114 protein-coding genes (1 of these 114 only partly in view) are annotated in these 108,928 nt (G+C 46.5%); 110 read left to right on the top strand and 4 right to left on the bottom strand.

The genetic code is table 11. The features are described 5' to 3' along the window. Window positions 1-378 precede the first annotated feature (378 nt). The 63 genes from flgB to B4C70_RS05035 all read left to right on the top strand — a co-directional run bounded on the left by flgB (window position 379) and on the right by B4C70_RS05035 (window position 63,680). A complete protein-coding gene (flgB, locus tag B4C70_RS05345) occupies window positions 379-741 on the top strand; it encodes a flagellar basal body rod protein FlgB (RefSeq protein ID WP_290777377.1) in 363 nt (120 codons plus the stop codon). Window positions 742-743: 2 nt separating this feature from the next. Next, complete coding sequence (gene flgC / locus B4C70_RS05340) at window positions 744-1,142, top strand: flagellar basal body rod protein FlgC (protein ID WP_023468723.1); 399 nt, start codon at window positions 744-746, stop codon at window positions 1,140-1,142. Window positions 1,143-1,165: 23 nt separating this feature from the next. Further along, window positions 1,166-1,453, top strand: coding sequence for a flagellar hook-basal body complex protein FliE (fliE, locus tag B4C70_RS05335; RefSeq protein ID WP_035396905.1), 288 nt, complete (start codon window positions 1,166-1,168; stop codon window positions 1,451-1,453). Window positions 1,454-1,481: 28 nt separating this feature from the next. Further along, entirely contained in the window at window positions 1,482-3,053 is a 1,572-nt protein-coding gene (gene fliF, locus B4C70_RS05330) for a flagellar basal-body MS-ring/collar protein FliF (protein WP_290777375.1), read from the top strand. Between the two features lie 4 nt (window positions 3,054-3,057). Continuing rightward, complete coding sequence (fliG, locus tag B4C70_RS05325; protein WP_023468720.1) at window positions 3,058-4,065, top strand: flagellar motor switch protein FliG; 1,008 nt, start codon at window positions 3,058-3,060, stop codon at window positions 4,063-4,065. Further along, window positions 4,058-4,783, top strand: coding sequence for a FliH/SctL family protein (locus B4C70_RS05320; protein WP_290777372.1), 726 nt, complete (start codon window positions 4,058-4,060; stop codon window positions 4,781-4,783). The genes fliG and B4C70_RS05320 overlap by 8 nt, the downstream gene beginning before the upstream one ends. Beyond that, complete coding sequence (gene fliI, locus B4C70_RS05315; RefSeq protein WP_290777370.1) at window positions 4,776-6,089, top strand: flagellar protein export ATPase FliI; 1,314 nt, start codon at window positions 4,776-4,778, stop codon at window positions 6,087-6,089. Before B4C70_RS05320 ends, fliI begins: the two co-directional genes overlap by 8 nt. A gap of 11 nt (window positions 6,090-6,100) precedes the next feature. Further along, on the top strand, window positions 6,101-6,535 hold the full coding sequence (locus tag B4C70_RS05310) for a flagellar export protein FliJ (RefSeq protein WP_023468717.1): 435 nt from the start codon (window positions 6,101-6,103) through the stop codon (window positions 6,533-6,535). Further along, window positions 6,532-7,083 (top strand): MotE family protein, encoded by a 552-nt coding sequence (locus B4C70_RS05305; protein WP_290777367.1) that lies wholly within the window; start codon window positions 6,532-6,534, stop codon window positions 7,081-7,083. Before B4C70_RS05310 ends, B4C70_RS05305 begins: the two co-directional genes overlap by 4 nt. Window positions 7,084-7,093: 10 nt before the next feature. Next, the gene (locus B4C70_RS05300; RefSeq protein ID WP_290777366.1) at window positions 7,094-8,236 is read left to right on the top strand and encodes a flagellar hook-length control protein FliK; all 1,143 of its coding nucleotides are present in this window, start codon (window positions 7,094-7,096) and stop codon (window positions 8,234-8,236) included. Next, a complete protein-coding gene (gene flgD / locus B4C70_RS05295; RefSeq protein ID WP_290777364.1) occupies window positions 8,220-8,675 on the top strand; it encodes a flagellar hook assembly protein FlgD in 456 nt (151 codons plus the stop codon). Before B4C70_RS05300 ends, flgD begins: the two co-directional genes overlap by 17 nt. Beyond that, window positions 8,675-9,574 carry a flagellar basal body rod protein FlgG gene (gene flgG / locus B4C70_RS05290; RefSeq protein WP_290777362.1) on the top strand — a complete coding sequence of 300 codons (900 nt, stop codon included), beginning with the start codon at window positions 8,675-8,677 and terminating at the stop codon, window positions 9,572-9,574. The genes flgD and flgG overlap by 1 nt, the downstream gene beginning before the upstream one ends. After that, window positions 9,571-9,810 (top strand): flagellar FlbD family protein, encoded by a 240-nt coding sequence (locus tag B4C70_RS05285; protein WP_290777360.1) that lies wholly within the window; start codon window positions 9,571-9,573, stop codon window positions 9,808-9,810. The genes flgG and B4C70_RS05285 overlap by 4 nt, the downstream gene beginning before the upstream one ends. Continuing rightward, window positions 9,782-10,234 carry a flagellar basal body-associated FliL family protein gene (locus B4C70_RS05280; protein ID WP_290777358.1) on the top strand — a complete coding sequence of 151 codons (453 nt, stop codon included), beginning with the start codon at window positions 9,782-9,784 and terminating at the stop codon, window positions 10,232-10,234. The genes B4C70_RS05285 and B4C70_RS05280 overlap by 29 nt, the downstream gene beginning before the upstream one ends. 9 nt (window positions 10,235-10,243) lie before the next feature. Beyond that, window positions 10,244-11,227, top strand: a complete 984-nt coding sequence (gene fliM, locus B4C70_RS05275; protein ID WP_290777356.1) for a flagellar motor switch protein FliM — start codon at window positions 10,244-10,246, stop codon at window positions 11,225-11,227. Window position 11,228: 1 nt separating this feature from the next. After that, the gene (gene fliY / locus B4C70_RS05270) at window positions 11,229-12,395 is read left to right on the top strand and encodes a flagellar motor switch phosphatase FliY (protein ID WP_290777354.1); all 1,167 of its coding nucleotides are present in this window, start codon (window positions 11,229-11,231) and stop codon (window positions 12,393-12,395) included. Window positions 12,396-12,409: 14 nt separating this feature from the next. Next, complete coding sequence (locus B4C70_RS05265; protein ID WP_023468708.1) at window positions 12,410-12,775, top strand: response regulator; 366 nt, start codon at window positions 12,410-12,412, stop codon at window positions 12,773-12,775. A gap of 131 nt (window positions 12,776-12,906) precedes the next feature. Then, entirely contained in the window at window positions 12,907-13,263 is a 357-nt protein-coding gene (locus B4C70_RS05260; protein ID WP_290777350.1) for a flagellar biosynthetic protein FliO, read from the top strand. Next, window positions 13,260-13,928 carry a flagellar type III secretion system pore protein FliP gene (fliP, locus tag B4C70_RS05255; RefSeq protein ID WP_290777348.1) on the top strand — a complete coding sequence of 223 codons (669 nt, stop codon included), beginning with the start codon at window positions 13,260-13,262 and terminating at the stop codon, window positions 13,926-13,928. The genes B4C70_RS05260 and fliP overlap by 4 nt, the downstream gene beginning before the upstream one ends. A 12-nt stretch (window positions 13,929-13,940) precedes the next feature. Beyond that, window positions 13,941-14,213 (top strand): flagellar biosynthesis protein FliQ, encoded by a 273-nt coding sequence (gene fliQ, locus B4C70_RS05250; RefSeq protein ID WP_290777346.1) that lies wholly within the window; start codon window positions 13,941-13,943, stop codon window positions 14,211-14,213. After that, on the top strand, window positions 14,210-14,977 hold the full coding sequence (gene fliR, locus B4C70_RS05245; protein ID WP_023468704.1) for a flagellar biosynthetic protein FliR: 768 nt from the start codon (window positions 14,210-14,212) through the stop codon (window positions 14,975-14,977). Before fliQ ends, fliR begins: the two co-directional genes overlap by 4 nt. 4 nt (window positions 14,978-14,981) lie before the next feature. Further along, window positions 14,982-16,073, top strand: coding sequence for a flagellar biosynthesis protein FlhB (gene flhB / locus B4C70_RS05240; RefSeq protein ID WP_290777344.1), 1,092 nt, complete (start codon window positions 14,982-14,984; stop codon window positions 16,071-16,073). Between the two features lie 14 nt (window positions 16,074-16,087). Continuing rightward, window positions 16,088-18,112 carry a flagellar biosynthesis protein FlhA gene (flhA, locus tag B4C70_RS05235; RefSeq protein ID WP_290777343.1) on the top strand — a complete coding sequence of 675 codons (2,025 nt, stop codon included), beginning with the start codon at window positions 16,088-16,090 and terminating at the stop codon, window positions 18,110-18,112. 3 nt (window positions 18,113-18,115) lie between these two features. After that, window positions 18,116-19,168 (top strand): GTP-binding protein, encoded by a 1,053-nt coding sequence (locus B4C70_RS05230; RefSeq protein WP_035396778.1) that lies wholly within the window; start codon window positions 18,116-18,118, stop codon window positions 19,166-19,168. Continuing rightward, window positions 19,165-20,019 carry a MinD/ParA family protein gene (locus B4C70_RS05225; RefSeq protein WP_035396779.1) on the top strand — a complete coding sequence of 285 codons (855 nt, stop codon included), beginning with the start codon at window positions 19,165-19,167 and terminating at the stop codon, window positions 20,017-20,019. The genes B4C70_RS05230 and B4C70_RS05225 overlap by 4 nt, the downstream gene beginning before the upstream one ends. Window positions 20,020-20,045: 26 nt before the next feature. Next, on the top strand, window positions 20,046-22,043 hold the full coding sequence (locus B4C70_RS05220; RefSeq protein WP_290777341.1) for a chemotaxis protein CheA: 1,998 nt from the start codon (window positions 20,046-20,048) through the stop codon (window positions 22,041-22,043). An 11-nt stretch (window positions 22,044-22,054) separates the two neighbouring features. After that, window positions 22,055-22,483: a chemotaxis protein CheW gene (locus B4C70_RS05215; RefSeq protein WP_023468698.1), complete on the top strand. Its 429-nt coding sequence runs from the start codon at window positions 22,055-22,057 to the stop codon at window positions 22,481-22,483. Further along, complete coding sequence (locus B4C70_RS05210; RefSeq protein ID WP_023468697.1) at window positions 22,476-23,084, top strand: chemotaxis protein CheC; 609 nt, start codon at window positions 22,476-22,478, stop codon at window positions 23,082-23,084. Before B4C70_RS05215 ends, B4C70_RS05210 begins: the two co-directional genes overlap by 8 nt. After that, window positions 23,077-23,559, top strand: a complete 483-nt coding sequence (locus tag B4C70_RS05205; protein WP_023468696.1) for a chemotaxis protein CheD — start codon at window positions 23,077-23,079, stop codon at window positions 23,557-23,559. Before B4C70_RS05210 ends, B4C70_RS05205 begins: the two co-directional genes overlap by 8 nt. A 13-nt stretch (window positions 23,560-23,572) precedes the next feature. Further along, window positions 23,573-24,346: a FliA/WhiG family RNA polymerase sigma factor gene (locus tag B4C70_RS05200; protein ID WP_290777339.1), complete on the top strand. Its 774-nt coding sequence runs from the start codon at window positions 23,573-23,575 to the stop codon at window positions 24,344-24,346. Between the two features lie 13 nt (window positions 24,347-24,359). Further along, window positions 24,360-24,821: a hypothetical protein gene (locus B4C70_RS05195; protein ID WP_055968633.1), complete on the top strand. Its 462-nt coding sequence runs from the start codon at window positions 24,360-24,362 to the stop codon at window positions 24,819-24,821. 129 nt (window positions 24,822-24,950) lie between these two features. Next, complete coding sequence (gene rpsB / locus B4C70_RS05190) at window positions 24,951-25,685, top strand: 30S ribosomal protein S2 (RefSeq protein WP_012370721.1); 735 nt, start codon at window positions 24,951-24,953, stop codon at window positions 25,683-25,685. Between the two features lie 83 nt (window positions 25,686-25,768). Beyond that, the gene (gene tsf / locus B4C70_RS05185; protein ID WP_023468693.1) at window positions 25,769-26,650 is read left to right on the top strand and encodes a translation elongation factor Ts; all 882 of its coding nucleotides are present in this window, start codon (window positions 25,769-25,771) and stop codon (window positions 26,648-26,650) included. Window positions 26,651-26,761: 111 nt separating this feature from the next. Continuing rightward, a complete protein-coding gene (pyrH, locus tag B4C70_RS05180) occupies window positions 26,762-27,481 on the top strand; it encodes a UMP kinase (RefSeq protein WP_029342047.1) in 720 nt (239 codons plus the stop codon). Window position 27,482: 1 nt separating this feature from the next. Then, entirely contained in the window at window positions 27,483-28,040 is a 558-nt protein-coding gene (gene frr, locus B4C70_RS05175) for a ribosome recycling factor (RefSeq protein WP_023468691.1), read from the top strand. 79 nt (window positions 28,041-28,119) lie between these two features. Beyond that, window positions 28,120-28,860, top strand: a complete 741-nt coding sequence (locus B4C70_RS05170) for an isoprenyl transferase (protein WP_029342046.1) — start codon at window positions 28,120-28,122, stop codon at window positions 28,858-28,860. A gap of 19 nt (window positions 28,861-28,879) precedes the next feature. Then, the gene (locus B4C70_RS05165; protein WP_290777335.1) at window positions 28,880-29,680 is read left to right on the top strand and encodes a phosphatidate cytidylyltransferase; all 801 of its coding nucleotides are present in this window, start codon (window positions 28,880-28,882) and stop codon (window positions 29,678-29,680) included. Between the two features lie 14 nt (window positions 29,681-29,694). Beyond that, a complete protein-coding gene (locus B4C70_RS05160) occupies window positions 29,695-30,849 on the top strand; it encodes a 1-deoxy-D-xylulose-5-phosphate reductoisomerase (protein ID WP_290777332.1) in 1,155 nt (384 codons plus the stop codon). Window positions 30,850-30,863: 14 nt separating this feature from the next. Continuing rightward, window positions 30,864-32,105 carry an RIP metalloprotease RseP gene (gene rseP, locus B4C70_RS05155; RefSeq protein WP_023468687.1) on the top strand — a complete coding sequence of 414 codons (1,242 nt, stop codon included), beginning with the start codon at window positions 30,864-30,866 and terminating at the stop codon, window positions 32,103-32,105. Window positions 32,106-32,139: 34 nt separating this feature from the next. Continuing rightward, complete coding sequence (locus B4C70_RS05150) at window positions 32,140-33,840, top strand: proline--tRNA ligase (protein ID WP_050677461.1); 1,701 nt, start codon at window positions 32,140-32,142, stop codon at window positions 33,838-33,840. 147 nt (window positions 33,841-33,987) lie between these two features. Then, the gene (locus B4C70_RS05145) at window positions 33,988-38,259 is read left to right on the top strand and encodes a PolC-type DNA polymerase III (protein ID WP_290777382.1); all 4,272 of its coding nucleotides are present in this window, start codon (window positions 33,988-33,990) and stop codon (window positions 38,257-38,259) included. A gap of 129 nt (window positions 38,260-38,388) precedes the next feature. After that, complete coding sequence (gene rimP / locus B4C70_RS05140; protein ID WP_023468684.1) at window positions 38,389-38,856, top strand: ribosome maturation factor RimP; 468 nt, start codon at window positions 38,389-38,391, stop codon at window positions 38,854-38,856. 17 nt (window positions 38,857-38,873) lie between these two features. Beyond that, window positions 38,874-39,983 carry a transcription termination factor NusA gene (gene nusA, locus B4C70_RS05135; RefSeq protein ID WP_023468683.1) on the top strand — a complete coding sequence of 370 codons (1,110 nt, stop codon included), beginning with the start codon at window positions 38,874-38,876 and terminating at the stop codon, window positions 39,981-39,983. Window positions 39,984-39,986: 3 nt separating this feature from the next. Beyond that, on the top strand, window positions 39,987-40,256 hold the full coding sequence (rnpM, locus tag B4C70_RS05130; RefSeq protein ID WP_023468682.1) for an RNase P modulator RnpM: 270 nt from the start codon (window positions 39,987-39,989) through the stop codon (window positions 40,254-40,256). Beyond that, window positions 40,249-40,551 carry a YlxQ family RNA-binding protein gene (locus B4C70_RS05125; RefSeq protein WP_023468681.1) on the top strand — a complete coding sequence of 101 codons (303 nt, stop codon included), beginning with the start codon at window positions 40,249-40,251 and terminating at the stop codon, window positions 40,549-40,551. Before rnpM ends, B4C70_RS05125 begins: the two co-directional genes overlap by 8 nt. Before the next feature lie 15 nt (window positions 40,552-40,566). Beyond that, window positions 40,567-42,738, top strand: a complete 2,172-nt coding sequence (gene infB / locus B4C70_RS05120; RefSeq protein WP_290777330.1) for a translation initiation factor IF-2 — start codon at window positions 40,567-40,569, stop codon at window positions 42,736-42,738. A 39-nt stretch (window positions 42,739-42,777) separates the two neighbouring features. Then, window positions 42,778-43,119 (top strand): 30S ribosome-binding factor RbfA, encoded by a 342-nt coding sequence (gene rbfA / locus B4C70_RS05115; RefSeq protein ID WP_023468679.1) that lies wholly within the window; start codon window positions 42,778-42,780, stop codon window positions 43,117-43,119. 50 nt (window positions 43,120-43,169) lie between these two features. Continuing rightward, on the top strand, window positions 43,170-44,078 hold the full coding sequence (gene truB / locus B4C70_RS05110; RefSeq protein ID WP_290777328.1) for a tRNA pseudouridine(55) synthase TruB: 909 nt from the start codon (window positions 43,170-43,172) through the stop codon (window positions 44,076-44,078). Window positions 44,079-44,094: 16 nt separating this feature from the next. Next, window positions 44,095-45,024: a bifunctional riboflavin kinase/FAD synthetase gene (locus B4C70_RS05105; protein WP_050677457.1), complete on the top strand. Its 930-nt coding sequence runs from the start codon at window positions 44,095-44,097 to the stop codon at window positions 45,022-45,024. Window positions 45,025-45,147: 123 nt separating this feature from the next. Next, window positions 45,148-45,417 (top strand): 30S ribosomal protein S15, encoded by a 270-nt coding sequence (gene rpsO, locus B4C70_RS05100; RefSeq protein ID WP_023468676.1) that lies wholly within the window; start codon window positions 45,148-45,150, stop codon window positions 45,415-45,417. Between the two features lie 138 nt (window positions 45,418-45,555). After that, the gene (gene pnp / locus B4C70_RS05095; protein WP_064299662.1) at window positions 45,556-47,775 is read left to right on the top strand and encodes a polyribonucleotide nucleotidyltransferase; all 2,220 of its coding nucleotides are present in this window, start codon (window positions 45,556-45,558) and stop codon (window positions 47,773-47,775) included. A 74-nt stretch (window positions 47,776-47,849) separates the two neighbouring features. Beyond that, the gene (locus B4C70_RS05090) at window positions 47,850-49,082 is read left to right on the top strand and encodes a M16 family metallopeptidase (protein WP_290777326.1); all 1,233 of its coding nucleotides are present in this window, start codon (window positions 47,850-47,852) and stop codon (window positions 49,080-49,082) included. A 59-nt stretch (window positions 49,083-49,141) separates the two neighbouring features. Further along, a complete protein-coding gene (locus tag B4C70_RS05085) occupies window positions 49,142-50,605 on the top strand; it encodes a UDP-N-acetylmuramoyl-L-alanyl-D-glutamate--2,6-diaminopimelate ligase (protein ID WP_064299664.1) in 1,464 nt (487 codons plus the stop codon). Then, window positions 50,602-51,861: a lipid II:glycine glycyltransferase FemX gene (locus B4C70_RS05080; protein ID WP_029342035.1), complete on the top strand. Its 1,260-nt coding sequence runs from the start codon at window positions 50,602-50,604 to the stop codon at window positions 51,859-51,861. Before B4C70_RS05085 ends, B4C70_RS05080 begins: the two co-directional genes overlap by 4 nt. After that, window positions 51,861-52,523: a M15 family metallopeptidase gene (locus tag B4C70_RS05075; protein WP_251133294.1), complete on the top strand. Its 663-nt coding sequence runs from the start codon at window positions 51,861-51,863 to the stop codon at window positions 52,521-52,523. Before B4C70_RS05080 ends, B4C70_RS05075 begins: the two co-directional genes overlap by 1 nt. A gap of 153 nt (window positions 52,524-52,676) precedes the next feature. Continuing rightward, window positions 52,677-54,341, top strand: a complete 1,665-nt coding sequence (locus B4C70_RS05070) for a ribonuclease J (protein WP_023468670.1) — start codon at window positions 52,677-52,679, stop codon at window positions 54,339-54,341. Window positions 54,342-54,409: 68 nt separating this feature from the next. Next, on the top strand, window positions 54,410-56,557 hold the full coding sequence (locus B4C70_RS05065) for a DNA translocase FtsK (protein ID WP_034786026.1): 2,148 nt from the start codon (window positions 54,410-54,412) through the stop codon (window positions 56,555-56,557). A 342-nt stretch (window positions 56,558-56,899) separates the two neighbouring features. Then, window positions 56,900-57,913 (top strand): BMP family lipoprotein, encoded by a 1,014-nt coding sequence (locus B4C70_RS05060; RefSeq protein ID WP_290777323.1) that lies wholly within the window; start codon window positions 56,900-56,902, stop codon window positions 57,911-57,913. 222 nt (window positions 57,914-58,135) lie between these two features. Next, window positions 58,136-58,855, top strand: coding sequence for a GntR family transcriptional regulator (locus B4C70_RS05055; RefSeq protein ID WP_023468666.1), 720 nt, complete (start codon window positions 58,136-58,138; stop codon window positions 58,853-58,855). 130 nt (window positions 58,856-58,985) lie between these two features. Then, the gene (locus B4C70_RS05050) at window positions 58,986-60,059 is read left to right on the top strand and encodes a BMP family lipoprotein (RefSeq protein WP_214854462.1); all 1,074 of its coding nucleotides are present in this window, start codon (window positions 58,986-58,988) and stop codon (window positions 60,057-60,059) included. Window positions 60,060-60,124: 65 nt separating this feature from the next. Continuing rightward, on the top strand, window positions 60,125-61,654 hold the full coding sequence (locus tag B4C70_RS05045) for an ABC transporter ATP-binding protein (protein ID WP_035407107.1): 1,530 nt from the start codon (window positions 60,125-60,127) through the stop codon (window positions 61,652-61,654). Next, complete coding sequence (locus B4C70_RS05040) at window positions 61,651-62,721, top strand: ABC transporter permease (protein ID WP_290774961.1); 1,071 nt, start codon at window positions 61,651-61,653, stop codon at window positions 62,719-62,721. The genes B4C70_RS05045 and B4C70_RS05040 overlap by 4 nt, the downstream gene beginning before the upstream one ends. After that, window positions 62,721-63,680, top strand: coding sequence for an ABC transporter permease (locus B4C70_RS05035; RefSeq protein ID WP_023468662.1), 960 nt, complete (start codon window positions 62,721-62,723; stop codon window positions 63,678-63,680). The genes B4C70_RS05040 and B4C70_RS05035 overlap by 1 nt, the downstream gene beginning before the upstream one ends. Before the next feature lie 129 nt (window positions 63,681-63,809). Here the strand turns inward: B4C70_RS05035 and B4C70_RS05030 are convergent, their stop codons facing one another. Next, window positions 63,810-64,058, bottom strand: coding sequence for a ferredoxin (locus B4C70_RS05030; RefSeq protein ID WP_029342027.1), 249 nt, complete (start codon window positions 64,056-64,058; stop codon window positions 63,810-63,812). Window positions 64,059-64,286: 228 nt separating this feature from the next. Between B4C70_RS05030 and B4C70_RS05025 the strand changes: the two genes are divergently transcribed. The 8 genes from B4C70_RS05025 (at window position 64,287) to B4C70_RS04990 (ending at window position 72,175) form a co-directional block, all read left to right on the top strand. Next, complete coding sequence (locus B4C70_RS05025; protein ID WP_290777321.1) at window positions 64,287-65,309, top strand: helix-turn-helix domain-containing protein; 1,023 nt, start codon at window positions 64,287-64,289, stop codon at window positions 65,307-65,309. Next, window positions 65,309-66,739, top strand: a complete 1,431-nt coding sequence (locus B4C70_RS05020) for a RecQ family ATP-dependent DNA helicase (protein ID WP_290777319.1) — start codon at window positions 65,309-65,311, stop codon at window positions 66,737-66,739. Before B4C70_RS05025 ends, B4C70_RS05020 begins: the two co-directional genes overlap by 1 nt. Before the next feature lie 43 nt (window positions 66,740-66,782). Further along, a complete protein-coding gene (locus B4C70_RS05015) occupies window positions 66,783-66,977 on the top strand; it encodes a hypothetical protein (RefSeq protein WP_152995552.1) in 195 nt (64 codons plus the stop codon). 71 nt (window positions 66,978-67,048) lie between these two features. Beyond that, a complete protein-coding gene (locus B4C70_RS05010; protein WP_195864802.1) occupies window positions 67,049-67,933 on the top strand; it encodes a MerR family transcriptional regulator in 885 nt (294 codons plus the stop codon). A 56-nt stretch (window positions 67,934-67,989) separates the two neighbouring features. Beyond that, the gene (locus tag B4C70_RS05005; protein ID WP_195864803.1) at window positions 67,990-68,580 is read left to right on the top strand and encodes an adaptor protein MecA; all 591 of its coding nucleotides are present in this window, start codon (window positions 67,990-67,992) and stop codon (window positions 68,578-68,580) included. Window positions 68,581-68,719: 139 nt separating this feature from the next. Beyond that, the gene (locus B4C70_RS05000; protein WP_290777315.1) at window positions 68,720-69,664 is read left to right on the top strand and encodes a D-alanine--D-alanine ligase; all 945 of its coding nucleotides are present in this window, start codon (window positions 68,720-68,722) and stop codon (window positions 69,662-69,664) included. A 134-nt stretch (window positions 69,665-69,798) separates the two neighbouring features. Further along, window positions 69,799-71,064 (top strand): Glu/Leu/Phe/Val family dehydrogenase, encoded by a 1,266-nt coding sequence (locus B4C70_RS04995; protein WP_290777313.1) that lies wholly within the window; start codon window positions 69,799-69,801, stop codon window positions 71,062-71,064. Between the two features lie 121 nt (window positions 71,065-71,185). Next, window positions 71,186-72,175, top strand: coding sequence for a YpdA family putative bacillithiol disulfide reductase (locus B4C70_RS04990; protein ID WP_290777311.1), 990 nt, complete (start codon window positions 71,186-71,188; stop codon window positions 72,173-72,175). A gap of 53 nt (window positions 72,176-72,228) precedes the next feature. Here B4C70_RS04990 and B4C70_RS04985 read toward each other — a convergent pair whose 3' ends face one another. Next, window positions 72,229-73,197, bottom strand: coding sequence for an asparaginase (locus B4C70_RS04985; RefSeq protein WP_195864806.1), 969 nt, complete (start codon window positions 73,195-73,197; stop codon window positions 72,229-72,231). Window positions 73,198-73,365: 168 nt separating this feature from the next. Here B4C70_RS04985 and prsW point away from each other — a divergent pair, with 168 nt between their 5' ends. The 26 genes from prsW to B4C70_RS04855 all read left to right on the top strand — a co-directional run bounded on the left by prsW (window position 73,366) and on the right by B4C70_RS04855 (window position 94,431). Beyond that, complete coding sequence (gene prsW, locus B4C70_RS04980; protein ID WP_023468651.1) at window positions 73,366-74,043, top strand: glutamic-type intramembrane protease PrsW; 678 nt, start codon at window positions 73,366-73,368, stop codon at window positions 74,041-74,043. Between the two features lie 19 nt (window positions 74,044-74,062). Then, on the top strand, window positions 74,063-74,719 hold the full coding sequence (locus B4C70_RS04975; protein ID WP_214723564.1) for a flagellar brake protein: 657 nt from the start codon (window positions 74,063-74,065) through the stop codon (window positions 74,717-74,719). 76 nt (window positions 74,720-74,795) lie between these two features. Beyond that, entirely contained in the window at window positions 74,796-75,470 is a 675-nt protein-coding gene (gene cmk, locus B4C70_RS04970) for a (d)CMP kinase (protein ID WP_050677444.1), read from the top strand. After that, on the top strand, window positions 75,467-76,066 hold the full coding sequence (locus tag B4C70_RS04965; protein WP_290777307.1) for a lysophospholipid acyltransferase family protein: 600 nt from the start codon (window positions 75,467-75,469) through the stop codon (window positions 76,064-76,066). Before cmk ends, B4C70_RS04965 begins: the two co-directional genes overlap by 4 nt. 102 nt (window positions 76,067-76,168) lie before the next feature. Then, a complete protein-coding gene (gene rpsA / locus B4C70_RS04960; RefSeq protein WP_290777305.1) occupies window positions 76,169-77,302 on the top strand; it encodes a 30S ribosomal protein S1 in 1,134 nt (377 codons plus the stop codon). A 123-nt stretch (window positions 77,303-77,425) separates the two neighbouring features. Next, window positions 77,426-78,736 (top strand): ribosome biogenesis GTPase Der, encoded by a 1,311-nt coding sequence (der, locus tag B4C70_RS04955; protein WP_029342014.1) that lies wholly within the window; start codon window positions 77,426-77,428, stop codon window positions 78,734-78,736. 14 nt (window positions 78,737-78,750) lie between these two features. Further along, window positions 78,751-79,776: an NAD(P)H-dependent glycerol-3-phosphate dehydrogenase gene (locus tag B4C70_RS04950; RefSeq protein ID WP_290777303.1), complete on the top strand. Its 1,026-nt coding sequence runs from the start codon at window positions 78,751-78,753 to the stop codon at window positions 79,774-79,776. Window positions 79,777-79,815: 39 nt separating this feature from the next. Beyond that, a complete protein-coding gene (locus B4C70_RS04945; RefSeq protein ID WP_290777301.1) occupies window positions 79,816-79,992 on the top strand; it encodes a DUF2768 domain-containing protein in 177 nt (58 codons plus the stop codon). Continuing rightward, window positions 79,989-80,723, top strand: a complete 735-nt coding sequence (locus B4C70_RS04940; RefSeq protein WP_029342012.1) for a hypothetical protein — start codon at window positions 79,989-79,991, stop codon at window positions 80,721-80,723. Before B4C70_RS04945 ends, B4C70_RS04940 begins: the two co-directional genes overlap by 4 nt. 85 nt (window positions 80,724-80,808) lie before the next feature. Continuing rightward, window positions 80,809-81,081, top strand: coding sequence for an HU family DNA-binding protein (locus B4C70_RS04935; RefSeq protein WP_012370671.1), 273 nt, complete (start codon window positions 80,809-80,811; stop codon window positions 81,079-81,081). A 140-nt stretch (window positions 81,082-81,221) separates the two neighbouring features. Further along, on the top strand, window positions 81,222-81,800 hold the full coding sequence (locus tag B4C70_RS04930) for a heptaprenyl diphosphate synthase component 1 (protein ID WP_290777299.1): 579 nt from the start codon (window positions 81,222-81,224) through the stop codon (window positions 81,798-81,800). 22 nt (window positions 81,801-81,822) lie between these two features. Then, the gene (locus tag B4C70_RS04925; RefSeq protein ID WP_023468641.1) at window positions 81,823-82,530 is read left to right on the top strand and encodes a demethylmenaquinone methyltransferase; all 708 of its coding nucleotides are present in this window, start codon (window positions 81,823-81,825) and stop codon (window positions 82,528-82,530) included. Between the two features lies 1 nt (window position 82,531). Further along, window positions 82,532-83,494 carry a polyprenyl synthetase family protein gene (locus tag B4C70_RS04920; RefSeq protein WP_023468640.1) on the top strand — a complete coding sequence of 321 codons (963 nt, stop codon included), beginning with the start codon at window positions 82,532-82,534 and terminating at the stop codon, window positions 83,492-83,494. Between the two features lie 93 nt (window positions 83,495-83,587). Continuing rightward, the gene (ndk, locus tag B4C70_RS04915; protein WP_023468639.1) at window positions 83,588-84,004 is read left to right on the top strand and encodes a nucleoside-diphosphate kinase; all 417 of its coding nucleotides are present in this window, start codon (window positions 83,588-83,590) and stop codon (window positions 84,002-84,004) included. A 192-nt stretch (window positions 84,005-84,196) separates the two neighbouring features. Continuing rightward, window positions 84,197-84,973: a CheR family methyltransferase gene (locus B4C70_RS04910; protein ID WP_023468638.1), complete on the top strand. Its 777-nt coding sequence runs from the start codon at window positions 84,197-84,199 to the stop codon at window positions 84,971-84,973. Between the two features lie 19 nt (window positions 84,974-84,992). After that, on the top strand, window positions 84,993-86,147 hold the full coding sequence (gene aroC, locus B4C70_RS04905; RefSeq protein ID WP_035396818.1) for a chorismate synthase: 1,155 nt from the start codon (window positions 84,993-84,995) through the stop codon (window positions 86,145-86,147). Next, window positions 86,144-87,205 (top strand): 3-dehydroquinate synthase, encoded by a 1,062-nt coding sequence (gene aroB / locus B4C70_RS04900; RefSeq protein WP_290777296.1) that lies wholly within the window; start codon window positions 86,144-86,146, stop codon window positions 87,203-87,205. The genes aroC and aroB overlap by 4 nt, the downstream gene beginning before the upstream one ends. Next, entirely contained in the window at window positions 87,196-88,452 is a 1,257-nt protein-coding gene (aroA, locus tag B4C70_RS04895) for a 3-phosphoshikimate 1-carboxyvinyltransferase (RefSeq protein ID WP_290777294.1), read from the top strand. Before aroB ends, aroA begins: the two co-directional genes overlap by 10 nt. 35 nt (window positions 88,453-88,487) lie before the next feature. Further along, complete coding sequence (locus B4C70_RS04890; RefSeq protein ID WP_290777292.1) at window positions 88,488-89,750, top strand: tetratricopeptide repeat protein; 1,263 nt, start codon at window positions 88,488-88,490, stop codon at window positions 89,748-89,750. Between the two features lie 28 nt (window positions 89,751-89,778). Next, window positions 89,779-90,309, top strand: a complete 531-nt coding sequence (locus B4C70_RS04885; protein ID WP_029342003.1) for a ReoY family proteolytic degradation factor — start codon at window positions 89,779-89,781, stop codon at window positions 90,307-90,309. A gap of 181 nt (window positions 90,310-90,490) precedes the next feature. Beyond that, window positions 90,491-90,931 (top strand): DUF2487 family protein, encoded by a 441-nt coding sequence (locus B4C70_RS04880; protein WP_214727283.1) that lies wholly within the window; start codon window positions 90,491-90,493, stop codon window positions 90,929-90,931. Between the two features lie 104 nt (window positions 90,932-91,035). Next, entirely contained in the window at window positions 91,036-91,542 is a 507-nt protein-coding gene (locus B4C70_RS04875) for a ubiquinol-cytochrome c reductase iron-sulfur subunit (RefSeq protein ID WP_035396830.1), read from the top strand. Between the two features lie 3 nt (window positions 91,543-91,545). Continuing rightward, on the top strand, window positions 91,546-92,217 hold the full coding sequence (gene qcrB, locus B4C70_RS04870) for a menaquinol-cytochrome c reductase cytochrome b subunit (RefSeq protein WP_214854423.1): 672 nt from the start codon (window positions 91,546-91,548) through the stop codon (window positions 92,215-92,217). 40 nt (window positions 92,218-92,257) lie between these two features. Then, window positions 92,258-93,049 carry a menaquinol-cytochrome c reductase cytochrome b/c subunit gene (locus B4C70_RS04865; protein WP_035407183.1) on the top strand — a complete coding sequence of 264 codons (792 nt, stop codon included), beginning with the start codon at window positions 92,258-92,260 and terminating at the stop codon, window positions 93,047-93,049. A 54-nt stretch (window positions 93,050-93,103) separates the two neighbouring features. Continuing rightward, window positions 93,104-93,706: a DUF1405 domain-containing protein gene (locus B4C70_RS04860; protein WP_290777288.1), complete on the top strand. Its 603-nt coding sequence runs from the start codon at window positions 93,104-93,106 to the stop codon at window positions 93,704-93,706. Window positions 93,707-93,750: 44 nt separating this feature from the next. Continuing rightward, the gene (locus B4C70_RS04855; protein ID WP_290777286.1) at window positions 93,751-94,431 is read left to right on the top strand and encodes a zinc metallopeptidase; all 681 of its coding nucleotides are present in this window, start codon (window positions 93,751-93,753) and stop codon (window positions 94,429-94,431) included. 42 nt (window positions 94,432-94,473) lie between these two features. Here B4C70_RS04855 and B4C70_RS04850 read toward each other — a convergent pair whose 3' ends face one another. Further along, on the bottom strand, window positions 94,474-95,361 hold the full coding sequence (locus B4C70_RS04850; protein ID WP_035396836.1) for a YitT family protein: 888 nt from the start codon (window positions 95,359-95,361) through the stop codon (window positions 94,474-94,476). Window positions 95,362-95,531: 170 nt separating this feature from the next. Between B4C70_RS04850 and bshA the strand changes: the two genes are divergently transcribed. The 13 genes from bshA (at window position 95,532) to nth (ending at window position 108,482) form a co-directional block, all read left to right on the top strand. Next, complete coding sequence (gene bshA, locus B4C70_RS04845) at window positions 95,532-96,674, top strand: N-acetyl-alpha-D-glucosaminyl L-malate synthase BshA (RefSeq protein WP_214854417.1); 1,143 nt, start codon at window positions 95,532-95,534, stop codon at window positions 96,672-96,674. Then, window positions 96,661-97,794 (top strand): CCA tRNA nucleotidyltransferase, encoded by a 1,134-nt coding sequence (locus B4C70_RS04840; RefSeq protein ID WP_251137855.1) that lies wholly within the window; start codon window positions 96,661-96,663, stop codon window positions 97,792-97,794. The genes bshA and B4C70_RS04840 overlap by 14 nt, the downstream gene beginning before the upstream one ends. Beyond that, window positions 97,764-98,735: a biotin--[acetyl-CoA-carboxylase] ligase gene (locus tag B4C70_RS04835; RefSeq protein ID WP_214854414.1), complete on the top strand. Its 972-nt coding sequence runs from the start codon at window positions 97,764-97,766 to the stop codon at window positions 98,733-98,735. The genes B4C70_RS04840 and B4C70_RS04835 overlap by 31 nt, the downstream gene beginning before the upstream one ends. 248 nt (window positions 98,736-98,983) lie before the next feature. Beyond that, a complete protein-coding gene (panB, locus tag B4C70_RS04830; RefSeq protein WP_214854411.1) occupies window positions 98,984-99,823 on the top strand; it encodes a 3-methyl-2-oxobutanoate hydroxymethyltransferase in 840 nt (279 codons plus the stop codon). Then, on the top strand, window positions 99,820-100,650 hold the full coding sequence (gene panC / locus B4C70_RS04825) for a pantoate--beta-alanine ligase (protein ID WP_290777282.1): 831 nt from the start codon (window positions 99,820-99,822) through the stop codon (window positions 100,648-100,650). The genes panB and panC overlap by 4 nt, the downstream gene beginning before the upstream one ends. 2 nt (window positions 100,651-100,652) lie before the next feature. Then, window positions 100,653-101,036, top strand: a complete 384-nt coding sequence (panD, locus tag B4C70_RS04820; protein ID WP_029341994.1) for an aspartate 1-decarboxylase — start codon at window positions 100,653-100,655, stop codon at window positions 101,034-101,036. Window positions 101,037-101,141: 105 nt separating this feature from the next. Continuing rightward, complete coding sequence (gene dinG, locus B4C70_RS04815; protein WP_290777279.1) at window positions 101,142-103,955, top strand: ATP-dependent DNA helicase DinG; 2,814 nt, start codon at window positions 101,142-101,144, stop codon at window positions 103,953-103,955. A gap of 62 nt (window positions 103,956-104,017) precedes the next feature. Beyond that, complete coding sequence (locus B4C70_RS04810) at window positions 104,018-104,188, top strand: YpmA family protein (protein WP_012370646.1); 171 nt, start codon at window positions 104,018-104,020, stop codon at window positions 104,186-104,188. Continuing rightward, window positions 104,185-104,652, top strand: coding sequence for a hypothetical protein (locus B4C70_RS04805; protein ID WP_075642522.1), 468 nt, complete (start codon window positions 104,185-104,187; stop codon window positions 104,650-104,652). Before B4C70_RS04810 ends, B4C70_RS04805 begins: the two co-directional genes overlap by 4 nt. A 14-nt stretch (window positions 104,653-104,666) precedes the next feature. Beyond that, window positions 104,667-105,848, top strand: a complete 1,182-nt coding sequence (locus B4C70_RS04800; protein WP_214854399.1) for a pyridoxal phosphate-dependent aminotransferase — start codon at window positions 104,667-104,669, stop codon at window positions 105,846-105,848. A gap of 29 nt (window positions 105,849-105,877) precedes the next feature. Further along, complete coding sequence (gene asnS, locus B4C70_RS04795) at window positions 105,878-107,167, top strand: asparagine--tRNA ligase (RefSeq protein WP_174316766.1); 1,290 nt, start codon at window positions 105,878-105,880, stop codon at window positions 107,165-107,167. A 75-nt stretch (window positions 107,168-107,242) separates the two neighbouring features. Next, window positions 107,243-107,821 carry a DnaD domain-containing protein gene (locus tag B4C70_RS04790; protein ID WP_023468616.1) on the top strand — a complete coding sequence of 193 codons (579 nt, stop codon included), beginning with the start codon at window positions 107,243-107,245 and terminating at the stop codon, window positions 107,819-107,821. 4 nt (window positions 107,822-107,825) lie between these two features. Continuing rightward, window positions 107,826-108,482, top strand: coding sequence for an endonuclease III (nth, locus tag B4C70_RS04785; protein ID WP_058704905.1), 657 nt, complete (start codon window positions 107,826-107,828; stop codon window positions 108,480-108,482). A 186-nt stretch (window positions 108,483-108,668) separates the two neighbouring features. Here the strand turns inward: nth and B4C70_RS04780 are convergent, their stop codons facing one another. Further along, a protein-coding gene (locus B4C70_RS04780) for a DUF3800 domain-containing protein (protein ID WP_290777277.1) crosses the window boundary here: on the bottom strand, window positions 108,669-108,928 show its 3' portion. It continues 655 nt past the right edge of the window; 260 of the gene's 915 nt are visible here — the last part of the coding sequence; its start codon lies beyond the right edge, outside the window; the stop codon is at window positions 108,669-108,671.

Below are 108,928 nucleotides of genomic sequence, written 5' to 3'. Positions count from 1 at the left end.
CGCTTAATTTGACAAACCGTCTTATTCAAAGAAATTACAATTTGGTGTTTTTTTCATTCTGTATTAGATGTATAATCAATTCTGTTGCTCATGAATGAAATATTTTAAATCTTAGTTTAGACATTTTATGTAAATCATAAATTAGTCCATTTTTATTAATTAAACTTTTTTCTATTCGTAGATGCATAGGTAATATTTATCATTTTTGAACAAAATGGTAATTAAAGGTGAAAAATGAACATCTCATTACCCTTTTTTTAAAATTTATCCTTTTCAAACATTGACCTATTTGTTTCAATTATTTCAGATATGTTACTAATGACTTACTAGTTTTAATATTCTTCAATTCCAAACTATTCATACATGGAGGGCGGATAAATGGATTGGTTAGGCTCCGATTATTCTTTACTCACTAAAGCAGTCAATCGTACTGTAGATTCTCAAAAAGTAATATCTAAAAATATTGCGAATGTTGATACACCTGGATACAAAGCGCAACGTCTAGTGTTTTCGGATGTACTAGACTCTCAAATGAAAATGAGTCTAAAGCGTCATGCTCGAATTGATGCGCAAGGTTCGATCGTTGAGCAATCGACTTCTATGCGTAACGATGGAAATGGTGTCGATATCGATTTTGAGATGTCTGAATTATCACGCAATCAAATCGAGTATGAGGCATTAGTAGAACAGCTGAATCGGAAATTTTCAGGAATCCAATCAGTAATTAGAGGAGGCAGATAAAAGTGAGTATGTTCGGTGGATTTCATACTTCTGCATCAGGGTTAACTGCACAACGTCTCCGGCTTGATACGGTTTCAGCAAATATTGCAAATGCTCAAACGACACGGGGAGAACTTGTAGATGGTCAATGGCAACCCTACGCTCGTAAATTAGCAGTGCTTAAGGAAACGGCTAACGGTGTAACGGTTAGCGAACTTCGAAAAGATGAAGAGCCTTTTAAATTAGAATACAACCCAAGTCATCCAGATGCAGACGAGCTTGGATACGTCAAAATGCCGAATGTCGATATTTTAAAAGAAATGGTCGATATGATGGGCGCGACACGATCTTATGAAGCAAACGTGACAGCTCTTAACGCGACGAAAGCAATGCTTGTTAAAGCGATGGAGATCGGTAAGTAAGAATGAAGGGATGATGAATGACCATGGCAATTCAAGCGATTCAGGGATTACAACCCATTCTTCAAAATCAAATGACTCCTAAAACAACACCAAGTGACTTTAGCGAAGTGTTAAGTCAAGCAATGAATGGATTAAATGCGACACAAAGCGCTTCATCTCAAGCACGAGTAGATTTGGCGACGGGAAAGTCAACAGATCTACATAATATTATGATTAAAACAGAAGAAGCATCTCTCTCTATGCAACTCGCCATTGAGGTCCGTAATAAGGGCATCGAAGCATACCAAGAAATGATGCGTATGCAACTGTGAATGTTAAGGAAAGCGTGGGAGATGTTGAATGAACGAAGGATTAAAAGCAAGATGGAACACCATTAATACAACGTGGAAATCATGGTCACTCGCTAAAAAGGCGATGATTCTTGGAAGTATTATCGTCGTTTTAGCAGCGTTGATCGTCGCTATTATTTGGTTATCTAAACCAACGATGACACCCCTTTATTCAAAATTATCACCACAAGAAGCTGGACAAGTGACGGAAAAACTAAACGAGGACGGTATTCAGTCTGAAGTAGTTAGTGAAGCGAATGGCGTGACAATTCTTGTTCCAGAGGCGAATGTTGAGAATTTGAAAGTCGAATTAGCAACAGCTGGTATTCCAAAGTCTGGTCAAATTGATTATTCCTTCTTTAGTGAAAACGCGGGTTTCGGAACGACGGATAAAGAAATGAACATTTTGGAACGCGACACGATGCAGACGGAACTTGAAAACTTGATTACACAAGTCAATGGAATCGAGTCAGCTAAAGTCATGATTACGCTCCCAGAAAAGAGTGTCTTTTTATCGGATGAGAAAGAATCTTCAACCGTATCGGTCGTATTGACCTCTAGCGCAGGTAGTAACTTGAATAATCAAACGGTTCAAGGTCTATATCATTTGATCGCTAAAAGTATTCCAAATCTTAAAGAAGAAAACATTACGATCATGGATCAGTACTTCACGTACTATGAACCGGGCAATGCGACGCAAACAGCAGGTGGAACAGATCCGATGGCGCTTAAAAAAGCAACAGAGAACGATTTACGCAAACAGATCCAACAAATGCTTTCTGTTGTTCTTGGACCGCAAAAAGCACTCGTATCAGTCACAGCGGACGTAGATGTTACGAAACGTCAGGAAGAACAAAAATTAGTAGAACCAGTAGATCCAGATAAGATCGAAGGAATCGTCACATCTGCTGAAAAAGTAGCTGAAGCATACACTGGTGCAGCGAATCAAGGAACTGCTGGGACTGGCGAAAATGAAACAATCAATTTCCCGACAGGAAATGGCGAAGCTGGAGATACGAGTGAAAAAACACACGATATTATTAACTATGAAGTAAATCGAATCACGAAACAGATTTCTGGGGCACCATATGAAATTCGTGACTTAGGTATTCAAATCATCGTAGAACCACCAAAGGGTCAGACGCAAATTGATCCACAGTTACAAACGGACTTACAGACGATGATGTATTCTATCATTCGTACGTCCATTACAAAACAAGATGCTAAAACGACGTTAACAGATGCGGAACTGACAAATAAAGTAGTTGTCATGTCTCGACCATTTGCTAACACGACAACTAAACAGACCGCTACTTCAGAAACAATTCCGATGTGGGTTTGGTTTGCATTAGGTGCAGCAGCTTTAGTCATCATAGGCATGATTTTCTTCATGGTTCGTAAACGTAAAAAAGAAGAAGAGGAAAGCTTAGAGGAATGGACACCGATTGAAACAGAAATTCCTGAGTTATCGACTGAAGATAATAGCAATGAAGCACAAAAACGAAAACAACTAGAAAAATTAGCAGCGTCAAATCCAGACGAATTTGCAAAACTGCTTAGAACTTGGTTAGCGGAGGATTGATCTTATGAAGAAATTAGAGATGAATAGTCGTGAAAAGGCTGCCGTCCTAATGATTTCATTAGGTCCAGAAGTCGCGGCGAACGTATATAAGCATCTAAGTGAAGAAGAGATGGAATGGTTGACGTTACAAATCTCAAGCATGAAACGAATTGACCCTGAAGATAAAGCAGGTGTTTTGGATGAATTTCATGATTTAGCAATGGCACAGAACTATATCACGCAAGGTGGTATCGGTTTTGCGAAATCCGTATTAGAAAAAGCTGTTGGTGAAGAAAAGGCGATGGAATTGATTCATCGCCTCACATCAACACTTCAAGTACGTCCTTTCGAGTTTGCGCGAAAAGCAGATTCAAAACAATTATTGAATTTTATTCAAAATGAACATCCGCAAACGATTGCTCTAGTACTTGCTCATTTGGATCCAGCGAAGTCAGGACAAATCCTTTCTGAGCTTCCGGCAGAGGCACAGTCGGATGTAGCGAGACGAATTGCTACGATGGATCGAATGAATCCAGAAATCATTAGTGAAGTTGAGTTGATTTTAGAACGTAATCTGTCTCAAGCAGGAATGCAAGACTATGCTCAGTCAGGCGGGATTGAAGCAGTTGTTCAAGTGTTGAATGGTGTTGACCGAACGACAGAACGAACAATTTTGGATACGCTTGAAATTCAAGATCCTGAACTCGCTGAGGAAATTAAAAAGCGGATGTTCGTATTTGAGGATATTGTCACATTGGATGCACGTGCAATTCAACGTATCATTCGTGAAGTTTCAAATGAGGATCTTCTTTTAGCATTGAAAGTATCATCTGATGACGTCAAGGACATGGTGTATCGAAATATGTCTCAGCGGATGGTCGAGTCGTTCAAAGAAGATATGGAGTTCATGGGTCCTGTTCGATTACGCGATGTCGAAGAAGCACAAAGTCGAATCGTCGGTATCATTCGTCGTTTAGAAGATATGGGTGAAATCGTCGTCGCACGCGGTGGAGGAGATGATATCGTTGTCTAACGTCATTAAACGGCAGAGTGTCTTGTCTAAATCGCAGCGTTTGATTCATCAGCCAGTAGCATCGTCTGAAAACGTTGATCATGACAGTAATCTCGTTACGATTTCCTATGAAGAAGAATGGTTAGAACGTCAGAATCAATTGACACTTTTAGAAAAACGTTTGATGGAAGAACACGAATCAAGACTAGCGCAATTGGAAGAAGAAAAGGTAAGAACGCTTGAGGCGGCAACGCTGCAAGGGTATGAAGCAGGGTATGTTGAAGGAGAATCAAGCGGCTTCGCAACATATGATAAGGCAATGTCTGACTTAAATGCGTTAATTGAGAAATTAGAGCAACGTTTTCAAGAGAAACTTATGATGATGGAACATGATCTATGTGTAGCTGCTCTTCAAACGACACATTTATTTCTAGAAAATCTATTAGATTCTGATGAAGAGACATTGTATAAGATGATTCATAAACTACTGATTCAGTTTAGAGATCGTGAGAAATTATTTGTCTATGCATCGCCTCAAGATTTTGAACGCTTAGTCATGATGGAAGATAAGATCCAATCTATTCTCGGTGCGACAGTCAGTGTCCAACTCCGATTAGATCCAGAATTGTCACCACGTGATTTTAGAATCGATTCTGAAAATGGAGCGATTACGGGTGGGTTACATTCCAGCTTTAAACATCTTGAGAAAAAGATTTTTGAGGTGTTGACAGATGTATAAAGTTCAACATTTGCAAGAAGCGATTCAAGACATTAAATTTGATGATCTGCTGCGACATTCAGGTAAAGTGGTCCAAGTTATTGGTTTGATGATCGAATCGAGAGGACCTACTGCTGTATCAATAGGAGAACGCTGTTTTATTCAATTGAACGCACACCATGAAATTGAAGCAGAGGTCGTTGGCTTTAAAGAGGGGCATGTTTTACTTATGCCTTATGGTGAAACGACAGCAATCGCTCCAGGGTCCATCGTTGTTGCTTCAGGTAAACCGTTACACGTTCCTGTAGGCGAAGAGTTGATAGGTAAAGTGTTAGATGGACTAGGCAGACCATTAGACGGTGAAAACCTAGAGCATTTAAAAACAACATCCATTGTTAGAAAGCCACCAAGTCCGCTAAGTCGCCCACGTATTAGCGAAGTACTCTCAACTGGGATACGAGCAATTGATACGTTATTAACAGTAGGTGAAGGACAGCGTGTTGGGTTATTTGCAGGATCAGGCGTCGGAAAATCCACACTTTTAGGAATGATTGCGAAACGGTCAACAGCGGATATCAACGTGATTGCTTTAATTGGAGAGCGTGGACGTGAAGTCAAAGAGTTTATCGAAGCGGAGTTAGGTGAGGAAGGAATGAGTCGGTCGATCATCGTTGTAGCAACGAGTGATCAATCGCCCCTTGTACGACTTAAAGGTGCTTACACTGCAACAGCGATTGCTGAGTACTTTCGGAATCAAGGGAAAAATGTCGTTCTGATGATGGACTCCGTTACACGATTTGCAATGGCACAACGTGAAATCGGGCTAGCAACAGGTGAACCTCCCGCTTCAAAAGGATATACACCAAGTGTCTTTGCGCTACTTCCACAACTTTTGGAGCGAAGCGGTAAGACTGAAAAAGGCTCGATCACAGCATTTTATACCGTCTTGGTTGATGGGGATGATATGAATGAACCGATTGCAGATGCTGTACGCGGAATTTTGGATGGTCACTTTGTACTGGATCGGAATTTAGCGAACAAAGGACAATATCCTGCGATTCATGTATTACGCTCCATCAGTCGTGTCATGAATCAAATCACTTCAGAAGAGCATAAACAAAAGGCCATCGTTTTTCGTCAGCTTCTCTCGACTTATTTAGATGCGGAAGATTTGATTAACATTGGAGCGTATAAAAGCGGAACAAATCCAGAAATCGATCGGGCCATTCAAATCTATCCACAACTCATCGAATTTCTAAAACAGTCTGTCCACGAAGTGAGTGACTTAGATGCTGCAATTGAAAGACTATTTCAGATTATTCCATAAGGGGAGCGGACATGCGAACGATATATGAACGAATCATTCCGCTCGCTGAAGCGGAAAAGGATCGAGTCTCAAAAGAAACAGCTGAAAAAAAGATGCGTTATGAAGAGGAAATGCAGAAGCTGTATCAACTGTTAGTCCGGTACGAAACGTTTTTGAAAGAACAGGATCAAATCGGACGGATTGAGTTGGTTGATTCACAATATCGTGAAAGAGCCAGGGATGTAGTGAAGCAACAAATCGAGAGACAACAGTTGTTCGTCACGCAAGCTAAGAACGTTTATGAAAAAGCGCAATTGGCATTAAAAGAAGCCATGATCGAAGAGAAAAAATTCACCAAACTACAAGAAAATCATTTTATTGAAGTACGGCGAGAACTTGCAATAGTAGAACAAAATCAACTAGATGAGCTATCTCTTCTACATTTTAAAAGAGGTCAAACGATATGAGTGAACAAAAGACGTCAAAGCAGTGGATATTACCATTAGTGATCATCCCGTTTATCATCATCTTGCTGACAGCATACTTCGTGTTGAATTATGCGAACGGAAGACCATTATTATCTTTACCGTTCGATACAGAAAAAACAGCAAAATCTACTGCTACCTCTAATGACCAAGAGTTGGTCGAACGTTTAAAAGTAGCAAACAACGAAATTAAGAAATTACGCAATGAAAAAGAAGAACAAAAGCAAACGTTGCAAGTGAAAGAACAAGAAATCACGAAACTAATCTCAGAACGGGATCAGTTAAAAAAAGCATCAGCTCCTGCTGCTTCAACTACTTCTACGAGTGAGAAGAAAACTAAGAAAACACCAGTATCTGATGTATATGCAGAAATGTCACCTAAAGAAGCGGCGTTAATCTTTAATGAACTCAGCCCAACTGAAGTGGTTTCGATCATTGAAAACATCGATGCAGAACAGCAAGCTGCAATCATTGCCAAAATGGATGCCAAAAAAGCAGCAGCATTAACTCAATTATTAGCTTCGGAATAGAGGTGAGATCATGAATATTTCAGATCTTCAAATGAATCCGGTACAAGGAACAGCGATAGGTACCGATGAGATGGGGAACGCAACAGATGCAACAGGTAAGTTTGCGACACTTTTACAATTTCTAACGAACAATGAGTTGACTGTAAATCAAGGAATACCGGATGTATCACTAAAAGATTCGGAACATGTAGATGTAGATGGAAAATCTGAAAAGGCTGTATTGCTTCAAAATATCCAGTCGCTTATGGATCATCCAGAAATGATTTTAGAAGTGCTGGAGCAACCTGAGGTCAGTAGCCTTCCAATTCATTCGGTGAAGCATCGAGAGCTTGTACAGATTTTAAAGGCGATTCAAGAAGGAAATATCGAATCTGCTGTTCAGCTACTCGATCAATCATCCATCACTCTCGCTCAAATTAATACGTTGATCGGAAATGTTTTGCTGAAACAGAATCAGAATCAGCAATTGAAGCCAGAAGTAAATTCCGTGCAAAGTATTGGATCGTCTCCAGTAGAGGAAAACATGGAGAATTTGATTTTACCCGTCAAAAATGAACTGACGCCGTCAAAAGAAAAGTTCATGGAAACGGGTCAGAATAAAATAGTGAATGTTATTCAGAAACAAAGTCAAGAGTCCTCCTCAGCACTGGAACAAGATATTAAAGCGAATACAGCAGCTCCGGCAGTAAGTGTAAATCGAATGAATCATGCGCTCCTTTTCAATAGCGTGAATCGCACAGTTCCATTTTTACCGGTCAATGAGCAAATCATCAATCGAATCGAAGCGGCGTTAAAGCAAGCACCTTTCATAAACGGTAAAGATGGTTCTTCAAAAATCTCTATTCGTTTATATCCTGAACAGCTAGGTGAATTAGTCGTTCAAGTAGATCGAAAAGGAAATGAACTTACGATTAAGCTTTTCATGGCGAATGAACAAACGAAGCAATTGATCGAACAACAACTCGGAAAACTACATACGACACTACATCAACAGAGTCCGGTTGTGAAAATCGAAACAGGTATCATTGCGACTGCTGCAAGAGAATTTGAACAAGGATTCTCTTCAGAACGACGTGAACAGGAAAAACAGGAATCTTCTTCACATCAGCAAGAAGAAGAGCGAGAGGAGGAAGAAGATGACGGAAGGGATTAAAAATGACGGTTCTTCGTTTCAGTTACCTGAAAAAAAGCAAACCGTATCCAACAATTCGATGGATAAAGATATGTTCATGAAGATTTTAATCGCCCAGTTATCGAACCAAGATCCAACAGCTCCGATGGAAGATAAAGAGTTCATTGCCCAAATGGCTCAGTTTTCTTCGTTAGAACAGATGCAATCGATTGGAAAAGGAATGGAAACGATGATCCTAAATCAGCATGCTGGTGCGTTGATGACGTACAGTAACCTGATTGGGAAAGATGTCAGTTATACACCGCCTGCTAACGCTGAGGGTGAAACGTCTTCAACGGAAGAGACAGCAACTGTACTAAGTGTCAAACGAGATGGTGTGGATGTCATCGCTGAATTATCGAACGGTAAACGGGTCAGTGTGTATGACCTGACGCAAATCAAATCTAAGGAGGAAAAATAATGTTACGTTCAATGTATTCAGGAATCAGTGGATTGAAAAACTTCCAAACGAAATTGGATGTCGTCGGTAACAACATCGCAAACGTCAATACATTCGGTTACAAAAAAGGGCGTGTTACGTTCAAGGATTTAGTTAACCAATCTGTCGGATCTGCTTCTGGTGCGGGTGGCGGCGTCGGGGGAACAAACCCGAAACAAGTCGGTCTTGGGGCATCGATGTCAACAGTCGATAACGTCTACAACCAAGGGGCACTTCAAAATACCGGTCGGACGCTTGACGTCGGGATTTCAGGAGAAGGATTCTATCAAGTCATGACAGCGGAAGGTGTTCGTTATACGAGATCTGGAAACTTTTATACAGATGTCGAAGGGAATATCGTAACTAGTGATGGTAATTATGTAATCGGACTTTCTGATCCAGTAGGAGATGATCCAGGTCTTCCACCTGCTAATTCTGATGAACTTGGTTCAAATACTTATGACGAGAAAACAGGGGCTATTGATAATGCATTTACTGGAGGGTATATGAAAATTAAAATCCCTACAAATGCAAGGAATTTATCGATAGGTAAAGATGGACTAGTTACTTTTGTAGATGGTACGGGTTCATTACAACGAGTAGGATATTTATCAATGGCTAACTTTGCAAACCCCGGTGGTCTTGAGAAGTCTGGTGTTAATCTATTTTCCGCATCTCAGAACTCAGGTGTAGCAGCGGCGGGATCACCAAGTACGAATGGTCTTGGTCAATTAACTTCGGGAACTTTAGAAATGTCGAACGTTGACTTATCGGAAGAATTTACGGAGATGATCATTGCGCAGCGTGGTTTCCAGGCAAACACACGAATCATTACAACGAGTGACCAAGTGTTAGAAGAACTCGTCAATCTGAAACGATGATTCAGTTAACGACGTTACGAAAAACACCATTAGTCATTAATGCCAACTTGATTGAATCCATTCGTTCGACTCCTGATACGACGATTCACCTCATTGGTGGACAAACGTATGTCGTACAAGAATCGATGGAGGAAGTGACGGAGGCAGCAATTCAATTTTATCGTCAAATCGGATTGACCGGTTTGACGAGTGTAAGGAGGATCGATGATGGCGGAAGAAGAGAAAAAGAAAAGTAAGCTTAAATTACCATTGATCATGGTCATCGTTGCTCTCATGATGATTGGAGCTGGGTACATGGTAATGAAATATTTGATTGCTCCAGATGAAACGAAAGCAAAAGTAGAACAGCCGACTGGAGAAGAGCTTGATGCACGTAGTCTTCAGACTGATGATTTGACGACGAACATCTCAGACGAACGTTTCTTGAATGTACAATTTACAATCGTAACCGATGACCAAAAAACACGGGATGATTTAGAATTGCGTAAATTCCAAATTAACAACATCATTCTTGGGGATTTATCTACCATGAAAAAATCGGATTTGGATTCGAAAGCCGACATGGAGAAACTGGAAGAAAAATTACGTGTCCAGTTCAAAAAACTCATCCAAGAGGGTGATGTCCAACGTGTCTACACTACGAAAAAAATCATCCAGTGAGGTGGCAGCATGAGCGAAGTATTATCACAACATGAAATTGACGCCTTGCTATCAGCTATTTCAAGTGGAGATATGGAAGTTGAGGAAATCAGGAGTCAAGAAGAAGAGCGGCGCGTTAAAGTATATGATTTCAAACGTGCCCTTCGTTTCTCTAAAGACCAATTACGAAACTTAACGCGCATTCATGAGCAATTTGCTCGAGTGCTAACGACTCATTTTTCAGCTCAGTTAAGAACATATGTCCAGTTCACAGTGAATACAGTGGAGCAACTGCCTTATGATGAATTCATTCATTCTATTCCAAATATGACATTAATCAATTTGGTCAACCTTCAACCATTAGACGGGAAAGTCATTTTTGAAGTGAACCCAAATATTGCGTATGCAATGTTAGATCGTCTGCTTGGTGGACCGGGCGAAGGAATGAACAAAATTGAGAACTTAACTGAAATTGAAACACGTATTTTGACGCAGCTGTTTAAACGAGCATTTGTGCAATATGGAACGGCTTGGGAATCGATTACAGAATTAGAAGCTGAATATGATGATCTTGAAATCAATCCACAATTTCTCCAGCTCGTCTCTCCAAATGAAACGGTTATTCTTGTGTCCATTTATGTAACGGTCGGTGAAGTGAGTGGCACATTAAATGTATGTTTACCTTTCGTCACATTAGAACCGATTTTACCTAAACTATCCAGTCATTTTTGGATGCAACAAGATAAGCGTAAGTCAATCAATGATCAAGCGTCTGAACATATGCAGACTCAATTAATGAGTTCTGTCGTCGATTTGAAAGCAGTGCTTGGCCAGACGGATCTGTCGTTTGGTGAGTTGTTACACCTCGAAGTTGGCGACTGTCTATCCCTGAAGACACGTACATCTGATCCGGTTGAACTGTTCGTCGATGATCGTAAAATGTTCAAGGCGCGACCAGGTCTAAATGGGAAGCATCTCGCTTTACAAGTCATACAACGAATTGAGGAGGAATAACATGAGCGATATGCTTTCGCAAGATGAGATCGATGCTTTATTAAGAGGAACACCATCTGATTCTGATGATGCAAGCGATACCCAATCGGATGAAGAAGTTTTAGATGAGATGGAAATCGATGCGCTTGGAGAAGTAGGGAATATTTCATTAGGAAATTCAGCTACCGCTTTATCCGCATTGTTGAATCAAAAAGTAGAAATTACGACGCCACATGTTCGAATGATTACGATGGATGAATTAAGAAGTCGCTATCCCATTCCGCATGTTGCCTTACGCGTTGGATATACAGAAGGTTTTAAAGGTGAAAATGTCCTCATCTTAACACAACGGGATGCCTCCATTATTGCGAACTTAATGATGGGCGGAGATGGTGTCATTGATGAAACTGCTGAGATGGAGCCGATTGCGCTTTCAGCTGTACAAGAAGCAATGAACCAAATGATGGGAGCTGCCGCTACATCAATGTCCACGGTATTCTCCATGAGAATTGATATCTCACCTCCAGCTGTTGAAATTTTTGATTTTTCGCAAGAGAAAAGTATCGTAGATAGTTTCTCTCTTTGGGACAGTATGGTCATCATTGAGTTCGATTTGAAAATCGGGACATTGATTGATTCGAAAATCGTACAGTTGGCACCGCTCGAGTTTTCTAAACAACTCATTCAAAAGTTGTTCTTAGCGAGTACTGAAGTATCAAATGAGCCTTCACCGGCTCAACCTGCGGCACAAACTCAACCTGCGGCACAAACTCAACCTGCGGCACAAACTCAACCTAAACCTTCACCAGCCGTTGAAGCTTCTCCACCGCCAGCAAAACCTGCTCCAGTTCAGGAGCAAGTAGTGAAAGAAAGTGTTGCTGTCAGTCCTGTCCAATTCGGTCAATTAAGTGATGCACAAGTAGACGGTACGCCGGCTAATATTGGTATGTTGTATGACGTACCGTTGAACGTCACGGTTGAACTAGGACGTACGCGACGATCGGTTAGAGATATCCTAGAACTGACGCAAGGTTCCATCATTGAACTTGATAAATTAGCAGGTGAACCAGTAGATGTATTTGTAAACAACACGTTGATTGCAACCGGAGAAGTTGTAGTCATTGAAGAAAACTTCGGAGTACGCATTACAGAAATCGTAAATACAAAAGAACGTCTTCGGATGTTCTAAGGAGGAACTATAAAATGAGTGCAAAAGTATTAATCGTAGATGACGCTGCTTTCATGCGAATGATGATCAAGGAAATTTTATCGAAGAATGGCTACGATGTCGTTGGCGAAGCAGAGAATGGATTAGAGGCTGTTTCAAAGTATAAGGAATTAACACCAGATCTCGTCACACTTGATATCACGATGCCAGAAATGGATGGAATCTCTGCTTTAAAGGAAATTAAAGCAATTAATCCGGCTGCTAAAGTCATCATGTGTTCAGCAATGGGACAACAGTCAATGGTTATCGATGCCATTCAAGCAGGTGCCAAAGATTTCATCGTTAAACCGTTCCAAGCAGATCGTGTACTTGAAGCGGTTTCGAAAACTGTCTCGTCATGAAAAAAGTGACTTTGCTGATTTGTCTGCTGTTTTTGCTTTCGGTTCCCGTAAGTGCAGAAACAGTCGAAGAAAAATTAAATCCAACTCAGAACGATGCACCGGCGACTCAGCAAGTCGATGAGAGTCCTTCCATGGCGTTGACTATTTTTAAAGGAGTCGTCGTTCTTATCGTCTTGATCGGCGGATTCATCCTTGTGACACGATTCATTCACGAACGAACGCGAGGTGTCAGACATTCCGGACGATTGACCCATTTAGGTGGAGTACCACTCGGGAAAGATCGATCGGTTCAGTTAGTCAAGATACAAGATAAGATTTACGTCGTCGGTGTCGGTGAAAACGTACAATTATTAGATACATTGGATGATCTGGAAGGATATGAACCAACGGATTTTGAAGAGTCTTCCCCGAAATCCTCACCTTCGCAGTTTCTTGAGACGTTTAAACAACAACTCGAACAACTGCAAAAGAATCGAGGTCGCTCATGAATACGATTGAGAATCTGATATCACTTGATACTCCGTCAGGAACAGCGACATCGATTAAGCTACTTGTGTTACTGACGTTGTTATCACTTGCGCCGTCACTGCTCATTTTGATGACCTGCTTTACGCGTGTTGTCGTTGTGTTGTCTTTTGTCCGTTCTGCTCTTGGAACACAACAGACGCCACCAAACCAGCTCCTCGTTGGACTCGCTTTGTTCATTACATTATTCGTTATGTCGCCTGTCTTATCTGAATTAAACACGACGGCCTTAAAACCATATATGGCAGATAAAATCAGTCAAGATGAAGCGTTTGATAAAGCGGGAGATACGATGAAACGGTTCATGTCGAAACACACGCGAACAAACGATTTAGAGTTGTTTTTAAAGTACGGTAATTATGAAAAACCAGAAAAAATTGAAGATATTCCACTTGTCGCACTTGTTCCATCTTATGCGATCAGTGAATTAAAAACGGCCTTTCAAATCGGGTTCATGATCTTCATACCTTTTCTTGTCATCGATATGGTCGTCTCAAGTGTCCTGATGTCGATGGGAATGATGATGTTGCCGCCGGTCATGATTGCGTTACCGTTTAAATTATTGTTATTTATTTTAGTTGACGGCTGGCACCTGATCGTCGAATCATTGCTCGTCAGTATGCGTTAGGGAGGGATCCGAATGACTCAAGAAATGATCATACAGCTTGCAAGTTCTGCCGTCTGGACATTACTCAAGGTATCGTCTCCCTTGCTACTCGTCTCGCTCGTCGTAGGTCTGCTCGTTAGTATTTTGCAGGCGACGACACAAATTCAGGAACAGACGTTATCGTTCGTTCCAAAGATCGTTGCCGTATTTTTAGCACTCGTCTTTTTTGGTCCTTGGATCATGCAGGAGCTACAGACCTTTACGATTGATCTATTCAAACAAATCGCTGAGGTTTCCCGCAAATGACGTTACTTTCTTTCTTGAGTGTTTTTTTACTCATCTTTGGTCGAATCGTCGGATTTCTCGTTGCAGCTCCGTTGTTTTCTTCAAAGCAACTACCAGCACAACATAAATTAGCATTGGCGGCAGGCCTAGCTTACTTTGCAAGTTATGCCGTCAAAACAGATGTCCGCGTAGAAGATTTCGATTTTTTCTTTCGAATGGGAACGGAAGTTTTAGTCGGTCTAGCACTTGGGTTACTTGCCAGTTTTTTATTGTATGCGCCACAAATTGCCGGTTCCATCATCGATTTGCAAATGGGGCTTGCAATGGCTTCCGCTTATGACCCGATGTTTGGTGGACAGTCTCCCATCGTTGGTCGTTTTTATTACATGCTGACATTACTCGTCTTGCTCGCTTCTGATATGCACCTGATTTTACTTGACGGAATCTACACGAGTTTTCAAATCTTTCCACCAGGTAGCCTGATTGCGGTATCGGGCGACGCAGGAATGAGCCTTGTCATCCGTGTCGTTGGGCTTGCGATGTTGACTGCCTTACAAATGGCGATGCCACTTGTCGTTTCACTCTTTTTAGTGGATCTCGCGCTCGGTTTCCTAGCGAAAACGGCTCCCCAATTCAACATTTTTGCGATTGGTTTTTCCGTCAAACTATTGATGGGATACGCGATTCTGTTTTTATTAGCAGGAGCGACGATCACAGGAATCGGTCGATTCGTTCCATTACTACAAGATGTACTTGCAGATGCCATTCGATTACTAGGAGGTTGAGGACATGCATTCATATCGATTACGCCTTGACCTTCAGTACTTCGCTGGTGAGAAGACGGAGAAGGCGACACCTCGAAAGCGGGATGATTCCCGCAAGAAGGGACAAGTCGCAAAATCAGCGGATCTGACAAGTAGTTTTATGTTATTCGCGATGTTCCTCGTCCTCTATTTTTTTGGTCCATTTCTAGGACGACGATTCGTCTTCGTTCTACAAGATGGTCTAAGTGCAAGTCAAGTGTTGCAGGCTGTTGAGGAGGGACGAATTGAACAGATTTTAGTCGAGATGCTTATTCAAATGGGAATTCTCGTCGCACCGTTCTTTTTAACAGCGGTCGTCATCGGTGTTCTCGGGAATTTTGTTCAAATTGGTGTACTTTTGAGTGGCGAGGCGATCCAACCGAAACTGGATCGGATTAATCCACTACAAGGCGTCAAACGAATTGTTAGTGTCAAAGCGCTCGTCGAATTTCTAAAATCGGTCTTTAAACTGCTTGTCATCGGTGTGACGAGCGGCACGGTCTTATGGAATAACAAGGTCGAAATTTCACGGTTGACTTCGGAACCAATCGGTGATGCATTAGCTATCATTGGTCATTTAACATTTTTACTTGGTTTATCTGTTAGTATCGCTTTGATTGCATTAGCCATTTTGGACTTCGCTTATCAAAAATTTGATTTCGAGAAGTCGATCCGAATGAGTAAACAGGATTTAAAAGATGAGCATAAAAACACAGAGGGTGACCCTCAAATCAAAGGGAAAATCAAACAACAACAACGGGAGATGGCGATGCGGCGGATGATGCAAGAAATACCAAATGCCGACGTCGTCATCACGAACCCAACCCATTATGCGGTAGCGATTCAATACGATGACGGAAAACATATGGCACCGATTGTCGTTGCTAAAGGCGTAGATGCTGTCGCGTTCCGGATTCGGGAGAAGGCGACAGCAGCTGATGTCCCGATTGTTGAAAATCGTCCGCTGGCGCGGGCGTTGTTCGCTCAATCAGAAATTGGTATGGCAGTGGATGAAACGTTCTATCAGGCGCTCGCTGAAACACTCGCCTTTGTCTATCAACTGAAACAAGCAAAATGAAAGGATGAAGCATCATGAGTATATCAACACGAGATTTAACGGTTCTGCTAGGCGTCATCATGATCGTCTTCATGCTCGTCATTCCACTGCCCGCTATCATGCTCGATTTTTTAATCATCATCAATATTTTAATTGCCTTGATGGTACTACTCGTTGCGATGAATGCCAAAGAGGCACTTGAGTTTTCTGTATTTCCGACATTGTTACTGATCGTTACGCTGTTTCGTCTTGCGCTCAATGTCTCAACGACACGGGCGATTTTATCAAACGGAAACGGTGGCGAAGTCATCGAGGCTTTCGGTAGTTTTGTTGTCGGAGGTAACGCGCTTGTCGGCTTCGTCGTCTTCTTGATTCTCGTCTTAATCCAGTTTCTTGTCATCACAAAGGGTTCAGAACGAGTCTCGGAAGTCTCGGCACGTTTTACGCTCGATGCGATGCCAGGGAAACAAATGGCGATCGATGCTGATTTGAACTCCGGCATGATTGACGAATTGCAAGCCCGGACTCGTCGCCAAAAAATTCAGTCGGAAGCTGATTTTTATGGTGCGATGGATGGGGCGTCGAAGTTCGTTAAAGGAGATGCAATCGCAGGCATCATCATCGTCATCATCAACTTGATTTTCGGGATGATCATCGGTGTTGTCCAGCAGGGTTTACCGATGATGGAATCCGTCAATTTGTATACGTTGCTAACAGTTGGTGACGGTCTTGTCAGTCAGATTCCAGCCCTTTTGATATCGGTTGCGACCGGTATTATCGTCACACGTTCAACGTCTGATGGAAATCTTGGAGAGGATGTCATCGGTCAATTGACACGGACACCACTCCTCGTTGGAATTGCAGCAGGAGCTATCTTCTTACTTGGACTGTTCACGGCGATTCCGGATTACGTCACGATGCCGATCGCTGCACTGTTTGGATTCTTTGCTTGGCGAATGAAGCAGGCGACGAAGACGATGCAAGAAGAAGTTGCTGTCGAAGAAGCACCAAGCGAAAATTTACGATCAAGCGAATCAGTTATTTCCTTACTGAATGTTGATACGATTGAATTCGAATTCGGTTATGGTTTGATTCCGCTTGCTGATGAAGCGCAAGGTGGCGATTTACTCGATCGTGTCGTCATGATTCGTAGGCAACTAGCTCTTGAACTCGGATTCGTTCTTCCGACCGTTCGGATTCGGGATCACTTACAGTTATCACCGAATCAGTACCGGATTAAGATTCGCGGAAGTGAGATGGCAACCGGCGAACTGTTACTTGATCATTACTTAGCGATGAGTCCGGGTGTCGACGATCCAGAGATTCGAGGGATCGAGACTGTAGAACCGGCTTTTGGTATGCCGGCACTCTGGATTGATGAACAGACACGGAGCCGAGCAGAGATGTCAGGCTATACGGTCGTTGATCCACCATCTGTCGTTGCTACGCACTTAACAGAACTCTTAAAGAAACATGCTGCTGAATTACTTGGTCGAGAAGAAACGAAACAATTGGTCGATCATTTAAAAGAATCTCATCCGATTTTAGTGGAAGAAGTTACGCCGCAACTACTTTCGATTGGGGATTTGCAAAAAGTGTTCGTTCAATTACTAAAAGAGAAAATATCGATTCGAAATTTACCTTTAATTTTTGAAACGCTTGCTGATTATGCCGCAGTAACCAAGGATAGTGAATTACTAGCAGAGTATGTTCGCCAATCCTTATCACGTCAAATCACTGAACAAGTCATGCAAGGAGAGGTGTTACACGTCGTAACAGTCTCAAGTGAGATGGAACTCGATATCCAGTCGGCGATCCAGAAGACAGAGTTTGGTAATTATTTAGCGCTTGATCCCGAAAAAGCGAGTCGCTTCATCGAAACGCTGCAAGAACGGACGATGGAGTTTGAACGCTATGGCGCACATCCAATCATTCTGACTTCTCCAAGTATTCGAATGTTCGTTCGTCAGATGACGGAACGATACTTCCCGGATATTCCGGTCTTATCGTATAACGAATTGATGCCGACGATCGAAGTGAAGAGTATTGGGGTGATATAAGCAATGATAGTGAAAAAAATCGTAGCAGATACGGTGGCTGAAGCAATGGAGCGAGTTAAACAGGAGTTAGGCGAAGAAGCTATCATCTTGAATACACGGCATATAAAAGTCGGTGGTATTTTCGGGGTTTTTGCAAAACGAAAAGTAGAATTGGTCGGTTCGGTGGATGAACATGTAGAGGATAAAAGGACTGTTAAAGTAGAACAGCCGAATAGAGTGAACCCTCATGTAAACCAAATAGAACAGCGATCAATCGTAGAACGCCCTACAATTATTACGACAGGGGAAAGACCATTACCAAGAGAACTAAGACAGTACGCTAAGTTACTTGCGGAGCCAGCGTTGAATCAGTTGGCAGAACACCTACACGAGAAACTTGTGTCAACTTATTATCAAACGCAGCAAGCTGAATTGAACACGGTATTACTCGAAGAGGTTCAAGCGAAGATTCGGACGAAAACGACGCATTCGAAATTCATTATGTTAACAGGTCCTACAGGTGTCGGAAAGACGACTACGATTGCAAAACTAGCAGCACATTTTACGTTAACAGAAAAAAAACGAGTCGGTCTTATTACGACGGATACATATCGGATATCTGCCATTGAACAATTAAACACATATGCAGATATACTAGGTATCCCGATTCATGTTGCATACGATCTGAATGACTTTGAACAAGCGAAAGAAGCATTACAATCATGCGATATCGTTCTGATTGACACAGCGGGTAGGAATTTTCTTGATGTCGGGTATGTTGAACAATTAAAAAGTCGGCATACTTTTGAAGAGACGGATGTATTTCTCGTACTCAGTCTGACTGCGAAATATCAAGATCTACTTCGTATGTATGATCGCTTTCAATCCGTACCTGTATCTGGAATTATTTTCTCAAAAGCGGACGAGACAAGTGAATTATGGTCAATCGTTGGTCTCGCGGAAGAAAGTGATGTACCCATCTATTGTATAACCACTGGTCAAGAAGTACCTGAAGATATCTTGTTTAGTTCTGTAGAAGAGATATCCCAGATGATCGTCGAGAGAGGAATGGGATGATGCAAGAAGATCAAGCTCGAGTCCTACGCTCTAAGTTATCCGTAAATGAAACTAAAACGATTGCTATTGTTAGTGGTAAAGGTGGCGTTGGGAAAACGAACGTCGCTGTCAACTTAGGTGTTGCTCTATCTCTTCAAAACAAGAAGGTACTTATTATCGATTTAGATATCGGTATGGCCAACATTGGTATTTTACTCGGTAAATCTTCTAAGTTATCACTGATGGAATGTGTGAAGAAAAGAGAATCACTACAACAGTCAATTGTAGAATATTCACCAACCCTTCAGTTCATTCATGGGGGAAGTGGATTTGCTGAATTGACGAATTTCACGAGTGATGACATTACCTTTTTATTACGTGAATTTCGATTCTTCTATGAATATGATTATGTATTACTTGATCTAGGTGCCGGTGCTAATCATCAAACGTTTGATTTCATTGGTAGTGCAGATGAAGCATGGCTAGTTGTTACACCAGAACCTACTTCCATCATGGATGGGTACGCGTTTGTAAAATTAGCCCATCATCATGCGAATGAATTGCCTGTTTCCGTGATTGTTAATCGAGCTACGAATGGTGAAGAAGCTCTTGAAACATTTGATCGGCTCGAATTAGTCAGCTCTCAATTTTTAAGAAAATCACTACGTTTCATTGGTTTTCTACCTGAAGATCAAACAGTAGTGAAAGCGGTCAAAGCCCAAATGCCATTTTATATCATGGATCGAAAAAGTCATGTCAGTTGGCGAATGGATCACATTACTACTTCATTGACGGGTGTTCGCGTAAAAGAACGAAAGTTTTTAGATCGATTATTAAGTCGGCTAAAGCATGGGAAAGATCATGTCCATTAAGTTGGAAATAAAGGAGGAAATCATTCATGGACTTAAATGAATATGTAGGATTGTTCCTTGATGAATCAATGGAGCACCTTCAAGCAATCAATACAAGCTTATTGGATTTCGAACAACGTATGGATGACGAAGCTGTCATTGATCAAATTTTCCGGTCAGCTCACACACTCAAAGGAATGGCAGGAACGATGGGGTATGATGCTATCGCTGACTTAACGCATGAAATGGAGAGTGCTCTCGATTTAGTTCGCTCTAAAAAACAACCAGCTACTTCCGAACTGATTGATGTATTATTCGTCGCGGCAGAACAACTTGAAACGATGGTTGAAGATATTAGTCGAGGTGGAAAAGGAAAGTTAGATGTAACGGAGACGGTTAATCGATTGAAGCGATTCATTCAACCGAGTGATGTACAAGTTGAAACGAATGTTCTACCTACTACGCAACAGAATTTTGAATGTGATGTCTATTCAAAAGCGGTTGTCCAACAATCGATTGCAGCAGGCTATCAAGCATACGTGTTATCAGTCGAACTATCAGCTGATGTCATCTTAAAAGCTGCTCGCGTTTATATGGTGTTTGATCGTCTTCAATCACTGGGGGACGTCATTTTATCAAATCCGACTTCAGATGACTTAGAGCAAGAACATTTTGATACATCATTTGAGATTTTATTCGTAACACAAAGTGAAAAAGAGACGATTCGAGAAGCAGTTGAAGCCGTATCAGAAGTGGCGAATGTTTCCATCGTCCCTTTTGAGACGACGTCAGAAGCAGAAGTTGCCACTTCTACGTTGCAACAAGAACCTGTTACTGAAGAGATTCAAAAAGAGGCGACTTCTACGACGAGTGAACCAATGGATGTCACTGCACCAGTCGCTTCAAAAACGATCCGTGTCAATCTTGAACGGATTGACCGCCTCATGAACTTATTTGAGGAGTTCATCATCGATCGAGGTCGCTTAGAACGAATTGCGGCAGAAGTAGGTTCTCCTGAATTGACGGATACTGTTGAGCGAATTAAGCGTGGGACGAACGAATTACAGTCTCTCGTATTGACTTTACGTATGATGCCAATTGAACAAGTATTTAATCGTTTCCCACGAATGGTACGTTCTGTATCGAAAGATGTCGGAAAACACATAAAACTTCATATCACTGGTGCTGAGACAGAGTTGGATCGAACAGTCATCGATGAGATCGGAGATCCATTAGTTCACTTGATTCGTAATGCAATCGATCATGGAATCGAAAACAAAGCGGACCGAATTCTTGCTGGAAAACCTGTTGAAGGGAATTTATCATTACGCGCCTATCATTCGGGAAATCGAGTCTTCATTGAAATCGAAGATGATGGTGCTGGAATTAACCACGAGCGCGTCACACGAATCGCGATTGAAAAGGGGCTAATTACGGAAGAAGAGGCGGCACTATTAACAATTGAAGAAGCATCGATGTTATTATTCGCTCCAGGTTTTTCGACAGCAGAAACGGTGACAGATTTGTCCGGGCGAGGTGTAGGACTCGATGTTGTGAAATCCAAGATTGAATCTCTTGGTGGGGAAGTATTTGTAGAAACACGTCGTGGTGAAGGTACTATTTTCCGAATTAGTCTACCACTTACGTTATCTATCATTTCAGCAATGTTGGTTGAACTTGGTAAAGAAACGTATGCTATTCCGTTGACGGCAATCATCGAGACAACATCATTAAGAAGCTCTTCGATCTTACAGGCGCATCGCGAGAAAGTATTCGATTTCCGTGGACAATTGGTTCCATTGATTTCGTTAAATGAAGTCTATGGATTGCCGCAACATGAGGCGGAGGCTTACTCCGTTGTTGTTGTTCGTAGTGGTGAAAAGCTGGCAGGTTTAATCGTTTCTGAATTGATTGGACAACAAGAAATTGTCATGAAGCCGCTAGGTAGTTATCTCGAAGGTATTCGGGCTATTTCCGGAGCAACTATACTTGGCGATGGGCAAGTGGCATTAATCATTGACAGTAACGCTCTATTACGAAAGTGAGGGAATTGAAGATGGAACAAAAGTGGGTTGTTTTTCAACTAGAAGAGAATTCATATGGGATTGACGTACAATCTGTTCGTTCAATTGAACGTCTCATTCCCATCACACGAATTCCAAATGCTGCTTCTTACGTTAAAGGTGTAATTAATTTGCGTGGAGTCGTAACACCTGTGATTGATTTACGTTCACGTTTAGGTTTTGACGTAATCGAAGAAACAGAAGAAACACGGATCATCATTGCAACACTTGAGCACGGAGACGCTGGATTCATCGTTGATCGAGCGAATGAAGTCGTAGAATCTTCTGAAGTTAGAATCGAGCCTTTGGGCGAACAAAAACAGGAAGATGCATCTTACCTAACGGCAGTCGCAAAAGGAGAAGACCAACTGTTTTCTTTAATCGAACCAAATCGATTATTTGAGGATATCGTTCATGCTTAATTCAGATCAAAAAGATATTTTCAGAGAAATTGGAAATATCGGAGCAGGTCATGCTGCTACAGCATTGTCTACACTTTTAGGGAAACCAATTGAAATCGAAGTGCCTTCTGCCGAATTAGAATCGTTTACAACGATCATAGATCGTGTGGGCGGTGCAGAAGCTTACACGGCTGGCGCATTGTTACGGTTTTCAGGTGATATTCGAGCGACCTTGCTTTTTTTGATGCCACTCCATGATGCAGAAAAGTTAATTGGACAGCTAATGAAATCTGAATTCCAATTTTTCTCTGATTCTCATGAAATGGGGGTTTCTGCCTGGGAGGAAATCGGGAATATACTAATTGGGGCATATGCACGATCGATTTCAGATTGGTTGGATTTGTCCCTCCAAGTCAGTGTTCCTGCTTCTGCATTTGATATGGTTGGCGCACTTCTCGAGGTGGCATTGCTTGAATCTTCAACACCGGGAAATATGGCTTTGTATATCGACACTCATCTTTCTAGTGCCGGGAATGAATTGACTGGACACTTGCTTCTCCTTCCAGAAGCAAATGCGTTTCAGACAGTTTTTCAGCGATTGGGTGTGGACATTGATGGATGAACTCATACGTATTGGAATTGCAGAATACGCAATCAGCAAACAGCCTGTCATTCTTCGCACTGCTGGTCTTGGTTCTTGCGTTGGGGTCGTCATCTATGATCAAGAGCGAGGGTTATCAAGCATGGCACACGTGATGTTGCCAGATTCGGCCATTAGTCGTAATCGCGAGGCAGAAATCGGTAAGTTTGCAGATACTGCTATTTTAGAAATCGTAAAACGCTTACGAGCAAATGGTGCATTACGCTTACGTGCTAAGATCGCTGGTGGTGCACAGATGTTCCAATTCAAATACGAACATGAATCGATGCGAATTGGAGAACGAAACATTGCGTCCGTCAAAGATATGTTACAAAAGACAGGAATCCCACTCGTTGCAGAAGATGTAGGTGGCACGAATGGGCGGACGATCGAGTTCCACTCAAAGTCAGGACGTCTCGTTATCCGGACAGTAAATGTCGGGACGTTGGAAATATAGAGGAGGAATGGTCATGCGTGAGGAATTACAACAACTTTGGGATCGATGGCTATCGACACGTGATATCACGGTAGCAGATGAATTACTTTTGAATTACGAGCCTCTCGTTCAGTATCATGTTCAACGACTAAGTGCAACATTACCTAAAAGTGTCGATCGAGATGAATTGAAAAGTTTAGGGATGATGGGATTGTACGATGCTCTTCAAAAATTCGATCAAAATCATAATAATAAATTCGACACGTATGCCGCCTTTCGGATTCGAGGAGCAATTTTAGACGGATTGCGAAAAATCGATTGGTTACCACGTTCTTTACGAGAAAAAGCAAAGCGGGTCGAAGCAGCTGTTGAAATACTAGAGCAATCTCTTCAAAGAACTCCGACGATTGAAGAAGTATCTTCGATTGTAGAAATGTCTACAGATGAAGTGAAGAGTGCGTTAGCTGAAAGTTATTTTGCAAATATATTATCGATTGACGAAGCCGTCACTTTACAAGATGAAGGGAAAGCAATTACCGTTTCCTATCTAGACCCTGATACTGCGACTCCGGAAGACATGTTATTAATGCGTGAGTTGATTGCTAAATTAGCAGAGGAAGTTAAAGAGCTGTCAGAAAAAGAACAACTCGTCGTTTCCTTGTTCTACTATGAAGAATTAACATTGACTGAGATTGGCGAAATCCTTGAATTGTCAACATCTCGAATTTCTCAAATCCACTCTAAGGCTCTCCGTAAATTAAAAAATGCATTGGGAAGTGCCTACTTAGCAGATCGTGTCGCAATGTGAAAGGAAATCAATCATGACAGTCGTGTATATACTCTTAGCAGCTCTTATATGCTACGCACTACTTGTGCTGTTTCGTCAGCAAGCGGATTTAAAAGATCGTATATCCCGTTTAGAGCTTGAAAAAAGCGAAACAGAGCAAGTTTTATTAAGCTTTATGGAGCAAGTAAATGAAATGACCGAGCAGAACGTAAAATCTGAGGTATCATCTAATCCTATAAATGAAACATATCAGAATCCATCAATAGAATCAGTTTTACCTGAGGAAAATGTTGTACAAAATGAACGAGCTGAATCATATATTGAAACACCAGTTCCTTCTGAAGTACAGAACGAAGAACAGGTCTTAACAGATGTGGAGCAGGCTTTACGCGAAGGAACAGATCTTGAGACACTCGCTCGTTCTTTGAACCGGGGAACGGGTGAGGTCGCTTTAATTGCTAAACTTTCTCGTCAAACGAAGGTTGCTCCTCGTTAATCTTTATGCTATATTAGTCTACGGTGTTAATTACGCACGCATGTATCGCCAGCTGCGGTGCCTTTAATAGGTTAGCTGGACAGACGATCATCGCGGAGGACATCCAAAACCCAAAAGGAGGAATTCATCATGGCAGTAATCTCGATGAAACAATTGTTAGAAGCTGGTGTACACTTCGGTCACCAAACACGCCGTTGGAACCCAAAAATGGCAAAATACATCTTCACAGAACGGAACGGAATCTACATCATCGACCTTCAAAAAACGGTCAAAAAAGTAGACGAAGCATACAACTTCATCCGTGAAGTAGCGTCTGAAGGCGGAAACGTTCTTTTCGTTGGTACGAAAAAACAAGCTCAAGACACTGTGAAAGAAGAAGCGATCCGTGCAGGTCAATACTTCATCAACGAACGTTGGTTGGGTGGAACTCTCACGAACTTCTCTACAATCAAAAAACGTATCAACCGTTTGAAACAACTCGAAAAAATGGAAGAGAACGGTACATTCGAAGTTCTTCCTAAAAAAGAAGTCATCATTCTTAAAAAAGAAATGACTCGTCTTGAGAAATTCCTCGGCGGTATCAAAGATATGCCAGGCGTTCCGGATGCACTCTTCATCGTTGACCCACGCAAAGAGCGTATCGCGATTGCAGAAGCACACAAACTCAACATCCCAATCGTTGCGATTGTTGATACTAACTGTGATCCAGACGAAATCGACTACGTCATCCCAGCGAACGACGATGCGATCCGTGCAGTCAAATTGCTCACTGGTAAAATGGCTGACGCAATCCTCGAAGTTAAACAAGGCGAAGATAACGTAGCACCTGAAACTACTGAAGAAGTAGTAGCAGACGCTGAGTAATTCGTGATGCCAGGTGATAAAGGGAATCGACCTTTTATCACCTTTTTTTTTGAAACTAAGGATGTTATAAGGAGGAATATCGAATGGCTATTACAGCAGCAATGGTTAAAGAACTTCGTGAAAAAACAGGTGCAGGGATGCTCGACTGCAAAAAAGCACTCGTTGAAACTGACGGTGACATGAACGCAGCAGTAGATTTCTTGCGTGAAAAAGGGATTGCTAAAGCAGCAGCAAAAGGCGATCGTATCGCTGCTGAAGGGTTGACTGCAGTTGCAGTTGACGGTAACAAAGCGGCACTCGTCGAAATCAACTCAGAAACAGACTTCGTTGCGAAAAACGAACGTTTCCAAACACTCGTTCAAAATATCGCAGACGCTGTTCTCCGTAACGGTTCTGAGACTGCTGAAGCAGCTCTTGCTTCTGAATACGAAGCAGGTAAAACAATCGACACATACATCTCAGAAGAAGCTTCAACAATCGGAGAGAAAATCTCACTCCGTCGCGTAGCACTCTTCACAAAAGCAGATGACGCAGTCTTCGGTTCTTACCTCCACATGGGTGGACGCATCGGTTCAGTCGTCGTCATCGAAGGTACGACAGACGAAACAGTTGCAAAAGACGTTGCAATGCACATCGCAGCAGCACGTCCACTTTACGTTGACCGTACTTCTGTCACAGAAGAAGAAAAAGCGCGTGAAGAAAAAGTCCTCACTGAGCAAGCGTTGAACGAAGGAAAACCAGCTAACATCGTTGAAAAAATGATCGTTGGTCGTATGAACAAGTTCTTCGAGGAAATCTGCCTCGTCGATCAAACGTTCGTCAAAGATCCAGACTTCAAAGTTGGTAAATATGTAGAATCTAAAGGCGGTAAAGTCGTGTCATTCGTACGCTTCGAAGTTGGAGAAGGTATGGAAAAACGCGAAGAGAACTTCGCTGAAGAAGTTATGAACCAACTTAAAAAATAAGAATCGGGATCATCCTGATGACAAGAGAAGGAACACGTATGCTTCAATCCACTTTCGTGTGGAAGTGGTTCGTGTTCCTTTTTTACGGAATTTAGCAAGGGGGACATAGTCATGCAACCGAAATATAACCGGATTGTGTTAAAATTGAGCGGAGAAGCGCTCGCAGGAGATCAAGGGTTTGGGATCAATCCTGTCATCGTCAAATCTATCTCGGAACAGATTCGCGAATTAGTTGAATTGAACGTTGAAGTAGCGGTCGTCGTCGGAGCTGGAAACATTTGGCGTGGCAAAACAGGTGCAGAACTTGGGATGGACCGAGCCAACGCCGATTATATGGGGATGTTAGCGACAGTCATGAACTCGCTTGCGCTTCAAGACAGCTTAGAAGATGTAGGTGTTGAAACACGTGTTCAAACATCAATCGAGATGCGCCAAGTAGCAGAACCGTACATTCGCCGTCGTGCGATGCGTCACCTTGAAAAAGGACGCGTCGTCATCTTTGCAGCAGGTACAGGGAATCCGTACTTCTCGACAGATACGACAGCTGCTCTTCGTGCAGCTGAAATTGAAGCAGAGGTCATCTTGATGGCGAAAAACAACGTTGATGGTGTCTACTCAGCTGACCCGAATGTTGATCCAGAAGCGAAGAAGTTCGAAACGCTCTCTTACTTGGATGTCTTAAAGGATGGACTTCAAGTCATGGATTCTACAGCAACATCACTTTGTATGGACAATGACATCCCGCTCATCGTCTTCTCGTTGATGGAAGAAGGTAACATCAAACGTGTCGTCATCGGTGACGAAATCGGGACAATCGTAAGGGGGAAATAATATGTCAAAAGAAATCTTAAAACAAGCCGAAGAACGGATGGAAAAAGCACATCTTTCACTTAAGAAAGAACTTGCGACACTCCGCGCCGGTCGTGCGAACGTTGCGATTTTAGATCCTGTTCAAGTCGAATACTACGGTTCACCGACACCGCTCAATCAAGTAGCGAACGTCAACACACCAGAAGCACGTCTGATCTTGATCACTCCATGGGATAAATCAATGGTCAGCGAGATTGAAAAAGCGATTCAACGTGCTGATCTTGGTCTTGCGCCATCATCTGATGGTACAGTCATCCGTCTTGCGATTCCACCGCTAACGGAAGAGCGCCGGAAGGAACTCGTCAAACTCGTCAAGAAGTATACGGAAGAAGGTAAGGTTGCCCTCCGTAACATTCGTCGTGATACGAACGAGCAGTTAAAGAAACAAGAAAAAGATGGTGCATTGACAGAAGATGATTTGCGTGGCTACACAGAAGATGTTCAGACGTTGACAGACAAGTTCGTTAAACAACTTGATCAGACAGCAACGGAAAAAGAACAAGAAATCATGGAAGTATGACGCGACGGATCGTCATGGGGGGGACTCTTTGTCACACGAAGAGTCCCTTTCTTCATAATTGAGAGAGGAGGAAGTGCGGATGTTTCAATGGTTGAATCAGACGAAAGAAACCGAAACCTATGACCGGGTGCCTGAGCACGTCGCTATCATCATGGATGGAAACGGTAGATGGGCACAAAAGCGCGGACTTCCGCGTATCATGGGACATCGCGAAGGCATGAAATCGATTCGTGAGGTCGTTCGGGTTGCAAATGAACTCGGCGTTAAGAGTCTGACATTATACGCCTTCTCGACGGAGAATTGGACGCGTCCGGAAGAAGAAGTGAGTTTTCTCATGAAACTGCCGGCACAATTTCTAGAGTCGGATTTAAAAGAGTTAGACGCGCAAAATGTCAAAGTCGAGGTAGCAGGAGAAGTGTCACGCCTCCCCCATTTCACACGTGAGGCAGTGGAACAAGCGAAACTGGATACGCAACACAATACAGGACTTCGTCTGATTTTCGCTCTGAATTATGGAGGACGCGATGAGCTCGTGCAAGTCATGCAAAAACTGGGCGCACAGGTTCAGGCAGGAACATTGTCACCGGACGCGATTACACCGGAGACGATCGAGCGCGAGCTAATGACAGGATCCGTAACCGATGTCGATTTCGTGATTCGAACGAGTGGCGAACAACGGTTATCGAACTTCTTACTTTGGCAAGCGGCGTACGCAGAGTTTTATTTTACAGATGTCTTGTGGCCAGAGTTCCGTCGGGATGCTTTCTTGGCAGCAATTGAAGATTACAATCAACGGACACGCCGATTTGGCGGCGTCTGATTAAATGAGGAACTAGCTTATGAAAACTCGGATTATCACAGGGATATGGGCAGGCGCCATCTTTTTGACGCTTTTGTACATCGGTGGACTTCCCTTTTTAGCGTTTATGGCAATACTAACGATTCTCGGTTTTACCGAGCTCGTCCGGATGCGACAATGGAGCGGTTCGCGCATTCCACGGATTTTATTCGGGATCGGCACATTATTACCATTCGTCGGTATCTATGAAGAGGCAGTCGATCGGACACTCCCAATCGGACTTTCACCAATCGCTTGGGCAATGATCATTTTATTGATCGGTCTCTTTTGGAATGTGTTTTCGAAAAATGTCTTTACGTTCGATGATGTCGCCTTTTTACTGCTGACTGCGGTTTATGTCGGTGTCGGTTTTGCATCGTTCGCCTACATCCGCTTACTCGAACATGGATTAACGTGGTCGCTCTTGATCATTCTCTTGATCTGGTTTACGGATTCAGGGGCGTACTTCGTCGGGAAGCGATTTGGTAAGAATAAACTGTGGCCGTCAATCAGCCCGAACAAAACGATTGAAGGGGCAGTCGGTGGCGTACTACTTGCCATCTTACTCGGTGTCGTGTTTGAAAGTATCGAACCGACAGTCGGTTTTGGGAAAGTCATTGTCCTTGCCATCATCGTTGCCGTCGTTGGGCAACTTGGTGACTTGGTCCAGTCCGCTTACAAACGCCATTATGGTGTGAAGGATTCTGGAACGTTACTACCGGGCCATGGTGGTATTCTAGATCGGTTCGACAGCATGATGATCGTCTTTACGGTCCTCGTCGTACTCGATATCTTTGCTTGAGGAGGCGCTTCATTATGAAGAAAATCAGTATCATCGGTGGAACGGGATCGATTGGTACGCAGACACTTGATGTCATTGCGGCTAATCCAGACCTTTTTGAATTGACGAGTTTTGCATTTGGCCGCAACACGACGGTTGCCGTACCGTGGTTGAATCGTTTGCAACCGATGCTTGTCGGAGTTCAAGATGAGACAACACGTCAAGAACTCGAGCAGCAGTTGAGTTATCAGCCGACGATCGTCATCGGTGAAGAAGGATTGCTTGATGTCGTGACGCATCCTGAAGTCGATACAGTCATTACAGCGGTCGTAGGAGCTGTCGGCTTACGTCCGACGCTTGCCGCAATCGAGGCGGGTAAGACGATTGGTCTTGCGAACAAAGAAACACTCGTCACGGCAGGGCACCTTGTCATGAAGCTCGCGCGCGAAAAAAACGTGACGATTTTACCAGTCGATAGTGAGCATGCGGCGATTTTCCAATGCTTGAACGGTGAGCGGCGAGAAGATGTCCGTCAAATCATCTTGACGGCGTCAGGTGGGAGCTTCCGTGATCAATCACGTGAAGAGCTGGCAGACGTGACGGTCGAACAAGCACTAGCGCATCCGAACTGGTCGATGGGAGCAAAAATCACGATTGATTCCGCGACGATGATGAACAAAGGGTTCGAAGTCATTGAAGCGCACTGGTTATTTGATGTCGACTATGCGGATATCGATGTCGTCATTCACCGTGAATCCATCATCCACTCGATGGTCGAATTCAACGATGGAGCTGTCATGGCTCAGCTTGGTATGCCCGACATGCGAGAACCGATTCAGTACTCTCTTACATATCCGTCCCGCCTTGAAATCCAAGGGGGAGAACGGTTAAACTTAAAGGAAATCGGACGCTTACACTTTGCTGATGCATCATTTGAGCGTTATCCGTTGTTACGACTTGCTTTTGAAGCGGGTCAAGCCGGCGGATCGATGCCATCAGTACTCAATGCTGCGAACGAACAAGCGGTGGACCGTTTCTTAAAAGGGGACATTCGCTTTTTAGAAATCGAAGCGAGCGTCGAGGCGGCGCTTCAAGCTCATGAGCTTATCGAGGAGCCTTCTTTGGATCAAATCCTTGAAGCTGATCGATGGGCGCGTGAGTTCGTATCGTCTCTTACATTCGCTAACTAAGGATGGGATAAGTAATGACGACCTTTATTTCAATCGTGCTGATGTTCGGTGTACTCGTCGCCGTCCATGAATGGGGTCATCTCGTAATGGCGAAGCGGGCAGGTATTCTCTGTCGGGAATTCGCGATTGGATTTGGACCGAAGATCTTTTCAGTGTTTAAGAATGAGACGTTGTATACGGTACGCCTGTTGCCGATTGGTGGTTACGTCAAGATGGCGGGTGAAGAACCTGAACTCGTAGAAATCAAATCAGGTCAAACCGTTGGATTACAGTTAAAGGACGGCGTCATCGAGACGATTTATTTCGATGCGGATCAGCCACAAGTCGATCAAGTCGTTACTGTCGAGCGGATTGACTTGTTGCGTCAACTCGAACTCGTTGGGTTACAAGACGAGACATCGGTTCGCTATCCTGTCTCACCGACAGCATTTCTTGTCGAAGGTCAGACACGGACCCAAATTGCGCCATATGACCGCACATTTGGTTCGAAATCCGTATGGAAACGCGTCCTTGCGATTGCTGCAGGACCGTTCATGAACTTTGTCCTTGCGTTCGTCATTTTATTCGGTCTTGCCTTATATAATGGTTCTCCGACAGGGGAAAGCGTCATCGGAACAGTACAAAAAGGTTCACCTGCCGATCAAGCAGGACTTGTTGAAGGTGACCGGATTATCTCGGTCAACGGACAGGATACAGCAAAATGGACAGATTTACGTGCTGGATTCCAAGATCGTGCTGGGAAAGCGACAGAAGTAAAATATGAGCGTGATGGAAAAGAGACGACAACTGAGATCACGCCAAAAGTGCAACAGCAAGGGGAACAGAAGGTTGGCATCATCGGTGTCACGAATGAGACAGAAAAATCATTCGGAACAGCACTACAAACGGGCGTTTCAGAAACATGGCGGATGTCGACGCTTATCGTCGGAGCTGTTGGAGATCTCGTAACGGGTGTCGTTGGCGTCGATCAATTATCAGGACCAGTCGGGATCGTTAAAATGACCGATCAGGTCGCAGATAGTGGGTTCTCGATGCTCTTGACATGGACAGCATTGTTGTCCGTCAACTTAGCAGTCTTCAACTTATTGCCACTTCCAGCACTTGACGGAGGACGCTTGTTGTTCCTCTTCCTTGAAGCCTTACGCGGTAAACCAGTTGATCCTCAAAAAGAAGGATTGGTTCACTTCGTCGGTTTTGCGCTTTTGATGCTACTCATGCTCGTCGTCACTTGGAACGACATTCAAAAATTCTTTTAATTAATCACTCAGTCAAAGGAGTTCGTGACTCATTATGAAACAATCAAAACTATTCATGCCAACGTTGCGTGAAGTACCATCTGATGCAGAAGCCATCAGTCACCAACTCTTGCTTCGTGCAGGATTCATGCGTCAAAATGCCGCTGGGATCTATTCGTATCTCCCACTCGCAAAACGAGTACTCGCAAACATCGAGACGATCATCCGCGAGGAATTAGAAGCGGCGGGTGCGCAAGAATTACTAATGCCAGCGATTCAACCAGCTGAACTATGGGAAGAAACAGGACGCTGGGATATCTATGGACCTGAATTAATGCGCTTGACGGATCGTCATGATCGCCGGTTCGCGCTCGGAGCGACGCACGAGGAACTGATCACTTCAATCGTTCGTGATGAATTGAACTCGTACAAAAAGTTACCGGTCAATCTCTTCCAGATTCAAATGAAGTACCGTGACGAACGTCGTCCACGTTTCGGTTTATTACGTGGTCGTGAGTTCATCATGAAGGACGCTTATTCGTTCCATTCTTCACAAGAGAGCTTAGACGAAGAGTATCAAAACATGTTTGATACGTATTCGCGCATCTTCACACGTGTTGGTCTTGAGTTCCGTCCAGTCGTCGCTGACTCAGGTGCGATTGGTGGTAGTGGAACACATGAGTTCCATGCGTTAGCAGCAATCGGTGAAGATACGATCGTCTACTCAGACCAATCGGATTATGCAGCGAACTTAGAGATGGCAGAGTCCATCGATGCCTATCCGAAGCAAGACAAAGCACCAGAAGCACTTGAAGAAGTGCATACGGCAGATGCGAAGACGATCGAAGCGGTCAGCGCACATTTGAATTTACCAGCAAACGAATCAATCAAGACCGTCATCTTCAAGACGGAGCAAGGGCTTGTCATGGCACTCGTCCGGGGCGATCACGAAGTCAACGATATCAAGTTGAAAAACTATCTGGGAGCACTCGACATCACGATGGCGAGCGACGAAGAGATTGAAGCAGCGCTTCACTCAACGCCTGGAACACTCGGACCGATCGGAGCAGACATGAAGATCGTCGCCGATTACGCGATTCGTGCCTTGACGAACGCTGTCTGTGGTGCAAACAAAGCGGAAACGCATTATATCCATGTCGACCCAAGTCGTGATTTCGAAGCAGAATATACAGACTTGCGCTTCGTCGAAGAAGGTGACGCGTCACCAGACGGCAACGGAAACGTTAAATTCGCACGTGGCATCGAAGTCGGTCAAGTCTTCAAACTCGGAACACGTTACTCTGAAGGAATGGGAGCGACGTTCCTCGATGAAGGCGGTAAAGCACAACCACTCATCATGGGATGTTACGGCATCGGTGTCTCGCGGACATTGTCGGCAGTCGTCGAACAGCATTATGATGAGCGTGGGATCATTTGGCCAAAAGCGATCGCACCATACGATGTCCATTTGATCGTCGTCAATGGTAAAAATGCGGAACAGCTTGAACTCGGAGAAACACTATACCGTGAGTTGACAGCTGCAGGTTTTAGCGTCCTACTTGACGACCGGAAAGAACGAGCAGGCGTCAAATTCGCCGATGCGGATTTGATCGGTCTACCGGTTCGCTTGAACGTCGGCAAAAAAGCGGCAGAAGGAATCGTCGAATTAAAAGCCCGTCGTGGTGGCGATGCAGAAGAAATTGGACAAGAACAAGTCGTTGAGGCTGTTCGTTCACTCTATGAAGGTTTAGAATAAAGAATGGAGACGGTCACTTTTCATAAAGTGACTGTTTTCTTGTCTCACACCCATTCGCCCCTTGGGCAATCCGCAAGAGGAGGAGGAGTTGCTGTCACGGTGTGAAGCGATCAGACAGCACAATTGCGAGTGGATACACAACAACGCATGTCACTGTTGCTTAGTGACTTGGAATTACCGAATGGTATCATTGAAGAATACTTTAACGAAGCAGTTCTTGAGAAGCTTCGCGTCAATAAAGCAAAAGCAACCTGGACATTTGAGATCCGCTTGCCACAGGTTTTGCCACAAAACGTCTATCAACTCTTTACGAGTCGCTTGATAAGTCGGTATCAGCAATTCGCCGAAGTCAAGGTCATCCTATACGCGGATGGTCGACCAGACGAACGCCTGTATCATGATTACTGGCCATACGTCGTGCAGGATCTCGCAGATGTCTCATCGGCGATGCGGACACAACTTGGACGGGTCTTACCGGAGTTCAAAGAACAGAAATTATTCATTCCGGTCCGGAGTGAACCGGAAGCAGGATTCTTAAAAAGTAGCTTATGTGGTGAGTTGCAGTTACTTTACAGTGCTTACGGATTCCCGAAATTCAACTGTGAACCGATTGTTCAAATCAACGAATCGAAACAAGAAGCGTTGCGAAATCAGGTGAAACAGGAAGACATGGAAGAAGCAAAGCGGATGCTCGAGTTGCAATTCAAACGGGAACAGTCGCGGGATGACGATGAAGGACCGGTTGAGATCCGGATCGGGAAACCGATTCAAGATGAGATTGTCCCAATCAAGACGATCCAAGACGAGGAACGACGGATCGCGATCCGTGGTCTCGTTTTCTCAGCTGAAAGTCGTGAATTACGAAGCGGAAAGACAATCTTTACGTTTAAGATGACGGATTATACGGACTCCCTTGTCGTCAAGATGTTTGCGCGTGACGAGACAGACGTCAAGATTCTCTCTGCGATCAAAAAAGGGATGTGGATCCAGGCGGCAGGCCGCGTTGAGTTCGATACATTCCTGCGCGATCTTTGTATGATGATTGCCCAACTGTCAGAAGTGAAGATGGAAGCCCCTGCTGACCCTTGGGCAGGCGAGAAGCGTGTCGAGTTACACGCGCACTCGCAAATGAGCCAGATGGACGCCGTCATGAACGTGACGAAATACGTCGAACGCGCGGCGAAATGGGGTCATCCTGCTGTTGCGATCACGGATCACGCGGGTGCCCAAAGTTTCCCGGATGCCTACTATGCCGGAAAGAAAAACGATATCAAGGTATTGTATGGAATCGAAGCGAATGTCGTCGATGACGGGGTGCAAGTCGCCTATCATCCCGTGGACCGTAACTTAGATGACGCGACATTCGTTGTCTTTGACGTCGAGACGACGGGTTTATCGGCGATGTACAACAAGATCATCGAACTTGCAGCCGTCAAGATCCACGACGGTGATATCATCGATAAGTTCGAAGCGTTCGCGGATCCGAAGCATCTATTGTCGGCGACGACGATTGATTTGACAGGAATCACCGATGATATGGTCCGCGGAAAACCAGACCCGGAACAAGTCGTCAAGGAATTCATGGATTGGGTCGGCGATTCGATTCTCGTTGCCCATAATGCCTCATTCGATATCGGATTCTTGAATGCAACACTACGATCCGGTGGACACGATGAATCGATCTTGCCAGTCATTGATACGCTTGAGCTAGCCCGTGTTTTGATGCCGACGCTAAAAAACCACCGATTGAACACACTCGCGAAACGATTTGACATCGAATTGACGCAGCATCACCGCGCCATTTATGACGCGGAAGCGACAGGCTACTTGATGGTCAAGTTGCTGCAAATGGCGGATGAGATGTTCGACATGAAGACACACGCCTCACTCAACAGGGAGATGGGGAAAGATATCTCGCGGGCACGACCATACCACGCGACGGTCTATGCGAAGAACCGGACGGGCTTGAAGAATTTGTACCAATTGATTTCGATTGCTCATACAAAACACGTGCACCGTGTCGTCCGCACACCGCGCTCGCAACTCGTCGCGCACCGGGATGGATTGATCATTGGATCAGCTTGCGATAATGGCGAAGTGTTTGATGCCGCCTTGAACAAGTCGGACGAAGATTTAGCGAAAGTGATGCAGTTCTATGATTTCATCGAGATTCAGCCACCCGCGATGTATGGACATTTGATCGAACGGGAAATCGTTCAGAATGAACTCGAACTGCGCGAACTGATTAAAAAGATCATCCGCGTCGCGGAAGAACATGATATCTTACCAGTCGCGACAGGGAATGTGCATTACCTCGATCAACATGATGCCACGTACCGGGAGATTTTGATCCGGACGCAAGGTGGAGCGAACATGCTGAACATGCGAAAACAATTGCCGCCGGCGCACTTCCGGACGACGAAGGAAATGATGGACGACTTCAAGTTCCTCGGACCGGATGTGTCTGAACGTCTCGTCATCACGAACAGTCAAGCCGTCGCGGAACAGTTCGAGAACATCGACATCATTCCAAAAGATCTCTATACACCGAAGATCGAAGGGGCAGATGAAGAAGTCCGAAACTTGTCGTACGATATGGCGCACCGGATTTACGGCGACACGTTACCAGAGATCGTCGAAGCCCGACTCGAAAAAGAGTTGAAGTCGATCATCGGTCACGGATTCGCCGTTATCTATCTGATTTCCCATAAACTCGTAAAAAAATCACTCGACGACGGCTATTTGGTCGGTTCACGGGGATCGGTCGGATCAAGTCTCGTTGCGACGATGACCGAGATCACGGAAGTCAATCCATTACCACCGCATTATGTCTGTCCAAATTGTAAGGAATCGGAGTTCTTCGATGATGGTTCCGTTGGTTCGGGATTCGACTTACCGGATAAATCCTGTTCGAAATGTGATATCCCGTTGTTTAAGGATGGTCATGACATTCCGTTCGAGACGTTCCTTGGATTTAAAGGGGATAAAGTACCGGATATCGATTTGAACTTCAGTGGAGAATACCAGCCGCAAGCCCATGCCTATACGAAAGTCTTGTTCGGTGACGATTACGTCTATCGTGCCGGAACGATCGGAACGATCGCCGAGAAGACGGCGTATGGCTATGTCAAAGGGTATCAGTCGGAGAATGAGCTGACGTATCGGAATGCGGAAGTCGATCGTCTCGTCAGTGGTGTCACCGGTGTCAAACGGACGACCGGACAACACCCAGGTGGGATCATCGTCGTACCGGACTATATGGATATTTATGATATTAGTCCGATTCAGTATCCGGCAGACGATATGGGTTCTGAATGGAAGACGACACACTTCGACTTCCACTCGATTCACGATAACTTACTCAAACTCGATATCCTCGGTCACGATGACCCGACGATGATCCGGATGCTACAGGATTTATCAGGACGAGATCCAAAGACGATTCCGGTCGATGACCCGGAAGTCATGAAAATCTTCAGTTCGACGGAATCGATCGGTGTGACGCCGGAACAGATTGATTCGAAAACAGGAACGCTCGGTATTCCGGAGTTTGGAACGAAGTTCGTCCGCCAAATGTTAGAAGAGACGAAACCGACGACGTTCTCGGAACTCGTCCAGATTTCAGGACTCTCGCACGGAACGGATGTCTGGCTCGGAAACGCCAGCGAATTGATTTACAACGGAACATGTGAACTAAAAGACGTCATCGGTTGTCGAGATGACATCATGGTCTACTTGATCTACGCCGGTCTTGAACCGTCGCTTGCCTTTAAAATCATGGAGTCGGTCCGAAAAGGGAAAGGACTCTCGATTGACATGGAAGAGGCGATGATCGAGAACGATGTACCGCTTTGGTATATCGATTCCTGCAAGAAAATCAAGTACATGTTCCCAAAAGCTCACGCTGCCGCCTACGTCTTGATGGCCGTCCGGATTGCTTACTATAAGGTCCACCATCCGATGTATTACTACGCTTCGTACTTTACGGTTCGTGCGGGTGACTTTGATATCGGTGCGATGAATAAAGGCTCTGCTGCCGTTCGGAAAGTCTTGCAAGACATCAAGGACAAAGGTTTCGAAGCGACGGCGAAGGATAAGGGATTGTACACGGTTCTTGAAATCGCGCTTGAGATGATCGAACGCGGCTTTACGTTCCAAAAAGTCGATCTCTATCGCTCAAGTGCAACGGAATTCCTCATTGATGGGGATACGTTGTTACCACCGTTTAATGCCGTGACAGGTCTCGGGACGAATGCTGCGAAGCAAATCGTCGAAGCACGTAAAGGCGGCGAATTCCTCTCGAAGGAAGACCTCCAAAAACGCGCTAAATTGTCGAAATCGATCATCGAGACGCTCGATAACCTAGGCTGTCTCGAAGGGTTACCAGACGAGAATCAGCTCTCCTTGTTCGACTTGTAAGCCCTTAGGAACACTTGCTTTGAGCGCTTTCCTATGCTATATTGAGTGAGGAAATGTTTTTTATACTACGACTTGGAAGGAGTAGGGGGACCTGCTCCTTTCTTGTTTGTTTTTTGAAGGAGGATGAAGATGACGAACGTAACGGAAAAGGTCGAAGCGCTCGCAAAACCAATCGTCGAACGAGAGGGGATGGAGCTAGTCGACGTTGAATTCGTCAAAGAAGGGGCGGATTGGTTCCTACGTGTCTCCATCGACAAAGAGGGTGGCGTAGATCTTGAAGACTGCGTCAAAATCAATGAACAGTTATCGGAAGCATTGAATGACAATGATCCGATCGACGAGCCGTATTACCTCGACGTCGCTAGTCCAGGAGCGGAACGTCCACTGAAGAAAGACGAGGACTTCGAAAAGGCGATTGGGAAACATGTGTACATCAAAACGCACGATCCAGTAAAGAATGCGGTTGAATTCGAAGGAACGTTGCTCGCGTACACACCTGAGATGCTTGAAATCGAAGTGCGTGTCAAAACAAGAAAATTGAAAATTGAGATACCGGTCGACAAGATTTCACTTGCGCGACTTGCGGTAATGTTCTGACGGAAAGGAAGAGAACGATGGGACCACAGTTACTCGAGGCGATCAATCAAATCGCGAAAGAGAAGGAAATTGACAAGAACATCATCATCGATGCGCTCGAACAGGCATTGATTTCAGCGTACCGACGCAACTTCGGAAAAGAATCGGAGGCTGTAAAGGTCGAATTCGACCAGCAGACAGGAGACATCCGTGTCTTCGCGCTTAAGGAAGTCGTCGAACGATTGACACAACCAGAAGAGCAACTTTCGCTTGAAGAAGCGCACGAGATCGATCCGACATATGAACTCGGCGATTTCCATAAAGTCGAAGTGACGCCAGGCGACTTCGGTCGTGTTGCAGCACAAACGGCGAAACAAATCGTCACACAAAAAATGCGTGAAGCAGAACGTGAACGTATCTACAATCACTTCGCGGATCGTGAAGACGAGATCATGACGGGTATCGTCGAACGTCAAGATGCACGGAACTTGTACGTCAACTTAGAAGGTATCGAAGCCGTCTTGACGACACACGAGCAAATGCCGAACGAGCGTTTCGGGATTCGTGATCGCATCAAGGTGTACGTCACGAAGGTTGATCCAATGGTCAAAGGATCAGGGGCATCGATTCTCGTATCACGGACACATCCAGGTCTCTTAAAACGTCTCTTTGAAATCGAAGTACCAGAGATTTCAAGTGGCGAAGTCGAAGTCAAGTCTGTTGCGCGTGAAGCGGGCGACCGTTCGAAAATCGCAGTCGCAGCGGATGACATCGATCCAGTCGGTGCATGTGTCGGACAAAAAGGGGCGCGTGTTCAACGCATCGTCAATGATTTAAACGGGGAAAAAATCGATATCGTCCGTTACTCGGATGATCCGAAAGAATATGTCGCGAACGCACTCAGCCCAGCTCAAGTCGTTGCGGTCTATGTCAACGAACCAGCGAAAGCGACAATCGTCGTCGTTCCGGATTTCCAATTGTCGCTTGCAATCGGGAAACGTGGTCAAAACGCGCGTCTCGCAGCGAAATTGACAGGATGGAAAATCGACATCAAGAGCGAGTCTGAAGCGGAAGCGATGGATCTCGAAGATGTCTTCGCGACGGAAGAGCCGGCAGTAGAAGCGGTCCAAGTCGAAGGCGAGGAATAATTCGTGCAAAAAAAGGTACCATTACGTAAGTGTGTCATCACACAAGAAATGAAACCGAAAAAAGAATTAATTCGTGTCGTCCGGACACCTGAACAAGAGGTCGTCATCGATTTAAATGGTAAGATGAATGGGCGAGGTGCCTATTTATCGAAAGATGCGGCAGTCATTGCGACGGCGAAGAAAAAACGGACGCTTGATCATCATTTGAAGGTCAAGACGACAGATGCCTTATACGATGAATTGCTTGAAATCGCGGGAGGTACAAATGAGTAAATGGGAATCCCTTCTCGGTCTCGCGAATCGAGCTAGAAAAGTGACGACGGGAGAAGAACTCGTACTGAAAGAAGTACGAGGAGGACAAGCGAAGCTTGTTCTTTTAGCAGCAGATGCGGGGGCTGCCACGCGTAAGAAAGTCACAGATAAATGTACGAGTTATCAGGTTCCTTACCTAGAAGTCGCCGACCGGACGATTCTCGGTCAAGCATTAGGAAAGGATGCGCGTGTTGTCGTGTCAGTCAATGAAGCCGGATTTGCGAAAAAGCTAACTGAACTCCTCTCGAACGACTAATTGGAGGTGGATCCTTTGGGTAAACGTGTATACGAATTCGCCAAGGAACAAAATGTAACAAGTAAGCAGGTCATCACCCAGCTCGAAAAGCTGGAGAAACCAGTCAAGAATCATATGGCAGTATTAGATGAACAGACAGTACAGCAACTCGATCAAGTATTTAATCCCGAGAAATATCGGGCTCAAAAGACGGAGGCTCCAAAACAAGTGAAATCAGATAATAAACCGAACCGACCAGGAAGTACAAACAAACCAGCAGGTAATCAATCACGTAACAGCAAAGGCGGACGCCCAGAATTCGGCAACCGTAACAACCGTGGCGGCAAACGTCGTCCGAACCAAAAGAAAGCAGAACCACGCAAACTTGAAGTAGCGGATCCGAACTCGAAGTCGAGTCAACGTAAAGCTGCTCGCCGTGCACAAGAAGAAGCGATGGCAAACGTCGTTCAATACTCTGACAACTTGACAGTCGGTGAACTCGCTGAAAAAATGGCGAAAAAACCGAATGAACTGATCATGAAATTGATGGGTCTCGGTGTCATGGCGAACATCAACCAAGATCTTGATGACGAGACAGTGGAACTTCTCGCGACAGAGTTCGGCTTTGAAGTCGAGAAGACAGTCCAAGTCGATGAGACGGACTTTGATCAGTACGAATTGAATCTCGACCAGTACGAATTGTCTGAGCGTCCACCGGTCGTTACGATCATGGGACACGTCGACCACGGTAAAACGACATTGCTTGATTCGATCCGTAACACGAAGGTCACTGCAGGCGAAGCCGGCGGGATTACGCAGCACATCGGTGCTTACCAAGTTGAGATCGACGGCAAGAAGATCACGTTCCTTGATACACCAGGTCACGCGGCGTTCACGACGATGCGTGCACGTGGAGCAGATGTCACGGATATCGCAATCATCGTCGTTGCAGCGGATGACGGTGTCATGCCGCAGACGGAAGAAGCGATCAGCCACGCGAAAGCAGCTGGCGTTCCAATCATCGTCGCGGTCAACAAGATGGATAAAGAAGGCGCAAACCCTGACCGTGTCAAACAAGAATTGACAGAGTTCGAACTCGTTGCAGAGGACTGGGGCGGCGATACGATCTTCGTACCCGTTTCAGCACTTAAAGGTGACGGCATCGATGAATTGCTCGAAATGATCCTTCTCGTCTCAGAAGTACAAGAATACAAATCAACACCAGACATGAACGGTCGCGGAACAGTCATCGAGGCGAAACTCGATAAAGGACGCGGTCCAGTCGCTACACTTCTCGTTCAACACGGAACACTTCGCGTTGGTGACCCGATCGTTGTCGGTCACACGTTCGGTCGTATCCGGGCAATGGTCAACGATATCGGTCGTCGTGTCAAAGAAGTCGGACCATCGACGCCAATCGAAATCACAGGTCTAAACGATGTTCCGAAAGCGGGCGATCAATTCTTCGCATTCGAAGATGAGAAAAAAGCACGCCAAATCGGTGAAGCACGTTACCAACGTGAAATCGAAGCACAACGTCGCGATTCAGCGAAAGTTAGCTTAGAAGATCTCTTTGACCGCATTAAAGAAGGCGAAGTCAAGGACCTCAACATCATCATCAAAGGTGATGTCCAAGGTTCAGTTGAAGCCTTAGCCGGTTCATTGAAGAAAATTGATGTCGAAGGTGTTAAAATTAACATCGTACACTCAGGTGTTGGTGCAATCACGGAAGGTGATGTCATCCTCGCCTCAGCAGCAAATGCGATCATCATCGGATTCAACGTTCGTCCGGATGGTAACGCGAAATCAATGGCAGATCAGGAGAAAGTCGAAATTCGTCTTCACCGGATCATCTACAATGCGATTGAAGAAATCGAGCAAGCGATGAAAGGTCTCCTTGATCCTGAGTTCGTCGAGAAAATCATCGGTCAAGCTGAAGTCCGCGATGTCATCAAAGTATCGAAAGTCGGTACGATTGCAGGTGGATATGTCACGGAAGGTAAGTTGACGCGTGATGCAGGTGTCCGTGTCGTTCGTGATAGTATCGTCATCTACGAAGGAAAACTCGATACACTTCGCCGCTTTAAAGATGATGTCAAAGAAGTCGCTGCTGGTTACGAGTGTGGAATTAAGATCGAACGTTATGATGACATAAAAGTTGATGATGTCATCGAAGCGTTCATCATGGAAGAAGTCAAACGGAAGTAACAGAACGGAATCCATTCTTCCGAACTGGAGGGAACAAACATGAGTTTACGCTCGAATCGTGTCGCCGAACAGGTGCGTAAGGAAATTACGCAACTGCTCATCAAGGATGTCAAGGATCCACGCGTCAAGCCGATTACCGTCACAGGTGTCGAAGTGACAGGAGACTTGCAACAAGCGACGATCTTCTATTCAGTCCTCGGTGACGAAAAAGCACGTGAGGATGCGCGCATCGGTCTTGAAAAATCGAAAGGCTTCATGCGTAAGGAAATCGGATCGCGGATTCGTCTACGGAAAACACCTGAACTATTGTTCGAGGTCGATTCTTCTGTCGAATACGGATCACGCATTGATGAGTTGCTTCGGAATTTGAACAAAGATTAACACCTAAGGCAACCACGCGTGTGGTTGCCTTTTTTCAAGGAGGACATCACGTGGAACCCATCGGAGTATTACCACTAGATAAACCAGCCGGCATGACGAGTCATGATTGTGTCTTTCGTCTACGTCGTTTGTTTCAGACGAAAAAGGTTGGACACACAGGAACGCTTGACCCGGAAGTAACAGGTGTCTTACCGATTTGTCTCGGTCGAGCGACGAAGCTTGCCCGCTTCATCACGGATGAAGGAAAACGTTACGCGGCGGAAGTGACGATCGGCTTCGCAACGACGACAGAAGATGCACACGGAGAGACGGTTCGTGAAACACCGGTCGAACCCGAAAGTATTACTGAAGAGACGATTGCTGATATCCTGAGCGCATTGACAGGGGAGATCGAGCAGACACCACCGTATTATTCAGCAGTCAAAGTGAACGGGAAGAAGTTATACGAATATGCACGAAAAGGGATTGAAGTCGAGCGACCGACCCGGATCGTTCGCATCGATCGATTAGAACGGACATCGAACCTTGTGTTCGAAGATGGTCTCTGCCGATTCCGCCTCGATATCGCGTGTGGGAAAGGGACGTATATCCGGACACTAGCAGTCGAGATCGGAGAACGACTTGGTTATGCGGCACACATGAGCGACTTACGCCGGACAGGATCTGGTGCGATTGCTGAGACGGATACCGTCACACTCGAAACACTCGAATCGTATGAGACGGTCGAAGAACGGATGCAGCACGTCCTACCGATCGAACACGTCATCCAAAAATGGCCACGATTGACGGTTGATGCAGCAACAGCGCAGCGTGTCTTGAACGGAGCAAAGCTGACAAGCATTCCAGTCGAATTCGAGCTGTTTACTGTCTATAATGAAGAGGACGTACCTTTAGCGCTATATCGACGTCTTCCAGAAGAACAGGTAGCACGCGTCGAGGTCATGCTACAAATCGATTAAGATCGGAGAGAGCATCATGGACATCATACATTTGACATATCCGGAACAGCCTCAAAAAGCCCCTGCTGTCATCGCACTTGGCTTTTTTGACGGTGTACATCTCGGACATCAGCAAGTCATCGCAGCAGCACGGAAAGAAGCGGAGGCTCGTCGCCTGCCTTTGGCTGTCATGACCTTTGATCCCCATCCGAAACAAGTACTTGGTAAAGGGGATGAACCGGTCCGCTACATCACGCCGCTTGAACGTAAATTAGAGAAAATCGAACGCCTTGGTGTCGATCGTGTTTATGTAATTGAGTTCACGATTCCTTTCTCGGAATTGTCACCGCAAGCTTTCGTCGATGAATATCTGATTGCGTCCGGTGCAGAGCATGTCGTCGCTGGATTTGATTATTCCTACGGTCGCTTCGGAGCTGGCAAAATGACGACGCTTGATTTTCATAGTCGGGGCACGTTCACACACACCGTTGTAGCAGAGTTCCAAGAAGAAGCAGAAAAAATCAGCTCAACCCGGATTCGTCGTTTACTTGCTGCAGGAGAAGTCGAACCGGCTGCACGTTTGCTTGGAGAACCCTACCAAATCAAAGGTACAATCATTCACGGTGACGCACGTGGTCGACAAATTGGCTTCCCGACAGCCAACATGCGTCCGGAATTTTCTTACGTCATTCCGAAACTCGGTGTATATGCGACTTTCGTTCGCTTAGCGGACGGTCGTCGATTCAAAGCGATGACGAACGTCGGCAGACGCCCGACGTTTTATGAGACGGGAGACGTCAGTATTGAGACACATCTTCTTGACTTTGATGAGGATCTTTATGGTCAAGAATTGACGCTTGAATGGATCGCTTACTTACGCGATGAAAAAGCCTTCAATGGTATCGATCAATTGAAAGAACAATTGGCGCGGGACCGTGAAGAGGCAAATGCACGATTAAGCGTTTGACAATACGGACAGGGTTCGTTATGATAGGTCAGTACGATCACGTACAGCCGATTCGCTTGGCATCTGGTCTCACCATCCGATGCTCGGGAATACGGTCATTCATAAGATGGAGGTGGAGTGACAATGGCACTCACAAAAGAACGTAAAAACGAAATCATCGAAGCATATGCTACGAAACAAGGCGATACTGGTTCGCCGGAAGTACAAGTTGCTGTTTTAACTGAACAGATCACAACTTTGAACGATCACTTACGTACACACAAAAAGGATCACCACTCACGTCGTGGTCTCTTGAAAATGGTCGGTCGTCGCCGTAACTTGCTCACATACCTTCGTAACAAGGATGTTGCACGTTACCGTTCGTTGATCGAGCGTCTTGGTCTCCGTCGCTAATCCCGACGAGAACGAGGTAGGGAAGCAGGAGCATCGTCTCCTGTTTCTTTTTTTTGCCGATTCATGGACTTTTTGCGCAAGAACCTACATAATTAGATTTGAATGAAAAAACGGATAGCAGTGAGAGGAGATTTGTGCATGTCACAAACAAAACAGACGTTTTCGACCGAACTCGGTGGACGTCCATTAACGATTGAAATCGGTCAATTAGCAAAACAAGCGAACGGAGCAGCATTGATTCGCTACGGCGATACAGCCGTTCTTGCTACGGTCGTTGCATCAAAACAACCGAAGGACTTAGATTTCTTCCCATTAACAGTGAACTATGAAGAAAAATTATATGCGGCAGGGAAAATCCCAGGTGGATTCCTGAAACGTGAAGGACGCCCTGGAGAGAGTGCGATCTTGACTTCGCGTCTGATCGACCGTCCAATCCGTCCATTATTCCCGGACGGTTTCCGTCACGACGTACAAGTGGCGACGACAGTCCTTTCGTCAGATGCTGACAATTCACCAGAAGTCGCTGCGATGATCGGGGCTTCGATTGCCCTTTCGATCTCGGATATTCCATTCGATGGTCCAATCGCAGGCGTGACGATCGGTCGCGTCGACGGAGAGTTCGTCGTGAACCCGACTTCAGCGCAAATGGAAGTTAGCGATATCGACCTCCAAGTTGCCGGAACAAAACATGCCGTCAACATGGTCGAAGCAGGTGCGAAGGAAGTATCGGAACAAGCAATGCTTGAAGCGATCTTGCTTGGACACGATGTCATCAAGGAAATGATCGCTTTCCAAGAGGAGATCGTCGCACAAGTCGGTAAAGAGAAGTTCGAATATACGGTATCAAGCTTCGATGAGACAATCGTCAATCGCCTGAAAGCAGAAGCATTGGCAGAAGTCACACAAGCAGTTCAAGTCGAAGAAAAACAAGCACGTGACGTTGCCATCAACGAAGTCATCGCAAAATACATTGAGTTGTATGCAGCTGACGAGTCAGTCACAGCAGAACAACTAGCAGAAGTATCAGGCGTTCTCAACAAGTTCGTCAAAGACGAAGTCCGCCGTCTGATCACAGAAGATAAAGTCCGTCCGGATGGTCGTGGTCTTGCTGAGATCCGTCCACTCGATTCAGAAGTCGGTCTCTTACCACGTGCACATGGTTCAGGTCTGTTCACACGCGGTCAGACACAAGTCTTGTCTGTTGCGACACTCGGTGTTGCGGGTGACGCTCAAATCATCGATGGACTTGGTCTGAAGGAAGAGAAACGTTTCATGCACCACTATAACTTCCCGCCATTCTCAGTCGGGGAAGCACGTCCGATGCGTGCACCAGGTCGTCGTGAAATTGGTCACGGGGCACTCGGAGAACGCGCACTCTTACCAGTTCTTCCGAATGAAGTTGATTTCCCATACACGATTCGTCTAGTGTCAGAAGTTCTTGAGTCGAACGGTTCTTCATCACAGGCTTCAATCTGTGGTTCTATCCTTGCCATGATGGATGCGGGTGTTCCATTAAAAGCACCTGTCGCTGGTATCGCGATGGGCTTGATCATGGAAGGCGACAATTACTCGATCTTGACAGATATCCAAGGGATGGAAGATCATCTCGGAGATATGGACTTTAAAGTCGCTGGAACTCACGAAGGTGTCACAGCTCTGCAAATGGATATGAAAATTGGCGGAATCACGCGTCAAATCCTCGAAGAAGCACTCGAACAAGCACGTCTTGGTCGTCTGCACATTCTTGAGCATATGCAAACTGTCATCGCTGAACCACGTGTCGAATTGTCACAATACGCGCCAAAAATCGTCACACTCAAAATTAATCCAGATAAAATCCGTGATGTCATCGGACCTGGTGGTAAAGTCATCAACGGTATCATCGATGAGACAGGCGTCAAGATCGACATTGATCAAGACGGAACCGTCTTTATCGCTTCGACGGATCAAGCTGGCATCGATCGTGCCCGTCAATTGGTCGAAGATATCGTCCGTGAAGTCGTTGTCGGTGAAGAGTTCGATGGAACAGTCCGTCGCGTTGAGAAATTCGGTGCATTCGTCGAGTTATTCAAAGGAAAAGACGCACTCGTCCACATTTCGGAACTTGCACTTAACCGTGTCGGTCAAACAGAAGATGTCGTCAAACTTGGTGATAAGCTAAAAGTCCGTGTCACGGAAATCGATGACAAGGGACGCGTCAATGCTTCGCACAAAGTCCTGCTCGTCGAAGGCTTAAGCGAAGAAGATCGTGCAGCGTATGAAGAAAAGAAAAAGACAGAGCGTGAGAACCGCCCGCCACGCCGGGATCAGGGTTCACGCCCACCACGTGACGGACAACGTCCACCACGTCGTAACTAATGAATCCAAGGTGGCTCGACGGTGCAGAGAATGCAACGAGAGCCACCTTGTTTCCTATATTTGGAGGAATTACTATGATCGAACGGATACAACTAGAAAATGGAGTTCGACTGATCGTTGAACGGATGCCGGAAGCACGCAGCGTCGCGACCGGAATCTTCATTCAAGCAGGAAGTCGGACGGAACAGATCGAGGAGCATGGTATCAGTCATCTCATCGAGCATATGATGTTTAAAGGGACAAAACGCCATACGGCAAAAGAGATTGCGGTTTACTTTGACCGACTTGGTGGAAATATTAATGCGTTCACGAGTAAGGATCAAACGTGTTATTACGTCAAGACATTAGATGAACATGCAGGAGAAGCCTTTCACGTGTTGGCGGATATGTTCCTCGAATCGACGTTTGACGCGGATGAACTGGAAAAAGAGAAAAAGGTCGTCATTGAAGAGATTAAAATGTACGATGACACACCAGATGATCTCGTCCATGAGTTATTAGCTGTTGCGGCTTACGGAGAGGATGTCATGGCTCGTCCGATTCTTGGAACGGAAGAGAGTGTGCTTCGGATTGATCGTGCGATGATCGTGCGGTATCTCGAAGAAGCGTATGCTCCGGATCAAATCGTCATTTCTGTTGCCGGAAACGTCTCAGACGCGTTGATTGCGCAGATTCAAGAGCGGATGTCGATCCTCGAATCACGATCGAAGACACGCGAGACGATAGAGCCAAGGTTACAAAATGGTGTGATTCGCAAGGAAAAGGATACGGAACAGGCTCATATTTGTTATAATTTCCGTGCGATTCCTTCTGCTGACCCACGTTTGCCTGCCCTCGCCTTACTCAATAATGCATTCGGTGCGACGATGTCGAGTCGCTTGTTCCAATCCATCCGAGAGGAACGCGGTCTTGCCTATTCAGTCTTTTCCTATTACACGACGTTTGACGATCATGGAACGTTCACGATCTATGTCGGCACGTCTCCGGAATCGGTCGAAGAGGTCGAACAGGTCCTCGCTGCTGAAATCGATCGCTTGAAGCGGGATGGATTATCGACGAAGGAACTCGAAGATGGGATTGAACAGCTGAAAGGTTCTCTGATTCTAGGCAACGAAGGCACATCGAGTCACATGAATCGAAACGCCCGAAATGAGTTGCATCTACATCGCCATCCATCACTTGAAGAAGTGTTAGCGGATGTCGAACGGATTCGTCCATCGGATATCGAAGGGCTGATTGAGCACATCTTTTCGGAGGAACCGGCAAAGGCCTATATTCTTCCGGCAGACGAAGAAGAGGAAGCATGATAGCAGAACGGAATAGATGAAACATATGAAATGACGATGTCGAGAAAGAAGGAATACCGTTGAATTTAGCTGAATTGATTCAAGTCATACAGACGCAAAAAATCGAACGAATGGTAGAAGTGGACGTTACGTCCATTACGACCGATTCACGGGATGTTAAACCGGGAACATTGTTCGTCGCCATCAAAGGATATACTGTTGATGGACACGACTATGCTAAACAGGCGGAAGCACAAGGAGCGGTCGCGATCGTTGCGGAACAACCGGTCGACGTGTCGATTCCTGTCATTCTTGTTCGTAGTACATCACGTGCCATTGCCGAGTTGGCTGGCAAATTCTATGATTATCCTTCTGAAAAGATGCGGATGATTGGTATTACGGGAACGAATGGGAAAACGACGACGACGACGATCGTCCGTGATATATTAGCGCACCTTGGTCGGAAGACGGGCATCATCGGTACGGTTGAAGTCAAGATTGGTGACCGCGTCGTGCCAAGTCGCAATACGACACCACAAAGCTCCGAGTTACAAGCCTTTCTGTATCAGATGCACGAAGAAGATGTCCAAGATGTCATCATGGAAGTCTCTTCACATGGATTAGAGCTTGGTCGGGTAACGGGTGTCGATTACGATGTTGCGGGATTCACGAATCTGACGCATGATCACCTTGATTTTCACAAAACATTTGAAAACTATGCGCGTGCCAAAGGATTGTTATTTGCACAACTCGGTCAACGGCTGTCGACAGAGAAAGTCGCGGTCTTGAATGCGGATGATCCGACGAGTGAGCTGTATGAGATGATGACAGGTGCTCGTGTCATGACATACGGCATCGACAACGCAGCTGACCTCCGAGCAACAGCGATTGAACAGTCGCTTCAACAAACGACGTTCACGATGCTGTACAAGGAAGAACAAGTCGATGTCACGGCGAACTTCATCGGTCGCTTTAACGTCTATAATCTGTTGCTTGCGACAGGGATCCTCTTGTCTTGCGGATACGATCTAGCGACGATCGCAGGCGCGATTTCAGCAATCCGTCCGGCAAAAGGTCGGATGCAACGCTTGCCGATTGAAGGATATAACGTCTATGTCGACTATGCGCATACGCCTGACGGCATCGAACAATGTCTGAAAGCACTCGTTGACGTACCGAAGGAAAAGATCGTCTTCCTGATCGGGACAGGTGGAAACCGCGACGTGACGAAACGACCGAAGATGGGCGAACTCGCTTCGACTTACGCAGGAACCGTCGTCATCACAACGGATGATCCACGATATGAAGCATATGAGTCGATTACATCCGGCATCGCCAAAGGGATGACCCACGATCAGTTCGTTGAAATCGGTGATCGGGAAGAGGCCGTGCGTTACGCAGCGCGACTCGCACGACCAGACAATATCGTCATCTTAGCCGGTAAGGGCCATGAAAAATATCAAATCATTGGGGATGAGAAAATCCCTCTCGATGAGGAAGTCATCGTCAAAGAGATGATACGGCAAATGGAGGAACAGAAGTGACTTATCAACCAATCGTTGTAACCATAGATCAATTTGAAACATTCGTAAAAACACATCCCAAAGGTGACTTACTCCAGCTTCCAGCATGGGGAGAAGTCAAAAGCGCGACAGGATGGACACATGAACGGATCGCGGTCGGAACGGCTTCCGGTGAGATTGCCGGAGTTGGTCTTCTTTTGTTCAAGAAAGTACCGAAGCTACCGTTCACGCTTTGTTATGCACCGCGCGGTTTCGTCGTCGATTATACAGATACGGACGCACTTCGCGCCCTTCGTGACGAAGCGATTCGTGTCGCAAAACAACAGAAGGCAATTGCGATTAAATTTGATCCAAACGTCGAGCGGGAAGAATATCCTGGTCTGTTGCAGGAGATGCAAGGACTTGGCTTCAAACATAATGGCTTCGGTGGCGGTTTTGACTACGCGCAGCCACGCTTTACGATGGAGACGAGTCTTGTAGGGACAGAAAAAGAGATCTTCGACGGTTTCCATTCGAAGTTCCGCTACAACGTCCGCCTTGCTGAACGCAAAGGGATCGTATGCGAACAAGCAGATCGTGAAGGGCTAAAGACATTCGCGAAGCTGATGGTCGAGACGGGCGAACGGGATGGTTTTTCAATCCGCGGTCTGGATTATTTCGAAAATCTGTACGATCATCTTCACCCAAAAGGTGATGCAGTCTTGTTTTTGACGAAACTCGATGTCGTTCGTGCGCTTGAGAATACAGAAGCCTTATTACTTCAAGCTGACAAGGAACTCTCGAAAATTCATCGTCAGCTCGAGAAAGAGACGGCCGAGAAGAAGCTAAAAAGCTTAAACAATCGCTTGGAGCAGACGACAGCACAAATCGAAAAAGCAGAGAAGTCGAAGACAGAACTGATGACGATTGCTGCTAAACATCCAAACGGTGTCATCCTATCTGGTGGTCTTTTGACGCTTGCTGGTCGTCGCTCGTATTACTTATACGGCGCTTCATCGAACGAGTACCGGGAGTTCATGCCGAACCACTTGATGCAATGGACGATGATGCAATATGCGAAAGAACATGGTGCGCTCTCCTATGACTTCGGTGGAGTCAGTGGTTCGACAGACCCGGATGATCATTACGCGGGACTCTACGCCTTTAAATCTGGTTGGGGCAGCCGGATGATTGAAAAAATCGGTGAGTTCGATTATGTACTCAATCGTCCGCTCTATCTGTTGCTTGAGACTGGGTTACCGATTCTACAAAAACTTCGGAAGAAGCTTCGCCGCTGATGAAACGGGGAACAATCTTCGGTTGGATCGTATTTTTATTGACGATGTTTGCGATTGGATTGTTTCTTGCGGCATCCATGAATCGGATGCCGACGATTTTAATGGATCAACCGGAGCTCGGGATTGATAGTTGTCCACGAGATGTAGCGGGGGAAGATCGCTTAATCAATGCAAGCGAGACGAACCTGAAGCGTCTCCACCCTGCTGTCGAGGCAGGGGCAAAGGATCTGATCCGTGTTGCGCATTCGTGCTACAATATCGATATCAAGATTACGCAAGGATACCGCTCGATTCAGCAACAGAATGCGCTTTATGAACAAGGACGTTCTAAGGCAGGTGAAGTCGTCACGAATGCACGTGGCGGTGAATCGATGCATAATTATGGACTCGCTGTCGATTTCGTTCAGCTCGTGAATGGCCAGATTTCGTATGACCTTGAGTATGACGGGAATCGGTCTGGGAAAAGTGATTGGCGCGAAGTCGCGGATATCGGAAAAGCGCTCGGTTTCGAATGGGGAGGCGATTGGAAACGATTCGTCGACTATCCTCATTTTGAGATGACGTTCGGGTATTCGCTCGACGAACTGAAGGCTGGTGAACGTCCAAGCCGTTCGGAAAAAGCGAAACGAACGGAAGAAGTCGAAGATTTGTTGAATACGTGATCAACGTCATTCCTGGAGTAATGAGGCAGGAATGACGTTTTTTTTAGATTTCCTAGTCCGATTGTTGGCAGATTGTGAAAATTCGGCTAGAATAGTGATAGTGATAAGTGGACGGCTCACGAAAAGTGAATATGAATTATAGGAGGTCATGTTGTGTCAAAGAAGAAGACGGAAAAAGTAAGCGTCTTTGCTCTTGGTGGCGCCGGTGAGATCGGGAAGAACATGTACGTCGTCGAACTCGACGAGGACATCTTCGTCATCGATGCCGGGTTGATGTTCCCAGGAGATGAGATGCTTGGAATCGATAAAGTCATTCCAGACATCAGTTATTTAAAAGAAAACAAAGAGCGGATTCAGGGGATTTTCATTACCCATGGTCACGAGGATCATATCGGGGCACTCAGTTACGTCTTGCGTGACTTAAAAGTACCGGTTTACGGAACACGTTTGACGCTCGGTTTGATTGAACACAAATTAAAAGAAGCCGGTTTATTGAAAAAGGCAGATCTTCGTCCAATTGATGCCAAGACGAAATTAACCGTTGCAGGTCATTTTATTACGTTCTTCCGGGTCAACCACTCGATTCCGGATGCAGTCGGGGTATGTATTCAAACATCTCAAGGTGCGATCGTCCATACAGGGGATTTCAAGTTCGATTACACACCAGTTGATGGAAAACAGGCGGATTTCGGGAAGATTGCAGCAATTGGTCAACGGGGAGTGCTTTGCTTACTGTCTGACTCAACGAATGCAGAGCGACCAGGGATGTCTGGATCAGAATCGATCGTCGGTTCTGAACTGAACGACGTCATCTATGAGGCACCAGGTCGTGTCATCGTCGCTTCATTCGCTTCGAACATTCATCGTCTACAACAAGTGTTTGCGGCAGCAGAAGCGAACAATCGAAAAGTAGCGGTCGTCGGTCGTAGCATGGTCAATAACGTCGAAGTGGCACAGCGTCTGAATTATTTACGCTTCAAACAGAAAACATTGATTGATCTATCTGACATCAACCGCCTCGACGATAACCAAGTCGTCATCTTGACGACAGGATCGCAAGGTGAGCCGATGGCAGCCTTGACACGAATGGCGCGTAATGCACATAAGCAAGTCAATATTCGCTTGAACGATACGGTCGTCGTTGCGGCTTCGCCGATTCCAGGTAACGAAAAGTCGGTTTCGAAAACGATCGATCTCTTATTCCGTGCCGGTGCGAATGTCATTTACAACCAACGGAAAGTACACGTGTCCGGTCACGGTCATGCGGAAGATCTGAAGCTGATGCTAAACTTGATCAAACCGAAATTCTTCCTACCGATTCACGGAGAATTCCGGATGCAAAAGGCACACAGTCGTCTCGCACAGACGGTTGGCGTCAATGCGAACAACATCTTCATTATCGAGAATGGGGATGTCGTTGAGTTCGAGAAGCGCAAAGCACGGATGTCGCGCAAAGTGAACGCCGGAAACGTCTTGATCGACGGAATCGGTGTGGGTGATGTCGGAAACATCGTTCTTCGTGATCGTCGCTTGTTATCGCAAGACGGTGTCGTCCTTTGTGTCATTACGATCAGCCGGAAAAACAAAACGATCGTCTCGGGACCGGAAATCATCTCTCGCGGATTCGTCTACATGCGTGAATCAGAGGATATGATCAACGAAGCGAACCGAATCGTTGCGAAACAACTACAAGGTAAATTAAACGGAGAATTGGATTGGACGGAGATGAAGTCGTTGATTCGAGATAAACTGAGTGCTTATCTCTATGAACAGACGAAACGCCGCCCGATGATTCTTCCGATCATCATGGAGATTTAACAAACGAGCGGCTCAGATTGACCAATACCTGGTCCACTGAGCCGTTTTTTTATCAGGAGGGATGACGTATGGCGACGACGAAACGAAAACCTGTACGAAAAAAAACGCCGCCACGGAAACGACCGGCAGCGAAGAAACAACGTCAGCCGATTGCGTATCGTACATATGCGACCATCATCGCAATCGTCTCATTACTAGCTTTCGTTCTCGCTTTCGGGGAGTTCGGGAAAGTCGGACTGACGCTAGCCGATGGAGGAGAGCGGTTAATTGGTCAGTTCGGTTCCTTATTATATGGTGGAATCGGTGCTGTGCTACTTTTACTCCTCTCGAATGCGTCGCGTGCTCAGAAATGGGCATGGTCGATGTTACTGATGGGTTCAGTCGTCTGGATTGATCTATTGCTCGGAGCACCGCGTGGCATTCTCAATGGATGGCTCTATCAAAACGCAGCTTATTATATTTCGAGCGCGGGTGCCTTCTTGATTGGTCTGTTCTTCATCGGAACGGCCGTTCATATCCTACGCCCATCGTTTTATGGTGAGCTGTGGCTTGGGCTCCGGGAACGTGCAGAAGAGTTTCGCAATCGTGAACGAACACCACGTCCTCGTGTCGAAAAAGAGTTGAAAGCGAAACCAGTTCGTGAGAAAAAACCGAAGACGTTGCGACCAGCAACTGTCGAGGAACCGATCGAAACGGAACAGGAAGCAGAAGATCCTTCCGTTAACATTCAAGATGTTCCGATCATCGGTTTCACGGATCATGTTGAACCGCAAGCAGCGGAGACACAAGGACCGTTGACGATGACAGAGACACCCGACGGTTATCAATTGCCGTCGCTTGATTTGTTAGCAGAACCAACATCAAAAGACTTGTCCGGTGAGAACAAACGACTGAAGGACAATGCGACGAAATTGATTGCGACCTTAAAGTCATTCGGGATCGGAGCAAAAGTCTTAAAGATTCATCTCGGACCAAGTGTTACGAAGTACGAGATTGAACCAAAACAAGGAATCAAGCTTAGTCGAATCACGGGACTCGCCGATGACTTAGCGCTAGCGTTAGCCGCAAAAGATATCCGGATCGAAGCACCGATTCCGGGTAAAGCGGCTGTTGGAATCGAGGTGCCGAACCGTGAAGTCGCCATGGTATCACTTCGAGAAGTACTAGGAGCGGAGAGCGTCCAATCCGACAGCGATCGTTTGCTCGTTGCACTCGGACGAAGCATTTCTGGTGAGACGGTGACAGCGAAGTTGAATAAGATGCCACACGTCTTAGTTGCCGGTTCGACGGGTTCCGGTAAATCGGTCTGTATCAATGGGATGATTGTCTCGATATTGATGCGGGCACGACCGGATGAAGTCCGCTTGATGATGATTGACCCGAAAATGGTCGAATTGAATGTCTACAACGGCATTCCGCACCTCTTAGCGCCCGTCGTCACCGATCCTAAAAAAGCGGCACAGGCATTAAAACAGGTCGTCTCGGAAATGGAACGCCGTTATGAGATCTTCAGTCAAAACGGAGCGCGCAACATCGAAGGCTACAATGCACTGATTGATAAGATGAACGCAGAGGAGAAAGTGCATCAACGATTACCGTACATCGTTGTCATCGTCGATGAGTTAGCTGACTTGATGATGGTCGCGTCAAACGAAGTCGAAGATGCGATCATGCGACTTGCACAAATGGCGCGAGCAGCAGGAATTCATATGGTCATTGCGACGCAGCGTCCGAGTGTTGACATCATCACCGGTGTCATCAAGGCGAATATCCCGTCGCGGATCGCATTCAGTGTATCAAGTGCGACCGACTCGCGGACGATTCTTGATACAGGAGGCGCTGATAAATTGCTCGGACGAGGAGATATGTTGTTACTTGGTAACGGCATGAACAAACCGGTCCGCGTACAAGGAGCCTTTTTATCGGACGAAGAAGTCGAGAAGGTCGTCAATCATGTCATCAGTCAGCAAAAGGCACAGTATGTTGAAGCGATGATTCCAAAAGATGTACCAGAGGGCGAAACAGAGGTCGACGATCCACTTTACGATGAGGTCGTCCAGTTCATTCTGACACAAGAGACGGCATCAACGTCGATGATTCAACGAAAGTACCGCATCGGTTACAACCGAGCTGCCCGTCTTATTGATGCGTTAGAAGAAAACGGTCTAATTGGTCCATCTGAAGGATCTAAACCACGTCGCGTCATGGGACGTTAATCGAGTAGAAAGGAAGTCGTGGAATATTCCGGGGCTTCCTTTTCTTTTCTAGAAAAATGTATAGAGAAAACCCGGTATCTCAAAAAAAGAAAAGACAAGAAAAGACATATGAAAAAAAGACATGATGATTTTGTATAAATAGAAATGACTGGAAAAATTCATAAATGTATCAAAAATAAAATCGCTTTCATGAAAATAGTTGTCAGACGTCTGTTGATTTTCAGTAGTGTTTTTGGCATACTCAGTCATATGAGTGACCGACCTTCAACACGAGGGCTGGGAGCGGCTTTTTCACAAATAGATAATGAAAGCGCTCTCATAATTGCAGAGGAGATGGATGAAATGGAGAAGAAACAGGTAATCGTATCGATGATGTCAGTAGCGACGGTTGGTCTTGCTGCTTGTGGTGGTTCAGGTGAGAAAGCCGATCAAAAAGATCAATTCTCTGTTGCGATGGTAGCCGATAAGGGTGGTATCGATGATAAATCGTTCAACCAATCCGCTTGGGAAGGTCTGCAAGCGTACGGTAAAGACAACAAACTTCAAAAGAATGAAGGGTTCTCTTATCTACAATCTAAATCGCAACAAGATTATCAACCGAATCTATCGCGTCTTGCTCGTGGGGGAGAAGATTTAGTTTTCGGAATCGGGAACACGTTCAATGAGGATATCAAAACAGTTGCTGATCAATTCAAAGACACACAATTCGCAATCATCGATAACGTCGTTGAAGGAAAGAACGTCACGTCGATCACATTCAAGGAAAATGAAGGAGCATATCTTGCAGGGATCGTTGCTGCAATGGAGACGAAAAAAGATCATATCGGTTTCGTTGGTGGGATGAAGATGGACGTCATCGAGCGTTTCCGTGCCGGTTTCGAAGCAGGTGCTAAGTCCGTCAATCCGAAGATTAAAATCGATGTCCAATATGCGGAAGACTTCGCAGCTCCAGAAAAAGGTCAAGCGATCGCAGCTGGAATGTATGGTAAAGGCGCAGATATCATCTTCCCAGCAGCAGGTGGTACAGGAAATGGTGTCTTCACAGAGGCGAAGAACCGTAAGAAAAACGGTGAAAATGTCTCAGTCATTGGTGTCGACCGAGACCAAAAAGAAGAGGGTATGCCGGAAGATGTTACGATGACTTCTGTCATCAAACGTGTCGACCGTGCAGTCGAAGATACAGCAAACGCAGCGAAGGATGGTAAACTCGAGGGCGGCAAAACGATTCGTTATGGTCTGAAAGAAGATGGAGTTGATATCGTACCATCTGAAAAGATTTCGAAGAAGACGTTGACTGCGCTTGAGAAAGCAAAATCAGATGTCGTTTCTGGAAAAATCGAAGTACCTGAGCAATAAGCGTTGAAAAAAGAAGGGGCATTCTTAGGTAGAATGCCCTATTTTCTTCCATTATTGATTGCGTTATGAAAAGGGTTACAAAAGCGCCAGAAGTCAGACTTCTAACCTGTTACAAAATGATTGCAGGATTGTGTTGGGCGTCATATACTTATCTTGGCTGGAGTTCTCATACGTCAGAAGTCTGAGCACTGGTTACAACTAGATAGAGGATGGAGATGCGTCATGTCGATTAAATTAGATCATCGTTTGCTTTATTTACGTGTGATTGAAAAGATCAAGTCTGACATCGATGACGGCGTTTACAAGGAAGGCGAGAAGCTCCCTTCAGAGTTTGAACTTTCAAAGCAACTTGGCGTCAGTCGAGCTACTCTTCGAGAGGCATTACGAATTCTTGAAGATGAGAACATCGTCATCCGTAAACACGGTGTCGGTACGTTTATCAATGCAAGACCACCGTTTACTTCTGGAATCGAAGAATTGTACAGCGTAACAGAAATGATTGCGCGCGCAGGTATGGTTCCGACATCAGAAGTGTTATCATCCGAGATGGTCCAACCGACTGAGCGCGACCGAGAGCGTTTTCAACTTGGTCCGGATGAATTGGTTTATCGAATCGAACGAATCCGACTCGCAGGGGATGTTCCTGTCGTCTATTGTATCGATAAGATTCCAAGCCATTATATTAAAAATGAAGAGCAGTTCACCTCTTCGACATCATTATTTGATGCTTTAGAAAAAGAACTTGGACGACGTGTCACGCATGCCGTGACGCACATCGAGCCACGTATTGATCCGAAAATCGCTGAACAATTACATACGGACCAACCTTTGCTCGCGTTGCGTCAAACGCATTATGATGAGCTCGACCGTTCCGTTCTTTTTTCAGCGAACTATTTCCGAGCAGATAAGTTCGATTTCCACGTCATCCGTAAACGTGTGTGAGCCATGGTTTTAGGATGAATACTGAAAGCGCTTCCCGTCAAAACCTACGTAACGCTCCTCATCGCCAGCCTCAGGTGCTAGACGTAGTCTTGAACTTTGTATGACCATATTCGAAAGGGGATTTTTCCAGATGAAAAAGAAGTCACTTCTCGCATTAGCAGCAACAGGTTTAGCAATGAGTTCCGTCCTTGCAGCATGTGGTGGCAACGACGATTCGAAAGATTCAGGTAACGGCAGCAAATCAGAAGGCTTTAAAGTAGGTATGGTTACAGATACAGGTGGCGTGGATGATAAATCATTCAACCAATCTGCTTGGGAAGGTATCCAAAAGTTCGGGAAAGACAATGACTTAAAAGAAGGTACTGGCTATAAATATCTCCAATCTGCAAAACAATCAGACTATCAACCGAACCTTCAGCAATTAGCACGTGCAAAATACGACTTAATTCTCGGGATTGGTTTCTTGATGGCTGAAGATATCGGTAAAGTAGCGGATCAGTTCAAAAAGAACAACTTCGCACTCGTTGACCAAGTCGTTGATAAACCAAACGTCGCGTCAATCGTCTTCAAAGAAAACGAAGGTTCGTTCCTCGTTGGTGTCGTTGCAGGTCTAACGACGAAAACGGATAAAGTTGGATTTGTCGGTGGTGTCAACTCGGACTTGATCAAAAAGTTCGAAAGCGGATTTAAAGCAGGTGTTAAAGCGGCTAACCCGAAAGCGGAAATCGAAATTCAATACGCAGAAGATTTCAACGCTGCAGAAAAAGGACAAGCAATCGCTTCAGGTATGTACGGTAAAAAAGTCGACGTCATCTATCACGCAGCTGGTGGTACTGGACAAGGGGTATTCACAGAAGCGAAAAACCGTAAAAAGAACGGTGAAGATGTTTGGGTTATCGGTGTAGACCGTGACCAAGTCGAAGAAGGTATGCCAGAGAACGTCACATTGACATCAATGGTCAAACGTGTGGATACAGCAGTAGAGCAAGTCGCGAAAGACACGAAGGACGGCAAATTCCCAGCAGGTAAAGTCGTTGAGTTCGGTCTAAAAGACGGCGGTGTCGATATCGCACCTTCAAAAGACAACGTCTCAAAAGAAGCACTCGACAAAGTCGAAGAGTACAAAAAACAAATCATCGATGGTGACATTAAAGTTCCATCGACTGACGACGAGTATAAAGAGTACGAAGCGTCACTTAAATAATAATGAAAGCGGGGGTCGCTAGCATTGCGACTCCCCTTTTAAACTAAACATGGGAGTGGATTTTCTTGGAATACGTCATTGAAATGCTGAACATCAGAAAAGAGTTTGGCAATTTCGTCGCAAATGATAATATCACGCTCCAGCTTCGGAAAGGTGAGATTCACGCTTTACTTGGTGAAAACGGTGCCGGAAAATCGACGCTGATGAACGTCTTATTTGGTTTGTATCAGCCTGAGGCTGGAGAAATTCGTGTACGTGGTGAAAAAGTCAATATTACGAGTCCGAACGTCGCGAATGATCTTGGAATCGGCATGGTGCACCAACACTTCATGCTCGTTCAAAATTTCACTGTTACTGAAAACATCATTTTAGGTGCAGAGCCACGTACAGGGATTAAGATTGATCGTGCATCGGCGCGTGAAAAGGTACGCCAGATTTCTGAACAGTATGGTCTTGCTGTTGATCCTGATGCAAAAATCGAGGATATTTCAGTCGGAATGCAACAACGTGTTGAAATTTTGAAGACGTTGTACCGTGGGGCAGACATCTTGATCTTTGATGAACCATCTGCTGTTTTGACACCGCAAGAGATCAAAGAATTGATTCAAATCATGAATCGCTTGATTGCGGAAGGAAAGTCGATTATCCTCATTACGCATAAACTGAAAGAAATCATGGAAGTAGCTGATCGCTGTACGACGATTCGCCGTGGTAAATATATCGGCACGGTCGATATTGATGAGACGATGACACAGTCGCGTCTTGCTGAAATGATGGTAGGTCGTGAAGTCAACTTTAATGCGGAGTATTCCAAGGCAACTCCACAAGAACTCGTCCTCGATATCAAGAATCTAGTCGTCAAGGACGGTCGTGGCATCAAAGCAGTCGATGGGTTGAATCTCGACATTCGTGCCGGAGAAATCGTTGGAATTGCCGGAATCGACGGGAACGGACAAACGGAATTGATTGAAGCCATTACAGGTCTTCGTAAAGCAGACAGTGGCGAAATCTTCCTCAACAACAAATCGATTAAAAACCTGAAGCCACGGAAAGTAACGGAATCAGGTGTCGGTCACATCCCACAAGACCGACATAAACATGGACTTGTCCTTGATTATTCGATTGGACATAACATGGTCTTACAAACGTACTACAAACAACCGTACTCAAAAGCAGGCATCATGAACTATAAACAAGTCATGGAAAAAGCCAAAACGCTCATCGAGAAGTTCGACGTCCGAACTCCAAGCCCAGAGACGTTCGCTCGTGCCTTGTCTGGTGGTAACCAGCAAAAAGCGATCATTGCGCGTGAAGTCGATCGTTCTCCAGATTTGCTGATTGCGGCTCAGCCGACTCGGGGGCTTGATGTTGGGGCAATCGAGTTCATTCATGAACAATTGGTTCTTGAGCGCGAAAAAGGTCGTGCTGTCTTGTTGATTTCATTCGAACTCGAAGAAATTCTACAAGTCTCTGACCGGATTGCCGTGTTATATGAAGGAAAAACAGTGGCCTTCTTGGATCCGAAAGAAACGAACGAAATTGAGCTTGGCTTCCTGATGGCCGGCGGTAAGAAAGAGGAGGTAGGTCATTCATGAAGTTAGAGCGTTTTTACGGCATCCTCATTCCGATTCTTTCCATCGTGCTTGGGATGGTCGTCGGGGCAATCGTCATGCTCATTGGTGGGTATGATCCGATTGCTGGGTTTGATCAATTATTCTATGGTATTTTTGGCGAACCGTACAGCATCGGTGAAACATTGCGTGCGGCGGCTCCATTGATCTTCGCGGGTCTTGCTGTCGCGTTTGCTTTTCGGACAGGACTTTTTAACATCGGTGTCGAAGGTCAAGTACTCGTCGGCTGGATGGTTGCAGTCTGGATTGGAATCAAGTTTGATTTTCCGACAGTTGTTCATTTACCACTCGCTTTGATTGGAGCAGGTTTAGCAGGTGCGCTTTGGGCATCGATTCCTGGTATCTTAAAAGCGAAATTCCACGTACATGAAGTCATCACGTCGATCATGATGAACTATATCGCGTTATACGTCACGAACGATATTTTACGTCATGTCATCGGCATTACGAATGAGCGGACGGAGACAATCAAGGAATCAGCATCACTTGCGTCACCGTTCTTACAAGAGATCACGGATTTCTCACGTCTTCATAACGGAATTTTCATCGCAATCATCGCTGCACTCGTCTTCTGGTTTATTCTTTGGAAAACAACACTCGGTTATGAACTTCGAGCTGTTGGATTCAATAAGAATGCTGCTGAATATGCAGGGATGGGCGTTAACCGCAATATCATCTTATCGTTCGTCATCTCAGGTGTGTTCGCTGGTCTTGCTGGGGCGATGGAAGGTCTTGGGACGTTCCAAAACATGACGCTGAATGCGTCCTTCACTGGTGTTGGATTCGACGGGATCGCGGTTGCCTTGTTAGGTGCGAATAATCCGATCGGCGTCGTGCTCGCTGCATTACTATTTGCAGGACTCAATATCGGTGGTCTGTCGATGCAACAGATTGGTATTCCACCGGAACTGATCAAAATTATCATTGCGTTCATCATCATCTTCGTGGCTTCTGGATACGCGATTCGTCTCGTCATCGAGAAGTTCGCAGTTAAGAAAGAATCTAAAAAAGCGAAAGGAGCCGGTCAGTAATGGGCTTTCTTGAAGTACTTTATATCATCGTGCCAATCGCACTTGCCTATTCGGCTCCGTTGATCATTGCAGCACTTGGCGGCATTTTCAGTGAACGTTCTGGCGTCGTCAACATCGCGTTAGAAGGATTAATGGTCATGGGTGCCTTCACAGGTGTCGTCACGGCATTGACTTTATCGAAAATGGGCTTAGGTGCTGCGAGTCCTTGGCTTGCGATGCTCATCGCGATCGTCGTCGGAGCGGTCTTCTCACTGTTCCTTGCGATTCCGGCAATCCTATTCCGAGCAGACCAAACGGTTCTTGGAGTAGCGATCAACTTGCTCGCAGTCGGTCTTGCGATCTTCCTTGTCCGTGCACTTTACAGTAAAGGACAGACAGATTCGATTCCAAACCGGATTTCGAAAGAAAATGTACCATTCTTGTCTGATATTCCAGTCTTGAAGATGTTCTTCGCGAACGTCTACTACACATCGTATATCGCGATCGTTCTCGCGTTCGTCGCATGGTACATCATCTTCAAGACACCATTTGGTCTTCGTTTACGTTCTGTCGGGGAACACCCGATGGCAGCGGACACGATGGGAATCAACGTCACGAAGATGCGTTTCATCGGCGTCATGATCTCTGGTGGTTTCGGCGGTCTTGCTGGTGCTGTCTACGCGACGTCGATTTCATTGAACTTCAGTGTGACGACGATTCTCGGTCAAGGCTTCCTCGCGATTGCGGCGATGATCTTCGGAAAATGGAACCCACTCGGTGCCATGGGGGCAGCCCTCTTCTTCGGGTTCGCTCAAGCGATTTCGATCATCGGTCAGCAATTGCCGTTACTCGATCAAATTCCACAAGTGTATCTGTTGATTGCGCCGTATTTATTGACGATCTTAGCACTTGCTGGAGTCGTAGGTCGTGCGGATGCACCAAAAGCTGTCGGTGTACCGTATATCAAAGGTAAACGCTAAATTTTTACTAATCATAGACCGGATGTTGCCAATTGGTGACATCCGGTTTTTTTAGATGATCGATAGATTGAATGAGAAAAAGTCCAATAAAAAAAGATGCTTCGCGAGGAAACATCTTTTTTTATTCACTTATTCGAATTTTAACGCATCGCCTTCGAACGATTCATCTGCTACTTTGATTGAATCCGTCGGGCAACCTTCGAATGCATCAATCATATCGTCGAATAATGCTTCTGGAATTTCGGCAGTACCATTGTTATCATCAAGAATGACATACGCCAAACCCTCATCATCATAATCATAGATATCTGGTGCCGCTGCTCCACAAGCACCACAAGCGATGCAAGTATCTTTGTCGACAATCGTAAATTTAGCCATTGAACGGTCTCCTCTCTATACGAAAACATTATTGAAACACGCTGTTCTCATCTATATGTCATTGTATCGGACTCATCGGTGCATTTCAATGACGAAGCACAAGTGACAGCAGAAAATGTATATATCATCACATGCCCGCAAACGGCCTCTCTAAAACGTAACGGTGAAACAGGAATAGCATATCATCTTTGATTTGGAAACGACATACAACAGGAGGGAGCGTGACATATGGAAGTTTCTTTACTCGAGCGTATTTTTCTGGAATCGATCCAGCGCCTTCGAAATGAACGATCTGACCGCAGTCTTTATCATGTTTTTCAAGGAAAGAAATCAGCGACTTCTCTGCAAGATGCTCATTTTTATGATTTAGAGTCGGTATTCGGTACTGTATTAGTCAGTAAACAGCGATTCGAAACAATCTTGGCTGAACTTTCGCAGAAGAATTGGATTGAGCGGCAAGAGACACTGCGACTGACGTACGAAGGCGCGCAACTAGTAGAGCAAACGGATCGTGCGATCATTGATCAACTAGGTGGTGAACTTCGTGGTTATGCTGAGATGATGTGGAAACGACTCAGCCTTTTGGTTCAAACGATGGTTTGTTTAGAAGCGAAACAGCCGTTTATTCCTGTGCAACAGGAAACCATCATCCGTGAATGGGTAAAAAGTGTTCTTCCGACCATCTCGAATCGAGCAGAATGGTTACATCATATGCACCAAGAGTTGATATTTCTCCTTGAGCGCTTACCAGAGCGAGAAGCGACATTAATCAGTTACCGCTTGTCTGGCGTGCAGGCAGGATGGTCTTATCCGCAATTAGCTCAAATGATGAAAACGGATATGGAGAGTGTTCAATACGAATTTACGATCGCTTGGCGAAAGTGCATCGATGACTTAGAAAAAACACCATTTCTAAAGCAAATAGGTGTTGATCTACACACGTCAAAAATGACCCAGTCTGCGCAAACGACATGGGAGTTATTACAACAGGGATTAACCGTTGAAGCGGTTGCGATCCGAAGACGATTAAAAAATAGTACGATGGAAGATCATCTCGTTGAGATTGCAATGTATGTTCCTTCGTTTCCACTGGATCATTTTGTTACGTTATCTCAGCAAGAAGAGGTTCGACAGATTGCACAGCGACTCGGAACCTACGCGCTGAAACGGATCAAGAGTGAGATGCAATCCGAGATATCTTATTTTCAGATTCGATTGGTATTAGCACGTAGCAAATGGGAGGGGATTTAATGGAAGCGTTATTGCATCGTCATTTTGGCTACGAAGCATTTCGACCTGGACAACGCCAAATCATCGATTCCATCCTAAACGGAACAGATACACTAGCAATTTTGCCGACTGGTGGAGGAAAGTCTGTCTGTTATCAATTTCCGTCTTATGTACAAAATGAAGGACTAACGTTGATTTTGTCTCCGTTACTCTCGTTGATTGAAGACCAGGTCATGCAAATCAAGCGCAGAGGGGAGCGATCTGTCGCTAAATTAACTTCTGTCGAGACACGAGAAGAGAAGGAGCAGATCTTATCTGTACTCGAACATCTACGATATCTTTACTTATCACCGGAGCAACTGGCGCTGCCACAGATTCGGGCTCGGCTAAAACAGATCAATATCGCGCTCTTCGTCGTCGATGAGGCGCATTGTATCTCCCAATGGGGACACGAATTTCGACCGGAGTATGCAAGACTTGGTCACATTCGACAAGAACTTGGCCTTCCACCATGTCTTGCCTTAACGGCAACAGCGACGCGTGCTGTTGAGCAAGATATTCAAACACAACTGCGTATGCATGAGCCACAAATCATCCGTCGTTCTGTCAACCGACCAGAAATCCAATATGTTGTCGATCGCGTTGATCGAGAAGAAAAGGATGCGGCAGTCAATCGGTGGATGGAACGCATCGTTCGCCCATGCGTCATCTATACGACAACCCGTAAAGAAGCGGAACGAATTGCTGAAATCATTGACGGCGCGACCTATTATCATGCTGGGTTGACGATAGAAGATCGCCAGCTTGTTCAACAACAGTTTCTTCATGATGAGATTGATTGTCTCGTGTGTACGAGTGCGTTCGGAATGGGTGTCGATAAAGGTAACGTCCGTACGGTCATTCACTATACGATGCCTGCGACGATCGAAGCTTACATGCAGGAAGTCGGACGTGCCGGACGTGACGGTAAAGAGGCGACTGCGATCTTACTCTACGCTACTCAAGATGAACAACTACAAACGTACTTGATCGACACGCAATATGCGCCCGTCTTGTGGATCGATCAATTGCAACAAGGAATGAATCAAGGCGAATCCTATGCCAAGATGGAAAGTCGTTTTCGTTTTAATCCGGAAGATCCGGCATACCGCTTACTTAAATCACAACTCGAGAATGGGTGGTCGAAGGAACGCATCATCCAGTGGCAAACAGAACGTAAACAATTGAAACGACAAGAGATCAAACAGATGATGGACTACGTTCACCGGAACGAATGTCGCCGTTCGATGTTGTTGCATCATTTTGATGAGCAGGCAATCGTACAACCACGTTGTTGTGATATATGTGGAACGATTGAGTGGGAAAATCCAGTGCAGAGAAGGACGCATCAACCGGTAGATTGGAAATTGCGTTTAGAACAAGTCTTTTTTTCATCACCAGATTCGGTGTAAACTAGACAATATCCTTATATTTTTTAAGAAAAGGTGATGAACATTGAGTAAACAAGATCAGAGACGGTTGCATCAGAACGAAGAGGGGCAGTCACTTCCACCGCGTTCTTCGCGTATCGAACACGTTCGAAACGAGCGATTAAAACAACCATTTCGAAAAAATCCGTTAGCAATCACGTTGACGGTGCTCATGATCACGATCATCATCGCCTTCGTCTCCATCGGTTTCATGATGTAAGGGCACATTGTGAACGGAGATTTTTTTCCTTTCAGCGTATACTAGAAAGGAAGGGGAAGGAGGCACGATGCATGGATCGTGGGAAATATAATATCAAAGCAGTCGCTGCGTTAGTGGGACTCAACCCGACGACCATTCGTGCTTGGGAGCGGAGATATCAGGTGCTCGATCCGGATCGAAGTGAATCCGGACATCGCATCTATAGTGATAACGATGTCGCGAAATTACGCTGGATCGTCGATAAACAAAAAGAGGGGTTATCTGTCTCTAAAGCAATCCAGTTGTATGAGATGCCTGTCAATCGGGCTGAAGTACCGCACGATTACGGAGTCGAACTGCGAGATCAGTTATTTCAGGCATTGACGAACTTTGAAGAACGACATGCGCATGACATCATGAATAAAGCATTCTCGATGTTTAGCTTCGATAAAGTCATTCAGGACATCGTCGGTCCACTTTTGCATGAGATCGGAGTGAAGTGGGAGTCGGGTGAGATCACGATTGCGCATGAGCATTTTGCGACGGCATTTCTGAGAGCTCGCCTTTCGACATTGTCGTTACAGATGCCGATCAATCCATTTTTACCGCGAATCGTCTGTGTCTGCGCGCCGGAAGAAGAACACGAACTTGGGCTACTTTTCTTCACGCTTTACTTACGTCAATCTGGATTTGATGTCATTTTCCTCGGTTCCGGTATACCGGTTCAGGACTTAGTGACGGTCACACACCAGCTGCAACCGAAAGCCGTTATTCTTTCCTGCACGTTATCGGATCATTTACCGTTGCTCGATGAAGCGCTGGCACGTTTGATGGCTGATTTTCCGGATCTTGAGATTGGTCTTGGAGGTTATGCGGTCGATCAGCTGCCGGAACGGTATGGTCCACATTTACTTGGTGCAGACGATCAATCTTGGAAAAGTTGGTTAAGTCGACTCACTCCGACAACTGGTGTATAGTATGATTCATAGCGAACGGAGACATCAGGTTTCCGGTTTTGACTGGAGGAGTCTATATGAGGTTTGAACAAATGAAACAAGGACACCTTCGTGTCTTCATCACAAAGCAGGAGTTATCGCTTCACGACGTTCGACCAGAAACGTTGGCTGTCGGGAAGGGACAAGCTTTATTGCGTAATCTATTAGAAGAAGCCGAATCGAATTTTGGTTTTCAAGCAGCGGGAACACTCGAATTTTTCGTTACATTCTTTCCGAATGACGGGATGCTCGTTGATGTACGTCGTGAAGGCGATTTGCCAGAAGAGATGAACGAGGAGTTCGATCAAGTCGAAATTCGTATGACAGTTGATATCGTCCATCACGTCTTATATGCTCTACAATCGCTAGAAGACGTCATTCAAGCGAGTCATGGATTATTGCGACATATGCCTCGTACAGAGACAGGTGGTAGCCTCTACTTCTTCGAGGGAAGCTATTATCTCTATTTCCAAGAACGAATGAATGAGGCGCTCGAGCAGACGGTGACGACGATTTTATCTGAATACGGTGAACCGAGCCCGAAAAGTCCACTTGTCATGGCGGAGTATGGGAAAACGATTCAGGCGGAACATGCCGTCGCAACGATAGCTGAACAGTTTAATATGTAAAACATCAGGTGCGACATTCCCTCATAGGGGGATGCCGCACCTTTTTGTCTTCTGCTGGAAGTGGCACCATTTTGTATTTTTTCATCGTCAGAAGGATGGTATGATAATCATTGAACGTAAGAAGAAGGAGTGAAGTAGGATGAAAGTGGCAGTATTATACGGTGGGACTTCAGGAGAACGGGAGGTTTCATTAAACAGTGGAAAGTCGATCATGGAAGCATTAAACAGTAAAGGGCATGAGGTCACGGCTGTTGATTTCCACCCTGATCAAGCGCATGAACTCTTCCAGCTGGATGTAGATGTGGCTGTCATCGCTCTTCACGGGAAAATTGGTGAAGATGGACGCGTACAAGCATTGCTTGAACTGGCAGACATTCCATATACAGGTTCAGGTGTGTTAGCGTCAGCGCTAGCGATGGATAAGGCACGTTCGAAAGTTCACTTTGATAAAGCAGGCATTACGATCGCCCGTGATGTGCTGTTAGAGCGTGGAGATGATATCGAAGCAAAAATCGTAGAGTGGAATGGTCAATTTCCTTGTGTCGTCAAACCAGCACAAGAAGGCTCATCAAACGGATTGACGATTGCTCAAGATGAGACGATGTTACGTGAAGGAATCGCTAAAGCCTTTAAAGCGGACGATGCAGTGCTTGTCGAACAGTTCATTAAAGGGCGTGAAGTGACAGTCCCTGTCGTCGGTCATAAAGGTGCAGAAAAAGCACTGCCGGTCATCGAAATCATTCCGAAGAACGCCTTTTATGACTATGAATCAAAGTATGCCATCGGAGGTTCGGAGCATATTTGTCCTGCTGAGCTGGATGAGACAACGACAGAAAAACTTCAAGAATGGGCTGTTAAAGCGCACCAAGTCCTTGGCTGTGCAGGATACTCGCGATCTGATTTCCTAGTACCGGAATCCGGAAATCCAGTCATCTTGGAGACGAATACACTTCCTGGTATGACTTCGACCAGTTTATTCCCGGACGGTGCACGAGCAGTGGGAATCGAATATCCGGAATTGGTTGAATATTTCATGGAACTGGCGATCGAACGACATCGTCAAACAAAACAACCAAATCAATGATATCCTAGGAAAAGAAGTGAGAAAGCGCTTACAAATATAGGCGTAACCCCTTTCATTACGTTCGAGAAAAGAGTATACTTTATCCGAACAAGGAAACGGCATAGGGGATGCCACTTATGGGGAGGAACGTTGGAATGATCACTGACCAACAACATGCGAATCACCGCAAGAACGTACTGGAAGCGACACAAGAAATCGTCAAGGAGGCACTAGGGAAACTTGGTTATCCAGACGAGATGTACGAATTACTTAAAGAACCACTCCGGATGTTGACAGTCCGGATTCCGGTACGGATGGATGATGGTTCGACGAAAATCTTCACAGGATATCGTGCGCAACATAACGATGCCGTTGGACCAACGAAAGGTGGGATTCGTTTCCACCCGAACGTGACGGAAATCGAAGTCAAAGCATTATCCGTCTGGATGAGTCTGAAGGCAGGTATCGTTGACTTACCATACGGCGGCGGTAAAGGCGGAATCATCTGTGATCCACGTGAGATGAGCTTCCGTGAAATCGAACGTCTCAGCCGTGGATATGTCCGTGCTATCAGTCAAATCGTTGGACCGACGAAGGATATTCCAGCACCTGACGTCTTCACGAACTCGCAAATCATGGCATGGATGATGGACGAATACAGTCGAATCGATGAATTCAACTCACCTGGTTTCATTACAGGGAAACCGCTCGTCCTCGGTGGCTCACACGGTCGTGAGACAGCGACAGCGAAAGGTGTCGCAATCATGATTCGGGAAGCGGCAGCGAAGAAAGGCATCTCGCTTGAAGGCGCACGTGTCGTCGTTCAAGGATTCGGCAACGCCGGAAGTTTCTTATCGAAATTCATGTATGATTTAGGTGCAAAAGTCATCGCGATCAGTGATGCGTACGGAGCACTCCATGATCCAAACGGTCTCGATATTCCATACCTACTCGACCGTCGTGACTCGTTCGGTACCGTGACGACATTGTTCAAAAATACGATCTCGAATAAAGAATTGCTTGAACTTGAATGTGATATTCTTGTTCCGGCAGCAATCGAGAATCAAATCACAGAAGACAATGCGCACGATATCAAAGCAGCGATCGTCGTTGAAGCGGCTAACGGTCCGACGACGAACGAGGCGACGAAAATTCTCGCTGAACGTGACATCCTGATCGTTCCGGATGTTCTTGCTTCGAGTGGTGGCGTAACGGTCTCTTACTTCGAATGGGTTCAAAACAACCAAGGGTATTACTGGACGGAAGAGGAAGTACACGAGAAACTTGAAAAAGTACTCGTGAACTCGTTCAACCAAGTCTATCAGACAGCGCAGACGCGTAATGTCGACATGCGACTTGCCGCTTATATGGTAGGTGTCCGGAAGATGGCGGAAGCATCTCGTTTCCGTGGTTGGGTCTAATATGATAATGAACGTCCGCTTCTTCTTTGCGAGGAGCGGGCGTTTTGCATTGCAATTTCTTTCGTCTATGGTAGAGATTTGCTAAGATATAAAAAAAGCAACCGGAAGAGGAGATATTCGAATGTTAGATTGTATCGTAATTGGTGCAGGCCCATGTGGGTTATCGGCAGCGATCGAAATGCAAGATCGGGGACTAGACGTCGAAGTACTCGAAAAGGGAAATATCGTCGAAGCGATCTATCGTTATCCGACGCATCAAACGTTCTTTTCAAGTAGTGAGAAGTTAGAAATTGGTGGTATACCGTTCATCAATAAAGAATTAAAACCGCGACGTCTCGACGCGCTCGTCTATTATCGAGAAGTCGTCAAACGAAAACAATTGACGATTCGTCCGTTTGAGACGGTCGAGCGGATTGAACGTCAAGCGGATCATTTTATCATCCACTCGGAGCGTTCCGGGGAAAAAAGAAGCCGAGAAGCTCGCTCCGTCGTGCTTGCGACAGGTTATTATGGTTTACCGAACCGAATGGATGTTCCTGGAGAGGAATTACCTCATGTCTCGCACTACTTTACGGAAGGACATCCGTATTTTGATCAAGATGTCGTCGTTATCGGTGGGAAAAATTCGAGCGTTGATGCAGCGATTGAACTTGAAAAAGCGGGAGCACGTGTGACCGTCCTTTACCGTGGACCGGAGTATAGTCCATCCATCAAGCCATGGGTGTTGCCGAACTTCGAATCTCTCGTTCGTTCGGAAAAGGTCAAGATGATTTTTGGAGCGTCAATCGAAGAAATTACGGAGCAAGAGGTGGTTTATCAAATAGATGGACATAAACAGACCGTCCGTGCTGATTTTGTTTTTGCGATGACAGGTTACACACCCGATGTCGGATTGTTCGCTGATACAGGCATTACGATTGATCGTAAAACAGGTATTCCAAGTCACGACGAAGAGACGATGGAATCGAATGTCCCGGGCATCTATATCGCAGGTGTCGTCGCAGCAGGATATGATGCCAATAAAATATTCATTGAAAATGGACGTTTTCACGGTGCAAACATTGCCAACCATCTCGTTGAACGGCTACGTGGTGCATCGATACAAGCATAAACAAAACCTCTTGATTTGGAAGATGAATTTCCGAATCAAGAGGTTTTTTTCATTTATTCAACGCGGAATGATTCTTCGAGTTCTAGTTGTGAAGCATCGATTTCGAGTTCGACCATCAGTTTAAGCCGCGCTTTTTGTGAATTCAGTCCATTCGAGAAAATGACGCCGAGTTCTTTTAATTGTTGTCCACCACCCGTATATCCGTAGACGTCTTGAACGATTCCGTTGAAGCAACGGCTGACGATGACGATCGGCATGACGGTAATCAATTCAGCGATGGCATCCACGATACTTGGTGGTACATTTCCTTGACCGAGGACTTCAAGGACGAGTCCATCATAACCGAGTTGTTTCACAGCAAGTAATAGGTCGGGTTCCATACCGGCATAGACTTTAAGAACGGCGACCCGTTTTGAGAGCGAAGTCACCATATGTGTTTGTTTCAAGAGCGGTGTATTGAATAAGTAGACATGATCCTTCGTTACCATCCCAAGATTTCCGAAATGAACGGATTTGAATGTATCGACGGATGACGTGTGCGTTTTTGTGACGTTGAATGCCGAATGGATTTCCCCGTTGAAGACGACGAGGACACCTTTTCCGCGCGCAGCTTCACTGACAGCGACACGAAGTGCCGTAATCAGATTAAACTCACCATCGGATCCGACCTCATTAGAAGAACGCATGGCTCCTGTCAAAACGATTGGAACAGGTGCACCAAGCGTCAAATGTAAGAAATAAGCTGTCTCTTCCAGTGTGTCCGTTCCGTGAGTGATGACGACGCCGTCGTAATGTTCCTTCTTGAGCTCGCTCTCGATGAAATGGGCTAGACGCAACATGATGTCAGGTGTCATATGCGGAGAAGGTAAGTTTGCGAAGTGACGCGTCGTGATGTTGGCAATATCTGTTGCTCGCGGGAGTGAAGCGTCGAGTGGATTGATATCGTTTGGTAAGACATGACCAGAATGATCCTGAGCCATGGCAATCGTTCCACCCGTATGAATGAGTAATAATGATTTCATGCTAAAGGGTCCTTGTCTACAGACAGAAGACCTTCACCTACTTTCTATGACGGATTCGATTCGTTCTCCCATATTGTAACCTTTTTCCCTCTTGAAACAACGAGGACGTTTTCTTTTTTCCAAGAAACCTTTATTCTTATAAATGAGGAAGAAAGGGGGAGAGGAAGCGTGGTTCAAATCGTTTTCTCCGGAGTTGCCCCAGGCATCGCACTCCTAACTTATTTTTATCTACGTCACGAACATGAATCGGAGCCAGTCGGCTATATCCTTCGAAGTTTCATTTTCGGTATTTTACTCGTCTTTCCCTTGATGTTCATCGACTATATCGTCCAGACCGAATTTGGTGGGCGTGAAGAGGTGCAGTTGATTCGAACAGCTGTTACGGAAGAATTCGCCAAATGGTTTGTCGTCTTTTATACGGTCTATATCCATCAACGGTTTAATGATTATTACGACGGAATCATTTATGCGGTAGCCTGTTCACTTGGGTTCGCAACGCTTGAGAATATCTTATATCTGATGGTGAATGGAACAGTCGAACATATGCTGTTTCGGGCACTCTTACCCGTATCTGGTCATGCTTTGTTTGCGGTCATCATGGGATTCTTCATGGGGATGGCGAAATTCTCGCCTCATCCTTATCGCTGGTTGTCGCTCTCGATTGCGCTTCCGGTATTTGCGCATATCTTATTTAATTTGTTAATATTGGAAAATGGTGGTATATCTTTTTTGCCGATCGTCTTCATGGTCATCCTATGGACGATTGGATTATTTCAAGTACGAGGTGCCAATCGTTTAAATCGGCGATTTAAACGAAAAAAACAACATTCAGATGGCATCGAATAGAGAGTAGGAGCGAAATAGTATGATGGAAATCGGGGATTTGGTAATGCTTTCGAATAGTGAGGATCGACAAGGTCGCTCAAAGGTGACGGCTGTGACGAATCGATTGATTTGGATTGAAGCACCGAGCGAGGTCGCGACACTCAAAACATTCATCTTGTCAGAGCAAGAAGAAGTTTCATTTTATTTTTTTAAGGAGAAGGGCAAATTATTTGGATTTGATACGGTCGTCGTTGAACGACAAAATGATCCACTTCGCGGTCAACGATATGCTTTGAAACGACCGAAGGATGATCAAATCGAACGCATCCAACGACGTCAGTTCGTCCGAGTACCGCAAATACTCGATGTTGCTGTACACCCTCATAAAACGCAGTTCGAGCCGTTTACAACGGTGACGCTCGATCTATCGGCTGGAGGGATGATGATCTTGTCGGATCAATTACCGGTTCAAAAAGAGGAAGAGGTGGAAATGACATTCATTTTGCCTACAAGTGAGGGCATATCGAGTACGTTGGATGTCATCGCTGAACTCGTCCGAGTTGATCGGCGCGAAGAACGATATGAATTAGCATTTCAATTTACGATGATTCCCGACAGAAGTCGTGAACTTGTATTGCGTCACTGTTATCAAATGCAAATGAAAAGTTCAAGAAGGGGCATGAATCCATTCACCTAACCGCATTTTTTTGCTATGATAACGTTCGGAAGAATGAATCCCTATCAATCATAGGGAAGATGGAAGGATTGGATGGATGATGAAAAAGATTCAAATCGCTTTAGATGGACCAGCGGGTGCTGGAAAAAGTACGATCGCAAAACAATTGGCAGCGCGCCTTGACTATGTATATATCGATACAGGAGCGATGTACCGGGCCGTTACACTGGCAGCACTAGAACAATCGCTTGACCTCAACAATGGTGAAGTGCTCGGCGAATTGATGAAATCGCTTGATATTCGTTTAACACCAGGTGAAAACGGGCAACGTGTCTTTATTGGTGATCGCGAAGTGACGGATGCGATTCGCTCGATCGAAATCACGAATAATGTCTCGTTCGTCGCTCGCCAAAAAGAAGTTCGGGCTGCGCTCGTCACGGCACAGCGGAAATTAGCTGAACGCGGTGGGATCGTCATGGATGGACGTGATATCGGCACAGTCGTATTGCCGGATGCAGAATTAAAAGTCTTTTTGACGGCAACTGTGGAAGAGCGTGCAGCTCGAAGACACCGCGAAAATATCGCGCGTGGGATGGACAGCGACATCACGATTCTTCAAGAAGAGATCGCACTGCGTGATAAGCGCGACAGTGAGCGTGAAGTCTCGCCATTGCGCCAAGCTGACGATGCGCTATATCTCGATACGACAGAGATGACGATTGATGAAGTCGTCGTCCGATTGATGGAGCTAGCAGAGGGTGTCCTAAAATGAAACGTCAAGATACCATTTACCGGATTGCGCGGTTTGTCGTCTGGGTCATCGCGAAAACAGTCTTCCGATTGAAAGTGACAGGGCAAGAGAACATTCCAAAAGACGGTTCCTTACTCGTCTGTGCCAATCACAGTTCGAACTGGGACCCGGTCTTCCTCGTCAGTGCGATTCCGCCAAAACGTGCGGTACGTTACATGGCAAAAGAAGAACTGTTCAAAGTTCCTGCCTTAAAACAATTAATGATTGCGGCAGGAACATATCCTGTCGGTCGCGGTCAAGGAGATCGTCAAGCTTTGAAACGGACGATTGAACTATTGAATTCAGATGAGACGGTCGGTATTTTCCCAGAAGGAACGCGATCTGCGCCAGGTGAATTCACATCAGCACAACCAGGTGTCGGCTTCTTTGCCTTACGATCGAATGCTCAGATTTTACCGATTGCAATCATCGGATCATACCGCCCGTTCAAACGGATGCATGTTGCGATCGGGAAACCAGTTGATATTTCGGATTTACGTGATCAGCGGGGCGCAGCGAAATCGATTTCTGACCGAATCATGGACGAAATCAAATCCGTCTACTTCAATCACGCTTAATACCTTGACAAATAGTCAGAATTGTAAGAAGTTAGAAGCAGGATAAACGCATTGACATGTGTCAGGCGTTTCTTGTACTCATCGTGAGGAGGTTGTTTTGGAATGGTCGAAGAAATGAAAGATATGCCTGATTTTGAAATTCATCGGGACCAGGTAGTTACCGGAATGGTCGTGAAAATTGAAGACAAGCAAGCACTCATTGATATCGGATATAAAACAGAAGCCATCTTACCGATTAGCGAAGTATCGAGTCTTCATCTCGATGATATTCGCGGCGTGCTGAACGTCGGAGATGAACTACAAGTGAAGGTCAAGAAAATCACGGATGAAGAGGTTGTCGTCTCGAAACGAGAAATCGACGCGCTCAAAGCGTGGGAGCAAGTAGAAGAGAAGTATAAATCAGGTGAGATCTTTGAAGTTGTCGTCAAAGACATCGTCAAAGGTGGGCTCGTCGTTGATATCGGTGTCCGCGGATTCATTCCGGCGTCACTCGTCGAACGGCATTATGTCGAGGATTTCTCGGATTACATCGGTCGTTCGATCGAAGTCAAGGTCGTTGAACTCGATCAAGAGAAGAACCGTGTCATTCTCTCGCACAAAGCTGTCGTTGAAGGCGAATTGAACGCGAAGAAAAAAGAGACACTCGAAAATTTAGAAGTAGGTCAAATCCTCGAAGGTACAGTCCAACGTTTAACAGACTTTGGTGCTTTCGTTGATATCGGTGGCGTTGACGGTCTCGTTCATATTTCGGAGATGGCACACCACCGTGTCGAACGTCCTTCGGATATCGTCACGGAAGGTCAAAAAGTCGAAGTCAAAGTACTTGGTGTCGACCGTGATACGGAAAAGGTCAAGTTATCGATCAAGGAAACACAACCTGGTCCATGGCAACAGATGGAAGGGAAGATCGAAGCTGGCGATATCGTCAAAGGACGTGTACGTCGTCTCGTCCAATTCGGTGCTTTCATCGAACTTGCGCCGCAAGTAGAAGGACTTTTGCACATTTCGCAAATCGCGAACCGTCACATCGGTTCACCTTCGGAAGTACTCGAAGAAGGTCAGGAAATCGAGGCGAAAGTACTCGAAGTACGTCTTGATGAGCATAAGATTTCGCTATCAACACGTGTCCTTGAAGAGGAAGAATCATTCGCTGACGATTATTCGGATTATACGAATCAATCAGAAGGATTCTCGGTCGCTGACTTGACTGAGGACGATTCTGATAAGAAAGAATAAGCAATGACACAAAGCGGACACAAGCGTGTCCGCTTTTTATATGCGGTTTGTTATGGTATATGACAGTTTGATTTGATACAATAGAACGGCTATGAAGCGAGAGAAGAGAAAGAAGGTGTTGGGATGGCAATTCCAGTCGTGGCGATCGTAGGTCGCCCAAATATCGGAAAGTCGACGATTTTTAACCGGGTGATTGGAGATCGGGTTTCAATCGTAGAAGACAAGCCAGGCGTTACCCGCGACCGTATTTACGGAACTGGAGAATGGCTGAATCGTCATTTTCATTTGATTGATACAGGTGGAATCGAAGTCGGGGATGAGCCCCTACTTCAAATGATGCGTCATCAGGCGGAGCTCGCCATTGATGAAGCGGATGTCATCATTTTCATGGTGAACGGACGCGAAGGAATCACAGCAGCGGATGAGGAAGTCGCGAACATGTTATTCCGTTCGAACAAACCAGTCGTCGTAGCTGTCAACAAAGTCGATAACTTTGAAATGCGTGATTTAATGTATGAATTTTACTCCCTTGGATTCGGAGACTTGTTCCCGATTTCTGGTACACATGGTCTTGGCCTAGGTGACTTACTCGACCGTGTCCTTGAACTCGCACCAGATAAAGAAGAATTAGAATATGACGAAAGCACGATCAAGTTTGCCTTGATTGGTCGTCCGAACGTCGGGAAATCAAGTATGACGAACTCGATTCTCGGTGAAGAACGTGTCATCGTCTCAAACATCGCTGGTACGACACGCGATGCGATCGATACACCGTTTACGCGAGATGAGCAAGAATACGTCATCATCGATACGGCCGGGATGCGAAAACGCGGGAAAGTCTATGAATCAACAGAACGTTTTAGCGTCATGCGTGCTCAAAAAGCAATCGAACGGGCAGATGTCGTCTGTGTCGTGCTTGATGGCGAAGAAGGCATTATCGAGCAAGATAAAAAAGTGGCGGGATATGCTCACGAAGCAGGTCGCGCGGTCATCATTGTCGTCAATAAATGGGATGCTGTCGAAAAAGATGATAAGACGATGAAAAAGATGCAAGAAGAGATTCGGGAAGAATTCCGTTTCCTTGACTATGCACCCATCGTCTTCGTCTCAGCGAAAACAAAACGTCGTTTGCAGACGTTGTTACCGGTCATTCAACAAGCAGCGCACAGCCATGCGCAACGGATTCAGACAAGCGTCTTGAACGATGTCATCGTTGACGCTGTCGCGATGAACCCGGCGCCGACGGATAAAGGGGTTCGTCTTCGGATCAACTATGCGACTCAAGTCGCGTCACGTCCGCCAACGTTCGTCTTGTTCGTCAATGATCCAGAATTGCTGCACTTCTCTTATAAACGATATCTTGAGAATCGGATTCGGGAAGCATTTGATTTTACAGGTACACCAATCCGGATTTTAGCTCGTCAAAAACAATAATGGGGTGAGTCAGTATGACCAAAATCGCTGTCATCGGAGCGGGAAGCTGGGGAACGGCGCTCTCGCTCGTCCTAGCCGATAATGATCGGGAAGTCATGCTTTACGGTCGTGAACAAACAACTGTCGACCGCATCAATGAACATCATGAAAACGCGCAATTTTTGCCGGGTGTCATGTTACCACAATCATTGAAGGCGACGACGGATCTTAAAGTGGCGGTTGAAGGCGCAACACACATCTTGATCGTCACACCATCCTCTGCGATTCGTTCGGTTTCCCGACAATTGAATGAATTGTTGACGGAACCAGTCGTTCTGATTCATGCGTCAAAAGGAATCGAGCCAAAGACCCATCTTCGGTTGTCAGAATTAATCGAAGCAGAGGTCGATCCTGCGAAACGCAAGGCGGTTTGTGTCTTGACGGGTCCATCGCATGCCGAAGAGGTCGCGTTACGTAAACCAACGACAGTGACCATCGCATCGGATGATTTAGAAGAGGCTGGTCGTGTACAGGAGCTGTTTACGAATGAAAACTTCCGTGTCTATCTGAATGCGGATATCATTGGAGCTGAGCTCGGTGGGGCGCTCAAAAATATCATTGCGCTTGCCGCAGGTATGACGGATGGTCTCGGTTACGGGGACAATGCCAAAGCAGCATTGATTACGCGTGGAATGGTCGAAATCGCACGTCTCGGTACGATGCTTGGAGCTAACCCGATGACGTTCACTGGATTGACAGGAATGGGTGACTTGATCGTTACTTGTACATCGGTTCATAGTCGAAATTGGCGTGCGGGGAATGCCATCGGTCGCGGCGAAAAATTAGAGACGGTGCTAGAAAACATGGGAATGGTCGTCGAAGGTGTTCGCGCGACTCAAGCGGCATATGATTTGGCGGAGACGAAACAGTGTGAACTCCCAATCACTTCCGCCCTCTACCATGTTCTCTTTGACGGTCATACACCGGAAGAAGAAGTCAAAAAGTTGATGCAACGACCACAGAAAAATGAGATCGAGCATCTCTTCACGACGAAAGATTAACGGAGTGGGGTGGAAACCTTGAGTCCAGGATTAATAAAAATGTGGATCTCGTTCGCTGGCATTGGACTCTTTGCGATCAGTGTCTTGCTGGTCACGGTCAGTCGGACGAAGTTGAAGGGGTTATGGCAGGTTCTCGTATCGACTTTGGCATTCGTATGTTTCATCGTTGCGTCGATCATCATGGTATTCATCGTCATGGCGGGGCCAAGCGCATGAAGAAGTGGTTCGTGATCCTCATGCTCATTCCGGTGACGTTGTTATCGGGTTGTCTGTTTCCAGACAGTCAGAAACCGTCGAACCGCGTACCGTATCCGCAACAGTTGCGTACCGTACAGGATGCTGTCGATGCGTATCAAAAAGACACGGGTGTTTTGCCCATCAAGACGATGGAAGCAGATACTCCGCTCATGGAGCGTTATCAAATCGAATTAGGGCGGCTCATTCCGCGTTATATGAGTGATCCACCATCGAACAGTTTTGAAGGTGGCGGAACATTCATCTATCTGTTAGTCGATGTCGACACGAAACCGACTGTTAAGTTGATGGATTTACTTGTTGCAGAGGAGTTACAGAAGCTCCAAGTTCGGATTGATGCGTATCGGAAGAAGAACGAAAAGTATCCGTTTAAAGGATCGTTCGGAAAAAACCAGTTTACGCTTGACTATAAAAAACTATTCATCAAAAAAGAACCGACTGTCCCAAGTCCGTATTCAGATGAAAAGTTGTCGATCTATGTCGATGGTCAAGGACGCCTCTTCATCAACTATTTACCTGAGTTGAAGAAAGCTGTTCAAACTGCGAAGAAAAAGCCGAAAGTCGGTCAGGATATTCGGTATTTGCTCTATGAAGATCAACCTTTTGTTCCTGCCTATTCTCAAAGCTACACGATAAACGAAAAAGGCGAACCTGTGTTTTCAGAGGAATCGAGCGAAGAATCTGAAAATTGAACGTTATTTACACGAAAATGTTGTAATAGCAACGTTTATGGGGTATGATTACCCTCGAAGAAGTGATTGGGAGGGGGTGAAAGTAATGAACAAAACTGAACTCATTCAAGCAGTCGTCGAAAAATCAGGTCTTACAAAAAAAGACGTGACGAAAGTTGTTGAATCAACATTCGAATCAATCACTGAGACACTTCAGTCTGGAGAGAAAGTCCAATTGATTGGATTTGGTAACTTCGAAGTCCGTGAGCGTGCAGCCCGTAAAGGTCGCAACCCACGTACGAAAGAAGATATCGAGATTCCAGCAAGCAAAGTACCTGCCTTCAAACCAGGTAAAGCATTGAAAGATGCTGTGAAGTAATCCGGCTACATAGTCGCCCGAGATTTTCTCGGGCGGCTTTTTTGTGGACATTCAGAAGCGTGAAAGCCCGCCGATTATGGTATATTAAAAAAGAAGAACGTCCATCAACGAGATGGCACTGGAGATCGGGGGGTAAAAGCATGGAACAACATGAGCTGCGCGTGGATGAAATCATCACTGCACTCACCACTAAACAAACGACACGATTGGCTCGACATGTGGATTTCCCTTCCATCGATCGTGAACAGATCAGTTGGTTGATTGATGTCGCTCAACATGACACGCTGGATACGGAAGCACTCGTCAAAGCGATTCATTTCGCACAAGTAGCGCTACGTCTGCATGAGCGTGTCAATGAAACGCTACGCGGTTCGAAGGAGCGACAGTTGCTTGTATTAGCAGGGGATTTATTCTCGAGCTACTTTTTCGAACAGCTAGCTGGGTTACCAAAAGAGATTCTCGTTTCACTCGGACGGACGATTCAACGGGTCAACGAGGCAAAGTGTGCCCTTCACGAAATGAATTATGCATCGAAGGAAGAACGAGTTCTCTTATGGTTAACAGCAGAGTTCGGATTAATGCAAGGACTCGCAGCAATCACGAAACGAGAATGGCTGACACGACAGGGGCGGCAGATCATTCAACAACAGGCAGAACAATTGGATTTGGTCGCACAGAAATTACTGTTATCGCATCTCGAGCAGATGGCGGTAGCATGAGATCTTGGAAAGGGTGAGCGGTGTGCAGGCAAAAGATAAAGAAAAAAAAGTATATGAAGTGTTTCAATCGATATCAACGAACTATGATCAAATGAATTCAGTCATCAGCTTCCGACTGCATAAACTATGGAGACGCGAGACGATGCGCCGGATGCAAGTCTTCCCGGGTGCTAAATGTCTCGATCTTTGTTGTGGAACAGCGGACTGGACGATTCAACTAGCGAAAGCAGCCGGTCCGACAGGTGTCATCAAAGGACTTGATTTTTCAGAGAACATGCTAAGAGTCGGCGTGGAGAAGGTAGAAGCGCTCGATATGAAAAACATCGAATTGATTCACGGAAATGCGATGGATCTACCGTTCGGTGATAACTCGTTCGATTATGTGACGATCGGGTTTGGTCTACGAAACGTACCGGATTATCTACAGGTCATCAAAGAGATGCATCGTGTCTTAAAACCAGGTGGAACGGTCGTCTGTCTCGAGACGAGTCAACCGACGGCACCGATTTTCCGCGAGGCATATTCATTGTATTTCGGAAAAATCATGCCACAAGTCGGGCGATTGCTTGCGAAATCATACGATCAATACAACTGGCTACAAGAATCGACGGAAGTGTTCCTCGACCGCGTCGAACTGAAACAACTCTTCGAACAGGCAGGCTTCATGCAAGTGGAAGTCAAGGCATTCGCGGGTGGGGCTGCTGCGATGCACCTTGGGAAGAAGTGGTGAGATGTCACTGCATTCCATATACCGTGATGTCACGAAGGAAGTTAATTTAGTCGATCGTTTTCTGATCAGTCATATCGCTTCTGAGGAACCAACGATCGATGCGGCAGGAAAGCAACTGTTGAAGGCTGGTGGAAAACGGATTCGACCGGCATTCGTATTGTTAGCGTCTAAATTCGGTGAAGCAGATCGGGATGAGCTGATTCGTGTGGCGGCCAGTCTTGAGCTCGTCCATATGGCATCACTCGTTCATGACGATGTCATTGATGACGCGGAACTACGAAGAGGGAAACCGACTGTCATGCAATACTTTGATGAAGAAGTCGCACTGTATTCCGGGAACTATCTGTTTGGAGAGGCGATTCGATTGATTGGTGAAGTCGGAAAACCGGAACTTGTCCAAGTGATGGTCCATACGATGCGTGAAATTTGCGAAGGTGAGATTGAACAAATCTATGACCAATATGATTGGGAACAGTCGATTAAACGCTACATCAAACGGATCGAACGAAAAACAGCCATTCTCATCGAAGCGAGTTGTCACCTAGGTGCCATTGTTGCGAACTGTTCTGCAGCCGATACGAAAGCGTTACGGTTGTTTGGACGAGATATCGGACTTGCGTTTCAAATTGCTGACGATTTGCTTGATTTCACAGCGAATCGCACAGAACTTGGTAAGCCCGTAGCAGAGGATTTGCGTCATGGACACAAAACATTACCTGTCTTTTATGGTGCAGAAGATGCTGTCTTTTATGAACGTCTTTCAAAAATCGAGAGTATGCCAACACATGAAGAAGTCGCACCTTTATTGTCGTTTCTTCAAACTTCGGGTGCTCTCGAACGAACGCAACAAACAGTCGATCATTACATCCATCGTGCCATCAAACGTCTCGAACCATTACCTAAATCCTCTGCGAAGCGATCGCTTGAAGAAGTCGCGCGCTACGTTGGAAAACGAAAAGGTTGAAGATTGTCAAAAATTTCTTGCTGTTCTTCTTAAAAGCCAGTAAACTGACTATGTAAGCGCTTTTCTAAAAGCATTTCATAGGGGGAACTAGAGATGGAACAGACATTTTTGATGGTCAAACCAGATGGCGTAGAACGTGGATTGATTGGGGAAATCATTGGACGGATCGAACGCAAAGGATTCATCATTCGTGAAATGAAAATGATGAACGTCACAGAAGAGTTAGCAAAAGCACATTACGAAGAGCATGCGGAGAAACCGTTCTTTGGAGAGTTGGTCACTTTCCTCACATCAGGTCCTGTCGTTGCACTTCGTGTCGAGGGTGCAGACGTCGTTGCCGTCTCTCGTTTGATGATTGGGAAAACAAAACCACTTGAAGCAGCACCTGGAACGATCCGTGGTGATTTCGCGAACACGATGAGCGAGAATGTCATCCATGGTTCGGATAGTGTCGAGAGTGCGGAGCGTGAGCTTGCCCTCTGGTTTCAAGGACAACCAGTCAACGCGTAATAAATGAATAGAAAGACAACGGGGAAGGGATTCGATTTGATCGAATCCCTTTTGTCGTGTTCTTGTAAAACGGAATGACCCAATTGTCTAATTGCTTTTTGGAATGCCTATAGCTTTATGCTACTATAGAAAATAAGTTGAACCGGTCATGGAAATGACCATTCGATATCGAGAGTGAGCGAGGTGTGCCAATTGGAAGATTATGAACTTTTTATTCAACGATTCAAGACCAAATCAGGGATTGATCTCGGTCAGTATAAAGAAGCACAGATGAAGCGGCGATTGACGGCGTTACGTGACAAAAAAGGATATAGTACATTTGCTTCTTATATGCAGGCAATGGATAAGGACACATCGTTATACGACGAGTTTTTAGACCGGATGACGATCAATGTCAGTGAATTTTTCCGTAATCCGATTCGTTGGCAACAATTGGAACAAGATATCTTACCGATCCTAGAGTCGCGAGCACATGGACGAATCCGGACGTGGAGCGCAGCTTGTTCGACCGGAGAAGAACCATACTCTCTCGCGATGATTTTAAGTGAACGGCTCGATCCATCCGCCTTTACGATTCAAGCAACGGATTTGGATGAACTCGTTCTTGAAAAAGCCAAGCTTGGTCGATATGGAGCTTCTGCATTGAATGAAGTCGTCGAAGCGCGTAAAAAGAAATATTTCATCGAGCAAGAGCAAACGTTCGAAGTCGTTCCAGAAATCAAACGACTCGTTCGTTTCAGTAAACATAATCTGTTAGGAGACCGGTACGATACGGGGTTTGATTTAATCATCTGCCGCAACGTGCTGATTTATTTTACAGAAGAAGCGAAAGCGCACGTCTATCGTTCGTTCGTCGAGGCCTTAAAGCCAGGCGGAATCCTATTCGTTGGTGGAACGGAACAAATTTTCCAACCCGAACGGTTTGGGTTAAAGATGAAACAGAGCTTCTTTTACGAAAAAATCGGTTGATCAGGAAGGGATGAAGCGAATGCGTTACATGACAGCAGGAGAATCACATGGAAAAGGGTTGACCGTCATCATCGATGGGATGCCAGCAGGACTCACGATTGATTTCGAAGCCATCCAGCGTGAAATGACACGTCGCCAAGGCGGATACGGACGCGGACGACGCATGCAAATTGAACAGGATCAAATTGATGCACGTGGCGGGATCCGTCATGGATATACGACGGGATCACCAATCAGTTTGTTCATCGAGAATAAGGATCATACGCACTGGACACAAGTCATGCAAGCGGAACCGCTCGAAGAACAGTTGGAGCGCCCGCGGACGTTGACGCGTCCACGTCCTGGACATGCGGATCTCGTTGGTGGATTGAAGTACGGTCATCGCGATTTACGCGATGTACTAGAACGTTCTTCCGCTCGTGAGACGGCAGCACGTGTTGCCGTCGGCGCCTTCGCTAAACAATTACTGAATGAACTCGGGATTGAAGTGTTCTCGCACGTACGGTCGATCGGTGGCATCGATGCACCGTGGAAGGATCCCGTCGAACATCAGGAAACGATTGACGCTTCACCCGTTCGATGTGCTGACGAACAAGCAGGACAACGGATGATGGAGGAAATTGATGCGGCCAAAAAAGAAGGGGATACACTCGGCGGTGAAATCGAAGTCGTCGTGACAGGCATGATGCCAGGCGTCGGGTCCTTCACCCAAAACGATCTAAAGCTCGACAGCCGGATTGCACAAGCTGTCATTAGCGTCAATGCGATGAAATCAGTCGGTTTTGGTGACGGATATGAACTTGGTCGTCGCAAGGGGAGTACCGTCCAAGATGAAATCGTTCATGATGCATCCGGCTATCATCGGCGGACGAACCATCTAGGCGGAATCGAAGGCGGGATGTCGACAGGCATGCCGATTCGCGTCCAAATTGCGATGAAGCCGATTCCGACGCTTTATCGTCCACTGCAATCAGTCGATATCGAGACGAAGGAAGCATTCACGGCACAAATCGAGCGAAGTGATGCCTGTGCCGTTCCAGCCGCATCGGTTGTTCTAGAAGCCGTCGTCGCATTTGAGATTGCGGTCGCTATCCTTGAAATGTTCGGGACATCGACACTCGATCGTCTTCAGGCTGCCGTCGCTGCTTATAAAGAGGAGGTTCGGACGTTTTGATCGAATTTGATATCCGGTTGAACACGTCATATCCAGTACTTATCGGAAATGGGGCATTAGCCCGGTTATCGCATCTTTCAGCGCTGAACGAGGCGGACCGCATCTGGGTCATCACGGATGAAACGGTACATCACTTGCAGATGGATCGATTGCAGGATGCGTTAGCGGATGTATCGCCGTCGATCGACGTTCATATCAGCACTGTTGCGCCTGGGGAGCACAGTAAGTCGCTTGCCGTTTATGGCGCTCTACTCGAAGAAGGGGTTCGGTATGGGATGACACGTCATAGCCTGATCCTTGCGTTTGGCGGTGGAATGATTGGTGATTTAGCGGGATTCGTCGCGGCAACCTTTTTGCGCGGCATCCCGTTCATTCAAATTCCGACGACACTGTTAGCGCACGATTCAAGTGTTGGTGGAAAGGTTGGTCTTAACCTCTCCCTCGGTAAAAACTTAGTCGGTGCATTTTATCAGCCAAGTGGTGTCGTGTATGATTTAACGCTCCTTCAGACATTACCAGACCGGGAATGGCGAAGTGGCTTCTTTGAGTTAGTCAAGCATGGGTTCCTTGCGCGACCATCATTTGCGGATTCGTTACTCGATATTTCGCTGGATGCTGTCAAAGGACTCGATTTGGAAGACTGGCTCGCACGGGGGATTAATGTGAAACGGGATATCGTCGAACAAGATGAGACGGAGCAAGGGATGCGTGCCTTTTTGAATTATGGACATACGTTCGGTCATGCCGTTGAATATGCGAGTCCTGGTCTTGCGCATGGCGAGGCAGTAGGGATCGGACTCGTCTTCGTCAAGTTCTTGGAAGGAAATGACGGACAGGCGAAACAGCTCGGGCAATTGCTCCACCGTCTTGGAACGGAATTACCGGATCGACAATCGTTTAAGACATACCTTGAACTGATGCGTCGCGACAAGAAGAACCACCAAGAAATGATTCGATTCGTCCTTGAAAAAGAAGGGCGCTTCATTTTAGAAGCGATCAACGAAGAACGATTGCGCCAAGCATTCAATCAAACAGTGAGGTGTCTAGAATGGGCTTAAGAGGAACAGTACAAGTACCTGGCGATAAATCAATGACGCACCGTGCTTTCCTGTTCGGCGGAATCGCCGAGGGAACGACACATGTCAGAAACGCACTTGAAGGGGCCGATTGTCTTGCTTCACTAGTAGCGATGCAGGCGCTCGGTGCACAAATCGATCGAACATCAGAGGAAATTCGGATCACCGGAACGGATACGTTCCAAGAAGCGACGATCGATTGCGGAAACTCGGGGACGACGATTCGTCTCTTGAGCGGTATCCTAGCAGGCGGTCAAGCGACATATGCGCTCGATGGCGACGCTTCCTTGCGCAGACGTCCGATGAAACGAATCACGGAACCGCTTGCCTTATTCGGAGCGAACATCACAGGTGAGACGGCGCCGCTTCACATCACAGGAACGCCGCTTGTCGGAACGACGTATACGTTGCCAGTCGCAAGTGCACAAGTGAAAAGTGCCGTGTTGCTCGCAGGTCTGCATGCGACGGGTGAGACGACAGTCATCGAGCCAATCCTGTCACGCGACCATACGGAACGGATGTTGCCGCAGTTCGGTGTTGACGTAGCGATCGATGAACGTGAGGATGGTCGGCACATTCGTGTTCAAGGTCCTGTACGCTTACAAGCAACGTCACTCGACATTCCAGGCGATCCATCGTCAGCAGCGTTTTGGTGGACGGCAGCAGCAATCGGGCAGGATAGTCGCATCACGACGACCCACGTCTTGATGAATCCGACACGGATTGGTTTTTTACAGACGTTACGCCAGATGGGTGCAAGTGTCGAAATCAATCATCGCTCAGAAGACGGTGGAGAGGAGACGGCAGATGTGACCGTCGAGACGATATCGTTACAAGCAATCACGGTCGAAGGTGATCAGATTCCATCCTTGATTGATGAGATTCCGTTACTCGCTTTGCTTGCGACGCAAGCGGAAGGACGAACAATCATTCGCGATGCACAAGAGCTTCGTGTCAAGGAAACGGATCGGATTGACACGGTCGTGACGGCATTACAGCGTCTTGGAGCGAACATCGAGGCAACGGATGACGGCATGATCATCGAAGGACCGACACCTCTGCAAGCAGCGGAAGTCGACAGTGCAGGTGATCACCGGCTCGCGATGATGTTGACGATCGCGGCGACGATCAATCCAGAAATTATGGTTCATGGACGCGAAGTAGTTGAAGTCAGCTACCCAACGTTCTATGATGATTTAAAGAGACTTCAATCCGACCAATCTGAGTAAGCAATAGGCGGATGACAGAAAGTGGGGCGTTTGCCTTGAATGAACAACTATTGAATGGCATCATCGAAGAATTAGAACATGGTCACACCTCGGAAGCGTTAGCAGCATTAGAAAAACTCGAAAAGACAGGAACGGATGAGGACCGCCTCGCCGTTGCCGATCTCTATATCGAACTCGGTTTGTCTGACCGGGCGGTCGATCTCTTGGCGCCGCTTTACGTCGAATATGCGGGTAACGCGGGAGTAGCCTTGTTACTAGCAGAGTGTTATATCGATTTGGATCGCGAAGAAGAAGCGATCTCCGTCCTCGAACAGGTCGACACAATGGACACGGAATATGGTCCACGTTCTCTCGTATTACTCGCTGACCTCTATCAGTCGCAAGGTCTTGACGAAGTAGCGTTAGCGAAGCTGAAGGAAGCGCGTAACCTTGCACCGGACGAACCGTTACTAGCATACGGTTTGGCTGAGCTCTACATGACGCTTGGTGCGTTTGATCAGGCGGTACCGTTATTCGCCGAAATCGCGGAGCGACCAGAGTTACGTGCTGAATTGCCGCTCGATGCCCTTTACGCGGAATCACTCGCGATGACAGGACAATTTGAAGATGCGATTCCACTGTACGAACGTGCTGTCGCAGAACGTTCCGACCTGCATACGCTGTTTGGTCTTGCGATGACGGCTCACCGTGTCGGTCAACATCAAAAAGCGGTCGAGACATTCCAGCAATTGATTGCACAGGATCCTGACTATACGTCGGCGTACGTACCATATGCGGAAAGCCAAGCCGAACTTGGTTTGACAAAAGAAGCACTGAACGTCATCAAACAAGGAATGGAGCGCGACGATTACAATGATGAGTTGCGGACGATGGAAGCCTTGTTCCTTCTGAAACTCGGCGATCGCGCTGGAAGCGTCCAAGCGCTACGTGAAGCGCTTGCCTTGAATCCGGAATCGATCGTCGCAGCGGAACGTTTGCTGTCGTTACTTGCTGAAGACGAGGACCACGAAGCGATGATCGAGACGATCTCTGCCATCGAAGAACACGTCACGGCTCCGATTCTAACATGGTACCGGGCACGCGCTTTGTATGCCTTAGAGGAATACACACAAGCGATGGAGAATTATGCGATAGTCGAAGGTGCATTCACGGAAGATGCGCTCTTCTTGAAAGAGTATGGATTCGCACTCGTCGAGGAAGGACGGCGTGAAAAGGGACAACGTCTTCTCCGCCGCGCTGCTAAGTTGACACCAGAAGATAACGAACTCGTCGACTATGTTGAACGAATGGATGGATGACTTCACGGGAGAAGGGAGTAGGATTGAGATGATAGAGAGAAAGCAGCGATTCTTACGCCGCATCTTGACCTATTACACGTTAAAGCGACGGGAAGCGAAATGGATCATCGATTATTGGCTGCGTAATGAGGCAAAACTCGAGCAAGTACACTTCGTCCAAAATGCGACCTTCGCTCCGAAGGCAATCATCATGACGACATACGGGTTCGATGCGGAACCGTTTCTCTTCAAAAAAGGGGATGTCACAACGTTAGATCCAGAAAAAGCGTATCATGACATCCGCCTGACCTCGGAAGATATCTATATCGAGTTGAACTTCCAAGGTATGATGATGGATGACGAGTATTTGTCTTTACTAGAAGAAAATCCGTTTCGCCCAGAAGTTGCAGTTGAACCGCGCTTAGCGGATGAAGCGACACATTTCATCGCGGTCACGGTCAATCGGCAGGAAGAAGAACGTTTAGTCCGCTTGATTGATGAAGCGCTGGATGCACGCGATCAACATCGATTCCACTCTCTTTCCGAACAGTTACGGCTCGTTCGAAGTCAACTTCCTTAACAGAAGGACTCTATTGCCCAGCGGAGGTAGTAGGGTCCTTTCGTATGTGAAGATTTGTGCAAAATATGAAGAAAAATAGAGTGGAATTTCATAAAACGTTCACATTAAGAGAGTAGGAGGAAATGCGGATATGATACATTAAATGTGACGAATTGTAAGTACGAAGAAAGGGGGAAATGACTTGCGTTTCAAACCATCCGACGTACAGCGGACACGAAGCGAGCAAGAGTACATCGATACGCTGATCGTGCCTTTGCTTCCGGTCGGTTTCGATGAGGCGATGCATGCTTACGCGGAATGCGCAGACATGACATTGACGGTGGCGTCCGAAGTCGAACGCCAGCTATCCGGACGGGCGTTGCTCGTTCCTGCTCTGACCTATATCGATGCACCGTCGATCGAACAGTTGGAAGGATGGCGTCAAGCGGCTGCTTCCGGGCAATTCCGTTTCATCACCTTCATCACCGCTGATTTAAGGTGGAAGGAGACTGCCGCAGAAGAGATTATCTACGTGCCACGTCTAGCTCTTGAGACGATGAGTCGTGACCAACAAGGTCAGATGGTCGGGAATTTTGTTGGACAAGTTCTCGAACAGTTAGGAAACCGTTGGACCGCGCTATGAAGCGGTTGACGCAATGATTTTATTAAGATACTATTACCATGTGAGAAATTTGTGTGAAGTACTGTCGTCTTGGGGCACAGCGTACATCACAAGGGGGGATCGAGATGGCTCAAAACGGGTCTAACGTAACACGTCGTCAATTCTTGACGTATACATTGACAGGCGTCGGCGGTTTCATGGCTGCGACAATGGTCATGCCGATGGTCAACTTCGCAGTTGATCCAGTCCTGAAGAAATCAGGAGCAGGCGATAAAGTAAAAGTAATGAAGTTGTCGGATATCACGACAGAACCAAAACGGGTCGACTTCAAGAAACAAACGCAAGATGCGTGGTATGAGTTCGAAGAAACGTTGTCGGCTTGGGTGTTCAAAGATGATAAGGGAGAAATTTTGGCCCTTTCACCGATTTGTAAACACTTAGGTTGCCAAGTCAGCTTCGGCGCAGATCCAACGCACCCGGAGCAATTCTATTGCCCATGTCACTTCGGACGGTATACGAAGGATGGCACGAACGTACCTGGTACGCCTCCAACGAAACCACTCGATGAGTATGAAATGCAACAGAAAGATGGTTACCTCTACCTTGGTAAACCAGTCGAAAGAGGTGCGTAAGCGATGATGCAAAAAATCTATGATTGGATTGATGAGCGCGTTGATATTACGCCGCTCTGGCGAGACATCGCCGATCATGAAGTACCGGAGCACGTCAACCCGGCACATAACTTTTCAGCTTTCGTTTATTGTTTTGGCGGATTGACGTTCTTTACGATCGTCATCCAGATTCTTTCGGGGATGTTCTTGACGATGTATTATGTACCGGACATCATCAACGCACACGCGTCCGTCTACTATCTACAAAACGAAGTCGCACACGGACAAATCGTTCGTGGTATGCACCACTGGGGTGCGTCTGTCGTTATCGTAATGTTGTTCCTACATACATTACGTGTCTTCTTCACTGGTTCATACAAAAAACCACGTGAATTGAACTGGGTCGTCGGAGTTCTCTTGTTCTTCGTCGTCTTAGCTCTCGGTCTGACAGGATACCTATTGCCTTGGGACATGAAAGCGTTGTTCGCGACAAAAGTTACGATTCAGATTGCTGAAAGTATCCCGGTCATCGGTGGTATCGCGAAGACCCTCCTTGCGGGTGGAGAAATCGTCGGCGCAAGTACAATCGCTCGATTCTTTGCGATTCACGTCTTCTTCCTTCCTGCAGCATTGTTCGTCTTGCTCGGGGCCCACTTCTTGATGATCCGTAAACAAGGGATCTCTGGACCACTTTAAACCGACTATCATCTAGACAACAAAAAAGGGGGAGAACACGATGCATCGTGGTAAAGGAATGAAATTCGTCACCGATTCACGGGTGTCGATCAATAACCGGATGCCGAACAAGTCAAAAGACTATTCGGAATATCCAGGTCGAACGGAAGCGTTCTGGCCGAACTTCTTACTTCGCGAATGGATGGTTGGAGCGGTCTTCTTGATCGGCTTCATGACTCTGACAATCGTAGAAGCAGCACCACTTCAAAACATTGCCGATCCGACGAATACGTCGTACATTCCACTTCCGGACTGGTACTTCCTATTCCTCTATCAGCTCTTGAAATACCAATTCGCTGCAGGTCCATACATCTTGATGGGAACAGTCATCCTTCCAGGTCTTGCGTTCACAGCACTTCTCGTCGCGCCATGGCTCGACCAAGGTCTTGAACGCCGTCCTGCGAAACGGCCAGTCGCCGTCAGCATGATGCTCCTCGCAGTCGTCTCGATCGTCTTCTTGACATGGGAATCTGTTCAAACGACACACTGGGATACCATCCACAAGCAAGGTGAGTTGACGATGAACGAAGGACCAAAAATTGATACATCGGCAAAAGGATACGAAATTTATTCGAACCAGTCATGTGTCAACTGTCATGGTAAGAACCTCGAAGGTGGAGCAGCAGCTCCAGCGCTCGTCGGAACGAAAAAGACTGAAAAAGAGATTTATGATATCGCAGTCAAAGGTGTCGGTTCGATGCCGGCTGGTCAGTTCAAAGGCTCAGATGCCGATCATAAAGAACTTGCGAAATTCATCGCTTCATACGGTGAAGGCGGCGAAAACAATAAATAAGCCAAAAGCCGGGGGAGCAATCCTCCGGCTTTTGTCGATGATGAGGTGAAACGATTGCAAGGAATATTTACTTTACTCCGTCATAAAGCCGTGCTTTGGATCGTCGGATTGATCAACTTAGCAGGCACCTTATACGGCTACTACTGGTATGAACCACAACTCGCGACATCGAAGTGGTACTTCTATCCGTTCATTCCGGATAGCCCAACCGCATCGCTGTTCCTTACGATCATCGTTTTTCTATGGATTTTCGGACGACGTTCCCGCTTGTTTGAAGCGCTCGCATTCGTGACATTGATCAAATATGGTGTCTGGGCGGTCGTCATGAATGCCTTGATGTTGAACGAACTCGGCACATCAAACGCCTACTTAACAACGATGGCACTGATGCTGATGGTGTCGCACGGAGCGATGGCGTTTCAGGCGTTGTTATTCAGTCCTTTGATGACATTTCGCGTCAAGGAGCTTGTTCTCGTTGCGATTTGGGTCGTTCATAACGATGTCGTCGATTATGTCCTTGGGCAATGGCCCCGCTACCCGGCGCTTGCAGAGCACATCAAATGGATCGGATACGGTTCTTTCTGGTTGACTGGATTATGTCTTTTGATGGGATATCTGTTTGTCGCACGCGATTCAATTGACAATAAGGTCGCTTGAACATAAAATAGACCTATAAACAAAAAAGAAAGGAACGATGTCTCGTGGCAAACTATTTGATTTATCTCGCGATCATCATGATCGTCCCGATTTGGGCTCAGATGCGGGTGCGGAGCACCTATAAAAAATATCAAGATGTTCCGATTCAGAGTGGGGTGACAGGAGCACAGGTCGCAGACTTCATCATGAAGCAGAACGGCATCACGAACGTCCGTCTCGAGCCGATCGGTGGAACGATGTCCGACCATTATGACCCGACGAACAAAGTCGTTCGTTTGTCGGAAGACGTCTATTATGGTTCGACGGTCTCAGCCGTTTCGATTGCGGCACACGAAATCGGTCACGTCATTCAAGATGCGACGGATTACAATATGATGCGTGTCCGTCACCGGATTGCACCTGTCGCGTCGATTACGTCGAACTTATCGTTCCCACTGTTGTTGATTGGTCTATTCGCTGGGTTCACTGGTCTTGCGATGCTTGGTGTCGTCTTGATGCTCGGTGCCGTCGTCTTCCAACTCGTCACGTTACCGGTCGAGTTTGATGCCTCGAATCGAGCGATGGCGCAGTTGACGGAGCATGGAATCATCGACGCTGAAGAAGAACGTGGTTCACGTCGTGTCTTAAACGCAGCGGCTTGGACGTACGTCGCAGCAACACTTGTCGCCGTCGCCGAGTTTCTTCGTCTCGCACTGCTCGTCTTCAACCCGTCAAGTGATGACTAAAATGAAAAACACGGATTGCTCGTTTGAGCGATCCGTGTTTTTTTACGTTTCTTTGATTGGGACTCGATTTTCGTCGAACGTGAATCCTTCTCCCGTTACTTCATAGACATCATGCAACGTGATGAAGGCGTGCTGGTCGACACTTTTAACGAGCGTCTTCAAGCGATTGATTTCATTGCGAGCGACGACGACGTACAATACTTCGAGATCCCGTCCAGAGTAACCGCCTTTTGCGATTAGACGGGTCGTGCCACGATTCATCGTCGCATGAATACCGTCGGCAATCTCCGTCCGGTGATCACTGATGATCATCGCTGCTTTACCGGCATACGTGCCCTCTTGCATCCAATCGATGACGCGGGCACCGACGTAGACGGCAAGTAACGTATACATCGCTTGCTTGTAGTCGAGATACGTCAAGGATGCGACGATGACGAAGAAATCGAAGATCAAGAATGTTCGACCGATCGACCAACCGAAGTAGCGTTTCGTCAAACGCGCGATGATATCGACACCACCAGTCGTACCACCATTGTTGAAGATGATACCAAGACCAACGCCGATGAATACACCGGCAAAGAGCGCAGCAAGCACCATATCGTCACGCAGGTCGATGACGAGTGGTGAATATTTGGCAATCAATCCATACCAGAAGGAAAAACTGAATGTACCGATCAACGTGTAGACGAAGGTCGTCCGACCAAGAATTTTATAACTGACGAAAAAAAGTGGGACATTCAATACTAAGTTCGTGATCGATGGTGATAATCCGAACAGACCTTTTAGAATCAGCGTGATTCCGGTGAAACCGCCTTCTGCTAACTCATTTTGAACGTTAAAATGATAAATACCAAAAGCAAAGATGAACGATCCGACTAAAATCCAGAGGATGTTCTGGATCCGAATCGGGAATTGGAATGGAGGTGCCATTTCCGTATGCTCCTTTCAAATCAAGACTCTTTCTCTAGGGTAACGGCACGGTCGGAAAAAGACTAGCTTTTCCTATGAAAATCATTCGAAAAGTGATCAGTATGGTCATTCCGATTGATATTGCTTAGAATAGAGACGAATAGAAGACATAAAGAGAGTGTGGTTTTATCATGAAAAAAGCAATTGGGATTCTTTGTTATCCATCCGTCGGCGGGAGTGGGGTCGTCGCGACGGAGCTCGGTATGAAACTTGCGGACCGTGGACATGACGTCCACTTCATTACGTCGAGCATGCCGTTTCGCCTGACGGAATATCGACCAAACATCACGGTCCACTTGGTTGAAGTCAACCAGTATTCCGTTTTTAAATATCCACCATACGACATTACGTTAGCATCAAAAGTCGCAGAAATCATTGATTTATTCGATCTTGATGTCATCCATGCCCATTACGCCGTTCCGCACGCGGTCTGTGCAGATCTCGGACGAAACATGGCTAAGAAAAAAGGCGTCGCCGTCGTGACGACGTTACACGGAACGGACATCACGGTCATCGGGCAAGATTTAGAGATGCAACCGGCTATTCGATACGGCATCGAACGATCAGACGCGGTCACGGCCGTCTCCGAGAGTCTAGCACTTGAGACGAATGCGACGCTCAATGCACACTACGACATCGATGTCATTGCGAACTCGATTGACGAGAGTGTCTATTATCCGATGCGGGATGAACGCTTGAAGCGGCATTACGGCATCGAAGCGGACGAAGTCGTCGTCATTCATATCTCGAACTTCCGACCGGTCAAACGAATCGATGATACGCTTGCGGCGTTCGCCATTGCAGCGAAAGACCGGAAGATGCGTCTGTTGCTCGTCGGGGATGGTCCAGAGATGGGACAAACGAGACGTCGCGCAAAGGAACTCGGCATTTACGACAAAGTGATCTTTGCCGGTAAACAGGAACACGTCGCGCAATTGCTCGCCATTAGTGATATTCATGTCCTGTTGTCAGAAAAAGAAGCGTTCGGGCTCGTCGTCCTTGAGGCGATGGCAATTGGGGTCCCGAGTGTCGTCTCGACAGCAGGTGGCTTACCGGAAGTCATACAGGACGGCGTCACCGGATATATCGTTCCGACTTACGACGTTAAGGTCGCTGCGGCGCGCATCGGTGAACTTGCGGATGATCCGTTGTTACGAGAACGGATGGCAGAAGAGGGTATTCGCGATACTCGTCGTCGTTTTGATTCGAATGAGATCGTCCGTCGTTATGAACAAGTCTATGAACGGGTGTGTGCGCGTCATGAACTTGCTTGAAGGGGCGCATCATATCATTCAGACGATCGAACAAGCGGGTGGTGAGGCTTATATCGTTGGTGGTGCCGTTCGCGACATGTTACTCGACCGGACACCAGGAGACTATGATTTAGCGAGTTCGATGTTACCGGAACAGATCATCGACTTATTCCCTGTCGTCATTCCGACTGGGCTCGAGCATGGAACCGTAACGGTCGTTCTCAACCACATACCGTACGAAATCACGACGTTCCGCTCGGAAGCAACCTATAGCGATCGTAGGCGACCGGATGCGGTGACGCTTGGCGTTAGTTTGGAAGAGGATTTGACCCGGCGTGATTTTACGATCAACGCGATGGCACTCAGACCATCCGGACGTGTGGATTTGTTCGGCGGAGCGCGCGACATCGAAGAGCGAATTATCCGGACGGTCGGCGAACCAGCTGAACGTTTTAATGAAGATGCGCTTCGGATGATGCGGGCGTTCCGCTTCATGAGCCAACTGGATTTCTCGCTTGACGAGGCAACTGAACGAGCAATCGTTAAACTCGCTCCGCATCTAGAGGCCGTTGCGATTGAGCGGATCGCAATCGAGTTCGAGAAACTCTTACTTGGTCCTGGAAAACAGCAGGCGTTACAGGCGATGCTCCGGACAGGAATCGAACGCTACCTCCCCGGTATGACTTCAGAAATCGTCAAAGGACTAGCGCAGCAGTCGTTTCAGGGTGTCTCAAAAGATGCCGTCTGGACACTCGTACTCGATGCCGGTCTTGCGAAAGATCAATTGACGCGCTGGAAACGATCGAAACATCAAGTGCAGCTCGCTGTGCGTTTAACACCTCTGTTACACCGACCGTTACAAGACTGGGATCGTTATCAGTTGTCGGACGAGGAACTGATGATCCTTCAGGAAATGACCGGAACGGATTATCCAGAGCGATCAGACTTACCGATTCGCAGTCGTAAAGAGCTCTCTGTCGACGGAAAAGACATGATTGGCCTCGGTCTTCAAAAACAACAGATCAAGGAAGCACTTTTGCATTTGGAATACAGTGTCGTCACGCGTGCTTGCCCAAACGACCGCGTGACATTACTGAAGGAGGTAGAGCGATGGCGCACTCAGTCCGAGAACAAATCTTGATCGCACTTCGTCAGCGGACGTGGTACTCCGGACAGGAATTAGCAGAGACATTAAATATTTCACGTACCGCCATTTGGAAACATATGCAAACCTTAAAGGAAGAAGGATACCAGATCATCTCGAATAAAAAACTAGGCTATCAATTAGTCGATGAAGGCGATTTGCTGACGCCGATTGCCATTGAACAATGGTTAACGACAGCGCGTCTTGGTCGCCACATCCTTCATTTCGAAGAACTGGACACGACGCAGCGGATTGCACATGAGCAAGCGCAACAGCAAGCGCAGGAAGGAACACTCGTCGTATGCGATCACCAGACGAATGGACGCGGACAGCTAGGGAGGACGTGGCATGAAGCGAAAAATGAAGGCATCGCAATGAGTCTACTCGTCCGACCGGATGTACCGATGCACCAAGCAGGTCAATTAACGCTCGTAGCAGGTATTGCACTTGCCCAGTCTCTCCAAACATTCAATGTTCCGGTTACGATTAAATGGCCGAACGATATCTTGATCAACGGTCGTAAGGTGGCAGGCATTTTGACGGAAATGCAGACCGAGGCGGACCGAATCAGTTCAGTCATCATTGGCATCGGGATCAATGTGCATCACGAGCAGTTTCCGGAAGGGATCAAAGATCGTGCTACCTCGCTCGTCCGAGAATCAGGAAGAACTTTCCGACGTGCGGAGGTCGTCGCGACTTTTTTGAATCGATTTGAACGACTATACACACAGTGGCTCGAGCTAGGGTTCGGATCTTTCGTCTCCGAGTGGGAAACACTCGCAGATCGCTTACATGAACGAGTGACGTTACGGACACGTCAGATGACCGCTTCCGGAACATTGCTTGGTATTGACGAGACGGGCACGATTCGGATTGAGACGGAAACGGGGGAGACCCGTTTCCATTCGGCAGAGCTGATTTACTGGGAAAAAGAATGAGGGTTTGAATCAGACGGTTTGCAGAGAGCTTTTCCCGTCATGTATAATAAAGCCACGGATGGTATCCGCTTGCCGGAACCATACCGAATTGACAGGTGCCAGTTTTAGCTGTTTCAACTGCCTTGATCTTAACGGACAGGGACAGAAGGACGATATTCAATTATTCCGCCTTCTTTTCCGCATGCATTTATTTTGGAGAAGAAGGCGTTTTCCTTTTGTCCTCCCTACACACGTAAGGAGAGAACACGATGCACACAATGAGTCCATTACTCAAAAAACAACAAGCTGGAGAGAAGCTCGTCATGTTGACGGCGTATGATTATCCTTCAGCAAAACTATCAGAGGCAGCAGGAGTTGATATGTTGCTCGTCGGCGATTCCCTCGGGAACGTCATCCTCGGCTATGACTCAACGATTGCTGTCACGGTCGACGACATGGTTCATCATGCGCGAGCGGTACGCCGCGGCGCACCACAGACGTTCATGATCGTCGATATGCCGTTCGCAAGCTATCACGGTTCATTTGATCGCACGCTTGAATCAGCAGCGCGTATCTTCCAAGAATCGCAGGCAGATGCCTTGAAACTGGAAGGGGCAGGGGAGATTTTAAAAACGATTCGTCGTTTGACGGACGCTGGGATGCCTTGTGTCGCGCATCTCGGATTAACACCACAATCCGTCGGTGTCCTTGAAGGATTTAAAGTCCAGGGGAAATCACTAGAAGCAGCCGAACAACTGATTGCAGACAGTTTGGAAGCAGAGCGTGCCGGAGCGAAGATGCTCGTCCTCGAATGTGTACCGCATCCGCTCGCGAAACGCATTCAAGAGCTCCTCTCGATTCCGGTCATCGGCATCGGTGCTGGCGCAGACGTCGCCGGTCAAGTACTTGTTTATCATGACATCTTGACGTATGGTGTCGGTCGTTTACCGAAGTTCGTTAAAGCGTACACGGACTGGAATACTTCAGGAACGGAAGCAATCGCTGCTTACGTCAAAGACGTCAAAGCCGGTGCTTTCCCTGAACTAGCACACTCGTTCCAGATGGACGAAGAACTGATTGGTGCGCTTTATGGAGGGACCAAAGAATGAAAATCATCCAGGACGTCCAGACGTTACGCGAACGTTTAGCGGGAGCCGGTTCAATCGGTTTTGTACCGACGATGGGATTCTTGCATGAAGGGCATGCCTCTTTGCTCAAACAAGCACGACAAGAGAACGATGTCGTCGTCTTGAGTATTTTCGTCAACCCGACACAATTCGGACCAAACGAAGATTTGGATCGTTATCCACGAGACGCGGAACGCGATCAGAAGATCGCGGAGGCAGAAGGGGTCGATTATCTGTTCTATCCGACGAACGAGACGATGTATCCGCTGGATATAGCCCGTGTTACGGTCCGCTCCGGTGATGATGTCTTATGCGGCGCATCACGACCAGGACATTTTGATGGTGTGTTGACGGTCGTCAGCAAACTATTGAACGTCGTCCGTCCAACCCGTGCATATTTCGGTTTAAAGGATGCACAACAGCTCGCATTGATTGAAGCGTATGTCGCTGATTATTTTGTTCCGGTTGAGATCGTCCGTTGTCCGATCATTCGCGAAGCGGATGGTCTAGCGAAATCGTCACGCAATGTCTATCTATCGGAAACAGAGCGGACGCAAGCACCGGGCATCCAGCAGGCGTTGCAACAAGCGAAACAAGCACTCGATCAAGGGGTGCCTGTTGAAACGGTTCTCGATCGGACGCGCGAAGCACTTCAATTCGAAGGGACGACGATCGATTACGTCGAAGCCGTCGACTATCCCTCACTAAGACCCGTTACGGAACAAACGACGACGATTCTCTTAGCTGTCGCCGTGCAGTTTGCATCGGCACGCTTGATCGATAATTTACTATATACGAGAGGAGCATGACGATGTTACGCACATTCATGCACGCTAAACTACACAAAGCTCGGGTCACCGAGGCAAACTTACACTATGTTGGTTCGATTACGATCGATGAAGATTTACTCGATGCTGTCGGGATTCTTGAAAATGAAAAAGTCCAAGTGACGAATAATCAGAACGGTGCACGGATTGAAACGTATGCGATTAAAGGTGCTCGTGGTTCAGGTGTCATCTGTTTGAACGGTGCGGCAGCTCGCCATTTCCAAGTCGGAGATGAGGTCATCATCATGGCGTACGCGCAACTATCGACGGAAGAAATCGCGACACATGTTCCAAAAGTGGCTGTTCTAAATGAACAGAACGACATCAAACAAATGTTGTCTCAAGAAATCGCCCACACGATCTTATGAAATTTTAGAGACCCGATCATGTCAGCGGGTCTCTTTTTTTGTTAAGATGAAGAATGAAATGCCATCCGGTCATGGAGAGGGTGGATAAAAGGTGGAGGATCAGTGTTGAAGAAAAAGTACGTCGTAGTCGACCTGGAAACGACAGGTCATTCCATAAAGGCTGGCGATGAGATGATTGAGATCGGCATGGCGGTCATTGAAGATGGACAGTTGACAGAACAATTGTCTGCCTTCGTGCGTCCGACCCAACCGATTCCTCCGTTCATTTCCCAGTTGACGGGCATCACGGATGAGGATGTCAAAGAGGCCGAGACATTCGATGTCATCGCACCGCGTGTCTTATCATTGCTCGATGGTGGTGTCTTCGTCGCACATAATGTGCAGTTCGATTTAAACTTCTTAAACGATGCATTAGAAGAGGAAGGATACTTGCCGTACACAGGTCCTGTCATCGATACGGTCGAACTCGCACGAATCCTACTTCCGACAGCAGAAAGCCACGCGCTGTCGCATCTGTCAGAGTCATTACACCTTGCCCATCAAGAAGCGCACCGGGCAGGGAGTGACGCTTCGGCGACGGCTGAATTGTTGCTTGAGCTACTCAAACGACTACATACGTTGCCGCTTGAGACATTGAAGCACTTAAGACGTTTATCACCACGTCTGTTCAGTGCCATCGAAGAGGAAATCGACCATGCGATTCGTTTAGTCGGCATCGAGGAGGATTCACAGTTTGATCGTTTCCGTAAAATCGCTTTGAAAAAGCGCCAGACGATGGAGCGGTTGGCACATCCACCCGTTCTTGAACCGTTCGGACCATTCGTTGATGAATTAAATGCCGTGACGTTCCCTCGTCTATTCGAAGGATATGAAGAGCGACGTGGACAGCTCGAGATGATGCGTCATGTCTATCAATCGCTCGATCAAGAAACTCCGTTACTCGTCGAAGCGGGAACGGGAACCGGAAAATCGCTCGGTTACTTAGTCCCGGCAGCGCATTACGCGCTCGAACATGAAGTACCGATCGTCGTCAGTACGCACACGATTCAATTACAGGAGCAATTGTTCGCGCGTGATTTACCGCTCTTGCGTCAATTGTTCGATGCGCCGGTCCAGATTGCATTGCTTAAGGGACGAAGTAACTATATTGATTTACGGAAGTTCGAATTTTTCTTGAATGATCAAGAGGATGCCTATAACTTCACGCTCGCAAAAGCGATTCTGCTCGTCTGGTTGACGGAGACGGAAACAGGAGATTTAGAAGAAGTCAGCTTACCAGGCGGTGCAGCGCAAGGCAATATCGGCATCAAACAGTTGATCCAGTCTGATAGCCAATCGCAGCTCGGACGATTTGACCCGTGGTACAGCCGGGATTTCTTCCAACATGCGATTCGTCAAGCAAAGGATGCGACGATCATCGTCACGAACCATGCCTTGTTGTTTAGTGACCTGCAGTTCGAAGCAGGGGTCTTACCGAAAGGAAGTCCGTTGATTCTGGACGAGGCACACCAAATCGAAGAAGTCGCGAGCCATCATTTTGGTCTCGTCTTTGATGGACATACGTTTGATCGTCTGTTCCGACAACTCGGGTATTCGTCCGATAAAAAATTATTACACCGCTTGCTCGATCTGTCGGAAGAATGGGACATCGCCGAGATGGTCGAAGCCCATAGTGAGACAGTCGATGAGGCACTGACGACGTTACTCGAAGAAGCAGACGGTCTATTGATGATCATTCAAGCGTACGGGCTTGAACTGGTTTCCCGCAAAGCACGACGGGAAGGAATGGTCAGCATTCGCTTCAAGCGACTCGACCGTTCGATGCGTGCCGTCCAGGAAAGTGCCAAGCGGGTTGAATTGGTGTTGCGGCGTTTGCGTCAAGCAATCCGGGCGATTCATAAACTGTTCCATGAACACCGGGAGCAGATGAGTTATCGCGAACGTTCACTCGTCGCGGATTTAAAAGCGATCACGTCACAAATCGAAGAAGCGGAGCTCGCCATCTTCGAGACGATGCTTGCCCCGCACGATGAGACGGTATCTTGGATCGAGACGTCTGTTAAGAACCGGAAACTAACACGGGTCTACACACAACCAATCGACATTTCAGAGCGACTGCGACGGGACGTCTTTTCGAAACGGACGTGTATCCTGACGTCTGCGACGCTGACTGTCTCGAACAAGTTCCAGTTCATTGAGAACCGTTTAGGGCTCGATGCGTTTGAGACACGTCGTTTCGTCGTTCCGTCGCCGTTCGGATATGCCGATAACGTGCGATTGATGATTCCGACGGATCTCCCGCTCCTACAGGATGTACCATTGCCGGAATTCGCAGAGACGATTGCGGAAGCCATCTTACAAATCGCAGAGGTGACGGAAGGACGGATGCTCGTCTTGTTTACCTCAAATGACTTGCTACGACTGACGCATGAAGCGACGAAGCCGTTACTACCTGACCGGTTTACGTTACTCTCGCAAGGGGTCACGCAAGGTTCACGGCAACGACTGATGAAACAGTTCAAGCAACTCGACGCCTGTATCTTGTTCGGAACGGCTAGCTTTTGGGAAGGGGTCGATATTCCGGGAGATGATCTCAGTTGTCTCGTCATCGTCCGGCTACCGTTCGCGCCACCGGACCAACCGATCGTCCAGGCACGCTCGGAAAGAATCGAAAAACTCGGGAAATCATCATTTTTCGAATACAGCTTACCGCAAGCGATCATTCGCTTTAAACAAGGCTTTGGACGCTTGATCCGGACGACGAACGACCGAGGTGTCGTCTTCGTACTTGATCGCCGGATTGAGACGACGCGTTATGGAAAACGGTTCGTCACGAGTCTGCCGAAAGTACCTGTTTTATCAAAACCGCTTGATGAACTGACGGCAGAACTAGAATTGTTCTTGAATGATGGCGATTAAGTCTATTCAGATAAACCCTATCGCATTATAATAGATAGAGAAAAATGAGGGAGGACATACAGATGGATTCAAAAATTGAAACACTTGCGACTGTCAAAGTGAACCGCCATGACGATACGTATAAAATCGTCGACTTGTTGAATCGGACACTGAAAACGGAAGATTTAATGTTCGGTCTTGCTCTCGATGAAAAAGACAAGGAGCAGATGGTCTTTACCATCTACCGCACATGAAGTGGAAAATCACGCTTGGTCTGCTAAGTGCACTCATCCTTTTGACTGTACTTGGCACCGCCGTTTATCAGGTGACGATCGCTGAGGCAAAAGACCGGGAACAGAGCGTCGCCGAACAAGCAGAGGCGCGTCTGAAAAAAGAACTCAAACCAACGGACGTCCGGTTCGAATCAGTCTTTAACGGGAAACGTCAATATGTCGTTTTTACGATGAAGCAGAACGAACAGGCGGTACGGGCGTTCGTTCCGAAAAAAGGAACGATTGAGACACGACCAGTTGCTGATGGTATTGCCATCAAGACGGTCATCGCGGATCATCCGGAACTAGGAGACATCGTGTCTGCTAAGTACGGCTTTGAGGATCGTGCCGTCATCGAGATCGTTTCAAAGACGACGACAGGCTATGATTATTCGTATTACACGTATCAAGAAGGTTCTTTCATCAAACGATTACGAATCAAGTAAAGGGAGTGGGCGACATGTTATCGAAACGCGTACGACAATTGACACCATCTACGACGCTAGCCATCACAGCGAAAGCCAAGGCACTACGTGAAGAAGGTCAAGACATCATCGGTTTAGGTGCGGGAGAGCCCGACTTCAATACACCGGAATTCATCATCCAAGCAGCATTCGAGGCAGCAGAAGCGGGCGATACGAAGTATACGCCGTCTGGCGGAACGGTTGCCTTGAAAGATGCAATCATTGAAAAGACACGCCGTGACTTATGGATGCCATACGAACGCTCAGAAGTCATGGTCGCTTCAGGAGCAAAGCATGCACTATCAACATTGTTCCAAGCGATTCTCGATCCAGGCGATGAAGTCATCGTCCCAGCACCATACTGGGTCAGTTATCCAGAGCAAATTAAACTCAGTGACGGCGTACCGGTCATTTTAGAAACGGACGAATCGTCTCGCTTCAAAGTGACACGGGAATTGCTCGAGCAACACATTACCCCAAAAACGAAAGCACTCGTTTTGAACTCACCATCGAATCCGACAGGAATGGTCTATTCGAAAGAAGAGCTCGAGATGGTAGCAGATGTTGCGATCAAGCACGATCTACTCGTCATCAGTGACGAGATTTATGAAAAGTTGCTCTATAACGGTGCGACACATATTTCGATCGCGTCCTTGCCAGAGATGCGCGAACGGACGGTCATCATCAATGGTGTCTCGAAGTCCCATGCGATGACAGGCTGGCGGATCGGGTATGCAATTGGACCGAAGGAGATCATCTCTGCGATGACGAACTTAGCGAGCCATTCGACGTCGAACCCGACATCGATTGCGCAAGCAGCATCGGTTGCTGCGTATGCTGAAGGTGATGCACCGGTCGAAGCGATGCGTGTCATCTTTGAAGAACGACTTGAAAAAATCTATGCACGACTCATCGAGATCGAAGGATTAACGTGTCTGAAGCCAGAAGGGGCATTCTACTTGTTCCCACATGCAAAGCAAGCTGCCGAGATGTGTGGATTCGATAATGTCGATGACTGGTGTACAGCTGTTTTATCTGAAGCGAAGGTCGCCTTGATTCCAGGTTCAGGATTTGGTGCACCGGACTATGTCCGCCTATCTTACGCGACGGATCCGGCACGTGTCCTAGAGGCACTCGACCGGATTGAAGGATTCATCACGGCACATACAGCCGTTTAATAGAGAGAGGATGTTGACTGTTGAAAGCAATGATTCGGGATGTAAACAAATATGTAGGAGAAGAAGTGACGATCGGGTGTTGGTTAGCAAACAAACGCTCAAGCGGTAAAATCGCATTTCTCCAACTTCGGGATGGCTCTGGATTCATGCAAGGTGTCGTCGTCAAAGAAACGGTCGGCGAAGACTTATTCAAACAAGCAAAAGGCTTAACGCAGGAATCATCACTATGGGTGACCGGTGTCATCAAATCAGATGGCGGTCGGACAGCAATCGGTCATGAAATGGAAATTTCAAAAATCGAAGTCATCCATGAAGCGATCGATTATCCGATCACACCGAAAGCACACGGAACGGACTTCTTGATGGATAACCGTCACCTCTGGTTGCGTTCAAAGCGCCAGCATGCGGTCATGGTCGTTCGGAACGAATTGATTCGTGCGACGTACGAATTCTTTAACCAAGAAGGATTCATCAAAGTGGATCCGCCAATCTTGACAGGTAGCGCACCAGAAGGAACAACAGAATTGTTCCACACGAAATATTTCGATGAAGATGCGTACCTTTCACAATCTGGTCAGCTTTACATGGAAGCGGCAGCAATGGCACTTGGAAAGGTCTTCTCGTTCGGTCCAACGTTCCGTGCTGAAAAATCAAAAACACGTCGTCACTTGATCGAATTCTGGATGATGGAGCCTGAGATGGCATTCCACGATCACGAGATGAACCTCGAAGTCCAAGAAAACTATGTTTCACACCTTGTGCAATCAGCACTGAAAAACTGTCGTGCGGAACTTGAGTTGCTTGGACGTGACTTGACGGTCCTTGAAAACATTAAAGCACCGTTCCCGCGCGTCAAGTACACAGAAGCAATCGATATGCTCAAGGAGCAAGGATTCGACGATATCGAATTCGGTGATGACTTTGGTGCACCACACGAGACAGCAATCGCAAACAGCTTCGCACGTCCTGTCTTCATCACGCACTGGCCAAAAGCAATCAAACCGTTCTACATGAAAGAAGATCCGGAAAACCCAGACTTCGTCTTGTGTGATGATTTGATTGCCCCTGAAGGATACGGGGAAATCGTCGGTGGTTCACAACGTGAAGAAGATCATGAAAAACTCCTCGCTGAGATGAAGAAACATGGTCTTGACGAGACAGGTGCTTATAAATGGTATCTCGAAACACGCCAATACGGTTCTGTTCCACACAGTGGCTTCGGTCTTGGTTTAGAGCGGACAGTCGCTTGGATCACAGGTGTCGAGCACGTTCGGGAAACAATTCCGTTCCCACGTTTGCTAAACCGCCTCTATCCATAAGCAGTAAGGAAAAACATCGACCCATCGTCTCGACGGGTCGATTTCTTGTTTAGACTAGAGAATCGAGGAAATACGATGAATCATAATTTAGTGCAATTATTCGAGGAAGGGACGGTCGTCTTACCGAAACGATTGTTCACCGAAGCAAAACGGTTAGGCATCAGTTTTGTCGAGTTCACGTTAATTGGTCAATTGTTTGCTTGCCGGGCAGAGGGCATGGAGATGCCGTCACCGGAAGAGTTAAGTAATCGACTTGGACTATCCGAGACGGAAACGATCGAGACGACACTCGGTTTATTACAAAAAGGATTACTGGCAATGGAGAACGTCAACGGGTCTGAACGTTATTCGCTTGTTCCGCTTTACGAAAAGCTGATGGCACCACCGGAACAGGAAGCACCGAACTTTGATACGATCAATCCGTCCGTCTTCCAACAATTCGAGCGTGAACTCGGGATGATGTCACCGTTTCAGATGGAGCAGATCATTCAGTGGTTGACGATCGAGAACATTTCGGAAGAGCTAGTACTTGCCGCACTTCGAGAAGCGGTCTATCATAATGTCCGCAAAATGACCTATATCAATCAAATTTTACGGACGTGGGAACGTGAAGGGATCAAGACGCTTGAGGATCTCGCAGGGCGGGGAGGTTAAGGAAATGTTACGAAAGGCAGAAATCGATCGGATTGAAGCAACGTTAGAAGAGATGTTTCCAGATGCATTTTGTGAGTTGATTCATCGCAACCCGTTTGAACTGGTCGTAGCGGTCGCACTCAGTGCACAAGCGACCGACGTACTTGTCAATCAAGTGACGCCTGGGTTGTTCGCAGCGTATCCGGATCCTGCGTCGCTTGCTGCGGCACCCGTCGAGGAAATCGAGGACAAAATCAAACGACTTGGATTGTACCGGAATAAAGCCAAAAACATCAAGGCGCTTGCGGCACAACTCCTTGCGCAACACGACGGAGAAGTCCCGACGGAACGCGCCGGGCTCGAAGCCTTACCTGGCGTAGGACGCAAGACGGCGAATGTCGTCTTATCTGTCGCCTTTGATGTACCGGCCTTTGCGGTCGATACACATGTCGAACGTGTCTCGAAACGCCTCGGGATCTGTCGCTGGAAGGATAATGTCACGCAGGTCGAAGCAACACTGATGCGTCGTTTCAAACGGGAGCGTTGGTCAAAGCTCCATCATCAATTCATCTTCTTTGGACGGTATCACTGCAAGGCGCAACGTCCGAACTGTGAAGCGTGCCCGTTACTCGACATGTGTCGAGAGGGGAAAAAGCGGACAAAAGGAATAGCTACACCCTAAAAGGGATAGACTCAAAAAAGAATGACTCGTCACACGCAACTCCTACAGGAAAAGCGCATTTTGCGCTGTTAGAGACAAACAAGACCTGAGGAAAGAGCGTGAAAAGACGAGTCATTCTTTTCTATTAGATAAGGGTGACAGATCATTCTGCCACCCTTATCTTTGTAGAGACTAATTTTTGAGTCATTACCCATTCCAAGGAGTATCGGACCATTCACGACGCTTTTTCGTGATCGGTACTTTTTTGAATCCCCAGTTTCGGAAATCTTGGTCCGGACTATCGCGTCGAATGTAAATCTTATCTTTGATGGCTTTAAAAATACGGTTTTCGTCCCCATAATGGACAAACCGTGGTTTTACCTCGATGACACCACGACGGACGCGAGATAAAGGTAAGCAGACCAAGTCGGCAATCTCAAGACCAGATTGGTAGAGGCCGCTGTCTT

It is taken from the genome of Exiguobacterium sp. UBA5002 (genome assembly GCF_002396765.1).
Taxonomy (GTDB): Bacteria; Bacillota; Bacilli; order Exiguobacteriales; family Exiguobacteriaceae; genus Exiguobacterium_A.
This window is presented reverse-complemented; position numbering and strand designations above follow the sequence as displayed.

Excerpts from the sequence above, each read along its gene's own strand:
- flgB (WP_290777377.1), top strand. The coding sequence starts at position 379 with ATGGATTGGTTAGGCTCCGATTATTCTTTACTCACTAAAGCAGTCAAT.
- fliE (WP_035396905.1), top strand. The coding sequence starts at position 1,166 with ATGGCAATTCAAGCGATTCAGGGATTACAACCCATTCTTCAAAATCAA.
- fliF (WP_290777375.1), top strand. The coding sequence starts at position 1,482 with ATGAACGAAGGATTAAAAGCAAGATGGAACACCATTAATACAACGTGG.
- fliG (WP_023468720.1), top strand. The coding sequence starts at position 3,058 with ATGAAGAAATTAGAGATGAATAGTCGTGAAAAGGCTGCCGTCCTAATG.
- fliI (WP_290777370.1), top strand. The coding sequence starts at position 4,776 with ATGTATAAAGTTCAACATTTGCAAGAAGCGATTCAAGACATTAAATTT.
- B4C70_RS05310 (WP_023468717.1), top strand. The coding sequence starts at position 6,101 with ATGCGAACGATATATGAACGAATCATTCCGCTCGCTGAAGCGGAAAAG.
- B4C70_RS05305 (WP_290777367.1), top strand. The coding sequence starts at position 6,532 with ATGAGTGAACAAAAGACGTCAAAGCAGTGGATATTACCATTAGTGATC.
- B4C70_RS05300 (WP_290777366.1), top strand. The coding sequence starts at position 7,094 with ATGAATATTTCAGATCTTCAAATGAATCCGGTACAAGGAACAGCGATA.
- flgD (WP_290777364.1), top strand. The coding sequence starts at position 8,220 with ATGACGGAAGGGATTAAAAATGACGGTTCTTCGTTTCAGTTACCTGAA.
- flgG (WP_290777362.1), top strand. The coding sequence starts at position 8,675 with ATGTTACGTTCAATGTATTCAGGAATCAGTGGATTGAAAAACTTCCAA.
- B4C70_RS05285 (WP_290777360.1), top strand. The coding sequence starts at position 9,571 with ATGATTCAGTTAACGACGTTACGAAAAACACCATTAGTCATTAATGCC.
- B4C70_RS05280 (WP_290777358.1), top strand. The coding sequence starts at position 9,782 with ATGGCGGAAGAAGAGAAAAAGAAAAGTAAGCTTAAATTACCATTGATC.
- fliM (WP_290777356.1), top strand. The coding sequence starts at position 10,244 with ATGAGCGAAGTATTATCACAACATGAAATTGACGCCTTGCTATCAGCT.
- fliY (WP_290777354.1), top strand. The coding sequence starts at position 11,229 with ATGAGCGATATGCTTTCGCAAGATGAGATCGATGCTTTATTAAGAGGA.
- B4C70_RS05265 (WP_023468708.1), top strand. The coding sequence starts at position 12,410 with ATGAGTGCAAAAGTATTAATCGTAGATGACGCTGCTTTCATGCGAATG.
- B4C70_RS05260 (WP_290777350.1), top strand. The coding sequence starts at position 12,907 with ATGGCGTTGACTATTTTTAAAGGAGTCGTCGTTCTTATCGTCTTGATC.
- fliP (WP_290777348.1), top strand. The coding sequence starts at position 13,260 with ATGAATACGATTGAGAATCTGATATCACTTGATACTCCGTCAGGAACA.
- fliQ (WP_290777346.1), top strand. The coding sequence starts at position 13,941 with ATGACTCAAGAAATGATCATACAGCTTGCAAGTTCTGCCGTCTGGACA.
- fliR (WP_023468704.1), top strand. The coding sequence starts at position 14,210 with ATGACGTTACTTTCTTTCTTGAGTGTTTTTTTACTCATCTTTGGTCGA.
- flhB (WP_290777344.1), top strand. The coding sequence starts at position 14,982 with ATGCATTCATATCGATTACGCCTTGACCTTCAGTACTTCGCTGGTGAG.
- flhA (WP_290777343.1), top strand. The coding sequence starts at position 16,088 with ATGAGTATATCAACACGAGATTTAACGGTTCTGCTAGGCGTCATCATG.
- B4C70_RS05230 (WP_035396778.1), top strand. The coding sequence starts at position 18,116 with ATGATAGTGAAAAAAATCGTAGCAGATACGGTGGCTGAAGCAATGGAG.
- B4C70_RS05225 (WP_035396779.1), top strand. The coding sequence starts at position 19,165 with ATGATGCAAGAAGATCAAGCTCGAGTCCTACGCTCTAAGTTATCCGTA.
- B4C70_RS05220 (WP_290777341.1), top strand. The coding sequence starts at position 20,046 with ATGGACTTAAATGAATATGTAGGATTGTTCCTTGATGAATCAATGGAG.
- B4C70_RS05215 (WP_023468698.1), top strand. The coding sequence starts at position 22,055 with ATGGAACAAAAGTGGGTTGTTTTTCAACTAGAAGAGAATTCATATGGG.
- B4C70_RS05210 (WP_023468697.1), top strand. The coding sequence starts at position 22,476 with ATGCTTAATTCAGATCAAAAAGATATTTTCAGAGAAATTGGAAATATC.
- B4C70_RS05205 (WP_023468696.1), top strand. The coding sequence starts at position 23,077 with ATGGATGAACTCATACGTATTGGAATTGCAGAATACGCAATCAGCAAA.
- B4C70_RS05200 (WP_290777339.1), top strand. The coding sequence starts at position 23,573 with ATGCGTGAGGAATTACAACAACTTTGGGATCGATGGCTATCGACACGT.
- B4C70_RS05195 (WP_055968633.1), top strand. The coding sequence starts at position 24,360 with ATGACAGTCGTGTATATACTCTTAGCAGCTCTTATATGCTACGCACTA.
- rpsB (WP_012370721.1), top strand. The coding sequence starts at position 24,951 with ATGGCAGTAATCTCGATGAAACAATTGTTAGAAGCTGGTGTACACTTC.
- tsf (WP_023468693.1), top strand. The coding sequence starts at position 25,769 with ATGGCTATTACAGCAGCAATGGTTAAAGAACTTCGTGAAAAAACAGGT.
- pyrH (WP_029342047.1), top strand. The coding sequence starts at position 26,762 with ATGCAACCGAAATATAACCGGATTGTGTTAAAATTGAGCGGAGAAGCG.
- frr (WP_023468691.1), top strand. The coding sequence starts at position 27,483 with ATGTCAAAAGAAATCTTAAAACAAGCCGAAGAACGGATGGAAAAAGCA.
- B4C70_RS05170 (WP_029342046.1), top strand. The coding sequence starts at position 28,120 with ATGTTTCAATGGTTGAATCAGACGAAAGAAACCGAAACCTATGACCGG.
- B4C70_RS05165 (WP_290777335.1), top strand. The coding sequence starts at position 28,880 with ATGAAAACTCGGATTATCACAGGGATATGGGCAGGCGCCATCTTTTTG.
- B4C70_RS05160 (WP_290777332.1), top strand. The coding sequence starts at position 29,695 with ATGAAGAAAATCAGTATCATCGGTGGAACGGGATCGATTGGTACGCAG.
- rseP (WP_023468687.1), top strand. The coding sequence starts at position 30,864 with ATGACGACCTTTATTTCAATCGTGCTGATGTTCGGTGTACTCGTCGCC.
- B4C70_RS05150 (WP_050677461.1), top strand. The coding sequence starts at position 32,140 with ATGAAACAATCAAAACTATTCATGCCAACGTTGCGTGAAGTACCATCT.
- B4C70_RS05145 (WP_290777382.1), top strand. The coding sequence starts at position 33,988 with ATGTCACTGTTGCTTAGTGACTTGGAATTACCGAATGGTATCATTGAA.
- rimP (WP_023468684.1), top strand. The coding sequence starts at position 38,389 with ATGACGAACGTAACGGAAAAGGTCGAAGCGCTCGCAAAACCAATCGTC.
- nusA (WP_023468683.1), top strand. The coding sequence starts at position 38,874 with ATGGGACCACAGTTACTCGAGGCGATCAATCAAATCGCGAAAGAGAAG.
- B4C70_RS05125 (WP_023468681.1), top strand. The coding sequence starts at position 40,249 with ATGAGTAAATGGGAATCCCTTCTCGGTCTCGCGAATCGAGCTAGAAAA.
- rbfA (WP_023468679.1), top strand. The coding sequence starts at position 42,778 with ATGAGTTTACGCTCGAATCGTGTCGCCGAACAGGTGCGTAAGGAAATT.
- B4C70_RS05105 (WP_050677457.1), top strand. The coding sequence starts at position 44,095 with ATGGACATCATACATTTGACATATCCGGAACAGCCTCAAAAAGCCCCT.
- rpsO (WP_023468676.1), top strand. The coding sequence starts at position 45,148 with ATGGCACTCACAAAAGAACGTAAAAACGAAATCATCGAAGCATATGCT.
- pnp (WP_064299662.1), top strand. The coding sequence starts at position 45,556 with ATGTCACAAACAAAACAGACGTTTTCGACCGAACTCGGTGGACGTCCA.
- B4C70_RS05090 (WP_290777326.1), top strand. The coding sequence starts at position 47,850 with ATGATCGAACGGATACAACTAGAAAATGGAGTTCGACTGATCGTTGAA.
- B4C70_RS05075 (WP_251133294.1), top strand. The coding sequence starts at position 51,861 with ATGAAACGGGGAACAATCTTCGGTTGGATCGTATTTTTATTGACGATG.
- B4C70_RS05065 (WP_034786026.1), top strand. The coding sequence starts at position 54,410 with ATGGCGACGACGAAACGAAAACCTGTACGAAAAAAAACGCCGCCACGG.
- B4C70_RS05060 (WP_290777323.1), top strand. The coding sequence starts at position 56,900 with ATGGAGAAGAAACAGGTAATCGTATCGATGATGTCAGTAGCGACGGTT.
- B4C70_RS05055 (WP_023468666.1), top strand. The coding sequence starts at position 58,136 with ATGTCGATTAAATTAGATCATCGTTTGCTTTATTTACGTGTGATTGAA.
- B4C70_RS05050 (WP_214854462.1), top strand. The coding sequence starts at position 58,986 with ATGAAAAAGAAGTCACTTCTCGCATTAGCAGCAACAGGTTTAGCAATG.
- B4C70_RS05040 (WP_290774961.1), top strand. The coding sequence starts at position 61,651 with ATGAAGTTAGAGCGTTTTTACGGCATCCTCATTCCGATTCTTTCCATC.
- B4C70_RS05035 (WP_023468662.1), top strand. The coding sequence starts at position 62,721 with ATGGGCTTTCTTGAAGTACTTTATATCATCGTGCCAATCGCACTTGCC.
- B4C70_RS05030 (WP_029342027.1), bottom strand. The coding sequence starts at position 64,058 with ATGGCTAAATTTACGATTGTCGACAAAGATACTTGCATCGCTTGTGGT.
- B4C70_RS05025 (WP_290777321.1), top strand. The coding sequence starts at position 64,287 with ATGGAAGTTTCTTTACTCGAGCGTATTTTTCTGGAATCGATCCAGCGC.
- B4C70_RS05020 (WP_290777319.1), top strand. The coding sequence starts at position 65,309 with ATGGAAGCGTTATTGCATCGTCATTTTGGCTACGAAGCATTTCGACCT.
- B4C70_RS05010 (WP_195864802.1), top strand. The coding sequence starts at position 67,049 with ATGGATCGTGGGAAATATAATATCAAAGCAGTCGCTGCGTTAGTGGGA.
- B4C70_RS05005 (WP_195864803.1), top strand. The coding sequence starts at position 67,990 with ATGAGGTTTGAACAAATGAAACAAGGACACCTTCGTGTCTTCATCACA.
- B4C70_RS05000 (WP_290777315.1), top strand. The coding sequence starts at position 68,720 with ATGAAAGTGGCAGTATTATACGGTGGGACTTCAGGAGAACGGGAGGTT.
- B4C70_RS04995 (WP_290777313.1), top strand. The coding sequence starts at position 69,799 with ATGATCACTGACCAACAACATGCGAATCACCGCAAGAACGTACTGGAA.
- B4C70_RS04990 (WP_290777311.1), top strand. The coding sequence starts at position 71,186 with ATGTTAGATTGTATCGTAATTGGTGCAGGCCCATGTGGGTTATCGGCA.
- B4C70_RS04985 (WP_195864806.1), bottom strand. The coding sequence starts at position 73,197 with ATGAAATCATTATTACTCATTCATACGGGTGGAACGATTGCCATGGCT.
- B4C70_RS04975 (WP_214723564.1), top strand. The coding sequence starts at position 74,063 with ATGATGGAAATCGGGGATTTGGTAATGCTTTCGAATAGTGAGGATCGA.
- cmk (WP_050677444.1), top strand. The coding sequence starts at position 74,796 with ATGATGAAAAAGATTCAAATCGCTTTAGATGGACCAGCGGGTGCTGGA.
- B4C70_RS04965 (WP_290777307.1), top strand. The coding sequence starts at position 75,467 with ATGAAACGTCAAGATACCATTTACCGGATTGCGCGGTTTGTCGTCTGG.
- rpsA (WP_290777305.1), top strand. The coding sequence starts at position 76,169 with ATGGTCGAAGAAATGAAAGATATGCCTGATTTTGAAATTCATCGGGAC.
- der (WP_029342014.1), top strand. The coding sequence starts at position 77,426 with ATGGCAATTCCAGTCGTGGCGATCGTAGGTCGCCCAAATATCGGAAAG.
- B4C70_RS04950 (WP_290777303.1), top strand. The coding sequence starts at position 78,751 with ATGACCAAAATCGCTGTCATCGGAGCGGGAAGCTGGGGAACGGCGCTC.
- B4C70_RS04945 (WP_290777301.1), top strand. The coding sequence starts at position 79,816 with ATGTGGATCTCGTTCGCTGGCATTGGACTCTTTGCGATCAGTGTCTTG.
- B4C70_RS04940 (WP_029342012.1), top strand. The coding sequence starts at position 79,989 with ATGAAGAAGTGGTTCGTGATCCTCATGCTCATTCCGGTGACGTTGTTA.
- B4C70_RS04935 (WP_012370671.1), top strand. The coding sequence starts at position 80,809 with ATGAACAAAACTGAACTCATTCAAGCAGTCGTCGAAAAATCAGGTCTT.
- B4C70_RS04930 (WP_290777299.1), top strand. The coding sequence starts at position 81,222 with ATGGAACAACATGAGCTGCGCGTGGATGAAATCATCACTGCACTCACC.
- B4C70_RS04920 (WP_023468640.1), top strand. The coding sequence starts at position 82,532 with ATGTCACTGCATTCCATATACCGTGATGTCACGAAGGAAGTTAATTTA.
- ndk (WP_023468639.1), top strand. The coding sequence starts at position 83,588 with ATGGAACAGACATTTTTGATGGTCAAACCAGATGGCGTAGAACGTGGA.
- aroC (WP_035396818.1), top strand. The coding sequence starts at position 84,993 with ATGCGTTACATGACAGCAGGAGAATCACATGGAAAAGGGTTGACCGTC.
- aroA (WP_290777294.1), top strand. The coding sequence starts at position 87,196 with ATGGGCTTAAGAGGAACAGTACAAGTACCTGGCGATAAATCAATGACG.
- B4C70_RS04885 (WP_029342003.1), top strand. The coding sequence starts at position 89,779 with ATGATAGAGAGAAAGCAGCGATTCTTACGCCGCATCTTGACCTATTAC.
- B4C70_RS04875 (WP_035396830.1), top strand. The coding sequence starts at position 91,036 with ATGGCTCAAAACGGGTCTAACGTAACACGTCGTCAATTCTTGACGTAT.
- qcrB (WP_214854423.1), top strand. The coding sequence starts at position 91,546 with ATGATGCAAAAAATCTATGATTGGATTGATGAGCGCGTTGATATTACG.
- B4C70_RS04865 (WP_035407183.1), top strand. The coding sequence starts at position 92,258 with ATGCATCGTGGTAAAGGAATGAAATTCGTCACCGATTCACGGGTGTCG.
- B4C70_RS04850 (WP_035396836.1), bottom strand. The coding sequence starts at position 95,361 with ATGGCACCTCCATTCCAATTCCCGATTCGGATCCAGAACATCCTCTGG.
- bshA (WP_214854417.1), top strand. The coding sequence starts at position 95,532 with ATGAAAAAAGCAATTGGGATTCTTTGTTATCCATCCGTCGGCGGGAGT.
- B4C70_RS04840 (WP_251137855.1), top strand. The coding sequence starts at position 96,661 with ATGAACTTGCTTGAAGGGGCGCATCATATCATTCAGACGATCGAACAA.
- B4C70_RS04835 (WP_214854414.1), top strand. The coding sequence starts at position 97,764 with ATGGCGCACTCAGTCCGAGAACAAATCTTGATCGCACTTCGTCAGCGG.
- panB (WP_214854411.1), top strand. The coding sequence starts at position 98,984 with ATGCACACAATGAGTCCATTACTCAAAAAACAACAAGCTGGAGAGAAG.
- panC (WP_290777282.1), top strand. The coding sequence starts at position 99,820 with ATGAAAATCATCCAGGACGTCCAGACGTTACGCGAACGTTTAGCGGGA.
- panD (WP_029341994.1), top strand. The coding sequence starts at position 100,653 with ATGTTACGCACATTCATGCACGCTAAACTACACAAAGCTCGGGTCACC.
- B4C70_RS04810 (WP_012370646.1), top strand. The coding sequence starts at position 104,018 with ATGGATTCAAAAATTGAAACACTTGCGACTGTCAAAGTGAACCGCCAT.
- B4C70_RS04805 (WP_075642522.1), top strand. The coding sequence starts at position 104,185 with ATGAAGTGGAAAATCACGCTTGGTCTGCTAAGTGCACTCATCCTTTTG.
- B4C70_RS04800 (WP_214854399.1), top strand. The coding sequence starts at position 104,667 with ATGTTATCGAAACGCGTACGACAATTGACACCATCTACGACGCTAGCC.
- asnS (WP_174316766.1), top strand. The coding sequence starts at position 105,878 with ATGATTCGGGATGTAAACAAATATGTAGGAGAAGAAGTGACGATCGGG.
- B4C70_RS04790 (WP_023468616.1), top strand. The coding sequence starts at position 107,243 with ATGAATCATAATTTAGTGCAATTATTCGAGGAAGGGACGGTCGTCTTA.
- nth (WP_058704905.1), top strand. The coding sequence starts at position 107,826 with ATGTTACGAAAGGCAGAAATCGATCGGATTGAAGCAACGTTAGAAGAG.